An 81223-nucleotide genomic window follows, 5' to 3' on the forward strand; every position below is an offset into this window, starting at 1 on the left:
GCCTTCCAGTTCTTCGTTCGCCTCCGAGTATAATTTCGTAGCGCTCCAACCTTTTGTTTCGTCGGCTTTTTCAGAGAAAAGGCCACAACCGGACAAACCAAGCAGAACTACTGTTGCTGCGACTACCGATAATTTTTTTTGCATATCTTTTGCAAGAAACTGTTTAACCAAAGTTTTACGAGGCTAATTATAGCCGATAGGATTACCGTGATATTAAACGCAAAGCCGAATTTGGCCGAATCTTCCTCCGAACACGATGCCGACGCCGAACTGGCGCTCCACGATGACGATGACGACGGTCTGGCGCCCATCGAACTCGCACTGAGCCCCGAACACTGCGGCCAGCGCCTCGATAAAGTGATCTCCGGCCTGGTGCCGCAATTTTCCCGCGGCCGCCTGCAAACCTGGATTAGCGACGGTTTTGTCACGGTCGACGGTAAAACCGCCAAAAGCACCAAGGACACTGTCTACGGCGACGAGAAGGTCATCATTCTGCCCCAACCGGAGCCGGAAGACGAGGCTTTTAAGCCGGAACCGCTCGACCTTAACATTGTTTTTGAAGATGAGCACCTGATTGTCATTAATAAACCGGCCGGCCTGGTGGTCCACCCCGGCGCCGGCAACTGGTCCGGCACGCTGCTGAACGGCCTGCTGCACCATTGCCCGCAGCTGAGCGGGGTGCCGCGCGCCGGCATCGTACACCGGCTGGACAAGGATACCAGCGGCCTGATGGTGGTCGGCAAGACCCTGGCCGCCCAGACCGACCTGGTGCGCCAGCTGGCCGCCCGTACCGTCAAGCGCGAGTATTTCGCTTTGGTGTGGGGCACGCCGCGCATTAGCGGTACTATTGATGCTGCGATGGGACGCCACCCGCGCGACCGCGTCAAGATGGCGGTGTCGACCGGCATGGGCTCCAAGCCGGCCATCACCCATTACGCGTTGATCGCCAGCGGCAAGCTGGGCGAGGGCCGTCCCGTCAGTCTGGTGCAGTGCCGCCTTGAAACCGGCCGCACCCACCAGATCCGCGTGCACATGCAGTCGATCGGCTTCCCGCTGGTGGGCGACACGGTGTACGGCAAGCAGCACCTGGCCGACTATTTCCCGCGTCAGGCGCTGCAGGCGCGACGCCTGGGGCTGGTGCATCCGGCCACGGGTGAAGCATGCGAGTGGCTGGTGCCGCTGGCGCAGGATTTTGCCGAACTGCTGGCCCGTGCCGGCATCGAGGAACCGGAACAGATTTGATGTCGATACACCAGCAGTGGCTGATCCCGCACTGGCCGGGCTTGCCAGAAAATATCGGGGTGCTGTCCACCACCCGGCGCGGCGGCGTCAGTCCCGCGCCGTATGACGATGGCATGGGCGGCGGCGGCCTCAACCTGGGCACCCACGTGGGCGACCAGCCGCACAATGTGGCACAGAACCGCGATATCCTGCGCGCCCAGTTGCCGGACGAGCCGGTCTGGCTGTCGCAGGTGCACGGCACGGCGGTGGTCAATCTGGCCCAAGTGCGGCCGCAGCAGGTGCCGGAAGCCGATGCCTGTTTCTCCACCATTCCCGGCAAGGTCTGCACCATCATGACGGCGGACTGTCTGCCAGTCCTGTTCTGCGACAGACAGGGCAAGACCGTCGGCGCGGCCCACGCGGGCTGGCGCGGACTGGCTGCCGGGGTGCTGGAAAACACGGTGGAAACCATGCGCGCGGCCGGCGCCGGCGACCTGGTGGCGTGGATGGGGCCGGCCATCGGCCAGTATCAGTTCGAGGTGGGGCCGGAGGTCCGGCAGGCTTTCCTGCAGGGCGCGCTGGACGCGTCCGGCGTGCGCCATGTCGAGGCGGCCTTCAGCGCCATCGACGGCAAGCCGGGCAAGTTCCTGGCCGATATCTACGGCCTGGGGCGCTATCTGCTGCACCGCGCCGGGGTGGCGGAAGTGCACGGGGGCGAGTTCTGCACCGTGTCCAATTCCGGCCGGTTTTACTCCTATCGCCGCGACGGCGTCACCGGCCGTCAGGCCACGCTGATCTGGATCAAATGAACTTATTGCGGCGGCGGCTGGTCTTTCTGTAAGGCGGCCCGCCGCCGGGCTTTGCGCTGGCTGCTGCCGGCGATGTACATCACCGTCCCCAAGGGCAGCACGCAATAGAACAAAAACGTTACAATTCCCGCAACGATGGAAGTTTCCGTCAACGCCATCAGGCCGACTACGTAGATCCAAGCAACAGCAACAATCAGCATTGTGTTTAACTCACTTTTAGGGAATCACAGATGAATATGCCAGATCCTCAAGCTTTTGCCAGTGCCTGGATGCAGTCCAATCCGCTGGCCGCCATGATGCAGGATGCAGGCGCGCACATCAAGCCGGAGGCGATGGAGCAGCTGAAAAACGCATACCTCAGGGACTTCGGTGCGTTGTGGCAGGAGTTCATCAGCGGCAAGGCGCCGGCCATCAGCGACCGCCGCTTTACCTCGGCCGCGTGGCAGGGCAATCCGATGTCGGCGTTCAACGCCGCCGCCTATCTGCTCAACGCCAAATTCCTGAACGCGATGGTGGAGACGGTGGAAGCCACTCCCCAGCAAAAACAGAAGATCCGCTTTGCCGTGCAGCAGATCATAGACGCCATGTCGCCGGCCAACTTCCTGGCCACCAATCCGGAAGCGCAGCAAAAGCTGATCGAAACCAAGGGCGAGAGCCTGACCCGCGGCCTGGTCAATATGCTGGGCGATATGAACAAGGGCCATATTTCGCTGTCGGACGAATCGGCGTTTGAGGTCGGCCGCAACCTGGCCATCACCGAGGGCACGGTGGTGTATGAGAACCCGCTGTTCCAGCTGATCCAGTACACGCCGAAAACCGCCACCGTCAACCAGGTGCCGCTGCTGATGGTGCCGCCGTGCATCAACAAATACTACATTCTCGACCTGCAGCCGGAAAATTCGCTGGTGCGCTACGCGGTGGAGCAGGGCAATACCGTGTTCCTGATCTCGTGGAGCAATCCGGACAAATCGCTGGCCAACACCACCTGGGACGATTACGTCGAGAAGGGCGTGATCCAGGCCATCCGCGTGACCCAGGACATCAGCGGCGAAGATAAGCTGAACATGTTTGGCTTCTGCGTCGGCGGCACCATCGTCTCGACCGCGCTGGCGGTGCTGGCCGCGCGTGGCGAGCAGGTGGCCAACAGCCTGACCCTGCTGACCACCTTCCTCGACTTCCGCGATACCGGCGTGCTGGACGTGTTTGTCGATGAGGCGCAGGTGTCGATCCGCGAGCAACAGCTCAAGGGCGGCGGCCTGATGCCGGGCCGCGACCTGGCCAGCACCTTCTCCAGCCTGCGTCCGAACGACCTGGTGTGGAATTACGTGCAGTCCAACTACCTGAAGGGTAACGATCCGGCCGCATTCGACCTGCTGTTCTGGAACTCGGACAGCACCAATCTGCCGGGGCCGATGTTCTGCTGGTATCTGCGTAACACCTACCTTGAAAACAGGCTCAAGACCGGCAAACTGGTGGTGGCGGGCGAGAAGGTGGACCTGAGCAAGATCGATGTGCCGTCCTTTGTGTACGGCTCGCGCGAAGACCATATCGTGCCGTGGCCGTCGGCGTTTGATTCGCTGGCCGTCCTGAGCGGCAACAGCCGCTTCGTGCTGGGCGCGTCCGGCCACATTGCCGGTGTGATCAATTCGCCAGCCAAGAACAAGCGCAGCTACTGGATCAATGACAGTGGCAAGGCCAAAACCGCCACGGCATGGTTCGATGGCGCCACCGAAAAGCCGGGGAGCTGGTGGCCCGAATGGTCGACCTTCCTGAATGATAACGGCGGCAAAAAGGTCAAACCGAAGGCCAAGCCGGGCAATAGCCGTTACACGCCGATCGAGCCGGCGCCGGGACGTTATGTTAAGGTGAAGGCAGATTAATTACGTTGGGGAAAAAGCCGGCCCATTGTCTGGATGTAAAAATGGTTGCGTTGCAATAAAGGCCAAAAGTTATATCAGATTGTGCAAGACGGGCTTTTTCCCCTCTATAATAAGTAAAGTAGGCACGCGGGAAGCGGATGATCGATCCGCTTCTTTCCGATTTTTAAGAGACACGCGCTGCGGCGCAATAAACGGACTTGTGATGAGTAGTGCGAAAAAAAATGCTGACCGCCTGATTAAAAAATATCCGAACCGTCGTCTGTACGACACGCAGACCAGCTCCTACATCACGTTGACCGACGTGAAGCAACTGGTGCTGGACAACGAAGAGTTCACGGTGGTTGACGCCAAGACCAATGAGGACCTGAGCCGCAGCATCCTGTTGCAGATCATCCTGGAAGAGGAAGCCAGCGGCGCGCCGATGTTCTCCAGCGACGTGCTGGCGCAGATCATCCGTTTCTACGGCCACGCCATGCAGGGCATGATGGGCTCGTATCTGGAAAAGAACGTCCAGGCGTTTACCGACATCCAGCGTAAGTTCACCAGCACCGCGGTCGGTGGCCAGCCGTTCAGCCCGGAGATGTGGACCCAGTTCATGAATGTCCAGGGCCCGATGATGCAGGGCATGATGAACAACTACATCGACCAGAGCAAGAGCCTGTTCGTGCAGATGCAGGAGCAGATGCAGAACCAGAGCAAGAACCTGTTCGGCACCTTCCCGTTCGCGCCGGTTCCACCGACGCCGACCGACAAGAAGTAATTTCCCTACGCTGCCCGGCAGCACCCAGACGGCACAGCGCTGTTGGCGACTGTGCCGTTTTTGTAACTCCACTACAAATCTGTTGACACCCGAAATTCTTCGGTAGTACTATCGACAACATCTTGTGGAAGCGCTTCCACATTAATATAAATCAAGGAGATGTTGTGGTAGAGCAGACGTTTTCGCCGCCGGCCGAGTCGGTCCTGTGGAACAAGGATTTTCTGATCGGCGCAGCCACTGCCGCCTACCAGATCGAAGGCGCCATTCACGAGGACGGCCGCTTGCCGTCGATCTGGGATACTTTCTCCGCCACGCCAGGCAAGACCCTGGCTGGCGACACCGGCGAATTCGCCTGCGACCATTACCACCGCTGGGAAGAGGACGTGGAGTTGCTGGCGTCGCTGAACGTGGGCGCCTACCGCCTGTCGATTTCCTGGCCGCGCGTGATGACGCTCGACGGCCAGCCGAATCAGAAGGGCATCGCGTTTTACCGCAAGCTGCTGAAGGCGCTGCGGGCGAAAGGCTTGAAAACCTACGTCACGCTGTATCACTGGGATCTGCCGCAGCACCTGGAAGACAAGGGCGGCTGGGTCAACCGCGACACCGCTTACAAGTTTGCCGACTACGCCGACATGATCAGCCGGGAGCTGAAAGGCCTGGTCGATGCCTGGGCCACGCTGAACGAGCCATGGTGCTCGGCCATGCACGGCTATGGCACCGGCCACCACGCGCCTGGCAAGCAGGACGTGGTGTTCGCGACGCAGGCCATGCACCATCTGCTGCTCGGCCACGGTCTGGCGGTCAAGCATCTGCGCGCCAACGATCCCGCGGCGCAGGTGGGCATCGTCGCCAACGTCGGACGCGGCACCAGTACCGACCCCAGCGCCGCAGGCCAGCGCGCGGCGTGGCTGTTCGAGCTGCAGCACAATAACTGGATACTCGATCCGCTGCTGAAAAAGTCCTATCCATCGGCACTGTGGGAGCTGTGGCCGGGCGCCCAGCCGACCATCCTGAATGGCGACATGGACATCATCGGCGTGCCGCTCGATTTTTTAGGCATCAACTACTACTTCCGCACCAATGTGGTGAGCGACGGTAAGCACGGCTATGTGGAAGTCGATCTGGAAGGCGTGGAGCGCACGCAGATGGGGTGGGAAGTTTACCCGGACGGCCTGCGCCACCTGCTGATCGGCTTCCACCGCGATTATCCGAATCTGCCGCCGATCTACATCACCGAAAATGGCATGGCCACCGACGATGTGGTGGTGGACGGCGAGGTGCGCGACCACCAGCGCATCTCCTTCCTGAACCGCCACCTGGAGGCGGTGAACCAGGCGGTGAAGGCGGGCGTCGACGTGCGCGGTTACTTTATCTGGTCGCTGATGGACAATTTCGAATGGGCCTTTGGTTATGAGCGCCGTTTCGGTATCATCCATGTCGATTACGCCACGCAGAAGCGTACGCTGAAACAGAGTGCAAAACTGGTGACACAGTTCCTGGCAGAGCGGTCTGCCCAAAACTAAGCCAGACGAATAGAATAGGGCGCGCGACGCTCACAAGGGAGACAAACAGTATGATCAAGGCCTCAAAACTGGCCGGCGCAGTTGCGCTGGCCCTGGCGGCAAGCGGCGCCGCGCATGCGCAAGCGCCATTGAAAGCCACCGTGATTCACTGGTGGACCTCGGGCGGCGAATCGGCCGCCGTCAAGCAGTTTGCGGAAGCATATAACAAGGCCGGCGGCCAGTGGGTCGACCAGGCCATCGCCGGCGCCGATCAATCGCGCGCCACCACCATCAACCGCATCGTCGGCGGCAATGCGCCAACTGCCGCGCAGTTCAACACCTCCAGGCAGTTCCGCGACTTCGTTGAACAGGGCTTGCTGAATAATGTCGACGACGTCGCGATCGCCGGCAAGTGGGACCAGATCATGCCGCCGTCGATCCTGCAGGCGATCAAGATCAATGGCCACTTCTACGCCGCGCCGGTGGACATCCACATGCCGGCCTGGTTCTTCTACTCCAAGGCCGCGTATAAAAAAGCCGGCATCACCAACGAGCCGCAAACCTGGGAAGAATTCCTGGCGCAGCTGGCCAAGCTGAAAGCCGCCGGTGTAGTGCCGCTGGCCTTCGGCGGCCAGGTGTGGCAGGAGAAGATCACTTTCGACGCCATCTTCGCCATGGTCGGCGGCGCTGACCTCTACCTGAAGGTGTATCGTGACCGCGACCAGAAGGCGGTGATGTCGCCGCAGTTCAAACAGGTGCTGATCGAATTCAAAAAGCTGAAAGGCTTTGTGGATGCCGGCTCGCCGGGCCGCAACTGGAACGATGCCACCGCCATGGTGGTGCAGGGCAAAGCCGGCGTGCAGATCATGGGCGACTGGGCCAAGGGCGAATTCGCCGCCGCCAAACAGGTGGCGGGCAAAGACTTTGGCTGCTATCCGGGCTTTGGTCCGAAGGCGCCGTACATCGTCGCCGGCGACGCCTTCGTGTTCCCGAAAACGAACGACGCCAATGCCGTCAAGGCGCAAAAGCTTTTGGCCAATGTGGTAACGTCTCCATCGGCACAGGTGGCGTTCGCCGCGCGTAAAGGCGCGATCCCGATTCGCGGCGACGTCGATGAATCGCAGCTCGATATCTGCGCCAGGCAGGGCCTGGCCATCATGAAGGACAAGTCGCGCCAGCTGCCTAACACCGAGATGCTGGCCACCCCGGACACCACCGGCGCGCTGCAGGATGTACTGACCAGCTACTGGAACAAGAACCAGTCCGCGGACGATGCGCAGAAAGCCTTCGCCCGCGCCATCAAGGGCGAATAAGCCATGGTCAAGAAACGTCAGAACGTTTCATTCGCGGCCTACATCGCCATCCTGCCGATGGCGCTGACCGTGTTGCTGGCCTACCTCGGCACCATGTTGTGGACGGCGCGCGTCTCGGTCAGCAGCTCGCGCACTTTCCCGGCCAGCGACTTTGTCGGCGCCTCGCAGTACATCCGCCTGTTCAACAACGAGCGCTGGCTGCTGTCGCTGCAAAACGTGGCGGTGTACGGGGTGCTGTTCATCGCTTTGTGCCTGATCATCGGCTTCCTGCTGGCGGTATTCATCGATCAGAAAGTGATGGCCGAAGGCGCGCTGCGCACCGTGTTCCTGTATCCGTACGCGATGTCGTTTGTGGCCACGGGCCTGATCTGGCAGTGGATATTGAATCCGGAGCTGGGCATTCAGGAAGTGCTGCACAAGCTGGGATGGACCAACGCGCAATTCGACTGGATAGTCGATCAGGACATGGCCATCTACACGATCGTGATCGCCACCGTGTGGCAGGCCTCCGGCCTGGTGATGGCGCTGATGCTGTCCGGCCTGCGTGGCGTGGATGAGGAGATCTGGAAGGCCGCTCGTATCGACGGCATCCCGCGCTGGCGCGTGTACCTCAGCATCGTGCTGCCGATGCTGGGACCATCCGTATCGACCGCTTTCGTGCTGTTGTTTGTGATGGTGGTGAAGGTATTCGACGCCGTGGTGGCGATGACGCAGGGCGGCCCCGGCACGGCCAGCGAAGTGCCGGCCAAGTTCATCATGGATTATCTGTTTGGCCGCGCCAATATTGGCCTGGCTTCCGCTGCTTCGATCGTGCTGCTGCTGACGGTACTGGCGATCGTCGCGCCGCTGTACTTCGTGCGCAACCGCCGCGCCGCATTGGGGGCATGATGGGACAAGTTGTGAAACTCGATAAAACCGCTGATGCCGCGCACGCCGCGGAGCAGGCCCGCCTGGCCGCCGCCAACGACGCCAGCATCCCGGCACCGCGCCCGCGCCGCAAGCTGGCGTGGACGCCGGCCCGCATCGGCGTGTATGGCTTCCTGATCGTGGTGGCGCTGTTCTTCCTGCTGCCGCTGTACGTGATGCTGGTCACCTCGGTGAAGCCGATGGAAGAAATCCGTCTCGGCACGCTGTTCGCGCTGCCGCAGCACTTCACGCTGGAGCCGTGGGTGCAGGCCTGGTCTTCGGCCTGCACCGGCCTGGAATGCAACGGCATCAAGGGCGGCTTCTGGAACTCGGTCGCCATCGTGGTGCCAAGCACCATCCTGTCGATCGCCATCGGCGCGGTCAATGGTTATGCGCTGTCGTTCTGGCGTCCTCGCGGTGCCGGCTTCCTGTTTGCGGTCCTGATGATGGGTGCCTTCATTCCGGTGCAGGTGATGATTTATCCGCTGGTGCGGGTGCTGGCGGCGGTAAACCTGTTCAGTTCCCTGCCGGGGATCATCCTGATCCACACCATCTTCGGCATGCCGGTGATGACACTGTTATTCCGCAATTACTACGCGGCGCTGCCGCTGGAACTGTTCAAGGCAGCGCGCATCGACGGCGGCGGTTTCTGGCGCATCTTCCTGCAACTGATGCTGCCGATGTCGACCCCGGTGATCGTGGTGGCGGTGATCATGCAGGTGACCGGCATCTGGAACGACTTCCTGCTGGGCCTTGTGTTTGCCGGCAGCGAGCATTTGCCGATGACGGTCCAGCTGAACAACATCATCAACACCACCACCGGCGAGCGCCTGTACAACGTCAACATGGCGGCCACGATACTGACGTCCATCGTGCCGCTGGCGCTCTACTTTATCTCCGGCCGCTGGTTCGTGCGCGGCATCGCTTCTGGCGCAGTGAAGGGTTAAACCATGTCTAACGTAGCTATTCGTAATTTGCAGATTCAGCTGGGCGGCAACAAGGTGATCGAGTCGCTCAACCTCGACGTGAAAGCAGGGGAGTTCGTGGTGCTGCTCGGCCCTTCGGGCTGCGGCAAATCGACCCTGCTGCACAGCATTGCGGGCCTGATCGACACCAGCGCCGGCCAGATCGAAATCGGCGGCAAGGACATGACCTGGGCCGATCCCAAGGACCGCGGCATCGCGCTGGTGTTCCAGTCCTACGCGCTGTACCCGACCATGAATGTGGAAGCGAACATGTCCTTCGGCCTGCGCATCAGCGGCACGCCGAAGGCGGAAATCGCCCGCCGCGTCTCGCGCGCTTCGGACATGCTGCAACTTGGCCCGCTGCTGAAGCGCAAGCCGGCCAACCTGTCGGGTGGTCAGCGTCAGCGCGTGGCGATCGGCCGCGCCATTGTGCGTGAAGCGGATGTGATGCTGTTCGATGAACCGCTGTCCAACCTTGACGCCAAGCTGCGCACGGAACTGCGGCGCGAACTGAAACAGCTGCACAAACAGCTGGGCGCGACCATGATCTACGTCACCCACGATCAGGTCGAGGCGATGACGCTGGCGCAGCGTATGGCCGTGATGAAGGGCGGCGTGGTGCAGCAGTTCGACACGCCGGACGTCATCTACAATACGCCCGCCAATCTGTTCGTGGCGACCTTCCTTGGTTCCCCGGGCATGAACCTGTTCAAGGGGGAGCTGGAGCAGCAGGGTGGCCGCAGCGTCTTCAAGAACGAACACCTGTCGGTCGATGTGACCGGCTATCCCTTCAAGCAGCCGCTGACCGGCAAGCACGCCTGCGTGCTCGGTGTGCGGCCGGAAGACATCGACGTCGGGCATGGCGACGGCGTCGGTCAGGCAGTGCGCGCGTCGGTCTCGCTGATCGAGGCCATGGGCGCGCATCGCGTTGTATGGCTGAACTTCCACGGCACGCAGGTTGCGGGCATAGTGCAAGAGCAGCAGCTGATTGAAACGGAAAAGGAGCTCAGCTTCTCGATCCGGACCAATCGTATTTCCCTGTTTGACGGAGCCAGCGAACAGCGGCTCTAAACTCCGGGGTCAGGTCCGCCATTTCTACACGGCCTCAGCCGTAATACGGCTGAGGCCGTGTAGAAATGGCGGACCTGACCCCGGAATAATCACCGGGTCTGCCACGGTATGGCCCGACGCCTTCGTGCGTCTTGTGGTGGAAGCGGTTCCACTTGGAAGAAGCGAGGATAGACAATGAAAAAAACGATATTAGCTTTCAGTATTGCGCAGATCGCCATGACCACCGCTGCCTACGCGCAGCAGGCGGCCGGTGACAACGTCGAGAAAATCATCATCACCGCCACCCGCCGCGATACGCTGGTGCAGGACACCCCGCTGGCGGTGACGGCCTACACCCAGGACACGCTGGCCAATAATCAGGTCAAGGATCTGGCCACCATGACCGCCATGGTGCCCAGTCTGGTGGTGGAGCCGCACAGCGATTCGGGCGGTGTGCACGTGTATATGCGCGGCGTCGGCTCGGCCAATCACACGGAGCTGGGCGATCCGGCAGTGGCGTTCTACGTCGATGGCATTTACGTGCCGCGTCCACAGGGCGCGACGGCGCTGATGTATGATCTGAACCACGTGGAGGTGGCGCGCGGCCCGCAAGGTACGCTGAACGGCCGCAATTCCACCGCCGGCGCGGTCAATCTGGTGTCCGGCGCGCCCAGCACGCAGAAGGTGTTCGGCTCGGCCAGCGTGACGGTGGGCGACTACCATCGCCTGCAAACGCAAGCCATGATCAACATCCCGCTGAGCGATGACATCGCGTTGCGCATCGCCGCCATCAAGGACCAGCATGACGGCTATGTCGACTTCCGCAAAGGCTCCAACGTCATGCCGGGCGCGCAGAAGTACGGCGCCGGCAACCAGCAGGGCGCGCGCGCTTCGCTGCTGTGGAAGTTCACGCCGGACCTGAAGGCCACCTTCATCGCCGACTACTACGCCGACACCGGCGCCGGTAATATCTATCTGTCGGCCGAGCCGAAGCCGGGCCAGGATTTGCGCTCGGCGCTGATCGACACGCCAGGGACGCTGGATCAATCCATCATCACCGCCAAGACCAAGGTGCAGTGGCGTCCGATCGAGGGCATCGAAGCGCAGTACCTCGGCGCGTGGAGCCGCCTGAAACGTAGCAACGCCAGCGATGCGGATGCCGGTTTCTATCCAGGCTTCAAAGCGGAGAACCGTACCGAGTGGGGCCAGTTCGACAGCGTCTCAAATGAGCTGCAACTGCGCTCGGATTCCGAAGCGCCGTTGCAATGGGTGGGCGGCCTGTTCTTCTTCCGTGAGAAGAACAAGATCCGCTTCGACATCGACCGCAGCCAGATTTCGGAGGAGATGCTGGCGCAGGATATCGCCAACGGCAGTGTGATCTTCGTGCAGCCGACCGTGGGCCAATATGCATCGGCCATGTCCTTCATCCAGGGCAACCGCCAGTTGCATTCCAAGGCCGCCTTTGCGCAGGCCAGTTATGAACTGGACCCGGTGTGGAAGCTGACCGCCGGCGCGCGCTACACCAAGGACCACAAGTACGATATCGGCGGCCAGAACTGGGCCTGCCCGAACTGGCCGGACAACGCGCCGCGCGGCGCGACGCTGACGCCGAACCAGATCGCGCAGCTGGTCACGCCGGGCACCGGCACCATCAACACCCACAACATCGGCCCGGGCGGCGTGGTGAACCAGGCCACCTGCGGCAATACCTACGGCGACAACACCGCCGATCTGGCCTACGGCCAGGCGACCTGGCTGGGCCGCGTGGAGTACAAGGTGTCGAAAGATATCCTGACCTTCGCCTCGGTCACCACCGGCTTCCACTCGCCGGCGATTGGCGACGGCGGCGCCACCACCAAACCTGAAAAGCTGACCAGCTATGAACTCGGTTTCAAGTCGGACCTGCTGGACCGCCAGCTGTCGCTGAACATCGACGCTTTCTGGATGAAGTACAAGGACAAGCTGGAGTCGCAGGTGGTGAACAACACGCTGCAGAACTTCAATGCCGCCGGCGCTTCGGTCAAAGGTATCGAGGCTGAATGGGCATGGCGTCCGACCAGCGTTGATCGCTTCAGCGGCAATGCCACCTGGCTGAAAGCGCGCTATGACGACTTCCTGTCTTGCGACGTGGATGCTGCGCGCGCCAACGGCCAGTCCTGCGGCACCACCGCGCCGACCGTCAATGTCGGCGGCAGCGTGCTGAAACACGCGCCGACCTTTGCCACCACGCTGATGTACGAGCATGACTTCGACACCGGCAAGGGCCGCATCACGCCGCGCATCTCGGCGCACCACGAGACCGAATCCTTCATCGGTTCCGGTGCGTTTGCCAACGACGTGCCGGGCCATCCTGGCGTGAAGATGCAGGCTGCGTACACCACGCTGGATCTGAGCGTACGCTACGAGCCGCGCGGCAAAGCCTACACCGCCGAGCTGTTCGTCAACAACGCCACCGACAAGGAAGTGAAGTACGACGCGATCGAAGTCTGCACCCAGGTTGGCGCACCATGCCAGCCGAAACAGCAGATCTGGGCGGCGTACTACAACAATCCGCGCACCGTGGGCGCGCGCGTGTCGATGAAGTTTTAAGGTGCAGTAGTAGGGGGTAGTGGTCTTTGGCTGGCGGCTCCCCACGCCAGCCTTTTTTTCGCTTAGGCGCGGCCCAGTACTGCGGCGGCCTTCATCAGTTCATCGATCAGCGCCAGCGAGCTGTCGCCGCTCAGCGTGTAGGGATCGAACTCCGGCAGCGCCGAGTAGCGCAGCACGGTGCCGGTGTTGAGCTTATCCAGATTGGTTTGCCCCATGGTCCAGCCGGCGTAGCGGCGCTCACTGATTTCCTCATAGTGCAGCAATGTGACATCGCTGTGGCGCGGATCGGCCATGATGCGCGCGTACAGGCGGTTCACCTGTTCGCGCCCACCTTCCAGCACTTGCAGGAACAGGCGCTCGCTGTGGCACAACACGCCGGTGATGCCGGCCGGAGGATTGTGCCTGCGCGACTGCTGAAGGATCGCGTTGACGGTGGCGTTATCGGCCGGCGCGGCGGCGCGGCTGGCGTACAGCAATCGGACTAGCATGGCGTCTCCTTTTCAACGTTTGATCAGCGAGAGGAATTCGCGCCGCAGGGCAGGGTCCTTGAGGAAGGAACCATGCATGACGCTGTTGATCATGCGCGCATTGTTGTCCTTCACGCCGCGCCACTGCATGCAGAAATGGTCAGCTTCCATGATCACCGCCAGCCCGTCCGGCTGCACTTTTTCCTGCAGCAGCTCGGCCAGCTGCACCACGGCTTCTTCCTGGATCTGCGGCCGGCTCATGATCCAGCTGGCCAGGCGGGCATACTTGGACAGGCCGATCAGGTTGGAGTGCTGGTTCGGCATCACGCCGATCCAGACCTTGCCCATCACCGGGCAGAGGTGGTGCGAGCATGCGCTGCGCACGGCGATCGGGCCGATGATCATCAACTCGTTCAGGTGCGAGACGTTGGGAAATTCGGTCACCGACGGCGCCGGCGTATAGCGGCCGCCGAACACCTCCTGCAGATACATTTTGGCGACGCGGCGCGCCGTGTCTTGCGAGTTATGGTCGCTGACGGTGTCGATTACCAGGCTTTCCAGTACGCCCTGCATGCGCTGACTGACTTCATCCAGCAGCGCATCCAGCTCGCCCGGTTCGATGTAGCTGGCGATGTTGTCGTTGGCGTGGAAGCGCGCGCCATCACGCATCAGGCGCGCGCGTATGCGTTCGGATACCGGCGTGTGGTCGGCGCGGTAGCTCAGGGACTGCTCGTTCATGGTTGTTCCTTGTCGTGGATTACAGCAGGCCAGGATTGCGCTGCCAGATGCTGTAGCACAGGGCGGTCGCAAAGCTCACCCAGCCGATGTAGGGCAGCAGCAGTGCGGCGGCCAGCCGGTCGCGTTGTTTGAAGACGGCGGTGGTGGCGGCGATCATCAACCACAGCACAACGATGCAGGCAAACGCCAGCGCACCCTGGCGCCATGCGAAGAACAACCAGCTCCACAAGGCGTTCAGCACCAGCTGGCCGAGGTAGAGGCGCAGCGCCGGCGTGGCGCGTTCGGTGCGTGCGATGCGCCAGGCGGCGACCGCCATCAGCAGATACAGCACGGTCCACGCGGGGCCGAACAGCCAGGCCGGCGGCGCCCAGTCTGGCCGGTCCAGATGCGCGTAGAACACTGGTGCGGCGGCGGAACCGGCCGCGCCCAGGGCGGCAAAGCAGGCGGTGAGGGCGATCCAGCCCAGCAGGGACAGGGCTGGACGCAGGGAGATTGCTGGTGTCATGTCGGTTTTAAAAAGTGGGTGAACAGGGCAAAGCGCAGGCGATAGGGCAGCCAGCGCACCAGCTTCACCAACAGCGTGAAGCGTTTCGGGAAGTGGATTTCAAACTGGCCGGCGCGGAGTCCGCGCACGATGGCCTGCGCCGCTTCCTGCGGTGTCAGCAATGCGGGCATGCTGAAGGCGTTCTTGGCGGTCAGCTCGGTTTGCACGAAGCCGGGGTTGATCAGGTAGACATCCAGTCCGTGCGGATGCAGGTCGGTGTACAGCAATTCCGCCAGATTGATTAACGCCGCTTTGCTGGGGCCATATACGCTGGCGTTGGGCAGGCCGACGTAGCCGGCCACGCTGGCGATGATGGCGATGCCGCCGCTGCCGCGCGCCAGCATGTCCGGCAGCACGGTGGTCAGCCCGGTGTAGACGCTGCCGATATTGACGGCCAGCGTGTGGGCGGCGCCGTCGGCGTTGATTTCCCAGCTGCGTTCGGGGCGGTAGTCCGCGGCGCAAAAGATCACCAGGTCGACGCCGCCGGCTCGCGCGCAGATTTGCCGATAGCGCTCGTCCCATGCGGCGTGATCGAGGATGTCGAACGGCGCGACGATGGCCTGTGCCTCGCCGGCGTGCGCTGCCAGTGCCTGCAGGTGTGCGGCGCGGCGTGCCGACAGCGCGACCACTGCCCCGGCCTGCAGCAGTTCAGTCGCCAGCGCGGCGCCGATGCCGCTGGAGGCGCCGATCAGCCAGACGCGCCGGCCGCGCCAGTCGTCGATACGGCGGTTCAGCGATAGCATGGGCGGCTCCGTTCAGGTTTTCTGCAGCAGGAACTGGACGACATCGGTGCGGCCTTCGTCGAAAGCCGCTTCGCAGTACGCAAAATACATATGCCAGATGCGCAGGAAATGCTCGTCGAAGCCCTGGTCGGTAATCTGCGGACGCGTGACGCGGCATTGCGCATCCCAGCGGCGCAGGGTTTCCGCATAATCGCGGCCGAAGGCATAGGCCTGCAGCGGTTGCAGGCCGGCGCGCGCCGCCTGGCGTTCAAAGCGCTCCACGCTGGGCAGCATCCCGCCGGGGAAGATGTACTGCTGGATGAAGTCCGTGCTGCTGCGATAGCGCGCGAAATGCCGCTCGCCGATGGTGATGCTTTGTACCAGCGCCTGGCCGCCCGGCCGCAGGCGCGCGGCCACGGTCTGGAAGTACTGCCGCCAGTATTGTTCTCCCACGGCTTCAAACATTTCGATCGAGACTACGGCGTCGTACTGGCCGTCGAGGTCGCGGTAATCGCGCAGCTCAAGTTGCACGCGGTCGCCAAGCGCCCCGGCCTGCACCCGCCGGCGCGCAATCTCCAGTTGCGATGGCGAGATGGTCACGCCATGCACGTGTATGCCCTGGCGCGCCGCCTGTTCTGCAAATCCGCCCCAGCCGCAGCCGATTTCCAGCACGCGCTGGCCCGGCTGCAGTACCAGCGTATCGATGATGCGCTGGTACTTGCGGCGTTGCGCTTCCTGCAGCGGCAGGTTGTAATCACCCTCGAACAGCGCGCTGGAGTAAGTCCAGCTGGGGTCCAGCCACAGCTTGTAGAAATCGTTACCGATGTCATAGTGGGCGTGGATGTTGCGCTGGCTGCCTTTGCGGGTGTTGGGCCGCAGCCAGTGGCGCAGGCGATACCATGCGGCCGCCAGGGCGCCGCCGAATACCAGCCGTTCCAGGGCATTCTCGTTGCGCAGCGCCAGTCGCAGCAGCGCGGTCAGGTCGGGCGTGTTCACCCAGCCGGCGGCGTAGGCCTCGGCAAAGCCGATGTCACCGGCGCGCAGGATGCGCTGGCAGGCGCGCCAGTCGTGCAGTTGCAGTGTGGCGCCGCTGGTGTCGTGCGCATTGCCGAACACCATGCGCGCGCCTTCCGGCGTGATGAGCTCAAGATGGCCGACACGGATGTTGTTCAGCAGTTTGAGAAACCAGCGTGCGCCGGCTGGTGCCGCCAACTGCTGGGTGGTCAAGGTGTGATTCATCGTACGGTCTCCTGATGCACGGTGGTGTGGTGTAGCGGGGCAGGTGGTTTGCTGAAGAAGGGCACGCGTTTCAGCCATAGCCGCAAGGCTTGCCAGTGAATGCGGAATACGATGCCCACGCCCAGCAGCGGGTAGCGGCATAAGGCGCCGATGATGGCGCGGTCGCTCATGGGGGCGGGGCGGCCACTGAGCGCGGTGCGCAGCAACAGACCGTGGTTGTCGTGATAGTCGATGCCGGTGCAGTGGCTGGCGCCGCCCAGCCGGAAGCGGAAACGGTAGTGGCCCTGCACCTGACAGAACGGCGACACGTGCATCTGCTTGAGCGCCACCGCGGTGGCGACGCCATTGGCCTCGATGCGCAGCAGGTAGCGGTGCGTTTCGCCGAAGGTATTGTTGACCTCTGCCAGCACGGCGCGCAGCGTGCCGTCGGCCGCGTGGCATTGCCAGAAGCTGACCGGATTGAATACGTAGCCGGCCACGCGCGGGAAGGTCTGCAGCCAGATCTCGCCATCGGCCTCGATGCCGTGCTCGCGCAGCAGCTGGCGCATCCAGTGTTCCAGGCTGGAGCCGTCGCGCGGGCCGTAGTCGCGGCTGCGGATCGACAGCGGCCGCCAGCGGTCGATGCCGAACCAGCGCGAGTTGCATTGTTCAAGCCGCGCCAGGTTCAGACGCACGTAGAACAGCGGGTAGACGAAGCGGTGCGCGGCAGGCCGCAGCCGCGCGTGCATCACTTGTCCGTACACCAGCTGGGCGGCGGTGGTTTTCATGGCAGCGAAGTCCATGCCGGCGCCACGCCAAAGGCGGAGGCGATGCGCAGTGCGGATTTGAGGCCGTCCTCGTGGAAGCCGTAGCCGGTCCAGGCGCCTGCGTACCAGACGCGGTCGATGCCCTGGATCTGCTCCAGCTGCTGCTGCGCGTGAATGGCGCCGTGGTCCATGATGGGGTGGTCGTATTCGAACTTCGCCAGCAGCTTGTCCGCCGCCGGCGGCGTGTGCGGATTGAGGGTGACGATGACCGGCGTCTCGAACGGCAGCGCCTGCAACTGGTTCAGCCAGTAGCTGACGCACACCGGACGCTGGCCGTCCACCTGCGCGCCGGACAGGTAATTCCATGCCGACCATGCCTTGCGCCGGCGCGGCATCAGGCTGGCGTCGGTGTGCAGGTAGGCGGTATTGGGCTGGTAACGCACCGCGCCGAGCAGGGCGCGTTCGCGCGCGCTGGCGTTCTGCAGCAGCGCCAGCGTGGTGGGCGCGTGGGTGGCAAATACCACCGCATCGAAAATTTCGGTGCCGTGCTTGCTGTCGACCTGCACCGGGCCGCCCGCCACACGCCGCACTGCATGCACCGGCGTGTCGAGACGGCAGTCCGGCAACACGGCGGCGATCTTTTGCACGTAGTGGCGCGCGCCACCCGCAACCGTGCGCCACTGGGGACGGTTATTGACCTGTAATAGGGCGTGATTCAGGCAAAAACGCAGGAAGGTGGCGGCCGGGAAGTGCAGGATGTCGCTCGGAGAGCTGGACCAGATGGCGGCCGCCATTGGCAGCAGATAGGCATCGCGGAAGCGGTCGCCGTAGCGCTGCTGTTGCAGCAGTTGGCCCAGCGTTTCGCCGCTCAACATGGCCTGACGCAGGAAGCGTTCGGCGTTGCGGTTGAAGTGCAGGATGTCCCACAGCATGCGCAGGAAGGAGGGCGAACCAAGATTGGCGCGTTGGGCGAACACGGTGTCGAGATTGGTGCCGGCCCATTCCAGCGCGCCGTCGTCCATGGCCACCGCAAACGACATGTCGCTGGCGATGCTGGCCACCTGCAGCTCGTCGAACAGGGCGATCAGGTTCGGATAGGTGCGTTCGTTGTAGACCAGGAAGCCGGTGTCCACGCCGTGCGTGCGGCCTTCCAGCGTCACGTCGACGGTGTTGGTGTGGCCGCCCAGGTAGTTGCCGGCCTCGTACAACACCACGTCATGCTCGCGGTGAAGGAAATAGGCGCTGGCCAGTCCGGAGATACCGGCGCCGATGACCGCGATGCGTTGACGTTTGTGATTCATGAGGGGATGATGGGTCTGTTTAACTGATGTGCTAATATTACTACCGACAAATCAGAAAAGCTACTAATCAGTAGCGAAAATTTACCGATGAGTATTTTTCCAAAACTTAGCTTTAAAAATCAAGCATTTAAGCTACGCGAGAGTGCGATCCTGGATGCCGCGACTGCTGTGCTGAGCAACAAGGGCTACGATTTGATGACCATGGACGATGTCGCCGGCGCGGTTGGCATTTCCAAGCCCAGCCTGTACAAGCACTTCAAGTCGAAGGAGGAATTGGTCGGCGAAGCGCTGATCCGCCTGCTGGACGGGGCACTTGATTACGTGGCCGGGCTGGATGCGGCGCTCGGACCGGTGGAGAAGCTGGCGGCGCTGCTGGAATGGGCGCTGCGGGTGCGGCTGGAGGGCGGCCTGCCGTTCCTGCCCTCCACCAGCCCGCATGTGCGCGATATGTTGATGCGTAACCTGAAGTACATGATGAAGGTGCTCAAGCTGAACCGCCAGCTGGAAGCGCTGGTCAAACAGGGCCAGGAGCAGGGCTTGCTGAACCGCGACCTGCCGACCGACGTCATCCTGTTCAGCTACTACGCGCGCACCTGCGATCCGGCGGTGGAGTATTTGCAGAACTTCAGCAAGATGGCGCCCGACGACATCGTGCGGCACATGTTGAAAGTGTCGTTTGAAGGTTTTCGTTAAGGAGGGATGATGAAATTTGATCAGCCTGGAATCGCCGCACTGCTGGCGAACATGGATGACGCCACGCTCGATACGCTGGGCTTTGGCGTGATCGCCTTTGACCAACAGGACCGCGTGCGGCGCTACAACGCCTTTGAATCGCAGGCGGCCGGACTGCGCCCCGAGCGCGTGCTGGAGCAGGATTTGTTCACGGTGGTGGCGCCGTGCATGAACAACTACCTGGTGGCACAGCGCTTCATCGACGCGCGCGAAGCCGGCGTGGCGCTCGACGAGACCATCAACTATGTGCTGACGCTGCGCATGCGGCCGACCAAGGTGCAACTGCGGCTGCTGGCGGAACCGGGAGCGGGGCTGTCCTACGTGCTGGTGCATCGTCTATGAGTGCCGTGATTGCAGCCCCGGATGTGGACGAGTATGAGGCGCTGCTGCAGTTCCTGTACATGGCGCCGGTGGGCCTGGTGCAGCTGGCAACGGACGGCGGCATCCTGATGCTCAATCCACTCTCGGCCCAGTTGATGATGCCGCTCAGCCGCGAGGGCGAGTTGACCAATCTGTTCGACGCGCTGGCGCCGGTGGCGCCGGACTTGCGGCAGATGTGCGCGGCCTATGCGGCCGACAGCGGCCAGATTTGCGACGCCATCCGCCTCTACCTGTATGGCGACCAGGCTGGCCAGGGACCGCAAGTGCTGTCACTGAGCATGCTGAAGCTGGACCCCACGCGCCTGATGGCGGTGCTGAGCGACGTCACGGAGCAGGACCGGCGCGAACGCCAGCTGCGCAATACTGACGCCTGGCTGCACGCCATCATGACCAATATCGCGGATTACGCCTTGGTCAGCTTGGATCAGCGCGGCCGTGTCGCCGCCTGGAACGACAGCATCGGCCGCGTCACCGGCCACGGCCAGGACGCTGTGGGCCAGCCGTATGCGCTGTTCTATCCGGACGACGCCACCACGCCGATGCAGCAACTGGATCGCCTGCGCGAGGCCGACGACAACGGCTGGTCGCTCGACGAAGGCATGCGCCGGCGCGCCGACGGCAGCCAGTTCTGGGCCAGCGCGCTGATTGCGCCGCTGCCCGGGCGGCTGAATGAGGACAGCGGCGAACCGGCGTACTGCATGATCATCCGCGACATCTCCGACAAGCGCGAGATCAGCCAGAGCCTGCGCCAGGCCGCGTATTGCGACCACCTGACCGGACTTTCCAACCGGCGCGCGTTCTTCGAATCGGCCGAGCTGGAACTGGCGCGCAACAAAAAGATGCCGCGACCGATCTCGCTGATCATGCTGGATGCCGATCATTTCAAGGCCATCAACGACAACTACGGCCATCCGGCCGGCGATGCGGTGCTGTGCCGGCTGGCGGCCACCATGCGCGCCGTGTGCCGCGAGGTGGATGTGCTGGCCCGCATCGGCGGCGAGGAATTTGCCATGCTGCTGCCATCGGTGGGGCTGGAGGATGCGCTGGCGGTGGCCGAACGTCTGCGCGCGCAGGTGCAGCGCAGTCCCGTGCTGTACCAGCGTCAGCGCATTCCCTGCACGGTGAGCCTGGGCGTGGCGGTAATGGACGACAGCACGCCAGGCTTCGAAAGCCTGCTGGCGCGCGCCGATCAGGCCTTGTACCAGGCCAAGCGGCGCGGGCGCAATCAGGTCGCAAGCTGGCAAGACTGATGGGAGTTTTGGATGAGTACAGACGCGGACCACGCTTACGAAACCCTGATCCAGTTCCTGTACCGTGCGCCGGTGGCATTGATGCAGCTGCGGCAGGACGGCGAGATCGAAATGCTGAATCCCATGGCGTCGCAGCTGCTGATGCCACTGGCGCCGGACGGCGACCTGCATAACCTGTTCAAGGTGCTGCAGCCGCACGCGCCGGATCTGGCGCAGCTGAGCGCAGATTTCCCGCACGAGCATGGCCTGATTTGCGAAGGCCGACGCATTGTATTGTCGGCCGGCGCCGATAAAGGCCCGGCGGTGCTGTCGCTTGGCCTGCTGAAGGTCGACGCGCAACGCCTGATGGCGGTGCTGCTGGATGCCACCCATGAGGTCATGCGCGAACAGCGCGTGCTGGCCAGCCGGCTGGCCAGCGCCGCGCGGCTGGACCTGCTGACGCAACTGGCCAACCGCGGCCGCGCGCTGGAACTGTTGCAGGGCATGGCGCAGCGCGCGCGGTCCGCCGAAGGCGATCATTGCGCGGTCCTGTTCATCAATGTCGATCGTTTCAAGCAAATCAACGACACCTTCGGAAACGAGGTGGGCGATCAGGTGATGGTGCTGGTGGCGGAGCGCCTGCGTACCACGGTGCGCTCCGCCGGCCGCCCGCCCGGACAGGCGAATCCCACCGAGGTGGCGGCGCGCGTGGGCGGCGACGAGTTCGCGCTGCTGCTGGACTGCCTGCCGCAGCAAGATACCGCCGAGCGCATCGCGGCGCGCCTGCTGGACCGTTTAAGCCTGCCGTTCCAGGTCGGCGCCCATGAGCTGACGTGCACTTTCAGCATCGGCATCGTGGTGCTGGAGGAGGGGGCGCAGCAGGCCGACGATGTGCTGCGCGACGCTGCCATCGCCATGCGGGCGGCCAAGGCGGAAGGCGGCAACCAGTTTGCCGTGTTTGCGCGTCAGATGCGCGAACAGGCGGTCCTGCGCGGCGGCCTGCAGACGGATCTGCGCAACGCCATCGAGCGCGGCGAATTGTTCACGGTGTATCAGCCGGTGGTGGGACTGCTGGAGGACGGCCGGATCGACCGCGCCGCCGGCGTGGAGGCGCTGGTGCGCTGGCGTCATCCGGTACGCGGCGTGGTCGGGCCGACAGAGTTCATCGGTATTGCCGAGGACTGCGGCTTGATCGGCGCGATCGGTGAACAAGTGCTGGAGATGGCGTGCGCCGATTTCGCCCGCTGGCGCAAGCAGCTCGGCGCAGGCGCGCCGCGCCTGCTGGCGGTCAATCTGTCGCGCGCGCAGCTGAACCAGCCCGGGTTGTGCGAGCGGGTCGGGGCCATCATGGCCGCTCACGGCATGGGGCCGGGCAGCCTGCAACTGGAGATCACGGAAAGCCTGGCGGCCCAGGGCACGGATATTCAGCGGCAGTTACTGGGCTTGAAGGCGCTGGGCGTAAAACTGGCGCTGGATGATTTCGGCACCGGCTACTCTTCGCTATCCAGCCTGCACCTGCTGCCGGTGGACACGGTCAAGATCGACCGCTCCTTCATCACGCTGGCCGCCAGCAGCCGCCATCATGAAGTATTGATCGAAGCCACGGTGAAGGTGGCGCGCAGCCTGGGCATGAACACGGTGGCCGAGGGCATCGAAACGCCGCAGCAGGCAGCCGTGGTGTCGGCGCAGGGCTGTGACAAGGGGCAGGGCTATCTGTACAGCCGGCCGATTTCCGGCGCCGCCATCGAGGAGTGGCTGAGCGGCGCCGACTGACGCTTACCTGGGCGCCGCCACCGAACCGCGCATGGTCACCGTCACCGGAAACTCGCGCGAGATTTCGTGCTGGGTGCCGTAGCAGATGTTCAGCAGCCAGCGTACGGCGTTCTGCGTCAGCTGCTGCATCGGGATGTGCACCGAGGTCAGGCCCGGCGACGAGAATTCTGCCGAGTAGTCATCGTCGTAACCGATGATGGATACGTCCTTCGGGACATTGATGCCGGCGCGGTGGAAGCAGGACATGGAGCCGATCGCCATTTCATCGTTGGCGCAAAACAGGGCGGTGAAATGACGGCCTTCATTCAGCAACTGCTGGGTGGCGCCAAAGCCGCCTTCCCGCGAAAAGTCCGATGGGATCAGCCGCACCGCATCGCGCTGAATCCCCTGGCGCGCCAGTTCGTCAAAGAAGCCGCGCAGACGCTCCTCGTTGTCCGAGGTGCCAGTGGGGCCGGAGATCACCGCCAGCTGGCGGTGGCCGGCGTCCAGCAGGGTGCGCGCGGCCAGTTCGCCGCCGTGGTAATGGTCGGGGCAGAACGACGAGGTTTCCAGTGCGGCGCTGCGGCGGTTGAGGAAGGCCATCTTGGGATGCATCTTGTGCAGCATCTGCATGTCTTCGTCCAGCAGGTCGTGGCCCAGCACCACGATGCCGTCGCAATCGCGGCCGATCAGGAATTTGACCGCTTCAATCGCTTCCTCGCGCGGCGTGCCGTCGCCGCAGCCGGTGGCCACCACCACGTGGCGGCGCATGGCGCGCAGTTCGATGTCGGTCTGCTTGAGGATGGTGCCGTAGTAGGCGCCGAAGAAGGAGGGCGCGAAGATGCCGATCATGCCCAGCGACTGCGCGGACAGCGAGCGGCCGATGGAAGAAGGGCGGAAATTCAGCTGTTCGATGGCGGCTTGTACTTTTTTCATCGCCTCGGCCGATACCGGGCCGGCGCCTGAAATGGCGCGCGATGCTGTCGACATGCCTACACCGGCGAGCATTGCGACGTCTTTCAGTGTTGCCACACAATCTCCTATGAACGATGGGCGCTAAATCGTTATCCTAACATGGTATAATCGTCGATTGCTCGTAATTCTTGTGACGTTTTAAGCAACCATCATGCAATCGCAACCACTCTCTCGTCTTCCCAAGCCAGCCGCCGGCGCGCCAGCGCCTAAAGTGGGCTTTGTATCGCTCGGCTGCCCTAAAGCGCTGGTCGACTCCGAACAGATCCTGACCCAGCTGCGCGCAGAGGGTTACGAGACCGCCAAATCCTACGACGGCGCCGATCTGGTGATCGTCAATACCTGCGGCTTCATCGACGCCGCGGTGCAGGAATCGCTGGACGCCATCGGCGAAGCGCTGGCCGAAAACGGCAAGGTGATTGTGACCGGCTGCCTGGGCGCCAAGAAGGACACCGACGGTTCGGACCTGATCACCAAGGTGCACCCGAAGGTGCTGGCCGTGACTGGCCCGCACGCGCTGGGCGAGGTGATGGACTCGGTGCACCAGCACCTGCCGAAACCGCACGAGCCATTTATCGACCTGATTCCGCCGCAGGGCATCAAGCTGACGCCGAAGCACTACGCCTACCTGAAAATCTCGGAAGGCTGCAACCACCGCTGCTCGTTCTGCATCATCCCGTCGATGCGCGGCGATCTGGTGTCGCGTCCTATCGGTGAACTGCTGCTGGAAGCGGAAAACCTGTTCAAGTCGGGCGTGAAAGAGCTGCTTGTGATCTCGCAGGATACCTCGGCCTACGGCGTGGACGTCAAGTTCCGCACCGGTTTCTGGAACGGCCGTCCGATCAAGACCCACATGACGCAGCTGATGGAAGCGCTGGGCGAACTGGCCAAGTCCTACGGCGCCTGGGTGCGCGCGCACTACGTTTATCCTTACCCGCACGTCGATCAGGTGATCCCGCTGATGGGCGAGCATATCCTGCCGTACCTGGACATCCCGATGCAGCACGCGCACCCTGAGGTGCTGAAGCGCATGAAGCGTCCGGCCAGCGGCGAGAAAAACCTGGACCGCATCCTGGCATGGCGCAAGATGAATCCGGACCTGACCATCCGCTCGACCTTCATCGCCGGCTTCCCGGGCGAGACCGAGGCGGAATTCGAATACCTGCTGGACTTCCTGAAGGAAGCGCAGATCGACCGCCTGGGCTGCTTCGCCTACTCGCCGGTGGAAGGCGCCACCGCCAACGAACTGGCGAATCCGGTGCCGGAAGAAGTGCGCGAAGAGCGCCGCGGCCGCGTGATGCTGCTGCAGGAGGAAATCTCGAAAGCGCGCCTGAAAGCGAAAGTCGGTAAAACCGTGCGTGTGCTGATCGATGAAGTCAATCGAACCGGCGGCGTGGGCCGCTCGGCTGCCGATGCGCCGGAAATCGATGGCGTGGTTTACGTCAAGCCGCCGTTCGAACCGCACAAGAAACTGGTGGTCGGCCAGTTCGTTGATGTCAAAATCACGACATCGGACGCCCATGACTTGTGGGGAGAGGCACTTTAAGCCATTCGTCTACTATAATAAAGGCGGACCAGCGTAACGGCGGTCCGCCTTTTTTGTTAGATGAGCTTATGCCTGACTTGAAATTCCTGGCGGCGCTTGCCGCTTGCATGTTGATGGCCTCCGCCGCCCGCGCCGAAGTGCCGGTCATGCTGGAAGAAATGACAAGCACCGAACTGCGTGCGCGCATCGATGGTGGCGCCACCACGGCGATTATTCCCATCGGCGGCACCGAGCAGAGCGGCCCGTACATCGCGCTGGGCAAGCACAATGTGCGCGCCACCGTGCTGGCGCGGATGATCGCGCAAAAACTGGGCAATGCGGTGGTGGCGCCGGTGGTGTCGTATGTCCCCGAGGGCAGCATCACGCCGCCGGCCGGTCATATGAAGTTCGCCGGCACCTTGTCCATCCCTGAAACCACCTTTGAAGATTTGCTGTTCTCGGCCGGCCAGAGCCTGCGCCAGCACGGCTTCCGCCACATCGTTCTGATCGGCGACCATGGCGGTTACCAGAAAAGCGAGACCCGCGTGGCGCAGCGCCTGAACAAGGCCTGGGGCAAGGACGGCAAGGCCGGCGCATTGGCGCTGCTGGCTTACTACGACGTCACGCAGGAACCTTATATTGCCGATCTTGAAAAGCGCGGTTACAGCAAGGCCGAGATCGGCCTGCACGCCGGTCTGGCCGACGCAGCGCTGATGCTGGCCACGGATAAATCGCTGGTGCGCAGCGAAGCGTTGGCGCGCGGCCCGTCTCCCACCGTGAACGACGGCGTGCGCGGTGACGCGCGCCGCGCCACGGCGGAATTGGGCAAGCTGGGCGTGCAGCGCATTGTCGATACCTCGGTTGCGGCTATTTCCGAATTTGCGGCGCACGGCGCGCCGTCCACTTCTCATAAAGACTCCAAATGAAGACCCATCATCTCGTTTATGCGGCGCTGGCCGCCGCCGGTTTGATCGCCACGGGCAGCCTGCTGGCTGCCGCACAATCGTCGTCCGCGCCTGCCGCTGCTGCGGCGCCGGCGGCTGCGGCGCCCGCCAATGTGTACGCCGGCATCAGCCCGGCCAATCTGAGCCCGGCCTTGCGCGACCACCTGCCGCGCGTGTATGTGCCTAATCTGCGTTCGAATGACGTCTACGTGATCGATCCGGAAACGCTGAAGGTGGTGGACAAGTTCAAGGTCGGCGTCGGCCCTCAGCACGTGGTGCCGGCTTGGGACATGCAATCGCTGTGGGTGGCGAATAACGCCGAGCGCACCAACAAGGGCAGCCTGACGCCGATCGATCCGAAGACCGGTAAGCCAGGCACGCAGGTTGCGGTGGACGATCCATACAATATGTACTTCTCGCCGGACGGCAAATCGGCCATCGTGGTGGCGGAAGCCTTGCACCGCCTGGACTTCCGCGATCCTAAGACCATGCAGATGCAGTATTCGATCGACGTGCCGCAATGCGGCGGCATCAACCACGCCGACTTTTCGCCGGACGGCCGCTACGCCATGTTCACCTGCGAATTCGCCGGTTCGGTGGCGCGCATCGACCTGGCCACGCGCAAGGTGGAAGGCTATCTGAAGCTGTCCATGCCAGCCACGCGCTTCTCGGAAAAAGACCCGATCGATCAACTGCTGGCGAATGAGGTGTGCAGCAAGAAGAAGGGCATGCCGCAGGATATCCGCGTTTCGCCGGACGGCAAGCGCTACTACATCGCCGACATGGATGCCGACGGTGTGCACATTGTTGACGCGGCGTCGTTCACCAAGGTTGGCTTCATCCCGACCGGCGTCGGCGCGCACGGCCTGTATCCAAGCCGCGACGGCACCAAGCTGTATGTGGCCAATCGCGGCACGCACAACATCCACGGCAAACCGAAAGGCAAGGGCCGCGTGACGGTGATCGACTTCGCGACCGAAAAAGTGGTGGCGCAGTGGCCGATTCCTGGCGGCGGCAGCCCGGACATGGGCAACGTCAGCGCGGATGGCAAGTATCTGTGGCTGTCGGGCCGTTTTGACGATGTGGTCTATCGCATCGACACCGCCAACGGCGACGTCAGGAAAATCAAGGTCGGCCAGGAGCCGCACGGTCTGACGGTATGGCCGCAGCCGGGCCGCTACTCGCTGGGCCACACCGGCAATATGCGATGAGCGTGAAAAAATCTCCGCAGACGGCGCTGATCCACACGGATTATCAGGCGCCGGAGGGCTTTGCCGCTTTTCCGAGTGCGATTCACCACGCTTCCACGGTGCTGTTCAAGAACGTGGCTGCCATGCGCTCGGGCGATTGGAAAGAGAAGAACGCCTATACCTACGGCCTGCATGGCACGCCGACCACCTTCACGCTGGAAGCGCGGCTGGCTGAAATCGAAGACGGCAAGCATTGTCTGCTGGCGCCGAGCGGTCTGGCGGCCATCGCCATGGTGGACTTTGCGTTGCTCAAATCCGGTGATGATGTGCTGCTGCCGGATAACGTCTACAACCCCAATCGTGAACTGGGGCGCTGGCTGTCGGCCGATTACGGCATCACCGCGCGCTACTACGATCCGCTGATCGGGGACGGGATTGGGGCGCTGATTCAGCCGAATACCAAATTGATCTGGACCGAGGCGCCGGGTTCGGTGTCGATGGAAGTGCCGGACCTGCCGGCCATCTGCAAGGCGGCGCACGAGCGCGGCGTGCTGGTGGCATTGGATAATACCTGGTCGGCCGGTCTGGCGCTGCGCGGCTTTGACCTCGGCGTCGACATTATCATGCAGGCGCTGACCAAGTACCAGTCCGGCGGCTCGGATGTGCTGATGGGGGCTGTGATCACGCGCGACCGCGACCTGCACGACCGCATCAGCCTTGCGCACATGCGCCTCGGCATGGGCGTGGGGGCGGACGATGCCTATTTGGTGTCGCGCGGCCTGCCGACTATGCGCTTGCGGTTTGACGCCCACGACGCGGCGGCACGCAAGCTGGCCGCATGGCTGCAAGCGCGGCCTGAAATCACCAAAGTCCTGCATCCCGCCTTCCCGGATTGCCCCGGCCATGAAGTGTGGAAGCGCGACTTCAGCGGCGCCGGCGGCCTGTTCTCGGTCATCTTCGATGAGCGTTATACGGAAGAGCAGACGGACCGTTTTGTCGATACGCTCAAGCTGTTCAAGATCGGCTATAGCTGGGGCGGCGCGAATAGCCTGGTCATGCCATACCGCATACAGCACATGCGCAAGAACTGGCAGGGCAAGGGCACGCTGGTCCGCTTCAACGTCGGCCTGGAAGACGTGCAGGATTTGATCGCAGATATTGAGCAAGCATTTGGGGAATTGAATGAGTAAGTTCTGGAGTAAAGTCGTACACGGCCTGACGCCATACACGCCGGGTGAGCAGGTGCAGATGCCTGGCCTGGTGAAGCTGAACACCAACGAGAATCCATACGGGCCGTCGCCCAGGGCGATCGCCGCGATGCAGGCGGCAGCGGGCGACAGCCTGCGCAAGTATTCCGATCCGTCCAACGCGGCGGTGAAGGATGCGGTGGCGCGCCGCTTCGGCCTGGCGCGCGAGCAGGTCTTCGTTGGCAACAGCTCGGACGAGGTGCTGGCCCATACTTTCCACGCTTTGCTCAAGCATGACTTGCCATTGCTGGCACCCGATATCAGCTACAGCTTCTATCCGACTTACTGCAGCCTGTATGGCATCGAGTGCGTGCAGATCCCGCTCAACGAACATTTCGAGATCGATATCGCGGACTACAACCGTCCGTGCGGCGCCATCATCATCGCCAATCCAAATGCGCCGACCGGCATCGGTCTGCCGCTGTCGGAGATCGAAGCGCTGGTGGCTGCGCACCCGGATCAGGCGGTGGTGATCGATGAGGCGTATGTCGACTTCGGCGGCCAGAGCGCTGCGGCGCTGCTGGGCCGCTACCATAATCTGCTGGTGATCCAGACGTTGTCCAAATCGCGCTCGCTGGCTGGCCTGCGCGTGGGTTTTGCGGTCGGCCATCCGGATTTGATCGCAGGCCTGGAGCGCGTGAAGAACAGCTTTAATTGCTATCCGCTGGGGCAGGTGCAGCAGGCCGGCGCCGTTGCGGCGCTGGATGACGTGGCCTACACCGAGCAGACCTCGAACGCGGTCATCGCCAGCCGCACCTGGCTCACGGCGCAGTTGCAGGCGCTGGGCTTTTGGGTGCTGCCTTCGCAGGCCAACTTTGTGTTTGCCCGTCACCCGCAGCACGATGGCGCAAAACTGGCCAAGGCGCTGCGCGAGCGCGCGATTCTGGTGCGTCACTTCACCGCCGCGCGGATCGATCAGTTCCTGCGTATCTCGATTGGTACGGACGAGGAGTGCGGCAAGCTGGTGGACGCCCTCAAGCTGATACTGGCCTGATCCTCAGGCTTGCCCGGCGGGTGCTCAGTCCTGCACCACGCCGGAAGGCCCGACGCGCTCGGCGTTGGGCACCGTCGACATGCGAATACGGATCAGGTGACGGCGCTCGTCTGTGTAAGTGGTACGACCGTGCAGCATGCGGTGGTTATCGGCCAGCATCAGAGTATCGGTCGGCAGCTGTTCCATGTAGCGCCTTGCCTCCTGCTCGGCCACGCAGTGCACGATTTCCACCGCCTGCACCAGCTCCGGGCTGCTCAGGTCCGGACACGCGGCCAAGCCTTTCTTGATCGAGTCGTAGCGCCAGCGCATGGTGAACCGCTCATTCTGGAGCCCCGACGGCGTGAACACCTGCGCCACATGGACCTCGAGCTGCTCATCGCCGGCCGCGTAGACGGCCGGCACGCGAAAGGGAACGGGCGTAGCGCTTAGCAGGGCAAAGGCCGAGGCGCCCTCCGGTGTGCGATGCAAGGCGCGATGTAGATCATCGGCACTGATCAGGACCGAGTGGCCGCCATCGCAGCGGGCGGCCCGCACCACGTACAGGACGAACCGTTCTTCCGGCATCGGATAAAACGAGGAGTCGGTGTGCATGTCGGCGCTGCCCACGCGCTCGGAGAAGGTGACGAAGCGGCCATCGTCGCCGGTCTGCGGCCGCGCTTTGACGTCCCACGCCACGCGGCCGGTGCGTTGATCGGTGGAGGTGGGGTAGCCCAGCATCAGCGTCAGCGCGTACAGCGCGGCGTTACGTCGCGCTTCCGGCAACCCGCTCAACCCCAGGTTGCGCAGTACCAGGCCGTGTGCGTCCAGTGCGTGGATGTGTTCCGCTAGCCTGCGCAGGATGGGCACCTCCTTCAGTTCCTGGCGCAGGGCGACCTCGTCAGGATGGGCGTAAAAGCCGTTGTCGTTAAAACCATCGAAACGCTGGCTGAGTATTTCGAAAATTGTATTTAAATCATTCCCCCAAGAGAAACTCGCACATCCTTGGGCAATTCTTCCATGATATTCCATTGATCCCAGCATTCTTATCCCCGACAGTTTTACTAACAATTATTCTAGATTAATTTTAGTTGTTTATGGTAAATTCTGTGGTTGGGTTTTTGTGAATGTGAAGGGATGGCAATGAAACAAGGGAATGGCTTATCGATCGGTACCAAGCTAGGGGTGTCGTTTTGCGTAGTATTACTGATGACGATTATTGTTGGTGTTTTTTCGATATTTGAATTGGCAAAAGTGAATGAAATATCCACTCGACTGTCTTCGCGCTGGTTACCGAGCGTAAGGGTTATTGAAGATGTTAAATCGCAAATAGCGCGTATTCGTACGCGGGAATTTCAGTACATAATCTCTTCTGATCCGGCCGATATGGACAAATACGACAAAGTCATCGCCGCCGATCTGGATGATCTGAAAAAGATGCAAAACGAATACGCGGCGCTGATGGCATCAGCTGAAGAAAGAGACTTATATGGCCAATTTACCCAGCAATGGGATAGCTATATGGCAGAAGACGCCAAGATCCGTGCCGCCATGCGCGCCGGCGATGTGGAACTGGCCAGGAAACTGATCCGCGGCGAATCGAACAAGCTGATTGTTTCGATGCGCGGGCTGGTGGACAAACTGGTCAACTTCTACGCCGAGGGCGGCAAGAGCGAAGCGGAGGCGGGGCGGCAACGCTACTCGTCCTCGCGCACGCTGATTATTGCGCTGATCATCGGTAGCGTGGTGCTGGGCGGCACCGGGGCGCTGCTGATTACGCGCCGTCTGACGCGCGGCCTGGGCGGCGAACCTGCTTACGCCACGCAAATCGTCAGCCGCATTGCGGCCGGCGACCTGTCGGTTGATGTCAAGGTGCGCGCGGGCGACACGCACAGCCTGTTGTACGCCATGAAGCTGATGCGCGACAGCCTGGCCAGGATCGTTACCGATGTGCGCAGCTCAACCCAGGTCATTGCCGCCGCGTCGGACCAGATCGCGGCAGGTAACCTGGATCTATCTGCCCGCACCGAGCAGCAGGCCGGCTCGCTGGAGGAGACCGCGGCCTCGGTGGAGGAGCTGACATCGACTGTGCGGCAGAATTCGGACGCCGCCGCGCAGGCCAATCAGCTTGCTGGTTCGGCCTCTCAGGTGGCACAGGCGGGCAGCGAAGTGGTCGGCCGGGTGGTGCAGACGATGGAATCTATCAACACCTCGTCGCGCAAGATCGCCGACATCATCGCGGTGATCGATGGTATCGCTTTCCAGACCAATATCCTGGCGTTGAACGCCGCCGTGGAGGCGGCGCGCGCCGGCGAGCAGGGGCGCGGGTTTGCAGTAGTGGCGTCGGAAGTACGCAATCTTGCCCAGCGCTCGGCTGCCGCCGCACGCGAGATCAAGGAGTTGATCGGCAATTCGGTCAATACAGTAGATGAAGGCAGCAAGCTGGTGGTGGAAGCCGGCGCCACGATGGAGCGCGTGGTGACCAGCGTGCAGCAGGTGACGGACCTGATTGCCGAGATCACGGATGCCGGCAAGGAGCAAAGTCGCGGCATTGAGCAAGTCAATGAGGCCATCGCGCAGATGGACGCAGCGACGCAGCAGAACGCGCAACTGGTACACCAGGGAACCGCGGCGGCGCAAAGCCTGCAGGAGCAGGCAACATCGTTGACGCAGTTGGTGAGTGTGTTCCGTCTCAGTGCTCTCGATGAGCAGGGAGTGCATTACGCGGTGCGCGGCCTCGCCGGCACACCGCCGACGGCGCAACGGCAGCTGTCCGCGCCGCGGCGCTAAGCGTTCTTTCGCGCCGATTTGCTGATATACTGTATGTAAACACAGTATATCGGGGCTGCGATGGAGTTGAAGGACAAGCTGGAAATACTGGCCGATGCGGCCAAATATGACGCCTCCTGCGCGAGCAGCGGGGCGCCCAAGCGCAACTCGGTGGGCAAGGAGGGCTTTGGCGCCACCACCGGCATGGGCATTTGTCACAGCTATACGCCGGATGGACGCTGCGTGTCGCTGCTCAAGGTGTTGTTGACCAATTACTGCTTGTACGATTGCCAGTATTGCGTCAACCGCCGCACCTCAAATGTGCCCCGTGCGCGCTTTTCTGTCGCGGAGGTGGTCAGGCTGACCACCGATTTCTATTTTCGCAATTACATCGATGGGCTGTTTCTCAGCTCGGGCATTATCCAGTCGGCGGATTACACCATGGAGCAACTGGTGCAGGTGGCGCGCCAGCTGCGCGAGGTGCATCAGTTCCGTGGCTACATCCATTTGAAGACGATACCGGATGCCGATCCGGCGCTGATTGCTGCGGCGGGGCGCTACGCGGATCGCCTGAGTGTGAATATCGAGTTGCCGACGCAGGACAGCGTGCAAAAGCTGGCGCCGGAGAAGAGTGTCCACACCATCAAGCTGGCCATGGGTTCCATCCGCCGCAAGCTGGATGAGCGCGCGGAGGAACCGAAGGCGCCGCGCTTTGCGCCGGCGGGACAGAGCACGCAGATGATCGTCGGCGCGGACGCCAGCGACGATCAGCAGATTTTGTCGACGGCGGAGACGCTGTACGGCAGCTATAAACTCAAGCGCGTGTACTACTCGGCGTTTAGCCCGATTCCGCAAAGCCCCAAGAGTGTGCCGTTGGCGCCGCCGCCCATGCTGCGTGAGCATCGCTTGTACCAGGCGGATTTTCTGATGCGCGGGTATGGCTTTCAGGCGCAGGAGTTGTTGCCGGCCGGTGGCGGCAATCTGGCGCTGGATATCGATCCCAAGCTGGCGTGGGCGCTGGCGCATCGCGAGCATTTTCCGTTGGATCTGAATCGTGCGGAGCCGCATATGATTGCGCGCGTGCCCGGCATCGGCTTGCGCAATGCGCAGCGGATTGTTGAGCTGCGGCGGCTGCGGCAGGTTCGGTACGCGGATTTGTCGCGGCTGCGGTGCAGCATGAAGAAGATTTCGCCGTTCATCATCACGGCGGACTATTTTCCGGCGCGTGATGCGAGTCCGTCCGAGCACTTGCGGCGGTCGATGGCTGAAGCGCCGCAGCAGATGAATTTGTGGCCGGAGCTGCAGGCGGCATGATGCGCAAGATAGTGCGCTCGTTCGACGAATGGCGCGCGGCAGTCCGCGACCTAATCGCGCGCCGCGTGGCGCCGGAATACGTAGAATGGGCTAGCAACGAAAATGAGGGTGACCTGTTTACCATCCCCGAAGCGACCGCGGCTCCGGCCGAGCCGCTTGCGGGCCACGCCGCGTCGCACGCCGCCGACTCGCCAGCCACCGCCTCGCTAGCTGCCGCCTCGGTGCCGACGCTGCCGTCCGCCGCTGCCGCCAGCGATCCGCCGGGCGGCGGGAGCGAACTGCGTCTGCCGCGCGGTTTCGTTGAGATGCTGGCGACGGCGGCTTGTTTCAGTACTAGCGACCGCTGGGCCTTTCTCTACAAGCTGGTCTGGCGCTGGCAGCTCGGTGAGCGTGACGTCATCTCTGCCGCCGATCCCGACGGCGCGCGCCTGCACGCCATGATCAAAGCCGTCCATCGCGAGGAGCACGATATGCACGCCTACGTACGATTCCGCGAACGTCCCGAACATGCCGGCGCTCCGCGCTTCGTCGCCTGGTTCGAGCCCACCCACGACGTGCTGCCGCAAGTCGCCCGTCACTTCGCCAACCGCATGGGCGGCGCCACCTGGATGATCGCCACGCCGACTGCCACCGTGCTGTGGGATGGCCAACACCTGCACGATGCCCGGCCGCGCATGCGCAGCGCTGCCGACATCGAAGACAGCGGCGAAGCGCTCTGGCTGACTTACTACCGCAGCATCTTCAACCCGGCCCGCCTGAATGCCGACCTGCTGCACAGTCATATCCCATCTCGCTTCTGGAAAAACCTACCGGAAGGCGCCATTGTGCCGGCCATGATCAGCAGCGCCGCCAACGGCGAACGCCGCACCGGCCAGACCGGCACCGTCGGCCGCCGCGGCGGCGCCACCACCATCGCGGTCACAGCGGAACGCGCGCAACCGCAGCGTGATGAGCCGGACACGCTGGACCAATGCCGCCGCTGCGACCTATGGCGCAACGCCACGCAAGCCGTGCCCGGCGTCGGCCCCAGGAAAGCCCGCATCATGCTGGTGGGCGAACAGCCCGGCGACCAGGAGGACCTGCAAGGCCTGCCTTTCGTCGGTCCCGCCGGCGCAGTGCTCGACCGCGCGCTGGCCGAAGCAGGCGTGGCGCGCGACCACGTCTACCTGACCAACGCCGTCAAACACTTCAAGTGGGAACTGCGCGGCAAACGCCGCCTGCACAAGACGCCCGCGCAGCGCGAAGTCTCGGCGTGCCACGTCTGGCTGGAGGAAGAACTGGCGCGCGTGAAACCGGACGTGGTGGTCGCACTCGGCGCCACCGCATTGAAGTCGGTGATGCGCGACGGCAGCGCCACCATGAGCGCCGTGATGGATGCGCCGTTCCAGCACGAAGGCCGCTGGGTGGTCGCGGTCTATCACCCGTCATTCGTGCTGCGCGCGCGGGATGAGGAAAGCCGGCAGCAAGCCTATGAAGTCATCGTTGCCGGCCTGCGTGAAGCGCTTAAACTGGCGCCGGATCGTTCCGGTTGATGCGGGTCACGCCGACGATCAGGCGATATGCCTTCCACAGCCAGGCGCCGATCCAGATCAGCCATGCGATGGGGATGCCGATGATCGTCATGAAGAACACCGCGCCCACCACCACCAGCACGATGTACCACCAGAACGAGCGGATCATCCAGGTGTGATGGCTATGCACAAAAGTGCCTTCGGTGCTGGGCCGTTGCAGGTAATTGAAAATCAGCGGCACAATGGAGAATGCCCCCAGCGAGAAGATAAAGCTGACCGCATGGATGAGATACAGCCACCACGCCGTGCTCTTGGCCGACTCCAGCCGGCCGTCCAGTACCAGTTCTTGCGACATGATTTCTCCTTGGTTGTTTGTTTTTAGTATAACTAGTTGGCTGGGCGATTGTCGCACAGTGTCCGGCGCAGGAACGCGGTGACGTCGGCAAAAAACTCGGCTTGAATGCTTTCGCGGTCGAAGCCTTCCGGATCTTGCGAGGGTTTGAAACCTGGCCGCGTCATCTCCGGCGGGAACTTGCTCATGAAGGCGAAGTGGCCGGCGCCCGGAATATCCTTGTGCTCCACCAGCGCCGGCTGGGCCACGCCCTCGATAATCTTGTGCGCGTGCTCGATCGGCGTGACCTCATCCTTTTCGCCGGTGCGCATCAGGATCGGCAGGTCGACCGGCCGCAGCGAACCGGCGATAAACCAGAATGTGGCAGGATTCAGCAGCACCAGCGAACGAATGCGTGCATCCGGTGTCACCGGCACCTGCTCGGGCGGCGCATTGGAATCCTTGCGTTCATACGGTCCGCTCCAGGGGATGCCGCCGGCCGCCGCCAGCGCCGTGTAGCCGCCGATGGAGTGGCCGATCACCGCCACGCCCGTGCGGGCGACGTGCGCGCCCAGCACCGCATCGTCCAGCGCCGCATCGATGGTCAGCGTGATATGACGTGGGCGGTTGGCCAGATTGGCGGCGGTGCCGGCCAGCGAGTTGTCGGTGCGCGTGTTGCCGGTGTGGGCGGGCAGGGCGACCACAAAGCCCGCCAATGCCAGATGCCTGGCCAGCTCGCGATATGCCCACGGCGTGCCCGAATGGCCGTGTGAAATCACCACCAGCGGATATATCCCATCAGCCGGCGGCGCGTCGCGCGCCACATCCAGTGAATACGGCCCGAAATGCCCGGTCTTTTCCTCGCCCACGGCAGGGTAGAGGAACGCGACCGGCACCATCGCACCCTGTACCGCGTCATTAATATTTACCAGCCGGCAGCCGCAGCTCGATGCCATTCCCACTCCCTAGAAGATAAAATGCAAGCATGTTGATTATATAAGGAGTCCGCCCATGTCCAAGCCGGTATCGGTGCTGTTTGTCTGCATGGGGAATATCTGCCGCTCCCCGACGGCGGAAGGCGTGTTCCGGCACCGCGTGGAAGCGGCCGGGCTGGCGCATCGTTTTCATATCGATTCGGCCGGCACGCACGGCTATCACGTGGGAGAACCGCCGGACGCGCGTTCGATGGAATACGCCATCAAGCGTGGCTACGACCTGTCGGCGCAGCGCTCGCGCAAGGTAACGGCGCAAGATTTCAAGGACTTCGACCACCTGCTGGCGATGGATCACGAGAACCTGAAGTTGCTGAAAGCGGCCTGTCCGCCCGAATATCAGCACAAGCTGGGGCTCATGATGTCGCACGCGCGCCGCAGCGGTTCGGAGGTGGTGCCGGACCCGTATTACGGCGGCGGCAGGGGCTTCGATCTGGTACTGGACTATATCGAAGATGCCACAGATGGGCTGATTGCCACGCTAACTGGCAAAAAGATGAGTTAGTATTGGGGTACGACAGCTTGGGAGACTATCTTGAAAGAGCCCGGCATACCCGTAAATGAGGCGCTTCGGCTAGCGACGCTGAAGTCGCTCAATGTCCTTGATACCGCGGCCGAGGAGCGTTTCGACCGTGTCACCCGCATGGCAAGGCGCATGTTTGGCGTGCCGATTGCGCTGGTCAGCCTGGTCGATGAAGATCGCCAATGGTTCAAATCAGTGCAGGGCGTGGACGTCTGCGAAACGCCGCGCAGTATCTCGTTCTGCGGCCACGCCATTCTTGGCGACGACATTTTCCTGATCAGGAACGCCTTGACCGACGAGCGCTTTGCTGACAATCCGCTGGTGACGGGCGACCCCCATATCCGTTTTTACGCCGGCTGCCCGCTGCGTTCCGGCGACGGCGCCAAGGTAGGCACGCTGTGCATCATCGACACCACTCCGCGCGAGTTTGACGAGGACGACGCCATCGCCCTGCGCGACCTTGCCTCCATGGTGGAATCCGAGCTGACAGCCTTCCAGACCGCCACCACCGACGAACTGACCCAGATTTCCAACCGTCGCGGCTTCATGCAACTGGCCCAGTACGCGCTAAGTTACTGCGTGCGCAACAGGCAACCGGCATCGCTGGCGTTTATCGATCTCGATCGTTTTAAGCCCATCAACGATAACTTCGGCCACGCGGAGGGCGATCTGGCGCTGGCGGCGTTTGCGGAAGTGATGTGCGCCAGTTTCCGCAGCTCGGATTTATTTGCGCGGCTGGGTGGCGATGAATTCGTGGTGCTGCTGACCGGCGCCGGCAAGGCCGACGCGCAGCGGGCGCTGGAAAAATTCGGCAGCCAGCTGGAAAGCTATAACAACAAGGCGCAGCGCGGCTACCGGCTGGAGTTTTCCTGCGGGGTGGTGCAGTTTGACCCGGCCGATCCACAGGATCTGAACGAACTGCTGGCCGCCGGCGACGCGCAAATGTATGCGCTCAAGGCGGCCAGGAAGGCGCTGCACTGATCAGGTCAGCAGCGGCAGGATGCCATCCAGCCCGACGAAGTTGAGCGCCACATTGGCCTGCTCGCGCACCACGGGCTTGGCGCGGAAGGCCACCGACATGCCGGAGATGCTCATCATTTTCAGGTCATTGGCGCCGTCGCCCATCACGATCGCCTGCGATGGCGAGATGCCCAGCTCCGCGCACACGCGTTCCACCGTGCGCTTCTTCTCTTCCGCGTCAACGATGCCGCCGACCACCTTCCCGGTCAGGCGGCCATCGATGATCTCCAGCTGGTTGGCGTGGGTGTAGTCCAGGCCCAGGCGCGTTTTCAGGCGCTCGGTGAAGAAGGTGAAGCCGCCCGATACCAGCAGGGTTTTCAGACCCGCCGCCTGCACCGCTTTCAGCATCGCTTCCGCGCCCAGCGACAGTTGCAGGCGTTCTTTGTACACGCGCTCCAGTGCCGACGCTTCCAGCCCTTCCAGCAGCGCCACGCGGCGCTTCAGGCTTGCGGCGAAATCCAGCTCGCCGCGCATGGCCGCTTCCGTGATTTCCGACACCTGCTGCTTCAAACCCTGCATGTCGGCGATTTCGTCGATGCACTCGATGGTGATCAGGGTCGAATCCATGTCCATCGCCACCAGCTTGAATTCGCTCATCTTGTGATAGCCGATCGAGTACGTGGTGTCCAGCTGCGCGGCCTGCGCCGCCACTTCGATGGTCTGGCGCAGCGCCGGCGAGAAGGCGATGCCTTCGCAGCGCACGGCGCGGTCGCTCAGCCAGGTCAGGTTGGCGGCTGCGGTCAGGGCGGCGATGCGCTCCAGGCGCGGCTTGCAATCGTCCGCGCCTTGCAGCACGAGGTTCATGGCGGTTTGTGCGGTAGTCATGTGGCGTAGGGTGGTTAAGTAGTCAGTTGTTTGATCGCGGCCTTGATCTGCGCTACGCGCGCGGACAGGTCCGGCATGGCGGCGGTGATTTTCAGCTTGTCCTGGCCATTCAGCTTGATCTGGCGGTTCTTCTGTATCAGTTCGATGATGCGCATCGGATCGATCGGCGGCTTCGGCATGAACTGCAGGTTGGCCGCTTCCGCGTGGGCGTCGATCTTGATGATGCCCACCGTCTTGGCGGCGATGCGCAAACGGTGCGTTTCGATCAGCGCCTTGACAGCGTCCGGCAGCTTGCCAAAGCGGTCGATCAATTCTTCCTGCATGTCGTCGATCTTGCCCTGCGATTCGCAGTTGGCCATGCGCTTGTAGATCGACAGACGCTCGTGCACATCGCCGCAGAAATCGGCCGGCAGCAGCGCCGGCACGTGCAGATTGATTTCGGTGGTGGTGGCCAGCGGCGCCGCCAGGTCAGGCTCCTTGCCGGCCTTGAGCGAGCGTACCGCTTCGTTCAGCATGTCCGAGTACAGCTGGAAGCCGATCTCGGTCATCTCGCCGGACTGGTTGTCGCCCAGGACTTCACCGGCGCCGCGGATCTCCAGATCGTGCATGGCGAGGTAGAAGCCCGAGCCCAGTTCTTCCATCTGCTGGATGGCGTCGAGGCGGCGCTGCGCCTGCTTGGTCAGCGATTGCACGTCGTGCACCAGCAGGTAGGCATACGCCTGGTGGTGCGAACGGCCGACGCGGCCGCGCAGCTGGTGCAGCTGCGCCAGGCCGAATTTGTCGGCGCGGTGCATGATGATGGTGTTCGCGGTCGGCACGTCGATGCCGGTTTCGATAATCGTGGTGCACAGCAGGATGTTGAAGCGCTGCGCCACGAAGTCGCGCATCACTTTTTCCAGATCGCGTTCGTGCATCTGGCCGTGAGCCACGCCGATGCGCGCTTCCGGCAGCAGCTCGGTCAGCATCGCCAGCCGGTTCTGGATGGTCTCCACCTCGTTGTGCAGGAAGTAGACCTGGCCGCCGCGCTTGAGCTCACGCAGGCAGGCTTCGCGGATCACCGACTCCTGCTCGCTGCGCACAAAGGTCTTGATCGCCAGGCGCTTTTGCGGTGCGGTGGCGATTACGGAGAAGTCGCGCAGGCCTTCCAGCGCCATGCCCAGCGTGCGCGGGATCGGCGTGGCGGTCAGCGTCAGCACGTCCACTTCGGCGCGCAGCGATTTCAACGCTTCCTTCTGACGCACGCCGAAACGGTGTTCTTCGTCGATGATGACCAGGCCGAGGCGGGTGAACTTCACGTCCTCCGACAGCAGCTTGTGGGTGCCGATGATGATGTCCAGCGTGCCGTCGGCCATGCCCTTGATGGCTTGCGCGATCTCTTTGCCGGTGCGGAAGCGCGACATTTCGGCAATGCGTACCGGCCAGTCGGCAAAGCGGTCGGCGAAGGTCTGCGCATGCTGTTCGGCCAGCAGCGTGGTCGGCGCCAGAATCGCCACCTGCTTGCCGCCCATGACGGCGATGAAGGCCGCGCGCAGCGCCACTTCGGTCTTGCCGAAACCGACGTCGCCGCACACCAGGCGGTCCATCGGCTTACCCGAGGTCATGTCGCGCACCACGTTGTTGATGGCTTCCTGCTGGTCCGGCGTCTCTTCAAAGCCGAAGCTGTCGGCAAAGCGCTCGTAGTCGTGCGCTGAATATTCAAACGCGTGGCCCTGGCGCAGCGCGCGGCGGGCGTAGAGGTTGAGCAGCTCGGCGGCGGTATCGCGCACCTGTTCCGCAGCCTTGCGCTTGGCTTTTTCCCATTGGCCGGAACCCAGCGTATGCAGTGGCGCATCGTCCGGCGAGGCGCCGGAATAGCGCGAAATCACGTGCAGCTGCGAGACCGGCACATACAGCTTGGTCTCCTTGGCATATTCCAGGTGGAGGAACTCGGCTTCGCCTTCGCCCAGGTCCATGCTGGTCAGGCCCATGTAGCGGCCGATGCCATGGTTGACGTGCACCACCGGGTCGCCGATCTTCAGTTCCGACAGGTCGCGCACCATCGATTCGACCTGGGTGACGGCTTCCTGCTTCTTCTTGCCGACGCGGCGGCCGGAGCCTGCGTACAACTCGGTCTCGGTGATGAAGATCAGGCGCACGCCGTCGGCGGACAATTCAAAGCCGGCGTGCAGCGGCGCCACGCCCAGCGCCAGCCTGGCGTCGGAGGCGATAAAGCCCTCGTAGCCTTCCACGCCGGCCAGCGGCAGATCGTATTCGTTGAAGTACTGCTGCAGCGTTTCGCGGCGGCCGTTGGATTCGGCACAGATCATCACGCGGCTGCCGGACTGCATCAGGTAGGCGCGCAGATTGGTCAGCGGGTCGTCCAGATGACGGTTGACGGCGATGTCCGGCACTGGCGCGGACAGCTCGGAAGCGCCGGCGTCGGCGTTCTTGCGCACCGCGATCTGCGGATACGGCTTGGCCAGCACGAAGAACTGTTCTTCGTTCAGGAACAGTTCTTCCGGCGCCATGATGGGGCGCTCGCGGTCAGCCTTGATGAAGCGGTAGCGCGACGAGGTATCGGTCCAGAAGCGCTTGATCGATGCTTCGATATCGCCCACGGTGGCCAGCACCGCGCCTTGCGGCAGGTAGTCGAACAGGGTGGCGGTCTGCTCGAAGAACAGCGGCAGGTAGTATTCGATACCGGCCGAAGCGATGCCGGCGCCGATGTCTTTATAAATCACCGCGCGCGATGGATCGCCTTCGAAATGCTCGCGCCAGCGGCTGCGGAAAGCGGTGCGCGAAGCCTCATCCATCGGGAATTCGCGGCCCGGCAGCAAGCGCACCTGCTTGACCGGATACAGCGAACGCTGGGTGTCGGCGTCGAAGGTGCGGATGGTTTCGATGGTGTCGCCAAACAGGTCCAGGCGATACGGCAGGGCGGAGCCCATCGGGAACAGGTCGATCAGGCCGCCACGGACCGAATATTCGCCGGGCGACATCACCTGCGTGACGTGGGTGTAGCCGGCCAGCGTCAGTTGCGACTTCAGTTGCGCCTCATCCAGCGATTCACCCTGCTGGAAGAAGAAGGTGTAGGCGGCCAGGAAGGACGGCGGCGCCATGCGCACCAGCGCGGTGGTGGCCGGCACCAGCATCACATCGCACTGGCCGCTGGAGATTTCGTGCAGCGTGGCCAGGCGCTCGGACACCAGATCCTGGTGCGGCGAGAAGGCGTCGTAGGGCAGGGTTTCCCAATCCGGCAGCAGGTGGCAGCGCAGCTGATCGCCGCCGAACCATGGGATTTCATCCAGCAGGCGCTGGGCGTCGCTGGCGTTGGCCACCACGATGGCCAGCATCTGGCCCCGCGACTTCAGGTCAAGCGCAATTTGCGCCAACGCGTAAGCATCCGCCGAGCCATGCAGCGCGGGCAGGGCAAAGCGGTTGCCGGGTTTGGGTATGGATTTGCTTAAGGCTGACGACACAACATACATTCAACAGTTATCCAGACCGCTATTATACCAAGCGGTTGGCAACGCCGAAGGGGATGTGCACCATCGGGATATTCCCGGCCGGCGACTTCAGGTGGCTCAGCTGGTCGTCAAAGAACATATGCGGCTTGAAGATGCTCAGGACCCGGGCTTTTTCCATCCCGCCGAGGAAGAAGGTCTCGTTGGCCGACACCCCCCAGCTCTTCAGCGTGGTCACCACACGCTCATGCGCCGGCGCGCTGCGGGCGGTGATGATGGCGATGCGCAGGATCTTTTTGTAGGCCGGATCGGCGCGCTGGGCGTCTTCCTCCAGCTGCTGCATCACCGACAGCTTGCGGAACAGGTCCGCCAGCGGCCCCGGCTGGTGCGGAATCGCCACTTTTTCGATCTCGTGAGCGTGGAATTCGTCGACGTTGTTGTTGCGCTTGAAGACGGTTTCCGACTCGTCATCGGCAATCACGCCGTCAAAGTCGAAGGCGATGCGCAGTTCGCCGTCGTTTTCGTCATCCTCGGTGCGCGCGGGCAGCACCAGGCCGGCCGGGTAGTTGGCGTCCAGCGCCCGCCGCACGTCTTCCTCGTTGGCGCTCAGGAACAGCGAGGTGTTGAAAGCCGGCAGATAGGTGTACGGCGATTGCCCCGTCAGGAAGCAGGCCCGCGAGATGTCCAGCCCGTAGTGGGCGATCGAGTTCATCACCCGCAGCCCGGTCTCCGGCGAATTGCGCGAAAACAGCACCACTTCCACTGGTGAACTTTGCGGATGGTGCTTGTTGATGCTCAGGAAGCGGCGGATGAAGGGAAAGGCCACGCCCTTGTCCAGCACGGCGCCGATCTGCTGTTCCTGATACTTGCGGTACGCCTCGGCGCCGCCCTCCAGGTACACCTGGTGCGAGGCGGTCAGGTCAAACAGGGCGCTGGAGGCGATGCCGATCACCAGCTTGTGTTCAATCGGGTAGGGCATGGGTCAGTCGATAGTCTGCGATGAACCACACTTTACCCGATACCGGGCCGCCGTGAGCGCCCGATTGATTTCTTTTCTGCAATTTAGTGATTGCTTCAAGACACACGCTGCGCTACATTGATAGCTCCTCAAGATGGATGCTGGCGTGCTGAATCTCGATACACTTTTACTGGTCCAAATTTGCGTAACGCTGCTGACCACGGCGTTGCTGGTGGCTTCGGCCTGCTATACCGACAGTCCTCCGGAGCAACGCTGGTGGGCGGCCGGCAATGTGGCAGTGTCGGCGGGCATGGCGATGTGCAATATGGACGGATTGCCGCTGGTGGTTTCCGCCATCCTCGGCTACGGCGTGATCGCGTTCGGCCTCGGGCTGGTGCTGCGCGGCCTGCGCGTGTACTGTGCCAGCACGCTGTCATGGACCAGCATTGCCATCATGACCGGCATCGCGCTGGTGATCGCGGCGTATTACACGCTGGTGGCGCCGAGCCTGCGCGCACGCCTGTGCTTCAGCGGCTTCTACTTTGCGCTGCTCAACTGGATTTGCGCGATAGCGATTGCGCGTCGTGGCAGCTGGCGCGTGTCCGGCATCGCGGTGGCCGGCTTTGTGCTGCTCGGTTTTGCCCTGTTCCTGCGCGGCGTCCACATGCTGACCCAGGGCGATACGGCCGATGGCGCCAATTCGCTGGTGATCCATCTGAGCGCGCTGGTGGTGCCGCTGGCGCAGATCTGCATCGCTTTCGGCCTGATCCTGATGGTGATGTGGCGCTATGCCGAGCGCCTGCGCCGCTTGTCCACGCTGGACGCGCTGACCGGCGCCCTCAACCGATCCGGACTGGAGATGCAGGGCAAGCGCACTGGCTTGCGCGCCCAGCGCGGCGGCCGCAGCCTGGCGGTGATCATGATCGACGTCGACTACTTCAAGGTCATTAACGATACCTACGGCCACCCGGTGGGGGACGAGGTGCTGCGCCACCTGGCGCGGCTGGTGCGCCTGGAGCTGCGTCCGCTTGACCTGCTGGCGCGCTTTGGCGGCGAGGAGTTCGTGCTGGTGCTGGACGGCGTCGACCGCGAGGCCGCGCTCAAGGTGGCCGAACGGCTGCGCGCGCGCATCGAGTACGAGGTGGTGGAGCTGGACAAGCTGTCCGTGCGCTACACCGCCAGCATGGGCGTGGTCTGCTCGGACCAGCATGACTATGACCTGATCCGCCTGATCTCGGCCGGCGACGCCGCCATGTATGAGGCCAAGCGTGCCGGCCGCAACCGCGTGGCGGCTGGCTGACACTGTGCGGCTCGCGCCACAGCCTTCAAGAATCTGATTGACGCCCTCATCGCCCGCGCCGCATATTAGTTGGAAATAAGAACTAATAATCCACTACCGGAGTGAGAAATGTTCAAGAATCTGCTGATCAAGTGGAAGCTGGCGACGCTGGTCGCCATCATGATGGTGGCTTTGCTGGTGGTAGGCGCGGCCGGTTATCGCGGCATCGCCAAGGTGGGCGGTGCGGTCAACGAGATCGGCGTGGTGCGCCTGCCGTCGATTCAGGGCTTGCTGGTGATGAGCGAAGGCCAGACCGCGGTGGCGGCGGCCACCATGTATGCCGGCACGTATTCACATGATTATCAGGCGCAGGCCAGGTTTGCGGAAGCGATCGAGATGCGCAACAAGGCCTGGGCCAACATCGAGCGCGGCTGGAAGCGCTATGAACCGCTGCCGCAGACGCCGGAAGAAGCCGTCTTGTGGAAGCAGTTTACCGGCGAATGGGATGCGTGGAAAGCGCTGGACAGCAAGCTGGGCGCTACCATCGCCGCGCTGGCGGCCAATAACGATGAACAGAAGCAGATGGATTTGTTCACCGAGTTTTACCAGCACTACAACCAGTCACGCCCGCTGTTTCAGAAGGCCGAGGCGACGCTGCTGAAGATCGAAAAACTGAACGAGCAGATTTCCGAAGCCAGCGTACACGATGGCCAGGAAGCGGTCAGCAGCGCCGAATGGGCCATGGTGACGGCGGCGCTGATTGCGGCGCTGGTGGCGATAGGCTGCGCGGCCTATATCACGGCCGCCATTACCCACCCAATCAACAAGGCGGTCAGCGTGGCGCAGACTGTGGCCTCGGGCGATCTGACCAGCCACATCGAGGTGCACACCCGCGAGGAAACCGGCCAATTGCTGGGGGCGCTCAAAGACATGAACGATAGCCTGATCCGCATTGTCGGCCAGGTGCGCAGCGGTACGGACACCATCGCCACGGCGTCGCAGCAGATCGCCAGCGGCAATCTGGACTTGTCGCAGCGTACCGAGGAGCAGGCCAGCTCGCTGGAAGAGACGGCATCCTCGATGGAAGAGCTGACCAGCACCGTGCGCCAGAATGCCGACAATGCGCGCCAGGCCAATACTCTGGCGGCGTCCGCTTCCAGCGTGGCGCAGCGCGGCGGCGACGTGGTGGCGCGGGTGGTGCAAACCATGGATTCCATCAATGCCTCGTCGGCCAAAATCGTGGACATCATTTCGGTCATCGATGGCATCGCTTTCCAGACCAACATCCTGGCGCTGAATGCGGCGGTGGAAGCGGCCCGTGCCGGCGAACAAGGGCGCGGCTTTGCCGTGGTGGCCGGCGAAGTGCGCACCCTGGCGCAGCGCTCGGCAGCGGCGGCCAAGGAAATCAAGGAACTGATCGGTGATTCGGTGGAAAAAGTTGGCGCCGGCAGCAAGCTGGTGGAGGAAGCCGGCAGCACCATGGGCGAGATCGTCAGCAGCGTGGCACGCGTGACCGACATCATGGGCGAGATCAGCATGGCCACGCAGGAGCAAAGCACCGGCATCGACCAGATCAATATGGCGGTGGGCCAGATGGACACGGTGACGCAGCAGAATGCGGCATTGGTGGAACAGGCTGCCGCGGCGGCAGCTTCGCTGCAGGAGCAGGCGGCGGGGCTGGCCCAGGTGGTGAGCGTGTTCCGCATGGAGCAGTCGGCGCTGCCGCGCGCGCAGCCGATGGCGGTGCGCAGGACGGCCACCGTGCCGGCCGTGGCAGCGGCCGCACCACGCCCGGCCCTGAAGCCGGCTGCCCCCAGGCAAATGGCGGCCGCCACGGGCGACGACTGGGAAGAGTTCTAAGCCCGTCGTTCCGGCGCAGGCCGGAAGCCATGCTGAGCGTGCCTGGCCACCGGCGCTTCGCCGGACCGCGTGGCTAACTGCCGCAATTGCTGCTGGCCGCTTGCCCCTTGAACCGGCTCTCCACCCAATCCGGCAGCAGCCTGGCCGCTGCCGCCACCACGGCAATGTGATCCAGTCCGGCGAACTCCTGGTAGTTCACCGCCGAACCGGCGCTGCACAGGGCCACGCGTTCGCGCCTGGTCAGTGGCGGTGGCGTGGTGGTATCGGCCGAGCCCTGATAAATCATGAACGGCATGCTGCCCTTGGGCGCGAAGTTATCGACCGCCGTCATCGCCTCCCACCACTTTGAACCGCTCGCCAGCGCCCCTGGCACATAAGCATCCTTGACGCCGGCCGCCGTGTTCCACACGTCAAAGCAGCCGCTGGCCAGCACCGGCAACTGTTCCATCGCGTCCGCGGTCAGGAAGTCGCGGTACTTCAGGTCCGGAAAGTAAGCCTGGATGCCGGGCAGGGTAGAGATCACGTAGCCGGCGTTTTCCGCGCTGGTCATGGAATTCAGCGTCAGGTCCTTGATGCGCACGGCCGGGGCGATCAGCGCCGCGCCGAGGCCGGTGAATTCCGGCGCGTAGCTGGCAGCGATGTTTTCGCTCCACATGGTGGTTTGCCCGCCTTGCGACCAGCCGTACATCACATAGCGCTTCGATGGATTGGCGTCAGTGAATTTCTGCGCCACGCGCAGCATGTCGAGTGATGCGCGGGCGTTTGGCTGGCCGGCCATATAGTAGGCCGGTCCAGGCAGGCCGAGGCCGGGATAATCGCTCATCACCACGATGTAGCCTTTGGCCAGCAGGGCCGGCATGGCGGGCACGCGGTCATTGCCTTGCTCGACGGTGTTGCGGCGCGACGGCGCGCAGGCATCGGCCAGGCCGGCGGTCTCGTGGTTCCACAGTACCACGTCGCGCTGGCCGCTGGCGGCCGTGGTCGGCACGTAGATTTCGCCGGAGACGTAGGCCAGTTTGCCTGGCTGGATTTCGGAGACGTAGATCACGCTCCAACCCTTGCTGCCGCTGGGCGCGTCGGTGCGCGGCTGGACCTGATAGATGTCGCCGGGCTGGGCGGTGGCCGGCGGGGGGACGGTGATGTCCCAGAAATCGGTGCCGATGCTGACTTCCTTGTAGGGCGGGACGGTGGCCGCGACCGCGATGCCGGCGCCGTCGCCGCAACCACTGAGCAGGGCCGCGCCGGACAGGGCGAGGCCGCAGGCCAATGCCAGCGCCTGCAGCTTGTTGCTGATTGTTTTCATGCTTGTCTCCGTTATGATTATGGATGATAAATATCAGGTTGCCTGATATGATTTATCTTACTGTCTGCAAGGCCGCGAACGGCCCTCCTCAAATGCAGGGTATGGAGAAAGCGCGATGGAACATGACTATCCGTGGATCAAGGGCGTCGGCAGCGTGGCGGAGTTGCCGGCCTCGTTTTACCAATCGTTCAGCAGCGGCGTGCTGGAAATGGGCGGCTTGATGCGGCATGCCGAGCCCCAGGTATTTTTGCGAGAAACCTTGCTGATACTGCGCCGCTTCATCGGCTTTGATTCGGCGTGGTGGGGGCAGGTGAGTCCGGGCGGGCCGGGCGTGGGGCCGCGTAATCTGCTGCACGCCAGCATGGGCCTGAGCACGACTTTTGCGCAGGAGTGGAATGGGGTGATCGCGGCCAGTGATTGTTTTGCGCAGGATTCGATTGCGTCGCTGGGCACTGTGCTGCGCGCCAGCGGCGATTGCGAGGACGGCGAATCGGAAGAGATGCTGGCGTTTGTCAAGCGGCATGGCTTGCACACCATCATGGCGATTACGTTTGAATTGCCGGGCAGCGGGCTGTTGTTCTTTGTCTGCCTGTACCGCAATTGCCCGCACGCGGCGTTCAATGATGTGGAGAGCATGCTGTTTCTGGAGTTCACCCAGCACATGCTGCAAAGCTGGAAGCACCGGCTGGCCGATTGGCAGGCGGCATTTGGGGCGTCGTCGCTGGATGGGCTGGCGGTGGCGGATGCGCAGGGGCAGTTGTACTACCTGGGCCGGCGCATTGGCGACGCGCTGGCGCGCGATTGCGATGACTGGCAGGGCACGACGTTGCCGCGGTCGGTGACGGCGGCGTTTGCGCATTTGCCTTGCAGCGTGACGTTGGGCGGGGCCAAGCTGGTGCTGGCGCCGGCCGACAGCCTGGTGGCGATTACGCTGGCCGGTGCGGGGCAGCGCGCGCAGCTGACGCCACGCGAGCTGAGCGCGGCACTGTTGTATGCGCGAGGGCAATCGTACAAGGAGATTGCGCGCGAGATGGGCTTGACGCCGTCGACAGTGCGGACGTACTTGCGCGATGTCTACTCCAGCCTTGGCGTCTCCAACAAAATCGAGCTTGCCGCCGCGCTGGCGCACGCTTGATCTGCCTCAAACGTGGTGTGGCGCGTAGTGCTAGCGTGGTAGCTCATCGACAGGAGGGCGATCATGCACGGCGCCAATGAAAACCCGCAGGTTGAGGATTCCGGCAGAAGTTCTTATGATGTGCGTATTGCTGCACTGGAGACAGACGTGGCCGTCATACGCAACAGCTTCGCCACCAAGGACGACATCGCGGCGCTGCGTGCTGAGATGAACGCCGGTTTTGAGCGCCTTTTTGCGCTCATCTATGAGTTCAAGCTTGAGGTTCAGACGAACTTATCCGAGCATCGGGAGGAGTTTCGAACGCAGCTTGCGACGCATCGATACGATTTTAAGGTCGGGCTGGACGAACAGCGGGAGAATTTTAGTGCTGGTTTGTTCAGTCAACGAGAGGAGTTCAGGGCCGGCTTGTCCAAACAGCGCGAGGAATTTAATGCTGCCTTGTCCAAACAGCGCGAAGAATTTAATGCTGCTCTGTCTAAACACAGCGAGGCCTTTAATGCTGCCTTGTCCAAACAGCGCGAAGAACTTAATGCTGCTCTGTCTAAACACAGCGAGGCCTTTAATGCTGCTTTGTCCAAACAGCGAGAGGATTTCCATGCCGCGTTGTCCAAGCAGCACGAAGAATTTAATATGGCATTGTCCAGGCAGCGGGAAGATTTTCACACTGCGTTGCAAGAGACGAGAATGGATTTGCATCGGGCGTTGATGGGGCATGTCTGGAAGCTGTATGGCTTCGCTTCGCTGTTGCTGGGTGGCGTGTATTACATTGCCCGCTATGTGCATTGATTATTCATAGGCCGGCAGGCGTTTTTGTTCGTCGGTGCTGAAGATGCCGTCGCGCAGTTGCTGGACCGCGGCAGCAGGGGCAGCATTTTGCAAGAGTTCACGGCGCTGGGCTTGGTAGGTCGCGATGCGGCGCTGCCAGTCGGCCTCCTCGCGGTCGACGTCGGCCAGGCGTGCGGCGGCGGCCGGGGACAGGGCGGCCGAGCGCAGGCGGTAGACTTCATTGTCGTCGGCACCGCCGGCGCGGGCCGCGGTCACTGCTTCTTCCAGGCGCAGCACGCGCGTGGGCGCATCTTTTTCTTCGCGGGCTTTTGGCGGCAGGGCGGCGTCCAGTGCAGACAGTTTCTGCTTGCGCTGCGCTTCATTCAGGCTGGCGTCGCTGTTGATTTCCAGCCGCGCGATGGCATCGAGGTCATAGGCATCCGATGCGCCAAACAGACCAGTGATTTCCTCATTGCTGAAATACGCGCCGCGCAGTTGCTGCATCGCTGCCAGCCGCTGACGGGCGCGCAGCAGCGGATCGGTTTGCGGCGGCAGGCCGCGTTCCACCTCCACCAAGGCGCGCTTGTAGGCCAGCCACGCATCCAGCAGGCGCGTGGCCTCGGCCGCCGGCGCTGGGGGCAGGCGCCGCCTCAGCTCGCGAATGATCTCGGCGCGTATCGCTTCCAGCGGGCGTTCACCGAGACCGGCCAGATAGTAATCGAACAGGTATGCCAGTTCCGCGTTCACTTCCAGGCGTCCACCACTGGCGCGCGCCGCGCCGTCCGGACGGGTGCCGGCCATCGACGGTACGAAAGCGAAGTAATCCGGCTCGGCGCGCTGCACGGCGACTGCGGCCGCCGGCGCTTCCTGCCGCAACAGCAGATAAGCGCCGCCCCCTGCAAGCGCGGCCAGCAAGACGACGCGCAACGCGGTCCGCATCAAAGCCCCAGACCCTGCAGACGATTGGCCTGCTGACGGTAGATGGTCACCGGATTGGTCTCGAACAGATTGCTGATGCCGATCAGCTGATTCACTTCGTCCAGATGGTTGAGCGCATAGTCATCACGAATCACGCGGCCCAGATGGCTGGAGCAGCTGCTGACCAGACCATCGTTTTTGGCGCCGTTGAAGGCCAGCGCCGTCAGCGCCAGCACCGGATCGCTGGCATCCAGCACATTGGTATAGGGCTGCGCACCGCTCCACGAGAAGTAATGCACACCGTTCACCTGATAGTCGCCCTCGCCACAAGCGGACGTGGGCACGCCCTGCGGATGACGGCTGTTGAACGCCAGCGTCCCGGCGGTGCTTAGTGAGGTCGCCGCCGCACGCGCATTCTGCGGCAAGGCCGGGCTTCCGGACAGGAAGCTGATAAGACCCGAGACCGCGTTCGCCACGCTATACGTCACATCCGGCACCGCGCCGATCAGCACATCGGCCACGCGCGATCCCTTGTTAACGCCACCCACGCTGGTCACCGACGCCACCAGATCCGGCCGCACCGACGCCACATAACGCGAGGTCGGACCGCCATGGCTGTGCCCCACCAGATTCACCTTGGCCGCGCCGGTCGCAGCCAGGATCTGCCTGACCTGCAACAGCAACTGCTCGCCGCGCACTTCGGTGCTGTTGGCGGCCGACACCGACGTCACATACACATCGGCGCCGCCGCTGCGCAGCGCCGAAGCGATGCCGTAGAAGTAATCCACCGGTCCCACGCTGTCAAAGCCGAACAGCCCGTGCACCAGTACGATGGGATATCTGGTCTGCGTGTAGCCGGCCGCCCACGACGGCGCCGGCAGGGCCGCCAGCAGGGCAAGGCATAACGTCAGGCTGTTCCAGAAGCGTTGTTTCATGGCGGTCTCCGAGGGTTATGTTGTGTTGCCCAATGTAGCATCGGCGGCCCGGCCTTGCAGTCCGCCCGCTTGGCCCTACGAGCCAATCTGCGTGCCTGACGAGCGCGCGCAGGCACCTGCGCTATAATCTTCTCAAAAATATCACTACAGGGACAACCTTGCCGGCGCAATTCGACTTCCAACATTTCCAGGCCAGGACGCCGCTGGACGGCGTGAATATCTGGGCCTATCTGCTCGACCGCTATGCCGACCGCATCACGGTCAAGCGCCGCAAGCCGGCGCTGGAAAACCTTGAAAAAATCTTCAACGCCACCTTCAAGCTGGCGAATGACGTCGGCTTCCGCGCCATGAACCTGCGCGACTTGTGCGGTGAAACCGGCTTGTCGATGGGCGGTCTGTATGGCTACATCAGCAGCAAGGACCAACTGGCGGAAATGATCGAAGACGTGGTGCGCCACGCGACCCACGAAGTGCCCAGGATGTATGCCGACATCGGCGACCCGCTGGACCGGCTGGAAGCGCTGATCCGCGCTTCGATCTACGTCTCCGAGATCCTGCAGCCGTGGTTCTATTTCGTCTTTATGGATTCGCGCGTACTGCAGGCCGAGCAACGCGGCACCGCCAAGGAATCGGAGCTGCACGTGCAGGCGCTGTTTGCGGAGGTGATTGCGCAGGTGCCGAATCGGCCGCACGCCAGTGCGGATCTGATTGCGGCCCACATCATGGCGATGTTCCAGGACTGGTACGTCAAGCGCTGGAAGTACCGCGCGGCCGACATCGATCCCGACCGCTTTGCCGACAGCGCCGTGCGCATGATGCGCGGCTATCTGTCGGCATAAGACCCCATCAGCGGTTCGGACCAGCCGGCACCGGCTTGATGTTTTCCGCATTCGGCGCAGTTGCCGGGGCGGGAGCAGCGGCCGGCGCGGCGCCGGCAGGCACCGGCTCCACGTTCTCGGCACCGGCCGGTTCTTCTTCCATGTCCAGCGACTTGCGCGCGGCGTCGCCGGTGAATTCATCGTACAGCCACTCGCCGCTGACTTGCGTCAGGCCGGTCGGCACCGGACGCTCTTGCGGCGGACGGCTTTGCATGGCGACCCGCATATAATCGATCCAGATCGGCAGCGCCACGGTGGCGCCGAACTCCTTGCCGCCCAGCGACTTGGAATCGTCGTAGCCCATCCACGATACCGCCACGATGCCGCCGCCGTAGCCGGCGAACCAGCCGTCGACCGCATCGCTGGAGGTGCCGGTCTTGCCCGCCAAATCAGGGCGGCCGAGGCGCGCCACCGCACCGCCGGTACCGCTGCGCGTCACTTCGCGCATCATCGAATCCATGACATAAGCGTTGCGTGGATCGAGCACGCGCGCCTCGTCCGGCAGCGTGGTGCGCGGTTTGGTTTCCTGAATCACCTTGCCATCGCCGTCGACGATCTTGGCGATCAGGTAAGGCTCGACAGTGTAACCGCCGTTGGCAAACACCGAGTAGGCGCCGGCCAGCTGCGCCGGCGTCACCGAGCCGGTCCCCAGCGCCATGGTCAGGTTCTTCGGATGCTTGGCCAGGTCGAAGCCAAACTTGCCAAGGTAGCTGTGCGCATAGGGCACGCCGATGGCGCGCAGGATGCGCACCGACACCACGTTCTTGGACTTGGATAGCGCGGTGCGCATGCTGATCGGGCCGTCGAACACGCCATCGTCATTGCGTGGCGACCAGGTTTCGTTGCCGGTTTCGGCGCCGGTCAGGGTAAGCGGCGAGTCGTTCAGGATGGTCAGCGGCGAGAAGCCACGCTCCAGCGCCGCCGAATACACGAACGGCTTGAGCGAGGAACCGGGCTGGCGCCAGGCCTGCGTGACGTGATTGAACTTCTGCAGGTTGTAATCGAAGCCGCCCACCATGGCGTGGTAGGCGCCGGTCACCGCGTCCAGCGACACGAAGGCTGCCGCCACCTGCGGCACTTGCGTGATCGCCCAGGCGTTCTTATCGCCCTGCATGATGCGGATCACCGCGCCGGGACGCACGCGGACGGCGTCCTTGGCCTTCTCGCTCAGCGCATTGGCCACCAGTCTCAAGCCATCGCCGGTGATGGTGATTTCTTCGCCGGCCGGGTTCTGCACCTTGACCGCCTTCGGGCTGGCCTCCAGCACCACGGCCGGAATCAGGCCGTCGCTGCTTGGACGTTTTTGCAGCGCGTCCTCGATAGCGTCATCGCGTTCCTCGTCATTGGCCGGCAGCGTGATTACCGCTTCCGGGCCGCGATAGCCGTGGCGCTGGTCGTAGTTCATCACATTGCGGCGCATCGAATCGTAGGCGGCTTTCTGGTCGGCCTTCAGAATGGTGGTGTAAACGCTGATGCCCTTGGTGTACGAATCTTCCTTGAACTGCGCGTACACAACCTGGCGCGCCAGTTCGGCCACGTATTCGGCGTGCACGTCAAAGTCGACGCCCTTGCGGCTGATGTGCAGGGTTTCCTTCAGCGCTTTCTGATATTGCGCTTCGGTGATGTAATCAAGATCGCGCATGGAACGCAGCACGACTTGCTGGCGTTGTTTGGCGCGTTTCGGATTGACGGCCGGGTTGTGGCGCGCCGGATTTTGCGGCAGGCCGGCCAGCATCGCCATCTCGGCCACGTCCAGATCTTTCAGCGGCTTGCCGAAGTAGACTTGGGCCGCGGCGCCAAAGCCGAACGAGCGCTGGCCGAGGTAGATCTGGTTCATGTACAGTTCCAGGATCTGGTCCTTGCTCAGTGCAGCTTCGATTTTCAGCGCCAGCATCACTTCAGTCAGCTTGCGGCTGACGAATTTTTCGCGCGTCAGGTAGAAGTTGCGCGCCACCTGCATGGTGATGGTGGAGCCGCCCTGGCGGAACGCGCCGCCCAGGTTGGCGCGCACCGCGCCCAACGCGCGCACCCAGTCGATGCCGTTATGTTCGTAGAAGCGCTTGTCCTCGATCGCCAGCAGCGATTTTTTCATCAGCTCCGGCATATCCTTGATGGGGATGAAGTCGCGGTGTTCCTCACCGAATTCGCCAATCAGGGCATTGTCGGCGGTGTAGATGCGCAGCGGGATTTTCGGCCGATAGTCGGTTACTGCCTCCAGCGACGGCAGGTTCGGCGCCACGTACAGCAGCATGTAGGCCAGCAGCAGACCGCCGCCGATCAGGGCGGCCAGTCCGGCGGCAAGGGCGGCGCGTATCATATTGCGGCGGTTGATCCAGGTGGGGAGGGAGGTCGAGGTTGTCAAAACATCATCTCTCGGTTTCAGAAGTATGCGCGATTATAGAACAAGGCTATTGTTACTTGGCGTCACTTGTCGTAACGTACAGGTATACAGCTCCAAAGGGACCATATGGCGGAACCGCAGCACATACTGGATTGCGACGTCCTGATCGTCGGCGGCGGCATTAACGGCGCCGGTATCGCCCGCGATGCGGCGGGACGCGGGCTGTCGGTGGTGCTGTGCGAGAAGGATGATCTGGCCTCGCATACCTCGTCCGCCTCCACCAAGCTGATACATGGCGGCTTGCGTTATCTGGAGTATTATGAATTCAACCTGGTGCGCAAGGCGCTGATCGAGCGTGAAGTGCTGCTGCGCGCCGCGCCGCACATCATGTGGCCGCTGCGTTTCGTGATGCCGCATGCGCCGGGCCAGCGGCCGGCGTTGCTGATACGCGCGGGCCTGTTTTTATACGATATGCTGGCGCGGCGCGAGCTGCTGCCGGCGTCGGCCGGCATCAACCTGCGCAGTCACGCGGCGGGCAAGCCGCTGAAGCCCGAGTTCGAGCGCGGCTTTATTTATTCCGACGGCTGGGTGGATGATGCGCGGCTGGTGGTGCTGAACGCCATCGACGCTTGCGAGAAGGGCGCCACCATCCTGACCCAGGCCGTGTGCACGAAACTGGAACGCAAGACGGCTGACTGGGAAGCGACTTTGTTCAAGCCCAGTTGCGGGCATATCCGCGTCAATGCGCGTTATGTGGTGAATGCGGCCGGGCCGTGGACCGCCGATCTGCTGCATGGCGCCGTGCCACGCGCCGATGGCGGCCATCTGCGGCTGATCAAGGGCAGCCACATTGTGGTCAGGCGCATCTTCGAGCATGACAATGCCTACATCTTCCAGCATCCCGACGGGCGCATCGTGTTTGCGATTCCGTATGAGCGCGACTTCACGCTGATCGGCACCACTGACCTGGATTATCGCGGCGACCCCAATCAGGTCGCCATCAGCGAGGATGAAATTGCTTATTTGTGCCAGCTGGCCAGCCAGTACTTCGTCAAGCCGATCGTGCCGGCCGACGTGGTGTGGACCTATTCCGGCGTGCGGCCGCTGGTGGAGGATGGCGCCGACGCCAAGGCCGTCACGCGCGATTATCGGCTGGAGGTGGACAGCGACGGGCCGCCGATCTTGAGCGTCTTTGGCGGCAAGATCACCACCTTCCGCAAACTGGCGGAGGAGGCGGTCGACCATATCGCCAAAGCGCTGGACAACCGCCACGGTGGCTGGACCCACAACGCCTGCCTGCCGGGCGGCGACTTGTTCGGCGCCGAGCCGCAAAATAAATCGGTACTGGAATTCGACGCCTGGCGCCGCGCGCAGATTGCCCGCTACAGCGGCCTGCCATCGGCACTGGTGACACGCTACTGCCGCACCTACGGCACCCGCATCCACACGCTGCTGAGCGACCGCACCGACGTGGCCTCGATGGGCGAAGAAATCGTCGCCGGCCTGTATGCCACGGAAGTTGAATACCTGCGCCGCTATGAATGGGCGCGCAGCGCGCAGGACATCCTCTGGCGCCGCACCAAACTCGGGCTGCACCTGCCGTCCGGCAGCGCCGACACCCTCCAATCCTGGCTCAACGCCCACCCGCTGGCGATGAAATAAAAACGGCGCCAGAGGCGCCGTTTGCAGTTTTACTTCACTCCGTGCATCAACTTTTGGATCAATGGGGCGATCAGGAACAGGATCACGCCGCCGATGGTCAGGATCCAGAAGCCCTGGGTGTAGGCCGACAGCGCGGTCACCACCGACATGCCGCTCTCGCCACTGGCGTGCGAGGCGAAAATGCCCGACAGGTTGTTGCCGATACCGGTCGACAGGAACCAGCCGCCCATGCCCAGACCCACCAGTCGGGTCGGCGCCAGCTTGGTCACCATCGACAGGCCGATCGGCGACAGGCACAGTTCACCCACCGACTGAATCACGTACACCATGAACAGAGTCCAGAACGGAATCTTGCTGTCGGCGCCGACCAGCGAGGACAGCGAGAACCACAGCAGGCCGAAGGCGCCGGCGTTGAACAAAATGCCCAGGCCGAATTTGCGTGGGATCGACGGGTTGGCGTTGCGCTTGGCCAGCCACACCCAGGCCGCCGCCACGATCGGCGCGCAGACGATGATGGCGATCGAGTTCACGGTCTGGAACCAGGCGGTCGGGAAGGTCCAGCCGCCGAAGTCGCGGCGCACGATGTTATCGGCCAGGAAGGTGAACGAGCTGCCCGCCTGTTCGAAGAACATCCAGAACATGATGTTGAAGGTGAAGATCACCATCATGGCGATCACCTTGTCGCGCGCCACGGCGCCGTTGCGGAAGCCTTCCACCAGCAGCATCGCGGCCAGGATCAGGAACAGCACGGTCAGCACCAGTTGCAGCGAGTTGGCGCCCACGGCCAGCAGCGCGTAGGCCACCGGGATCACGGCCAGGCAGCCGACCACCACGTAGGCGACGCGGGCCATGCCGCTGGTTTCCCCGGTCGGCGCGCCGATGCCTTTGAGCTGGGCGCGGCCGATGTAGAACCAGACCAGGCTGATCAGCATGCCGACGCCGGCGGCCATGAACACCACTTTGTACGATGGCATGCCGTCCACGCCGAAGACTTGCTCGGCCAGCACCTGGGTCAGCACCGGGGCGATCAGGGCGCCGGTGTTGATGCCCATGTAGAAGATGGTGAAGCCGGAATCGCGGCGCGGGTCGGCCACGGCGTACAGCTTGCCGACCATGGTCGAGATATTCGGTTTGAACAGGCCGTTGCCGACAATGATGGTGGCCAGGCCGAATTTGAAGATGGTGTCGTTGGGGACGGCGATGGCGAACAAGCCGATGGCCATGAACACGGCGCCGACCAGGATCGAACGCTGATAACCCAGCACGCGGTCGGCAACATAGCCGCCAAACAGGGCAGCGGCATACACCAGGGCCAGATAAGAGCCGTAAAGGGCGCTGGCGGTTTGCTGGCCGGCCGGATCGCCGCCGAAGAACTGGGCGACGATGTAGAGCACCAAGGCCCAACGAATGCCGTAGAACGCAAAGCGCTCCCAGAACTCGGTCATGAACAACATCCACAGCGGGGCCGGGTGCCCCATGATCTGCTTAAATTCCGGAATTGCGGCTTCCGTAGGTTGGGTGGTCGCACCGCTCATGCGGTTTCTCCTGTATTGATGGTCAATCGGGACTGACTTCCCTTGTGGGGCAGCCAAATTGGGCGCCATTTTAATCTACAAATCGCTTCTGACGCACTTTTTGATAGCCCCCCTGCAAAGTTGTGTCATTTGTGTTAATAATTCCAGCGCACAAAACTGCCACTTGTCGTATATTGGTGGCGCAGGACACATGGAAACTGAATAGGACTTATGCATCATGGAACATGACGTTGTCGATACCCAGATTTCGCCCGAAGGTCAGTTGGAGATTCTTTCGAAGGCGGAAGTGAACAAGCTGCTCGATACTAGCCAGGGCGGCCTTTATAACGTCTTCCGCAAATGCGCACTGGCCGTGCTCAATTGCGGCAGCACTATCGACGATGGAAAGGAACTGCTGGACCGCTACAAATCATTCGACATCAGCATCGTGCAGCGCGAGCGCGGCATCAAGCTCGATATCAAGGGTGCGCCGGCCATCGCTTTCGTGGATGGCAAAATGATCAAAGGTATCCACGAGCACCTGTTTGCGGTGCTGCGCGATATCATCTTCGTCAGCAACGAGGTGACCGACAATCCCAAGTTCGACCTGAATAAAACCGAAGGCATCACCGACGCCGTGTTCCACATCCTGCGCAACGCGGGCGTGCTGAAGCCGATGCTCAATCCGAACCTGGTGGTGTGCTGGGGCGGCCACTCGATCAACCGCGAGGAGTACAACTACTCCAAGAAAGTGGGCTACGAAATGGGCCTGCGCGACCTCGATATCTGCACCGGCTGCGGCCCGGGCGCGATGAAAGGCCCGATGAAGGGCGCCACCATCGGCCATGCCAAGCAGCGCATGCATCGCGGCCGCTATCTGGGGATCACGGAGCCGGGCATCATCGCGGCGGAGTCGCCGAACCCCATCGTCAATGAGCTGGTCATCATGCCGGACATTGAAAAGCGCCTGGAAGCGTTTGTGCGCACGGGGCACGGCATCGTGGTGTTCCCGGGCGGCGCTGGCACGGCGGAGGAGATCCTGTACATCCTCGGCATCCTGCTGCATCCGGACAATGCCGAGATTCCGTTCCCGCTGGTGTTCACCGGCCCGGAAACGGCACGCGAGTACTTCGTGCAGATCAACCAGTTCATTCACGATACGCTGGGGCCTGAAGCGCAAAGCCGCTACAAGATCATCATCGACGACCCGGAACTGGTGGCGCGCGAGATGCAGGCCGGGATCAAGGCGGTGCGCGAGTTCCGCAAGTCGCGCAGCGATGCGTACTACTACAACTGGGGCCTGAAGATCGACACCGAGTTCCAGCGCCCGTTCCCTCCAACGCATGAGAACATGCGCAACCTCAGCCTGCACAAGAACCAGCCGGTGCATCTGCTGGCGGCACATCTGCGCCGCGCCTTCTCGGGCGTGGTGGCGGGGAACGTGAAGGAAGAGGGTATTCGCGCCATCGAGAAGTACGGCCACTTTGAAATCCACGGCGACAAGGAAATCATGGGGCCGATGGACGCGCTGCTGGCATCGTTCGTGGCGCAGCACCGCATGAAGCTGGCCGGCAAGCCGTACACGCCGTGCTACCGCGTGATTCAGTGACCCGTCATTCCGGCGCAAGCCGGAATCCATAGGGCGCTTGCGCCGACGCGGCGCAAGCGTTCCATGGGTTTCCGCTTGCGCGGGAACGACGGTAATGATTAGTCTTCGCGGCGCAGGTGCGGGAACAGCAGCACGTCGCGGATGTTAGGCGAGTCGGTCAGCAGCATCATCAGGCGGTCGATGCCGATGCCGCAGCCGCCGGCTGGCGGCATGCCGTATTCCAGCGCGCGGATATAGTCGGCGTCGTAGAACATCGCCTCCTCATCGCCGGCATCCTTGGCTTCCACCTGCGCCAGGAAGCGCGCCGACTGGTCTTCCGCATCGTTCAGCTCCGAGAAGCCGTTGGCGATTTCGCGGCCGACCATGAACAGCTCGAAGCGCTCGGTGATGCCTTCGCGGGTGTCCGAGGCGCGTGCCAGCGGCGACACTTCGACCGGGTAGTCGATGATGAAGGTCGGTTCCCACAGCTGCGCTTCGGCGGTTTCTTCAAACAGCGACAGTTGCAGCGCGCCCAGGCCGGCGGTGGCGAATGGCTTCACGCCGAACTTCAACAGTTCCGCCTTGATGAATTCCGCGTCGTTCAGCTGCGCGTCGGTGTAATGCGGCGCGAACTTGTTGATGGCGCCGACGATGGTCAGGCGATGGAACGGCTTGGACAGGTCCAGCTCACGGCCGCCGTAGGTCAGCACTGCGGTGCCTTTGGCGTCGATTGCAGCCTGGCGGATCACCGACTCGGTGAAGTTCATGATCCACTCGTAATCGGTATAGGCCGCGTAGAACTCCATCATGGTGAATTCCGGATTGTGACGGACCGACACGCCTTCGTTACGGAAGTTGCGGTTGATCTCGAACACGCGGTCAAAGCCACCGACCACCAGGCGCTTCAGGTACAGCTCAGGCGCGATACGCAGGAACATCTGCATGTCCAGCGCGTTGTGGTGAGTGATGAACGGCTTGGCCGCGGCGCCGCCCGGAATCGGGTGCAGCATCGGGGTTTCCACTTCCATGAAGTCGTGCTTTTCCATGAAGCGGCGGATCGACGACATGGCGGCGGTACGGGCCTTGAAGGTGCGGCGCGTCTCTTCGTTCATGATCAGGTCCACGTAGCGCTGGCGGTACTTGGTTTCCTGGTCGGCCAGGCCGTGGAACTTGTCCGGAAGTGGGCGCAGCGACTTGGTGATCAGACGCAGTTCGGTGACCTTGATGGTCAGTTCATCGGTCTTGGTCTTGAACAGGGTGCCGACCACGCCCAGGATGTCGCCCAGGTCGTAGTGGTGCAGGGCGGCCATGGCGGCTTCGCCGGTCAGGTCCAGCGTGGCGTAGATCTGGATGCGGCCATCGGCGCGCGGGCCGGACGAATCCTGCAGCGTGGCGAAAGCGGCCTTCTTGCCGGCTTCGCGCTTGAGCATCATGCGGCCTGCCAGCTTGACGGTGACCGGGTTGGCTTCCAGATCTTCGCGCGACTTCTCGCCGTATTGTGCGTGCAGGTCGGCTGCCTTGTGCTCAGGTTTGAAGTCGTTCGGGAAGGCGACGCCTTGTTCGCGAATGGCTGCCAGCTTGGCACGGCGCTCGGCGATGATCTTGTTATCGTCTGGAGCGGCTGCTTGGTCTTGAAGATCCGTAGTCATGGTCTTTACTTTTGTTGAGGTGATGATTTAGTTGGTGGCGGAGGCGAACAGTTCGTCCACATCCAGCTCGCTGAAGTCGCGCACGACGGCGATGACGTTGTCGAATTCCTTGAACGCTTCAGCCGGTAAGGTGGTGGTCAGCACCACGGCGCGCATGCCAGCGCGGCGCGCCGCTTCCACGCCCAGCGGCGCGTCTTCAAACACGATGCTGTCGGCCGGCAGCGCGCCGGCGCGTTCGGCGGCCAGCAGGAACACGTCCGGATTCGGCTTGCCGCGCGCCACATCGGCGGCGCCGGCGATGGCGCTGAACTCCTTGCGCAGATCGAGGCCGTCCAGCGTGAAGTCGATGTTCTCGGTCGGCGCGGCGGTGGCCACGGCCAGCTTGACGCCGGCCGCCTTGGCGCGCGTGATGAAGTCGACGAAGCCGGTGGTCGGCGCCAGGTGCGGCGCATACATCTCGCGGTACAGTGCTTCCTTCTCGAAATCGAGCGCCGCGCTTTCTTCCTTGGTCAGCTGCCTGCCAAAGTAGGTGCTCATGATTTCATGGCCCTGGCGGCCGGCGGTGTTGCGGAAGAATTCATCCGCATCGACCACGTGGCCGCGGCGCTGGAAAAACTCCAGCCACGATTTCACGTGGAAGGACATATTGTCGACAATGGTCCCATCCATGTCGAAGATGAATGCACGCTGGGTCATGAATTACACGCCTTGTTTGAGCGAAGCGGAGATGAAGTCGTCCAGGTCGCCGTCCAGCACGCCCTTGGTGTTGCCGGTCTCGAAGTTGGTACGCAAGTCCTTGATGCGCGACTGGTCCAGCACATACGAACGAATCTGGTGGCCCCAGCCGACGTCGGTCTTGGAGTCTTCCAGCTTCTGCTGCTCGCTCATGCGCTTGCGCAGTTCCAGCTCGTACAGCTTCGCCTTCAGCATTTCCATCGCCTCGGCCTTGTTGCGGTGCTGCGAGCGGTCGTTCTGGCACTGCACGACGATGCCCGACGGGCCGTGGGTCAGACGCACCGCGGAGTCGGTTTTGTTAATGTGCTGACCACCGGCGCCCGATGCGCGGTAGGTGTCGATGCGCAGGTCGGCAGGATTGATCTCGATATCGATCGAATCATCCACTTCCGGGTACACGAACAGCGACACAAACGAGGTATGGCGGCCGCCGGCCGAGTCGAACGGCGACTTGCGCACCAGGCGGTGCACGCCGGTCTCGGTGCGCAGGAAGCCGTAGGCGTATTCGCCTTCCACTTTCAGGGTGGCGGTCTTGATGCCGGCCACCTCGCCCTCGGATTCTTCCATCACCTCGACCTTGAAGCCCTTGCGTTCGCAATAGCGCAGGTACTGGCGCAGCAGCATCGAGGCCCAGTCCTGCGCCTCGGTGCCGCCGGCGCCGGCCTGGATGTCGATGAAGCAGTTGTTCGGGTCCATCGGATTGTTGAACATCCGGCGGAATTCCATGCCTTCGATGACTTTGCGGACTTCTTCCGCATCCACGATCAGCGCTTCCAGCGTGTCGTCGTCGCCTTCTTCCTTGGCCATCTCGATCAGATCGGCCATGTCTTTCAGGTCGGCGTCCGCCTTGGTCAGCGCGAAGACCACCGCCTCCAGCGATTTCTTCTCTTTGCCCAGATCCTGGGCTTTTTTCGGATCGTTCCAGACCGCAGGATCTTCCAGCTCGCCGTTTACCTGTTCGAGCTTGTCGACTTTGCGATCGAAGTCAAAGATACCTCCGAAGTTCGGCTTCGCGCGTGGTCAGGTCGGCGAGCAGGGAGGTGAGGGCGTTGATGCGTTCGGCTTCCATGGTTTTCTTCTTTTCTAAGGCTGAAATCAAACCTTGGATTATACCGTAAGCGGCTACGCTCTCCCAGTCTCGCGCGCCAGCGGGGAAAAGCTGCCTTTTCAGCTATAAAACGTATAGAATATTGCAGCCTGCAACTTATCCCGTCGTCCATGCGCCCAAACCACTGCGCTTGCCTGCTTTTGCCTGTTTTGCTGTCCGGCTGCGCCCTGGCGCCGCAGGGCAGTCTGACGCCATCCGGCGCCGAGGCCACGCTGGCGCTGCTGGAGACGACCGACCTGCACGCCAATGTGCTGAGTTATGATTATTACAAGCTGCAAGCCGATCCCGCCATCGGCCTGGAACGCACCGCCACTCTGATCAGGCAGGCGCGCGCCGAATACCCCAACAATCTGCTGCTCGACAACGGCGACGCCCTGCAGGGCACCGCACTGGCCGATTATCAGGCCCTGGTCAAGCCGGCCGCCTGCGGCGACACGCTGGCCATCTACAAAGCCATGAACGCGCTGGGCGTGGATGGCGCCGGCGTCGGCAACCACGAATTCAATTACGGCCTGCCGTACCTGAACCAGGTCACCGCCAGCCATTTCGACGTCGACGGCGTGCCGCCCGACGCGCCGCGCTGCGCCGGTCCGAACTTCCCCATCGTGCTGGCAAATATTTACAGCGCCCGCACGCACCAGCCGCTGTTCGCGCCATACCGCATCCTGACGCGCCAGATCAGCGCCACTGGCGCCGACGGCAAGCCGCTGAAGGCGTCAATCAACATCGGCATCATCGGCTTCGCGCCGCCGGGCGTGCTGTCGTGGGATAAGCAGTGGCTGGCCGGTAAGGTCTACGCCGAGGGCGTACGCGAAACGGCGCAGAAATACATTCCGCGGATGCGCGCCGAGGGCGCTGACTTGGTGGTCGCCATCTCGCACGGCGGCCTCGATGGCGCGCCGTACACGGCGGAGATGGAAAACGCCAACTACCATCTGGCGCAGGTGCCGGGCATCGACGCCATGCTGATTGGCCACGAACACCTGCCGTTCCCGGATGCGGCCAGCCAGCGCGCCGCCTTCAACCTGCCGGGCGTGGACAAGGCCAAGGGCACGGTGTTTGGCGTGCCGACCGTGATGGCCAACCTGTGGGGCAAGAACCTCGGCGTGATCGGCCTGCATCTCAAATATGATGGCGCGCGCTGGGTGGTCGACAAGAGCCGCACCACGGTGGAGGCGCGCAGCACCAGGCGGCAGGATGGCAGCTACGTGGCGGCCGATTCATTGATCGCGCCGCTGGTCGCCGCCGAGCATGCGGCCACCATCAGCTACGTGAAAACGCCGGTCGGCACCAGCGACTTCCGCATGACCAGCTATTTTGCCGACGTTGGCGACATCAGTGCCATTCAGCTGGTGAACCAGGCGCAGACGGCTTACGTGCAGGACTACGTCAAGGCCAACCTGCCGCAGTACGCGGCGCTGCCGGTGCTGTCGATGGCATCGCCGTTTAAGACCGGCGCCGCCGGCGTGGCCGACTACACCGACGTCAAGCCGGGCGCGGTGGCCTTGAACAACGCCGCCGACCTGTATCTGTATCCGAACGCGCTGCACGCGGTGAAGCTGGACGGCGCCGGGCTGAAAGCATGGCTGGAAAAGTCGGCCGAGCGCTTCAACCGCATCGATCCCGCCGCCACCGCCCCGCAGGAACTGATCAACAGCGCGTTCGCCGGTTTTAATTTCGACATGCTGACCAGCGCCGATGTGACTTATCAGATCGATGTCAGCCAGCCGGTGGGCCAGCGCATCGTCGCGCTGCACTACAAAGGTGCGCCGCTGTCGCCGTCGCAGGAATTTCTGGTGGCGACCAATAGCTACCGCGCGGCGGGCGGTGGCGCTTTCCCGGGGCTGGATGGCAGCAGGACCGTGATCGCGGCGCCGGATTCCAGCCGCGATGTGCTGATCGCCTACATCCAGAAGACCAGACAGCTGACCCGCGCCCGCAATGGCGCCACCCGCAGCTGGCGCTTCGCGCCGGTGGCCACCAAGGGCGCCGTCGTCTTCCATTCCGCGCCAGGTCTGCTGGACCTCGCACGTGAGGCCGGCCTGGCCGGCGTATCGCAACTCAGACAGGACGATGGCGGCGGCAAGGGCCACGCGCTGTACAGCATCGACTTAAGCAAATGAAGCGCCTGCCCGCCAACCCCGCCGCACCGCTCGCCGCCGCTGCGCGCCGCGTCGCCACCGCCGCGCTGCTGGCGGGCGGGCTGGCCCTGTGCGGTGCCGCCCTCGCCGGCCCGGTGGAAGAAGGGCGCCTGTGCCTGCGCGGCGCCGAGGGCGTGCCGGCCAACCTGCCGCGCGCCTTTGAACTGTTCAGCGCCGCCGCCAAAAAAGGCGACGCCCAAGCCGCCTACTACCTCGGCATGATGTACAAGAACGGCATGGCCGTCGCGCGCGACTTCAAGGCCGCCGCGCACTGGCTGGAATTCGCCGCCAAGCGCCAGACCCCGGCCGCCATGTTCGCACTGGCCAAACTCTATCTCAGCGGCGAAGGCGTCAAGCGCGACGAAATCGCCGCCCGCCGCTGGATCGAAAAAGCCGCCGACCTGGAATACCCGGAAGCCGTGATGGCCATGGCCATCGGTCTGCGCGACGGTTCCATGGGCTTTGAGCGCAACGAAGCGCTGGCCGAAACCCAAATGCGCTTCGCCAACCGCGCCTTCAAACAAGCCACCCCGGGCATGTAAGCCTTACGGCCAGCTTACATCCGCAAGCGCGCCACGCCCTTGCTGCGATGCCGCACATGTATCTGTTGCCGATGCTGTTCTACTAACCTACAATCGGCCTCGATGGGGCGACTTTCCAGCGTACGACTACTAAAAAAGCGTTGTATAAACAGGAGATGGCACATGAATTTCAAGTTGAAATTGCTCGTTGCAGGTTTAGCACTCGGTTTCGCAGCTTCCTCCCAGGCGGCTGATCCCATCAAGATCGGTGTATCCGGTCCGTTCACCGGCGGTTCCGCGCCGATGGGCGTGTCGATGCGCGATGGTGTCAAGCTGGCCGTGGCGGAGATCAACGCCAAGGGCGGCCTGCTGGGCCGCCAGATCCAGCTGATCGAGCGCGACGACGAAGCCAAGAACGAACGCGGCGTGCAAATCGCCCAGGAACTGATCAACAAGGAACGCGTGGTGGCAACCGTCGGCTACATCAACACCGGCGTGGCGCTGGCCTCGCAGCGCTTCTACCAGGACGCCAAGATACCGGTGATGAACAACGTGGCCACCGGCTCCGTCATCACCCAGCAGTTTGCCAAGGAGCCGGAGAACTACATCTTCCGTAACTCCGCCAGCGACCAGATTCAGTCGCAGATGATCATCAAGGAAGCGGTGGACAACCGCAAATTCAAGAAAGTCGCCATCCTGGCCGACTCCACCAACTACGGCCAGCTCGGTCGCGAAGACCTGGAGAAGGTCCTGACCAGCAAAAACATGAAAGCGGTGGCGGTCGAGAAGTACAACATCAAGGACGTCGACATGACGGCCCAGCTGCTCAAGGCCAAGCAGGCCGGCGCCGAAGTGGTGCTCACCTACGGCATCGGCCCCGAGCTGGCGCAGATTGCCAACGGCATGGAAAAACTGGGCTGGAAAGTGCCGCTGATCGGCAGCTGGACCCTGTCGATGGCCAACTTCATCGACAATGCCGGCAAAAACGGCAACGGCACCCGCATGCCGCAGACCTTCATCCAGGAGCCGAACACGCCGAAGCGCAAGGCCTTCATCGACGCCTACATCAAGGCCTACAACCCGCCGCAGGGCCGCATGCCGTCGCCGGTGTCGGCGGCGCAGGGCTACGACTCGATCTACCTGCTGGCGGCCGCCATCAAGCAGGCCGGCACCACCGAAGGCCCGAAAGTGAAGGCCGCGCTGGAAAACCTGAACGAAAAGGTCGAAGGCGTGGTCACCACCTACGACAAACCGTATAGCAAAGACGATCACGAAGCCATCACCGCCGACATCACCGTGTTCGGTGAAGTCAAGGATGGCAAAGTCGTACATGCCAAGTAAGGCCGCCTAGCGCCGCACAGTGGCCAGACTTGTTGACGCAAGCCTGGCCATTTTCTTGTCGGGGAAAATTATGGAAATCCTGTTGCAACTGGTGTTCAGCGGCATTGCGCTGGGCATGATCTATGCGGTGATCGCCTTCGGCTACCAGCTGACCTTCGCCACCTCCGGCACGCTGAACTTCGGGCAGGGCGAATCGCTCATGCTGGGCGCACTGGTGGGCCTCAGCCTGGTCGGGAACATCCACGGCGGGCCTTACATGGGCTACCTGCTCATGATTCCACTGGTGATCGTGTTCGGCGCGCTGCAAGGCATGCTGGTGGAATGGATCGGCGTGCGGCCGGCCATCAAGATCAAATCCGAATTTGGCTGGATCATGTCCACCATCGCGCTGGCCATCATTTTCAAAAACGTCGCGGAAAACATCTGGGGCAAGGACGACCTGACCTTCCCGTCGCCGCTGGACTCGGCGCCATTCCAGATCCTGGGCGCCAACGTGCAGCCGATGCAGGTGGCGGTGGTGGTGGGCGCGCTGGCCATCATGGCGGCGGTGGAAATCTTCAACCGCAAATCCATCTACGGCAAGGCGGTAGTGGCCACCGCAAACGACCGCGACGCGGCGGGTCTGATGGGCATCAACACCGGCATGGTGATCACCTTCTCGTATGCGCTGTCGTCCGCCGTTGCCGCCTTTGCCGGCGTGCTGGTGGCCCCGCTGACGCTGACCGGCGCCACCATGGGCGCCTCGCTCGGCCTGAAAGCGTTCGCAGTGGCGATCATCGGCGGCCTGACCTCGGGCGTCGGCGCCATCGTCGGCGGGCTGATACTGGGCATCGCGGAAACCACCACCGGCTACTACATCTCCACCGGCTACAAGGAAGTACCGGGACTGCTGCTGCTCCTGCTGGTACTGGCGATCAAGCCGTCCGGCCTGTTCGGTAAAGCCGCCATCAAAAAGGTCTGATCCATGAAGAAGACAATCATCGCAGCAAGCGTGGCGGGGCTGGCGGTACTGGCGTTGTATCCGACGCTGATACCGAATCCGTACTACATCCATTTGTTTGAAACCATCCTGATCTATGCCATCCTGCTGTTCGGGCTTGATATCGTAGTGGGCTACACCGGGCAGGTATCGCTGGGCCACGCGGGCCTGTTCGGCATCGGCTCCTACGTCACCGGCGTGCTGGTATTCAAACTCAGCGCGCCGTTCTGGATTGCGATACCGGCGGCCGTGATCGGCGCGGCGGTGTTTGGCGCGATTCTGGCGCTGCCGGCCCTGCGCGTGACCGGCCCTTACCTGGCGATGGTCACGCTGGCCTTCGGCACCATCATCCAGATCCTGATCAACGAAATGACCTTCCTGACCGAGGGACCGATGGGGATCAAAATCTCCAAGCCGGTGCTGTTCGGCCAGAAGCTGAGCGAAGTGCAGTACTACTACATGGTGGCCGTGCTGATGGTGGTGTCGCTGGTGGTGGTGCACCGCATCCTCAAATCCAACCTGGGGCGCGCGTTCGAGGCGCTGCGCGACAGCCCGATCGCTTCCGACTGCATGGGCGTGTCCGTGTACCGCTACAAAGTGTACGCCTTCATCATCAGCGCCGGCTTTGCCGGGCTGGCGGGCAGCCTGTACGCCTATTCGGAAGAATACATCTCGCCCAACACCTACAACTTCGAACTGACCATCCTGTTCCTGCTGGCGGTGATCATGGGGGGGCGCAAGACCCGTTCCGGCTCGCTGATCGGCGCGCTGATTGTGGTGATGCTACCCAGCCTGCTGGCGGACATAGAACTGTTCCGCAAAATCGCCGTGGCTGCGGCGGTGCTGGGCGTGATCGGCTCCGCGCTGGCGATCGCACGCAAGCGCTCAACGCTGCGCGGCGTGCTGGTGCCCCTGATCGCCACCATCGGCATGGCGGCGTTCTCGTTCAAACTGGAGAACATCGTCGACTGGCGCCTGACCATCTTCGGTCTGATGACGCTATTCGTGGTGTACTACCTGCAGGATGGCATTGTCGGCTTCCTGCTTGGCCTGATGGGGCGCGGCGCGGTGCACGCCAAAGCGGTGCAGTCGACCGGCGTTGAACCGTTCGCCCATGCCGAAGGTGGCAAGGCCGGCGACAGCCTGCTTAAAGTGGATCAGATCCTGATGCAGTTCGGTGGCCTGAAAGCGTTGAATCAGGTGGACCTGAACGTGATCCAGGGCTCCGTGCATGGGCTGATCGGTCCTAACGGATCCGGCAAGAGCACCATGATGAACGTGCTGACCGGGATCTACAAGCCGACCGCCGGCAAAGTCGCGTTTTCCGGCGCCGTCATCTCAGGCCGCACACCGTCCGAGATCGCGCTGGGCGGCGTGGCGCGTACCTTCCAGAACGTCCAGCTGTTTGGGGAAATGACCGCCACCGAAAACGTGCTGGTTGGCCTGCACAACACCTTCAAATCGAATGTGCTGGACGTAATGCTGCAAACGCCACGCTACAAGCGCGAGGAGAAAGTGGCGCGCGAGCGTGCCGCCAGCATTCTTGAATTCGTCGGCCTGTCCGACCTGGCCAATGAAGAAGCGCGCAACCTCCCATACGGCAAACAGCGCCTGCTGGAGATAGGTCGTGCGCTGGGTTTGAATCCGCGCCTGCTGCTGCTGGATGAACCGGCGGCCGGCCTGACCGCGCCGGACATCAAGGAACTGATGGCCATCATCCGCAAAATCCGGGACCACGGCATCACCATCATCCTGATCGAACACCACATGGACGTAGTGATGGCACTGTCCGACACCGTGACAGTGCTGGACTTCGGCCAGAAAATCGCGGAAGGCAAGCCGGCCGTGGTGCAAAGCGACCCGAAAGTGATCGAGGCCTACCTGGGCGGCGGCAGTGATGAAAAAGCGCCGGTGGCGCATTAACGAGGACACGACATGCTATCGATCTCCAATCTGCACGCGGCCTACGGCAAAGTCGAAGTCCTGCACGGCATCTCACTGGACGTCCCGAAAGGGAAACTGGTGACGCTGATCGGCTCCAACGGCGCCGGCAAGACCACCACCATGCGCGCCATCTCCGGCATGATCAAGCCAAAGGGCGGCAAGGTGACGCTGGACGGCAAGGACATCACCGGCCACGACTCGCACAAAATCGCCCGCGCCGGGCTGGCGCATTCACCGGAAGGGCGGCGCGTGTTTGCCTCCATGAGCGTGACTGACAACCTGCTGCTGGGCGCCTTCCCGCGCTTCACGCGCGCGCGGCCGAAGGGCGACGTCAAGCGCGACCTGGAAAAAGCGCTGGAACTGTTCCCGCGCCTGAAAGAGCGCCAACACCAGCTGGCTGGCACACTCTCGGGGGGCGAACAGCAAATGCTGGCCATGGCGCGCGCCGTCATGTTGAATCCGGAAGTGGTGCTGCTGGACGAGCCCTCGATGGGGCTGGCGCCGATTCTGGTGGAAGAAGTTTTCCGCATCATCCAACGACTAAAGTCCGAAGGCGTGACGATGCTGCTGGTCGAACAATTTGCCGCCGCCGCGTTAAACGTAGCCGACTACGGCTACGTCCTGGAAAACGGCAGCATCTCCGTCCACGGCCCCGCCGAAAGCCTGAAAACCGACCCCAAAGTCATCGCCGCCTACCTGGGAGGCGGGCATTAACTATAAAATTCGGGGTCAGCTCTGACATTTGGACAGCTAGCGCTATCTTTTGATTTATCTCAATACGGAAAAATGCCCGGATTTGCGTATTGAGATAGATCAAAGAACTGGTTCGTGTGTCCGAATGTCAGAGCTGACCCCGAATTTGGAGGAATGATGAAAACTGTGCGTTTTCTTTCTGGTGGGGCTGTACCAGCGCTGGGGCAGGGGACCTGGAATATCGGCGAGAAGCCGGCGCGCAAGCCGGATGAGGTGCGGGCGCTGCAGCTCGGCCTGGATCTCGGCATGACCTTGATCGACACCGCCGAGATGTACGGCGAGGGCGGGGCGGAGCTGGTGGTCGGCGAGGCGATCGCTGGCCGCCGTGATCAGGCTTTCATTGTCAGCAAGGTGTATCCGCATAACGCCAGCTTCGACGGTGTGCAGCAGGCTTGTGAGCGTAGCCTGCGGCGCTTGAGGATCGAGACGATCGATCTGTATTTGCTGCATTGGCAGGGCCATCACCCGCTGGCAGAGACTTTCGACGGTTTCGAAACGCTGAAGAAGGCCGGCAAAATCAAGGCCTACGGCGTCAGTAACTTCGATCTGGAAAACATGGCGGAGGCGCAGCGCTACGGCACTCCCGCCACCAATCAGGTGCTGTATAACCTGATGAAGCGCGGCATTGAGTTTGATTTGCTGCCGTGGGCGCGCGCGCAGCGCATGCCGATCATGGCGTACTCGCCGCTGGAAACCTCCGGCCGCGAACAGGCCGCGCTGCTCGACAATCCCGGTCTCAAAGCCGTCGCCAATGCGCATGGCGTGACGCCGGCGCAGATTGCGCTGGCCTGGGTATTGCATCAGGATGGCGTGATTGCTATCCCCAAGGCCGTCGATCCTGTACACTTGCGCGCCAACCGCGCTGCGGCCGATATCCAGCTTTCCGCCGGCGATCTGGCCGCATTGGATCAGGCATTCCCGCCGCCGCGACGCCGTCGCGCGTTGGAGATGCGCTAAATGAATAAATTGTTATGCTAAATCGACTCAAGCAGCTGTTTTCCCAAAAAGATATCAGCAACCACGTTCTGCTCAACGCTTACTGCACCGTGGGTGATGCGCCCAAACCAGTTTTCCCGCATGTGATCAACGGTCGCCGCGATCTGTCCGGCAGGGAGCTGGCGCCGCATTTGAACGGTATGATGCATTTGCTGGCCGAGCAGGGCCAGATGTCGCGCACCCGCTATCACGTGATCCGTCACCTGCAGCGCACGCAGCATCACATCAGCTTTGCCGTCGATCCAGCCCACATGGCCGAGTTCCACGCCTGGGCCGAAGCGGCAAACGCGATTGTTTTCATGGACGATGGCAGTGTGCGCGATCCGCAGGGCCGGGTGCTGCTGGCGGTGACTGGTGATGGCGATCCCCAAGCGGTGGTGCCATATCCGCCGCAAGCCTGGCAGCGCAAGGCGCGCAGTGAAGAGCAACTGGCCGCACGCAAGATCATTGTCCCCGCCGATTTGCCGCCGCTGGTGTCTGAGCCTGAGCTGCGCCACCGGCAGCCGGAAGATATTCTGCGTCGTATGCTGGCGTTGTTCGTGGTCGCCATCCGTGCCGAGTCGTTGACCAGCAAGACGCCGATCACGGTGGCCGATCTGCAGCAGCGCTTCCCGCCAGCCTTCGCCAATCTGACCGATGCGGAACGCGCTTTCCTGGCGCAGGAAGCGCCGTCAGAGCATGGGATCACGCAGTTCCTGTGGCGTTATGAAGCTATTCTGGTGCTGCAATGGACGATCGGCCTGCAGGCGGAGCTGCCGTTTGCGGACGCCATTTGTGATGTGGCATCGATTTCCAGCACGGTGATCGAGCGTTGCACCGAGGGCTTGCGCAAGCAGCCGGTCGCGCGTTCCTCCACTGAGCTGCTGGATGCGCTGGACCTGACCTACCGCCAGCACTGGGCCAGCCGTCAGGCTATTCTGAAGAAGACGCCAGTCCCCGCCAATCTGAACGACGGCGTGCTGCAGGAGCGTCACCATGCCCTGAACTGGCTGGTGCGCTTCGAAGACCGCGAGTGGGACGACGTCGACACGCCAACCTGAGATCAAGCTATGAGCCTGCAATCCGTGCGCGATTTTTTCCACTCGCGCGATATTCAACTGCCCATCATCGAGACCGAAGCCAGCACCGCCACCGTGGCGCTGGCGGCGGAAGCGCACGGCGTGGAGCCGGGCCGCATCGCCAAGACGCTGGCGTTCCGCGTCGCTGAAGGCCGGGTAATTCTGCTGGTGGCCAGCGGCATCGCGCGCGTGGATAACCGCAAATTCAAGGAAGCCTTCGGCAAGGGCAAGATGCTGTCGGCGGAGGAGGTGGTGGAACTGACCAGCCATCCGGTCGGCGGCGTGTGTCCATTTGGCCTGCCGCAGCCGTTGCCGGTTTATCTCGATCATTCGCTGAACAATTTCGATGAGGTGCTGCCGGCCGCTGGCTCGATCAACAGCGCGATCCGCATCACGCCGGCCATGCTGGCTTCCGTCACGGAGGGAAAGTGGGTGGACGTCTGCTAGGCAGCTTGCTACGATAGGTGTTTTACCTATCGGGAGCGCTGGATGAAACGCAAGTTGACAATGCTGGCGATGGCGGCCGCCATAAGCACGGCGCACGCCGCAGTCGAACGTATTCAAGTAGTTGAACGTGTGCCGTTCGCGCCCGGCGTCACCTTTGGCGAATACGGCGCGTATGAAAAAATACGCGGCATCGCCTACTACGCGCTCGATCCGAAAGCGGCAGCCAACGCGTCCATCGTCGACCTGAAGAAAGCCCCGCGCGACAAGCAGGGGCGCGTGCTGTTCTCCAGCGAGTTTGTGCTGCTGCGCCCAACCGCCGCGCAGCCGACCACGTTGCTCTACGATGTGAACAACCGCGGCAACATCGCCATCCTCGGCCAGGTCAACGGCCGCAGCCCGGCCAATAATGATCCCACCACCGCCGCCGACGCCGGCGATGGCTTCCTGATGCGCCACGGTTTCTCGCTGCTGTTCTCCGCCTGGACCTGGGACGTGGCGCCAACCGTGCCGGCCGCCGGCACAGCGCCACGCCCGCTGGTGTTTGCGCCGCCGATCGCCAAAGGCGTCAAAGGCAAGGTGCAGAACGAATTCACCGTCAACGAGCCAACCGAGATCGTCACTTACGCCGGCATGCGCGGCCTGACCTACGAGCCGGCCACGCCCAACGATCCACACGCCCAGCTGACAGAACGCGCACGCCCAGACGACAGACGCAAATCGATCCCGCGCAGTGCCTGGCGTTTCGTCGAGCCGGAGTTGAAGGGCGGTCCGGGCCGCGTGCAGCTGGAAGGCGGCTTCAAGCCCGATACGATTTACGAGATCACCTACGTCGCCAAAGATCCTTACGTGACCGGCACCGGCCTGGCCGGCATTCGCGATCTGCTGTCGTACTTCCGCGACCATCCGTTTGAAGGCGCGCCTGCACCGCGCAATGTGCTGATGTTCGGCATCAGCCAGTCCGGCCGCCTGATTGGCCGCATGATGCATGATGGGCTCAACGTCGATGAAGGCGGCAAGCTGGTATTCAACGGCGCCTACTTGCAGGTACCTGGCGCCGGCGGCTCGGCAGGCTTTAACAGCCGCTTCGCGCAGCCGACCCGCCATCCGTCGATGATGGAGGAACACGATTATCCTGCCGACGCCTTCCCGTTCACCAGCACGCCGGCGCGCGATCCGGTCACCGGCAAGACCGCGTCCACGCTGGACAAGGCACGCGACAAGCAGGGGAATCTGCCGAAGCTCTTCTACGCCAACACCTCCACCGAGTTCTGGAACCGCGGCGCTTCGCTGATAGCCACCACGCCGGACGGCGAGCGCGATGTGGCGCCAGCCGACAATGTGCGCATCTACGGCTTCATGGGCGCGCAGCACTACGTGGGCCGATCCAGCAAGCGCGAGCCGTTCACCGCCTGCGTATCGACCACCGATCATTATCTGCCGATGCGCGCCCTGATCGTGGCACTGGATGAGTGGACCGTTAAAGGCAAGCAGCCCCCGGCCAACGCCTATCCACAACTGTCAGACGGCACGCTGACCACTGTGGCAGACTACCGCGCCATCTTCCCTAAAGGACTGGGCATCACGCCGCCGGAACAGAGCCTGCGTGAACCGCGCCTGAACTTCGGTCCGCGCTTCGCCACTCAAAGTATTGCCGACATCGTCCCGCCAAAGCACGGCGATGATTTCGAAACCCGCGTGCCGGCGCCTGATGCGGACGGCAACGACAGGGGCGGTGTGCGGCTGGTGGAACTACAGGCGCCGCTCGGCACTCACACCGGCTGGAACCTGCGTGCGCCGGACACCGGCTTTGCCTGGGCTACGTCGCGCTTTGACGGCAGCTTTGTGCCATTCGCCCGCACCGAAGCGGAACGCGTGGCCGCTGGCGATCCGCGCCCAAGCCTGGAGGCGCGTTATGCCAACCGGGACGCCTTTGTGGCCGCTGTACGCGCCGCCGCGGAACAGCAGGTGACCGCAGGCCTGTTGCTGCCGGAAGACGTGGAGCGCAGCCTGAAGGAAAACGTCGGCCTGTATGACCGTATTCTGGCCCGCGATCCTGCCGACTCAAGCTGCGGCTACCTGTTCGCACAATGAGTACGGCCGATCCTCAGTTGCTGCCGAGGGCCGGCGCATAAAACCGCTGGCTGGCTGCGGCTTTGCCGATGGCGTCACGCAGCACCTGCTGCATGTGCTGCCGGTGAAGCGCTTCGTCTTCACTGGTCGGCGCATTGACCTGCGGCTGGCGCGCTTCCTCCAGGGCTTGCGCGAGGTAAGCCTCTTCGGTGCCGAACCATTCCTCCGTCACGCGTTCGCCCATCAGGCGCATGCGCAGTTGGTGACGTTGCTGCTGCCAGCTGGCGAGGCGTCCCGTATCTTCCGCATTAATAAAGTTCTGCGCGGCCAGCAGCTGGTCATGCAGCACCAGATATCCGGCGTAAGCTTCGGCCAGCTGCACGGCTTCCTGCGCTGCCGCTGGTGGAAGCCTGCGCTGCAGGTGAGTGCGTAGCGCTTGCAGCCGGCCATCGTCGCCGCGATCGAGCAGGTAGTAATCCATCACCGAACGCAGCGCGCTGTCCGCGATCAGGCTTTGCGTGTCGGTGAGCGTGATTTCGGTGGACGGTCCGGGATCGGTGTCGCCCAGCGTACTGAAAAAGCGCATGCCCGCCGCCGATGGCGCATGGGCGGCCTGCGCAATTTCAGCAGTATGGGGCGGCTGCGCTGCTGGCCGCGCGATGAATATGGCCAGCAGCGCCAGCGCCGCCGCCGCGCCGGCCAGTACGTAGCCGCGCTTCATCAGTAAGTCGGCCAGCCGTTGACGAAGGTCAGGTCGTTCATGAACAGCACCCCGTTGTAACCGTTCTGGCTATCCAGTTCATGCCGCGCCATCACACCATTGCTGACCGATTCGCCGCCTGGCGCAATGAAGCGGCCACCGCCCGCATCGAGCGTGGTGCCGCCGCCGTTTAGCATGTTGACGCCGTTCTTGTCGAGGTACGGACCGGTGATGCTGGTCGAGCGTCCATAGGAGATGTGGTAAGTGCTGTTGGCGCCAGCGCAGCAGGTGCCTTTGGAGACGAACAGGTAGTAGTACGAGCCGTTTGCCATGATGAAGGCGTTTTCGATGCCGCTGCTGTCGGCCGCCAGATGGTAGCGCGAGCCGATCGGCTTGAGAGTATTGGCGTCTACCCGCGTGGTGTAGATGCCGGTCCAGAACGAGCCGTAGCTCAGCCAGGGTTGGCCGGCTTTGTCGACGACGAAGTTGGGATCAATGGCATTGAAGTCGTTCCCCGGCGCCGATGTCAGGACCGCACCCTGGTCGACCCAGTTGCCGCCGATGATGCTGGATGCGGTCGCCAGGCCGATGGCCGATTTTTGCGAGCCGAAAGTGGACACCGCGTAGTACAAGATCGCTTTGCCGTTCCACACATGGACGTCCGGTGCCCATACGGTTTTGGAATTGCCGTTGTATTGGCCCCACCACGACAGGCCGCCGCCGAAGATGCTGACGCCTTGCTTCCAGGCGTGGCCGTCGGCCGAGTATTTGACGCCGATGCCGGTATCGCTGGTTTCAACAATCCACCAGGTGTTGCCTTCCTTGTACAGATCCGGATCATGCGTCACCAGATCGCCGCTAAGCGTCCAGGTGGCTGCCTGCGCGGACAAGGCGAGCATGGCGAAGGCGCACGCGGCCCCCTGTTTGAGGTACTTGAACATAGAGTCTCCATTGTTGTTTTGGGTAGTTCATGCTGCGCCGCGCCGGCGGCCATCGTCCAATCACTTTTTCCTGCCGGGCGATATGCATAGCCGTATCGCTGTTGTACTTTGATTACACACATCCATATGGCACCGGTTCCATGTTGTGCGCACGATTGCGGTTTACTGTAGTTCTGCTACATTTTGCTTGGGAGGCACTATTTCCCAAATCATAACTACACGGAGACTACCGACATGACGACCATAAAATTCCTGTTTGCCGCAGGCATCCTGAGCGGTGCCGCGATTACCCCCGCGCACGCTGCTTTCAATCCGGCGGATACATCCGTCCAGATGTTTCGTTGGAAGTGGAACGATATCGCCAAAGAGTGCACCAACTGGCTGGGGCCGCAAGGCTTTGGCGCGGTGCAGGTTTCACCGCCCCAGGCCTCGGCCAGTCTGGGCGCCTGGTGGGACGTGTATCAGCCGGTTAATTTCGTTTCGCTGAAAAGTAATATGGGTACAGAGGCCGAGTTCCAGGCCATGGTGAACACCTGCCACGCGGCTAAGGTGCGGGTGTATGTGGACGTGGTGGTGAATCACCTGGCGGCAGGCGCCGGCACGGCGACCGATGGCTCGACCTGGAATTCTTCATCGCTGACGTACCCGTATTTCAGCAGCAGCGACTTCCATCCGGCCTGCGACATCGCCGGCGGCGACTATGGCTCGCCGGGCAACCGCTACAACGTGGTCAACTGCCGTCTGAGCGGCCTGCCGGACCTGAAGACCGAAGGCGCTTACGTGCAAGGCCAGGTCAAGAACTTCCTGACCAAGTTAATCAACATGGGCGTGGACGGCTTCCGCTTTGACGCCGCCAAGCACATGCTGGCTTCCGACATCACGGCCATTCTGAACGGCGTCACACGCACCACCACCTCTGGCGAAACGCTGTGGGTGACGCAGGAGGTCATCCCGGACAGTAACGTGGTGCGATCGGATTACTACCCGAACGGCACGCTGAACGAATTCCAGTTCAGCTACGCGATGAAAGCCGTATTCCGCAACGAGAACGGCGCCAATCTGTCGCAGATCCGTTCCATCATGGGTACGCCGGGCAACTGGGGCGGTACCTGGGGCTTCGTGCCGAGCGATAAGGCGACGGTATTCGTCAACAACTGGGACACGGAGCGCAACGGCAGCTCGCTGGTCGCCAGCAATTACGTCTCGGGCACCACCAACGACACGCAGGGCACCAAGCGCTACGACCTGGCCAACATCTTCATGCTGGCGTGGCCATACGGCTCGGCGCAGCTGCATTCGGGCTTCCGCTTCACCAGTTACGATCAGGCGCCGCCGAGTGCCAGCCCATTTGACGCCAGCGGCAATCCCCTGATTAATCAGAATTGGGACTTCATCCACCGCTGGAGCGACATCGCCAACATGGTCGCCTTCCGCGCCGCCACTTCGGGGCAGGGGGTGGACTACTTCACCAGCGGCACCGGCAATCAGATCGCCTTCGGCCGCGGTGCCAAGGGCTTCGTGGCGATTAACAATGAAAACGCCGTTTGGAACGCCTCGCTGCAAACCGCGCTGCCGGCCGGCACGTACTGCAACGTGGTACACGGCGTGCTGAATGCCAGCGGCACCGCGTGCACCAGCGACAGCGTCACCGTCGGCAGCAATGGCGTGATTAGCGTGAGTATCCCGGCGAATGGCGGTTCGGTGGTGCCGGCGGTGGCGCTGCACGTCAATCAGAAAATCGGCGGCAGCGGCGGTGGCGGCGGTTCCTGCACCACGGTGCCGGTAACCTTCCGCGTGGCGAATGCCAACACGGTGTACGGCCAGAACGTCTATGTGGTCGGCAATCTGGCGCAACTGGGCAACTGGGTGCAGGGCAGCAGCAATCAGTTGAACATCGAAGGCAGCGGCGCCAATGTGCCGTGGTCGCGCACCATCCAGCTGCCGCCGTCGACGGCTTTCCAGTACAAGTTCATGAAGTACGGTGTCAGCACCGTCTGGGAGAGCAACCAGTCGACTGCCAGCGGCAATCGCGAAGCCACCACGCCAGCATGCGGCGGCACGCTGACGCTGGACGCGGGCAGCTTCAAGTTCTGATTAGTGGATGTTGGCTGGTACAGCTTTTTCCTGCTGTACCAGAATGAACGGGCTGACCACGCACGCCCACAGCTGGGCGTTCGCGTCCAGCCATTCCTGCGCCTGCTGGTCGCTGACTTTGGCCAGCAGGCCCGCATTCATCCACTGGCTGATATTGGCCTTGTCGTCGTGCGAGATGCGCACGGCGACATCCACCAGATCCAGCGAATTGGCGACCCACACCACGTTCCCCTGTGCGAAATGCTTAAGCAGCTCAGTCCACGGCAGGCGTGCGGTTTCGCGGTTCACTTTGTCGCGGAGTTCGAGGTCTTTTTCTGGTTTGGTTTGCATGTTAAATAATTTCTATCTTCGGTACGGGGCTACCCTGCCATGTTAACCGATAGACCGCGCCTTTGCGAACATTGCCCACCAGCGCGGGGCGGAAGCAGGCCAGGTTGGTGCCGCCCGCGTGCCGCACGCTCGGGTAGATGATGCCCAGCGAGCCGCTGTCCAGCAGTCGCTCCGCCAGTGTTTGCGATGCGATGTAGCTGTCCGGCGACAGGCAATCTTCATAGCGCGCCTGTCCGCGCAGGTCGTGGAAGGACGCGGTGAAATCGGCCAGCATGCATTGATACTGCACACTGTCGTCGAAGCGGTTGATCTCCGCGTATTCCACCGCCTTGTGGAAGCTGACTTCCGCCAGCGCCGTCGCGGCGTCGAAGGCGCAGTACCACGCGCCGCGGCGGCCGTCGTTAAAGCGGCTGCCCTCGGGACGGGCGTAGGTAAAGGCGGCGTTCACGATGCGGAAGTTCGGCACGCCGAACACCAGCTCATCGACATTGATGCCGGCCGAGCCGCCATTCTGCGTGCGCAGGCGGGCGTTGGTGGCGTTATCCAGGTCGAACAGGTCGCGCAGATGATCGTCGCTCTCGGCCAGCGGCGACAGCACGGAATCCTCCACGTCCGCAAAACGGGAGGGCAGCAGACGGCAGGTGTCGAATTGGCGCAGTGCGGTCAGGGGCAGGGATGGTACGAGACTGACCGGCACTTACAATCCTCCGCGGCGCGCGTCCAGCAACTGACGCACAGTTTGCATGGCCAGCAGGCCGCCGCCCAGCATATAGGCCAGCGGCGTGCGGCCTTCAAAGATCTGGTTGTTGTTGGGGAGGCTGATCCATTCATCAGCCAGTTTGTCGCCGTAGATGATATGCAGCGCCTTGTAGATGCCCAGCAGGTAGGAAATGCGCGTGATGCAGTCCACTTCCAGCGTGCGTTCCGGATTCTTTTTCCAGTCGTAGTAGGCGCTGTTGGACAGGCCGCCCAGCAACTGGCGCGCGTCTTCATCGCGCACCTTCCAGGTGGCGACCAGCTTGAAAAAGCCCTTGAGGGCAGACTTGGACAGGCGCTCCCGCTCGGCCTTGGCGTTCAGATCCACCAGTACGGTCGGTTCGAAGCGGCTGCGTGGGTAGGCGTAGTTGAGCATAAATCCTCCGGTAATGGAGTCTTTATACTCTGTTTTCATATAAATTGCAAACGGTGTTAAGATTTCTTGGTCTAGAGAACGGGAGAAATGCGATGAAATGGATGGCTTTGCCTTTGGCGGCGATGTTGGCAACGGCGGCGCATGCGGGGTCTGTGTTTACCGGCATCCAAGAGGAAGTGGCGAATGTGGAGCGCGCGTTCGCTGCCACCATGAAGGCGCGCGACCACGCGGCATTTGTCAGTTTCCTGTCCGAGGAGACGGTTTTCGAGACCGGCGAGCGCGCCCAGCGCGGCAAGAAGGCGGTAGCGGAGGGTTGGAAGAAGTTTTTTGACAAGCCGGACGCACCATTCTCATGGGAGCCGGACCAGGTAGACGTACTGGCCTCCGGTACTCTGGCCCGCACCTCGGGGCCGGTGTATTCGCCGGACGGCAAGGTGGTGGCGCGTTTCAACTCCATCTGGCGGCTGGAGGCGCCCAAAACCTGGCGCATCGTGTTTGACAACGGCAGTGCAGTCTGCCGGTAATCAAGTCCCCATGGTCGGACATCAGAATGCCAATCGAGAGGCAGTTTTCGCCCCATCTGGGACCTTCGTTGTTCAAGCGATTCGGGGTCAGATACCGTCTTGAATAGCAAGGCCTTTTGACAGGTAATTGGGATCAAAAGGCTTGCCGGTATGGATCACGCCATAAATGAGGTGTGCGAGTTTATGCATGACGGCGCTGATC

The 81223-nt window shown here is 62.6% G+C and carries 72 protein-coding genes (1 of these 72 only partly in view); 43 read left to right on the forward strand and 29 right to left on the reverse strand.

Translation table 11 applies throughout. From position 1 onward, the window contains the following. Window positions 1-144, reverse strand: the start of a protein-coding gene (locus tag ABDW57_RS07095) for an outer membrane protein assembly factor BamD (RefSeq protein WP_343729503.1). 672 nt of this gene lie to the left of the window's left edge; only the first 144 of its 816 coding nucleotides appear in the window; it begins with the start codon at window positions 142-144; the stop codon falls past the left edge of the window. Window positions 145-231: 87 nt separating this feature from the next. Between ABDW57_RS07095 and ABDW57_RS07100 the strand changes: the two genes are divergently transcribed. Next, complete coding sequence (locus tag ABDW57_RS07100; RefSeq protein WP_343729504.1) at window positions 232-1242, forward strand: RluA family pseudouridine synthase; 1011 nt, start codon at window positions 232-234, stop codon at window positions 1240-1242. After that, window positions 1242-2030: a peptidoglycan editing factor PgeF gene (gene pgeF / locus ABDW57_RS07105; protein WP_343729505.1), complete on the forward strand. Its 789-nt coding sequence runs from the start codon at window positions 1242-1244 to the stop codon at window positions 2028-2030. The genes ABDW57_RS07100 and pgeF overlap by 1 nt, the downstream gene beginning before the upstream one ends. 2 nt (window positions 2031-2032) lie before the next feature. Here the strand turns inward: pgeF and ABDW57_RS07110 are convergent, their stop codons facing one another. After that, complete coding sequence (locus ABDW57_RS07110; protein ID WP_343729506.1) at window positions 2033-2230, reverse strand: hypothetical protein; 198 nt, start codon at window positions 2228-2230, stop codon at window positions 2033-2035. Window positions 2231-2260: 30 nt separating this feature from the next. Between ABDW57_RS07110 and phaC the strand changes: the two genes are divergently transcribed. From phaC to ABDW57_RS07150, 8 genes are all read left to right on the forward strand, one after another. Beyond that, complete coding sequence (phaC, locus tag ABDW57_RS07115) at window positions 2261-3910, forward strand: class I poly(R)-hydroxyalkanoic acid synthase (protein WP_343729507.1); 1650 nt, start codon at window positions 2261-2263, stop codon at window positions 3908-3910. 202 nt (window positions 3911-4112) lie between these two features. Beyond that, the gene (gene phaR, locus ABDW57_RS07120) at window positions 4113-4670 is read left to right on the forward strand and encodes a polyhydroxyalkanoate synthesis repressor PhaR (RefSeq protein ID WP_176648436.1); all 558 of its coding nucleotides are present in this window, start codon (window positions 4113-4115) and stop codon (window positions 4668-4670) included. A gap of 164 nt (window positions 4671-4834) precedes the next feature. Next, window positions 4835-6193, forward strand: coding sequence for a GH1 family beta-glucosidase (locus ABDW57_RS07125; protein ID WP_343729508.1), 1359 nt, complete (start codon window positions 4835-4837; stop codon window positions 6191-6193). Between the two features lie 50 nt (window positions 6194-6243). Next, window positions 6244-7485, forward strand: a complete 1242-nt coding sequence (locus tag ABDW57_RS07130; protein WP_343729509.1) for an ABC transporter substrate-binding protein — start codon at window positions 6244-6246, stop codon at window positions 7483-7485. Between the two features lie 3 nt (window positions 7486-7488). Next, window positions 7489-8373: a sugar ABC transporter permease gene (locus ABDW57_RS07135; RefSeq protein ID WP_343729510.1), complete on the forward strand. Its 885-nt coding sequence runs from the start codon at window positions 7489-7491 to the stop codon at window positions 8371-8373. A 62-nt stretch (window positions 8374-8435) separates the two neighbouring features. After that, a complete protein-coding gene (locus ABDW57_RS07140) occupies window positions 8436-9338 on the forward strand; it encodes a carbohydrate ABC transporter permease (protein WP_343729574.1) in 903 nt (300 codons plus the stop codon). A 3-nt stretch (window positions 9339-9341) separates the two neighbouring features. Then, entirely contained in the window at window positions 9342-10427 is a 1086-nt protein-coding gene (locus ABDW57_RS07145) for an ABC transporter ATP-binding protein (protein WP_343729511.1), read from the forward strand. A gap of 174 nt (window positions 10428-10601) precedes the next feature. Next, window positions 10602-12995: a TonB-dependent receptor gene (locus ABDW57_RS07150; protein WP_343729512.1), complete on the forward strand. Its 2394-nt coding sequence runs from the start codon at window positions 10602-10604 to the stop codon at window positions 12993-12995. A gap of 62 nt (window positions 12996-13057) precedes the next feature. Here ABDW57_RS07150 and ABDW57_RS07155 read toward each other — a convergent pair whose 3' ends face one another. Genes ABDW57_RS07155 through ABDW57_RS07185 form a run of 7 tightly spaced genes read right to left on the reverse strand, consistent with a single transcriptional unit; the run spans window position 13058 to window position 18752 of the window. Next, window positions 13058-13483, reverse strand: a complete 426-nt coding sequence (locus ABDW57_RS07155; protein ID WP_343729513.1) for a BLUF domain-containing protein — start codon at window positions 13481-13483, stop codon at window positions 13058-13060. A 12-nt stretch (window positions 13484-13495) separates the two neighbouring features. Further along, window positions 13496-14200 carry a GTP cyclohydrolase I gene (locus ABDW57_RS07160; protein ID WP_343729514.1) on the reverse strand — a complete coding sequence of 235 codons (705 nt, stop codon included), beginning with the start codon at window positions 14198-14200 and terminating at the stop codon, window positions 13496-13498. A gap of 19 nt (window positions 14201-14219) precedes the next feature. Next, window positions 14220-14705: a TspO/MBR family protein gene (locus ABDW57_RS07165; RefSeq protein ID WP_343729515.1), complete on the reverse strand. Its 486-nt coding sequence runs from the start codon at window positions 14703-14705 to the stop codon at window positions 14220-14222. Next, window positions 14702-15487 carry an SDR family NAD(P)-dependent oxidoreductase gene (locus ABDW57_RS07170; RefSeq protein WP_343729516.1) on the reverse strand — a complete coding sequence of 262 codons (786 nt, stop codon included), beginning with the start codon at window positions 15485-15487 and terminating at the stop codon, window positions 14702-14704. Before ABDW57_RS07170 ends, ABDW57_RS07165 begins: the two co-directional genes overlap by 4 nt. A gap of 12 nt (window positions 15488-15499) precedes the next feature. Then, window positions 15500-16705, reverse strand: a complete 1206-nt coding sequence (locus ABDW57_RS07175) for a cyclopropane-fatty-acyl-phospholipid synthase family protein (protein WP_343729517.1) — start codon at window positions 16703-16705, stop codon at window positions 15500-15502. Further along, window positions 16702-17472, reverse strand: coding sequence for a DUF1365 domain-containing protein (locus tag ABDW57_RS07180; RefSeq protein ID WP_343729575.1), 771 nt, complete (start codon window positions 17470-17472; stop codon window positions 16702-16704). The genes ABDW57_RS07175 and ABDW57_RS07180 overlap by 4 nt, the downstream gene beginning before the upstream one ends. Further along, on the reverse strand, window positions 17469-18752 hold the full coding sequence (locus tag ABDW57_RS07185) for an FAD-dependent oxidoreductase (protein WP_343729518.1): 1284 nt from the start codon (window positions 18750-18752) through the stop codon (window positions 17469-17471). The genes ABDW57_RS07180 and ABDW57_RS07185 overlap by 4 nt, the downstream gene beginning before the upstream one ends. An 87-nt stretch (window positions 18753-18839) precedes the next feature. Here ABDW57_RS07185 and ABDW57_RS07190 point away from each other — a divergent pair, with 87 nt between their 5' ends. From ABDW57_RS07190 to ABDW57_RS07205, 4 genes are read left to right on the forward strand one after another with little or no spacing between them, the layout of a single operon-like run. Beyond that, window positions 18840-19445 carry a helix-turn-helix domain-containing protein gene (locus ABDW57_RS07190; protein WP_343729519.1) on the forward strand — a complete coding sequence of 202 codons (606 nt, stop codon included), beginning with the start codon at window positions 18840-18842 and terminating at the stop codon, window positions 19443-19445. Between the two features lie 6 nt (window positions 19446-19451). Continuing rightward, the gene (locus ABDW57_RS07195) at window positions 19452-19826 is read left to right on the forward strand and encodes a phosphonate transporter (protein WP_343729520.1); all 375 of its coding nucleotides are present in this window, start codon (window positions 19452-19454) and stop codon (window positions 19824-19826) included. Continuing rightward, on the forward strand, window positions 19823-21115 hold the full coding sequence (locus ABDW57_RS07200) for a diguanylate cyclase (RefSeq protein WP_343729521.1): 1293 nt from the start codon (window positions 19823-19825) through the stop codon (window positions 21113-21115). Before ABDW57_RS07195 ends, ABDW57_RS07200 begins: the two co-directional genes overlap by 4 nt. A gap of 12 nt (window positions 21116-21127) precedes the next feature. Further along, window positions 21128-22867 (forward strand): bifunctional diguanylate cyclase/phosphodiesterase, encoded by a 1740-nt coding sequence (locus tag ABDW57_RS07205; protein ID WP_343729522.1) that lies wholly within the window; start codon window positions 21128-21130, stop codon window positions 22865-22867. A gap of 3 nt (window positions 22868-22870) precedes the next feature. Here ABDW57_RS07205 and ABDW57_RS07210 read toward each other — a convergent pair whose 3' ends face one another. After that, on the reverse strand, window positions 22871-23878 hold the full coding sequence (locus ABDW57_RS07210; RefSeq protein ID WP_343729523.1) for a LacI family DNA-binding transcriptional regulator: 1008 nt from the start codon (window positions 23876-23878) through the stop codon (window positions 22871-22873). A gap of 94 nt (window positions 23879-23972) precedes the next feature. Between ABDW57_RS07210 and rimO the strand changes: the two genes are divergently transcribed. From rimO to hisC, 5 genes are all read left to right on the forward strand, one after another. After that, on the forward strand, window positions 23973-25364 hold the full coding sequence (rimO, locus tag ABDW57_RS07215; RefSeq protein ID WP_343729524.1) for a 30S ribosomal protein S12 methylthiotransferase RimO: 1392 nt from the start codon (window positions 23973-23975) through the stop codon (window positions 25362-25364). 68 nt (window positions 25365-25432) lie between these two features. Further along, window positions 25433-26269 (forward strand): creatininase family protein, encoded by an 837-nt coding sequence (locus ABDW57_RS07220; protein ID WP_343729525.1) that lies wholly within the window; start codon window positions 25433-25435, stop codon window positions 26267-26269. Further along, the gene (locus ABDW57_RS07225; protein WP_343729526.1) at window positions 26266-27498 is read left to right on the forward strand and encodes a YncE family protein; all 1233 of its coding nucleotides are present in this window, start codon (window positions 26266-26268) and stop codon (window positions 27496-27498) included. The genes ABDW57_RS07220 and ABDW57_RS07225 overlap by 4 nt, the downstream gene beginning before the upstream one ends. Then, window positions 27495-28667 (forward strand): cystathionine beta-lyase, encoded by a 1173-nt coding sequence (locus ABDW57_RS07230; protein ID WP_343729527.1) that lies wholly within the window; start codon window positions 27495-27497, stop codon window positions 28665-28667. The genes ABDW57_RS07225 and ABDW57_RS07230 overlap by 4 nt, the downstream gene beginning before the upstream one ends. After that, window positions 28660-29718, forward strand: coding sequence for a histidinol-phosphate transaminase (gene hisC / locus ABDW57_RS07235; RefSeq protein WP_343729528.1), 1059 nt, complete (start codon window positions 28660-28662; stop codon window positions 29716-29718). Before ABDW57_RS07230 ends, hisC begins: the two co-directional genes overlap by 8 nt. A gap of 24 nt (window positions 29719-29742) precedes the next feature. Here hisC and ABDW57_RS07240 read toward each other — a convergent pair whose 3' ends face one another. After that, window positions 29743-30738: a TauD/TfdA family dioxygenase gene (locus ABDW57_RS07240; protein ID WP_343729529.1), complete on the reverse strand. Its 996-nt coding sequence runs from the start codon at window positions 30736-30738 to the stop codon at window positions 29743-29745. Between the two features lie 99 nt (window positions 30739-30837). Between ABDW57_RS07240 and ABDW57_RS07245 the strand changes: the two genes are divergently transcribed. From ABDW57_RS07245 to ABDW57_RS07255, 3 genes are read left to right on the forward strand one after another with little or no spacing between them, the layout of a single operon-like run. Further along, window positions 30838-32484: a methyl-accepting chemotaxis protein gene (locus tag ABDW57_RS07245; protein WP_343729530.1), complete on the forward strand. Its 1647-nt coding sequence runs from the start codon at window positions 30838-30840 to the stop codon at window positions 32482-32484. 60 nt (window positions 32485-32544) lie between these two features. Continuing rightward, window positions 32545-33777, forward strand: coding sequence for a putative DNA modification/repair radical SAM protein (locus ABDW57_RS07250; protein ID WP_343729531.1), 1233 nt, complete (start codon window positions 32545-32547; stop codon window positions 33775-33777). Continuing rightward, window positions 33774-35309, forward strand: coding sequence for a UdgX family uracil-DNA binding protein (locus tag ABDW57_RS07255; protein WP_343729532.1), 1536 nt, complete (start codon window positions 33774-33776; stop codon window positions 35307-35309). Before ABDW57_RS07250 ends, ABDW57_RS07255 begins: the two co-directional genes overlap by 4 nt. On the opposite strand, the gene ABDW57_RS07260 is transcribed toward ABDW57_RS07255, so the two are convergent. Next, entirely contained in the window at window positions 35281-35643 is a 363-nt protein-coding gene (locus ABDW57_RS07260) for a hypothetical protein (protein ID WP_343729533.1), read from the reverse strand. The genes ABDW57_RS07255 and ABDW57_RS07260 overlap by 29 nt on opposite strands. 32 nt (window positions 35644-35675) lie before the next feature. Next, window positions 35676-36575: an alpha/beta fold hydrolase gene (locus ABDW57_RS07265; RefSeq protein ID WP_343729534.1), complete on the reverse strand. Its 900-nt coding sequence runs from the start codon at window positions 36573-36575 to the stop codon at window positions 35676-35678. A gap of 55 nt (window positions 36576-36630) precedes the next feature. On the opposite strand from ABDW57_RS07265, the gene ABDW57_RS07270 reads away from it, so the two are divergent. Together ABDW57_RS07270 and ABDW57_RS07275 are read left to right on the forward strand one after the other, a co-directional pair. Continuing rightward, window positions 36631-37116, forward strand: coding sequence for a low molecular weight protein-tyrosine-phosphatase (locus ABDW57_RS07270; RefSeq protein WP_343729535.1), 486 nt, complete (start codon window positions 36631-36633; stop codon window positions 37114-37116). Between the two features lie 30 nt (window positions 37117-37146). After that, a complete protein-coding gene (locus ABDW57_RS07275; protein WP_343729536.1) occupies window positions 37147-38115 on the forward strand; it encodes a diguanylate cyclase in 969 nt (322 codons plus the stop codon). Here ABDW57_RS07275 and serB read toward each other — a convergent pair whose 3' ends face one another. Genes serB through ABDW57_RS07290 form a run of 3 tightly spaced genes read right to left on the reverse strand, consistent with a single transcriptional unit; the run spans window position 38116 to window position 43401 of the window. Further along, complete coding sequence (gene serB, locus ABDW57_RS07280; protein ID WP_343729537.1) at window positions 38116-38979, reverse strand: phosphoserine phosphatase SerB; 864 nt, start codon at window positions 38977-38979, stop codon at window positions 38116-38118. It abuts the gene before it with no gap. 14 nt (window positions 38980-38993) lie between these two features. Further along, the gene (gene mfd, locus ABDW57_RS07285) at window positions 38994-42437 is read right to left on the reverse strand and encodes a transcription-repair coupling factor (RefSeq protein ID WP_343729538.1); all 3444 of its coding nucleotides are present in this window, start codon (window positions 42435-42437) and stop codon (window positions 38994-38996) included. A 31-nt stretch (window positions 42438-42468) separates the two neighbouring features. Next, window positions 42469-43401 carry a 5'-nucleotidase gene (locus tag ABDW57_RS07290; RefSeq protein WP_343729539.1) on the reverse strand — a complete coding sequence of 311 codons (933 nt, stop codon included), beginning with the start codon at window positions 43399-43401 and terminating at the stop codon, window positions 42469-42471. 145 nt (window positions 43402-43546) lie between these two features. On the opposite strand from ABDW57_RS07290, the gene ABDW57_RS07295 reads away from it, so the two are divergent. Beyond that, window positions 43547-44680 (forward strand): GGDEF domain-containing protein, encoded by a 1134-nt coding sequence (locus tag ABDW57_RS07295; protein WP_343729540.1) that lies wholly within the window; start codon window positions 43547-43549, stop codon window positions 44678-44680. A gap of 108 nt (window positions 44681-44788) precedes the next feature. Continuing rightward, window positions 44789-46519, forward strand: coding sequence for a methyl-accepting chemotaxis protein (locus ABDW57_RS07300; RefSeq protein WP_343729541.1), 1731 nt, complete (start codon window positions 44789-44791; stop codon window positions 46517-46519). A gap of 73 nt (window positions 46520-46592) precedes the next feature. Here the strand turns inward: ABDW57_RS07300 and ABDW57_RS07305 are convergent, their stop codons facing one another. Beyond that, the gene (locus ABDW57_RS07305) at window positions 46593-47822 is read right to left on the reverse strand and encodes a lipase family protein (protein WP_343729542.1); all 1230 of its coding nucleotides are present in this window, start codon (window positions 47820-47822) and stop codon (window positions 46593-46595) included. Window positions 47823-47937: 115 nt separating this feature from the next. On the opposite strand from ABDW57_RS07305, the gene ABDW57_RS07310 reads away from it, so the two are divergent. Both ABDW57_RS07310 and ABDW57_RS07315 read left to right on the forward strand, forming a co-directional pair. Next, a complete protein-coding gene (locus ABDW57_RS07310) occupies window positions 47938-48957 on the forward strand; it encodes a helix-turn-helix transcriptional regulator (protein ID WP_343729543.1) in 1020 nt (339 codons plus the stop codon). A gap of 63 nt (window positions 48958-49020) precedes the next feature. Further along, window positions 49021-49743, forward strand: a complete 723-nt coding sequence (locus ABDW57_RS07315) for a hypothetical protein (protein WP_343729544.1) — start codon at window positions 49021-49023, stop codon at window positions 49741-49743. Here the strand turns inward: ABDW57_RS07315 and ABDW57_RS07320 are convergent, their stop codons facing one another. Both ABDW57_RS07320 and ABDW57_RS07325 read right to left on the reverse strand, forming a co-directional pair. Next, on the reverse strand, window positions 49744-50661 hold the full coding sequence (locus ABDW57_RS07320; RefSeq protein WP_343729545.1) for a lipase secretion chaperone: 918 nt from the start codon (window positions 50659-50661) through the stop codon (window positions 49744-49746). Further along, entirely contained in the window at window positions 50661-51575 is a 915-nt protein-coding gene (locus ABDW57_RS07325) for a triacylglycerol lipase (protein ID WP_343729546.1), read from the reverse strand. The genes ABDW57_RS07320 and ABDW57_RS07325 overlap by 1 nt, the downstream gene beginning before the upstream one ends. 158 nt (window positions 51576-51733) lie before the next feature. On the opposite strand from ABDW57_RS07325, the gene ABDW57_RS07330 reads away from it, so the two are divergent. Continuing rightward, window positions 51734-52414 (forward strand): helix-turn-helix domain-containing protein, encoded by a 681-nt coding sequence (locus ABDW57_RS07330; protein WP_343729547.1) that lies wholly within the window; start codon window positions 51734-51736, stop codon window positions 52412-52414. 7 nt (window positions 52415-52421) lie between these two features. Here the strand turns inward: ABDW57_RS07330 and ABDW57_RS07335 are convergent, their stop codons facing one another. Then, window positions 52422-54770, reverse strand: a complete 2349-nt coding sequence (locus ABDW57_RS07335) for a PBP1A family penicillin-binding protein (protein ID WP_343729576.1) — start codon at window positions 54768-54770, stop codon at window positions 52422-52424. A gap of 150 nt (window positions 54771-54920) precedes the next feature. Between ABDW57_RS07335 and glpD the strand changes: the two genes are divergently transcribed. Continuing rightward, the gene (gene glpD, locus ABDW57_RS07340; RefSeq protein WP_343729548.1) at window positions 54921-56456 is read left to right on the forward strand and encodes a glycerol-3-phosphate dehydrogenase; all 1536 of its coding nucleotides are present in this window, start codon (window positions 54921-54923) and stop codon (window positions 56454-56456) included. Between the two features lie 29 nt (window positions 56457-56485). Here glpD and ABDW57_RS07345 read toward each other — a convergent pair whose 3' ends face one another. Next, complete coding sequence (locus ABDW57_RS07345) at window positions 56486-57991, reverse strand: oligopeptide:H+ symporter (protein WP_343729549.1); 1506 nt, start codon at window positions 57989-57991, stop codon at window positions 56486-56488. Window positions 57992-58208: 217 nt separating this feature from the next. Between ABDW57_RS07345 and ppnN the strand changes: the two genes are divergently transcribed. Beyond that, window positions 58209-59579 carry a nucleotide 5'-monophosphate nucleosidase PpnN gene (gene ppnN, locus ABDW57_RS07350; RefSeq protein WP_343729550.1) on the forward strand — a complete coding sequence of 457 codons (1371 nt, stop codon included), beginning with the start codon at window positions 58209-58211 and terminating at the stop codon, window positions 59577-59579. 98 nt (window positions 59580-59677) lie between these two features. Here the strand turns inward: ppnN and lysS are convergent, their stop codons facing one another. From lysS to prfB, 3 genes are all read right to left on the reverse strand, one after another. After that, on the reverse strand, window positions 59678-61207 hold the full coding sequence (gene lysS, locus ABDW57_RS07355) for a lysine--tRNA ligase (protein WP_343729551.1): 1530 nt from the start codon (window positions 61205-61207) through the stop codon (window positions 59678-59680). 27 nt (window positions 61208-61234) lie between these two features. After that, on the reverse strand, window positions 61235-61903 hold the full coding sequence (locus ABDW57_RS07360; RefSeq protein WP_343729552.1) for an HAD family phosphatase: 669 nt from the start codon (window positions 61901-61903) through the stop codon (window positions 61235-61237). Between the two features lie 3 nt (window positions 61904-61906). After that, window positions 61907-63011, reverse strand: a protein-coding gene (prfB, locus tag ABDW57_RS07365; RefSeq protein ID WP_155465575.1) for a peptide chain release factor 2 whose coding sequence is annotated in 2 segments (ribosomal slippage) — window positions 61907-62929 and window positions 62931-63011 — 1104 coding nt in all. Because the reading frame shifts where the segments join, the coding sequence is not laid out codon by codon here. A gap of 149 nt (window positions 63012-63160) precedes the next feature. Between prfB and ABDW57_RS07370 the strand changes: the two genes are divergently transcribed. The 10 genes from ABDW57_RS07370 (at window position 63161) to ABDW57_RS07415 (ending at window position 75321) form a co-directional block, all read left to right on the forward strand. Beyond that, window positions 63161-65173 carry a bifunctional 2',3'-cyclic-nucleotide 2'-phosphodiesterase/3'-nucleotidase gene (locus ABDW57_RS07370; protein WP_343729553.1) on the forward strand — a complete coding sequence of 671 codons (2013 nt, stop codon included), beginning with the start codon at window positions 63161-63163 and terminating at the stop codon, window positions 65171-65173. Then, on the forward strand, window positions 65170-65733 hold the full coding sequence (locus ABDW57_RS07375) for a tetratricopeptide repeat protein (RefSeq protein WP_343729554.1): 564 nt from the start codon (window positions 65170-65172) through the stop codon (window positions 65731-65733). The genes ABDW57_RS07370 and ABDW57_RS07375 overlap by 4 nt, the downstream gene beginning before the upstream one ends. Before the next feature lie 162 nt (window positions 65734-65895). Continuing rightward, window positions 65896-67053 carry an ABC transporter substrate-binding protein gene (locus tag ABDW57_RS07380; RefSeq protein WP_343729555.1) on the forward strand — a complete coding sequence of 386 codons (1158 nt, stop codon included), beginning with the start codon at window positions 65896-65898 and terminating at the stop codon, window positions 67051-67053. A 70-nt stretch (window positions 67054-67123) separates the two neighbouring features. Then, window positions 67124-68014, forward strand: a complete 891-nt coding sequence (locus ABDW57_RS07385; protein ID WP_343729556.1) for a branched-chain amino acid ABC transporter permease — start codon at window positions 67124-67126, stop codon at window positions 68012-68014. A gap of 3 nt (window positions 68015-68017) precedes the next feature. Next, window positions 68018-69955, forward strand: a complete 1938-nt coding sequence (locus ABDW57_RS07390; protein WP_343729557.1) for a branched-chain amino acid ABC transporter ATP-binding protein/permease — start codon at window positions 68018-68020, stop codon at window positions 69953-69955. Between the two features lie 12 nt (window positions 69956-69967). Beyond that, window positions 69968-70690, forward strand: coding sequence for an ABC transporter ATP-binding protein (locus ABDW57_RS07395; protein WP_343729558.1), 723 nt, complete (start codon window positions 69968-69970; stop codon window positions 70688-70690). 156 nt (window positions 70691-70846) lie between these two features. After that, a complete protein-coding gene (locus ABDW57_RS07400; RefSeq protein ID WP_343729577.1) occupies window positions 70847-71686 on the forward strand; it encodes an aldo/keto reductase in 840 nt (279 codons plus the stop codon). Window positions 71687-71700: 14 nt separating this feature from the next. Further along, window positions 71701-72765, forward strand: a complete 1065-nt coding sequence (locus ABDW57_RS07405) for a DUF4272 domain-containing protein (protein WP_343729559.1) — start codon at window positions 71701-71703, stop codon at window positions 72763-72765. A 9-nt stretch (window positions 72766-72774) separates the two neighbouring features. Further along, window positions 72775-73230, forward strand: coding sequence for a YbaK/EbsC family protein (locus ABDW57_RS07410; RefSeq protein WP_343729560.1), 456 nt, complete (start codon window positions 72775-72777; stop codon window positions 73228-73230). A 42-nt stretch (window positions 73231-73272) separates the two neighbouring features. Continuing rightward, the gene (locus ABDW57_RS07415; protein WP_343729561.1) at window positions 73273-75321 is read left to right on the forward strand and encodes an alpha/beta hydrolase domain-containing protein; all 2049 of its coding nucleotides are present in this window, start codon (window positions 73273-73275) and stop codon (window positions 75319-75321) included. 13 nt (window positions 75322-75334) lie between these two features. On the opposite strand, the gene ABDW57_RS07420 is transcribed toward ABDW57_RS07415, so the two are convergent. Further along, the gene (locus ABDW57_RS07420) at window positions 75335-76021 is read right to left on the reverse strand and encodes a hypothetical protein (RefSeq protein ID WP_343729562.1); all 687 of its coding nucleotides are present in this window, start codon (window positions 76019-76021) and stop codon (window positions 75335-75337) included. Next, window positions 76021-76941 carry a family 43 glycosylhydrolase gene (locus tag ABDW57_RS07425; RefSeq protein WP_343729563.1) on the reverse strand — a complete coding sequence of 307 codons (921 nt, stop codon included), beginning with the start codon at window positions 76939-76941 and terminating at the stop codon, window positions 76021-76023. Before ABDW57_RS07425 ends, ABDW57_RS07420 begins: the two co-directional genes overlap by 1 nt. A 234-nt stretch (window positions 76942-77175) precedes the next feature. Here ABDW57_RS07425 and ABDW57_RS07430 point away from each other — a divergent pair, with 234 nt between their 5' ends. Beyond that, the gene (locus ABDW57_RS07430) at window positions 77176-79035 is read left to right on the forward strand and encodes a carbohydrate-binding module family 20 domain-containing protein (RefSeq protein ID WP_343729564.1); all 1860 of its coding nucleotides are present in this window, start codon (window positions 77176-77178) and stop codon (window positions 79033-79035) included. On the opposite strand, the gene ABDW57_RS07435 is transcribed toward ABDW57_RS07430, so the two are convergent. Genes ABDW57_RS07435 through ABDW57_RS07445 form a run of 3 tightly spaced genes read right to left on the reverse strand, consistent with a single transcriptional unit; the run spans window position 79036 to window position 80497 of the window. Next, a complete protein-coding gene (locus tag ABDW57_RS07435) occupies window positions 79036-79365 on the reverse strand; it encodes a DUF2288 domain-containing protein (RefSeq protein WP_343729565.1) in 330 nt (109 codons plus the stop codon). 1 nt (window position 79366) lies between these two features. Continuing rightward, window positions 79367-80062 (reverse strand): RES family NAD+ phosphorylase, encoded by a 696-nt coding sequence (locus ABDW57_RS07440; RefSeq protein ID WP_343729566.1) that lies wholly within the window; start codon window positions 80060-80062, stop codon window positions 79367-79369. Next, window positions 80063-80497, reverse strand: a complete 435-nt coding sequence (locus ABDW57_RS07445; protein ID WP_155465591.1) for an antitoxin Xre/MbcA/ParS toxin-binding domain-containing protein — start codon at window positions 80495-80497, stop codon at window positions 80063-80065. Window positions 80498-80589: 92 nt separating this feature from the next. On the opposite strand from ABDW57_RS07445, the gene ABDW57_RS07450 reads away from it, so the two are divergent. After that, window positions 80590-81021: a nuclear transport factor 2 family protein gene (locus tag ABDW57_RS07450; protein WP_343729567.1), complete on the forward strand. Its 432-nt coding sequence runs from the start codon at window positions 80590-80592 to the stop codon at window positions 81019-81021. Window positions 81022-81223: the final 202 nt, after the last annotated feature.

The sequence above is a fragment of the Duganella sp. genome, assembly GCF_039595735.1.
Lineage (GTDB): Bacteria > Pseudomonadota > Gammaproteobacteria > Burkholderiales > Burkholderiaceae_D > Rugamonas.

Bases quoted from the DNA above. Each gene is read 5' to 3' on its own strand.
- pgeF (WP_343729505.1), top strand. From the start codon at position 1,242: ATGTCGATACACCAGCAGTGGCTGATCCCGCACTGGCCGGGCTTGCCA.
- ABDW57_RS07110 (WP_343729506.1), bottom strand. From the start codon at position 2,230: ATGCTGATTGTTGCTGTTGCTTGGATCTACGTAGTCGGCCTGATGGCG.
- phaC (WP_343729507.1), top strand. From the start codon at position 2,261: ATGAATATGCCAGATCCTCAAGCTTTTGCCAGTGCCTGGATGCAGTCC.
- phaR (WP_176648436.1), top strand. From the start codon at position 4,113: ATGAGTAGTGCGAAAAAAAATGCTGACCGCCTGATTAAAAAATATCCG.
- ABDW57_RS07130 (WP_343729509.1), top strand. From the start codon at position 6,244: ATGATCAAGGCCTCAAAACTGGCCGGCGCAGTTGCGCTGGCCCTGGCG.
- ABDW57_RS07135 (WP_343729510.1), top strand. From the start codon at position 7,489: ATGGTCAAGAAACGTCAGAACGTTTCATTCGCGGCCTACATCGCCATC.
- ABDW57_RS07145 (WP_343729511.1), top strand. From the start codon at position 9,342: ATGTCTAACGTAGCTATTCGTAATTTGCAGATTCAGCTGGGCGGCAAC.
- ABDW57_RS07150 (WP_343729512.1), top strand. From the start codon at position 10,602: ATGAAAAAAACGATATTAGCTTTCAGTATTGCGCAGATCGCCATGACC.
- ABDW57_RS07155 (WP_343729513.1), bottom strand. From the start codon at position 13,483: ATGCTAGTCCGATTGCTGTACGCCAGCCGCGCCGCCGCGCCGGCCGAT.
- ABDW57_RS07160 (WP_343729514.1), bottom strand. From the start codon at position 14,200: ATGAACGAGCAGTCCCTGAGCTACCGCGCCGACCACACGCCGGTATCC.
- ABDW57_RS07165 (WP_343729515.1), bottom strand. From the start codon at position 14,705: ATGACACCAGCAATCTCCCTGCGTCCAGCCCTGTCCCTGCTGGGCTGG.
- ABDW57_RS07170 (WP_343729516.1), bottom strand. From the start codon at position 15,487: ATGCTATCGCTGAACCGCCGTATCGACGACTGGCGCGGCCGGCGCGTC.
- ABDW57_RS07175 (WP_343729517.1), bottom strand. From the start codon at position 16,705: ATGAATCACACCTTGACCACCCAGCAGTTGGCGGCACCAGCCGGCGCA.
- ABDW57_RS07180 (WP_343729575.1), bottom strand. From the start codon at position 17,472: ATGAAAACCACCGCCGCCCAGCTGGTGTACGGACAAGTGATGCACGCG.
- ABDW57_RS07185 (WP_343729518.1), bottom strand. From the start codon at position 18,752: ATGAATCACAAACGTCAACGCATCGCGGTCATCGGCGCCGGTATCTCC.
- ABDW57_RS07190 (WP_343729519.1), top strand. From the start codon at position 18,840: ATGAGTATTTTTCCAAAACTTAGCTTTAAAAATCAAGCATTTAAGCTA.
- ABDW57_RS07195 (WP_343729520.1), top strand. From the start codon at position 19,452: ATGATGAAATTTGATCAGCCTGGAATCGCCGCACTGCTGGCGAACATG.
- ABDW57_RS07200 (WP_343729521.1), top strand. From the start codon at position 19,823: ATGAGTGCCGTGATTGCAGCCCCGGATGTGGACGAGTATGAGGCGCTG.
- ABDW57_RS07205 (WP_343729522.1), top strand. From the start codon at position 21,128: ATGAGTACAGACGCGGACCACGCTTACGAAACCCTGATCCAGTTCCTG.
- rimO (WP_343729524.1), top strand. From the start codon at position 23,973: ATGCAATCGCAACCACTCTCTCGTCTTCCCAAGCCAGCCGCCGGCGCG.
- ABDW57_RS07220 (WP_343729525.1), top strand. From the start codon at position 25,433: ATGCCTGACTTGAAATTCCTGGCGGCGCTTGCCGCTTGCATGTTGATG.
- ABDW57_RS07225 (WP_343729526.1), top strand. From the start codon at position 26,266: ATGAAGACCCATCATCTCGTTTATGCGGCGCTGGCCGCCGCCGGTTTG.
- ABDW57_RS07230 (WP_343729527.1), top strand. From the start codon at position 27,495: ATGAGCGTGAAAAAATCTCCGCAGACGGCGCTGATCCACACGGATTAT.
- hisC (WP_343729528.1), top strand. From the start codon at position 28,660: ATGAGTAAGTTCTGGAGTAAAGTCGTACACGGCCTGACGCCATACACG.
- ABDW57_RS07240 (WP_343729529.1), bottom strand. From the start codon at position 30,738: ATGCTGGGATCAATGGAATATCATGGAAGAATTGCCCAAGGATGTGCG.
- ABDW57_RS07245 (WP_343729530.1), top strand. From the start codon at position 30,838: ATGAAACAAGGGAATGGCTTATCGATCGGTACCAAGCTAGGGGTGTCG.
- ABDW57_RS07250 (WP_343729531.1), top strand. From the start codon at position 32,545: ATGGAGTTGAAGGACAAGCTGGAAATACTGGCCGATGCGGCCAAATAT.
- ABDW57_RS07255 (WP_343729532.1), top strand. From the start codon at position 33,774: ATGATGCGCAAGATAGTGCGCTCGTTCGACGAATGGCGCGCGGCAGTC.
- ABDW57_RS07260 (WP_343729533.1), bottom strand. From the start codon at position 35,643: ATGTCGCAAGAACTGGTACTGGACGGCCGGCTGGAGTCGGCCAAGAGC.
- ABDW57_RS07265 (WP_343729534.1), bottom strand. From the start codon at position 36,575: ATGGCATCGAGCTGCGGCTGCCGGCTGGTAAATATTAATGACGCGGTA.
- ABDW57_RS07270 (WP_343729535.1), top strand. From the start codon at position 36,631: ATGTCCAAGCCGGTATCGGTGCTGTTTGTCTGCATGGGGAATATCTGC.
- serB (WP_343729537.1), bottom strand. From the start codon at position 38,979: ATGACTACCGCACAAACCGCCATGAACCTCGTGCTGCAAGGCGCGGAC.
- ABDW57_RS07290 (WP_343729539.1), bottom strand. From the start codon at position 43,401: ATGCCCTACCCGATTGAACACAAGCTGGTGATCGGCATCGCCTCCAGC.
- ABDW57_RS07300 (WP_343729541.1), top strand. From the start codon at position 44,789: ATGTTCAAGAATCTGCTGATCAAGTGGAAGCTGGCGACGCTGGTCGCC.
- ABDW57_RS07305 (WP_343729542.1), bottom strand. From the start codon at position 47,822: ATGAAAACAATCAGCAACAAGCTGCAGGCGCTGGCATTGGCCTGCGGC.
- ABDW57_RS07310 (WP_343729543.1), top strand. From the start codon at position 47,938: ATGGAACATGACTATCCGTGGATCAAGGGCGTCGGCAGCGTGGCGGAG.
- ABDW57_RS07315 (WP_343729544.1), top strand. From the start codon at position 49,021: ATGCACGGCGCCAATGAAAACCCGCAGGTTGAGGATTCCGGCAGAAGT.
- ABDW57_RS07320 (WP_343729545.1), bottom strand. From the start codon at position 50,661: ATGCGGACCGCGTTGCGCGTCGTCTTGCTGGCCGCGCTTGCAGGGGGC.
- ABDW57_RS07325 (WP_343729546.1), bottom strand. From the start codon at position 51,575: ATGAAACAACGCTTCTGGAACAGCCTGACGTTATGCCTTGCCCTGCTG.
- ABDW57_RS07335 (WP_343729576.1), bottom strand. From the start codon at position 54,770: ATGATACGCGCCGCCCTTGCCGCCGGACTGGCCGCCCTGATCGGCGGC.
- glpD (WP_343729548.1), top strand. From the start codon at position 54,921: ATGGCGGAACCGCAGCACATACTGGATTGCGACGTCCTGATCGTCGGC.
- ABDW57_RS07345 (WP_343729549.1), bottom strand. From the start codon at position 57,991: ATGAGCGGTGCGACCACCCAACCTACGGAAGCCGCAATTCCGGAATTT.
- ppnN (WP_343729550.1), top strand. From the start codon at position 58,209: ATGGAACATGACGTTGTCGATACCCAGATTTCGCCCGAAGGTCAGTTG.
- lysS (WP_343729551.1), bottom strand. From the start codon at position 61,207: ATGACTACGGATCTTCAAGACCAAGCAGCCGCTCCAGACGATAACAAG.
- ABDW57_RS07360 (WP_343729552.1), bottom strand. From the start codon at position 61,903: ATGACCCAGCGTGCATTCATCTTCGACATGGATGGGACCATTGTCGAC.
- ABDW57_RS07370 (WP_343729553.1), top strand. From the start codon at position 63,161: ATGCGCCCAAACCACTGCGCTTGCCTGCTTTTGCCTGTTTTGCTGTCC.
- ABDW57_RS07375 (WP_343729554.1), top strand. From the start codon at position 65,170: ATGAAGCGCCTGCCCGCCAACCCCGCCGCACCGCTCGCCGCCGCTGCG.
- ABDW57_RS07380 (WP_343729555.1), top strand. From the start codon at position 65,896: ATGAATTTCAAGTTGAAATTGCTCGTTGCAGGTTTAGCACTCGGTTTC.
- ABDW57_RS07385 (WP_343729556.1), top strand. From the start codon at position 67,124: ATGGAAATCCTGTTGCAACTGGTGTTCAGCGGCATTGCGCTGGGCATG.
- ABDW57_RS07390 (WP_343729557.1), top strand. From the start codon at position 68,018: ATGAAGAAGACAATCATCGCAGCAAGCGTGGCGGGGCTGGCGGTACTG.
- ABDW57_RS07395 (WP_343729558.1), top strand. From the start codon at position 69,968: ATGCTATCGATCTCCAATCTGCACGCGGCCTACGGCAAAGTCGAAGTC.
- ABDW57_RS07400 (WP_343729577.1), top strand. From the start codon at position 70,847: ATGAAAACTGTGCGTTTTCTTTCTGGTGGGGCTGTACCAGCGCTGGGG.
- ABDW57_RS07405 (WP_343729559.1), top strand. From the start codon at position 71,701: ATGCTAAATCGACTCAAGCAGCTGTTTTCCCAAAAAGATATCAGCAAC.
- ABDW57_RS07410 (WP_343729560.1), top strand. From the start codon at position 72,775: ATGAGCCTGCAATCCGTGCGCGATTTTTTCCACTCGCGCGATATTCAA.
- ABDW57_RS07415 (WP_343729561.1), top strand. From the start codon at position 73,273: ATGAAACGCAAGTTGACAATGCTGGCGATGGCGGCCGCCATAAGCACG.
- ABDW57_RS07420 (WP_343729562.1), bottom strand. From the start codon at position 76,021: ATGAAGCGCGGCTACGTACTGGCCGGCGCGGCGGCGGCGCTGGCGCTG.
- ABDW57_RS07425 (WP_343729563.1), bottom strand. From the start codon at position 76,941: ATGTTCAAGTACCTCAAACAGGGGGCCGCGTGCGCCTTCGCCATGCTC.
- ABDW57_RS07430 (WP_343729564.1), top strand. From the start codon at position 77,176: ATGACGACCATAAAATTCCTGTTTGCCGCAGGCATCCTGAGCGGTGCC.
- ABDW57_RS07435 (WP_343729565.1), bottom strand. From the start codon at position 79,365: ATGCAAACCAAACCAGAAAAAGACCTCGAACTCCGCGACAAAGTGAAC.
- ABDW57_RS07445 (WP_155465591.1), bottom strand. From the start codon at position 80,497: ATGCTCAACTACGCCTACCCACGCAGCCGCTTCGAACCGACCGTACTG.
- ABDW57_RS07450 (WP_343729567.1), top strand. From the start codon at position 80,590: ATGAAATGGATGGCTTTGCCTTTGGCGGCGATGTTGGCAACGGCGGCG.